The sequence below is a fragment of the uncultured Roseovarius sp. genome (assembly GCF_963972555.1).
GTDB classification, from domain to species: domain Bacteria; phylum Pseudomonadota; class Alphaproteobacteria; order Rhodobacterales; family Rhodobacteraceae; genus Roseovarius; species Roseovarius mucosus.
Window position 1 is genome coordinate 113,768 of record NZ_CAXAUM010000007.1, and the last position, 82,590, is coordinate 196,357.

At 60.9% G+C, this 82,590-nt stretch carries 78 protein-coding genes (1 of these 78 running past the window's edge); 32 read left to right on the top strand and 46 right to left on the bottom strand.

What is annotated here, in order from left to right:
- The 6 genes in view from AACZ65_RS09120 to AACZ65_RS09145 are tightly spaced (at most 4 nt apart) and all read left to right on the top strand, a layout consistent with a single transcriptional unit that may run on beyond the window.
- Positions 1–663, top strand: partial view of an ABC transporter ATP-binding protein gene (locus AACZ65_RS09120; protein ID WP_339670089.1) — the 3' portion only. It extends 408 nt beyond the left edge of the window; the window shows 663 of its 1,071 coding nt (coding positions 409–1,071); its start codon lies beyond the left edge, outside the window; its stop codon occupies positions 661–663.
- Between the two features lie 4 nt (positions 664–667).
- Positions 668–2,020, top strand: coding sequence for an aspartate aminotransferase family protein (locus AACZ65_RS09125; protein ID WP_339670091.1), 1,353 nt, complete (start codon positions 668–670; stop codon positions 2,018–2,020).
- Complete coding sequence (locus AACZ65_RS09130) at positions 2,020–2,946, top strand: 3-keto-5-aminohexanoate cleavage protein (RefSeq protein ID WP_339670093.1); 927 nt, start codon at positions 2,020–2,022, stop codon at positions 2,944–2,946. The genes AACZ65_RS09125 and AACZ65_RS09130 overlap by 1 nt, the downstream gene beginning before the upstream one ends.
- A gap of 3 nt (positions 2,947–2,949) precedes the next feature.
- On the top strand, positions 2,950–3,429 hold the full coding sequence (locus AACZ65_RS09135) for a GNAT family N-acetyltransferase (RefSeq protein WP_339670095.1): 480 nt from the start codon (positions 2,950–2,952) through the stop codon (positions 3,427–3,429).
- The gene (locus AACZ65_RS09140) at positions 3,426–4,448 is read left to right on the top strand and encodes a histone deacetylase family protein (RefSeq protein ID WP_339670097.1); all 1,023 of its coding nucleotides are present in this window, start codon (positions 3,426–3,428) and stop codon (positions 4,446–4,448) included. The genes AACZ65_RS09135 and AACZ65_RS09140 overlap by 4 nt, the downstream gene beginning before the upstream one ends.
- Positions 4,449–4,450: 2 nt before the next feature.
- Positions 4,451–5,551, top strand: coding sequence for an FAD-binding oxidoreductase (locus tag AACZ65_RS09145; RefSeq protein WP_339670099.1), 1,101 nt, complete (start codon positions 4,451–4,453; stop codon positions 5,549–5,551).
- Positions 5,552–5,570: 19 nt separating this feature from the next.
- Here the strand turns inward: AACZ65_RS09145 and AACZ65_RS09150 are convergent, their stop codons facing one another.
- Positions 5,571–6,236, bottom strand: coding sequence for a GntR family transcriptional regulator (locus tag AACZ65_RS09150; RefSeq protein WP_339670101.1), 666 nt, complete (start codon positions 6,234–6,236; stop codon positions 5,571–5,573).
- A 19-nt stretch (positions 6,237–6,255) separates the two neighbouring features.
- Positions 6,256–9,186, bottom strand: a complete 2,931-nt coding sequence (locus AACZ65_RS09155) for an FAD-binding and (Fe-S)-binding domain-containing protein (RefSeq protein ID WP_339670103.1) — start codon at positions 9,184–9,186, stop codon at positions 6,256–6,258.
- 142 nt (positions 9,187–9,328) lie between these two features.
- Here AACZ65_RS09155 and AACZ65_RS09160 point away from each other — a divergent pair, with 142 nt between their 5' ends.
- The 9 genes from AACZ65_RS09160 to AACZ65_RS09200 all read left to right on the top strand — a co-directional run bounded on the left by AACZ65_RS09160 (position 9,329) and on the right by AACZ65_RS09200 (position 18,333).
- Positions 9,329–10,513 carry an aminotransferase class V-fold PLP-dependent enzyme gene (locus AACZ65_RS09160; RefSeq protein ID WP_339670105.1) on the top strand — a complete coding sequence of 395 codons (1,185 nt, stop codon included), beginning with the start codon at positions 9,329–9,331 and terminating at the stop codon, positions 10,511–10,513.
- Between the two features lie 118 nt (positions 10,514–10,631).
- The gene (locus tag AACZ65_RS09165; RefSeq protein ID WP_339670107.1) at positions 10,632–11,606 is read left to right on the top strand and encodes a TRAP transporter substrate-binding protein; all 975 of its coding nucleotides are present in this window, start codon (positions 10,632–10,634) and stop codon (positions 11,604–11,606) included.
- A gap of 80 nt (positions 11,607–11,686) precedes the next feature.
- Positions 11,687–12,277, top strand: coding sequence for a TRAP transporter small permease subunit (locus AACZ65_RS09170; RefSeq protein WP_339670109.1), 591 nt, complete (start codon positions 11,687–11,689; stop codon positions 12,275–12,277).
- Complete coding sequence (locus tag AACZ65_RS09175; protein WP_339670112.1) at positions 12,277–13,557, top strand: TRAP transporter large permease; 1,281 nt, start codon at positions 12,277–12,279, stop codon at positions 13,555–13,557. The genes AACZ65_RS09170 and AACZ65_RS09175 overlap by 1 nt, the downstream gene beginning before the upstream one ends.
- Positions 13,558–13,567: 10 nt before the next feature.
- Entirely contained in the window at positions 13,568–14,341 is a 774-nt protein-coding gene (locus tag AACZ65_RS09180; RefSeq protein WP_339670114.1) for an enoyl-CoA hydratase/isomerase family protein, read from the top strand.
- Complete coding sequence (locus AACZ65_RS09185) at positions 14,338–15,540, top strand: CoA transferase (protein WP_339670116.1); 1,203 nt, start codon at positions 14,338–14,340, stop codon at positions 15,538–15,540. Before AACZ65_RS09180 ends, AACZ65_RS09185 begins: the two co-directional genes overlap by 4 nt.
- Positions 15,537–16,271: a 2-keto-4-pentenoate hydratase gene (locus AACZ65_RS09190; protein WP_339670118.1), complete on the top strand. Its 735-nt coding sequence runs from the start codon at positions 15,537–15,539 to the stop codon at positions 16,269–16,271. Before AACZ65_RS09185 ends, AACZ65_RS09190 begins: the two co-directional genes overlap by 4 nt.
- 221 nt (positions 16,272–16,492) lie before the next feature.
- Positions 16,493–17,749: a PQQ-dependent sugar dehydrogenase gene (locus tag AACZ65_RS09195; RefSeq protein WP_339670120.1), complete on the top strand. Its 1,257-nt coding sequence runs from the start codon at positions 16,493–16,495 to the stop codon at positions 17,747–17,749.
- Positions 17,749–18,333 (top strand): c-type cytochrome, encoded by a 585-nt coding sequence (locus tag AACZ65_RS09200; RefSeq protein ID WP_339670122.1) that lies wholly within the window; start codon positions 17,749–17,751, stop codon positions 18,331–18,333. The genes AACZ65_RS09195 and AACZ65_RS09200 overlap by 1 nt, the downstream gene beginning before the upstream one ends.
- A gap of 65 nt (positions 18,334–18,398) precedes the next feature.
- Here the strand turns inward: AACZ65_RS09200 and AACZ65_RS09205 are convergent, their stop codons facing one another.
- From AACZ65_RS09205 to AACZ65_RS09215, 3 genes are all read right to left on the bottom strand, one after another.
- Positions 18,399–19,421 (bottom strand): aspartate-semialdehyde dehydrogenase, encoded by a 1,023-nt coding sequence (locus tag AACZ65_RS09205; RefSeq protein ID WP_339670123.1) that lies wholly within the window; start codon positions 19,419–19,421, stop codon positions 18,399–18,401.
- Positions 19,422–19,496: 75 nt separating this feature from the next.
- Positions 19,497–20,663 (bottom strand): MFS transporter, encoded by a 1,167-nt coding sequence (locus AACZ65_RS09210; protein WP_339670124.1) that lies wholly within the window; start codon positions 20,661–20,663, stop codon positions 19,497–19,499.
- A gap of 40 nt (positions 20,664–20,703) precedes the next feature.
- A complete protein-coding gene (locus tag AACZ65_RS09215) occupies positions 20,704–21,633 on the bottom strand; it encodes a histone deacetylase family protein (protein ID WP_339670126.1) in 930 nt (309 codons plus the stop codon).
- Between the two features lie 96 nt (positions 21,634–21,729).
- Between AACZ65_RS09215 and AACZ65_RS09220 the strand changes: the two genes are divergently transcribed.
- From AACZ65_RS09220 to rlmH, 3 genes are all read left to right on the top strand, one after another.
- Positions 21,730–23,055, top strand: coding sequence for a mechanosensitive ion channel domain-containing protein (locus AACZ65_RS09220; RefSeq protein ID WP_339670127.1), 1,326 nt, complete (start codon positions 21,730–21,732; stop codon positions 23,053–23,055).
- Between the two features lie 181 nt (positions 23,056–23,236).
- The gene (gene rsfS / locus AACZ65_RS09225) at positions 23,237–23,602 is read left to right on the top strand and encodes a ribosome silencing factor (RefSeq protein WP_339670129.1); all 366 of its coding nucleotides are present in this window, start codon (positions 23,237–23,239) and stop codon (positions 23,600–23,602) included.
- Positions 23,603–24,073, top strand: a complete 471-nt coding sequence (gene rlmH, locus AACZ65_RS09230; protein WP_339670130.1) for a 23S rRNA (pseudouridine(1915)-N(3))-methyltransferase RlmH — start codon at positions 23,603–23,605, stop codon at positions 24,071–24,073.
- A gap of 38 nt (positions 24,074–24,111) precedes the next feature.
- Here the strand turns inward: rlmH and mscL are convergent, their stop codons facing one another.
- The 6 genes from mscL to argH form a co-directional block, all read right to left on the bottom strand.
- Positions 24,112–24,534, bottom strand: a complete 423-nt coding sequence (gene mscL, locus AACZ65_RS09235) for a large conductance mechanosensitive channel protein MscL (protein ID WP_339670132.1) — start codon at positions 24,532–24,534, stop codon at positions 24,112–24,114.
- A gap of 162 nt (positions 24,535–24,696) precedes the next feature.
- Complete coding sequence (locus AACZ65_RS09240; protein WP_339670134.1) at positions 24,697–27,297, bottom strand: TIGR02302 family protein; 2,601 nt, start codon at positions 27,295–27,297, stop codon at positions 24,697–24,699.
- A 37-nt stretch (positions 27,298–27,334) separates the two neighbouring features.
- The gene (lysA, locus tag AACZ65_RS09245; RefSeq protein WP_339670136.1) at positions 27,335–28,600 is read right to left on the bottom strand and encodes a diaminopimelate decarboxylase; all 1,266 of its coding nucleotides are present in this window, start codon (positions 28,598–28,600) and stop codon (positions 27,335–27,337) included.
- A gap of 36 nt (positions 28,601–28,636) precedes the next feature.
- Positions 28,637–28,957: a DUF2834 domain-containing protein gene (locus AACZ65_RS09250; protein WP_339670138.1), complete on the bottom strand. Its 321-nt coding sequence runs from the start codon at positions 28,955–28,957 to the stop codon at positions 28,637–28,639.
- Positions 28,954–29,139 (bottom strand): argininosuccinate lyase, encoded by a 186-nt coding sequence (locus tag AACZ65_RS09255; RefSeq protein WP_339670140.1) that lies wholly within the window; start codon positions 29,137–29,139, stop codon positions 28,954–28,956. The genes AACZ65_RS09250 and AACZ65_RS09255 overlap by 4 nt, the downstream gene beginning before the upstream one ends.
- Positions 29,136–30,527, bottom strand: coding sequence for an argininosuccinate lyase (gene argH / locus AACZ65_RS09260; protein WP_339670142.1), 1,392 nt, complete (start codon positions 30,525–30,527; stop codon positions 29,136–29,138). Before argH ends, AACZ65_RS09255 begins: the two co-directional genes overlap by 4 nt.
- Positions 30,528–30,551: 24 nt before the next feature.
- Between argH and AACZ65_RS09265 the strand changes: the two genes are divergently transcribed.
- Both AACZ65_RS09265 and AACZ65_RS09270 read left to right on the top strand, forming a co-directional pair.
- The gene (locus AACZ65_RS09265) at positions 30,552–31,118 is read left to right on the top strand and encodes a TlpA disulfide reductase family protein (RefSeq protein ID WP_339670143.1); all 567 of its coding nucleotides are present in this window, start codon (positions 30,552–30,554) and stop codon (positions 31,116–31,118) included.
- Positions 31,119–31,170: 52 nt separating this feature from the next.
- Positions 31,171–31,572, top strand: a complete 402-nt coding sequence (locus AACZ65_RS09270; protein ID WP_339670144.1) for a hypothetical protein — start codon at positions 31,171–31,173, stop codon at positions 31,570–31,572.
- A 409-nt stretch (positions 31,573–31,981) separates the two neighbouring features.
- On the opposite strand, the gene AACZ65_RS09275 is transcribed toward AACZ65_RS09270, so the two are convergent.
- From AACZ65_RS09275 to rplO, 13 genes are all read right to left on the bottom strand, one after another.
- Positions 31,982–33,673: an ABC transporter ATP-binding protein gene (locus tag AACZ65_RS09275; protein WP_339670146.1), complete on the bottom strand. Its 1,692-nt coding sequence runs from the start codon at positions 33,671–33,673 to the stop codon at positions 31,982–31,984.
- Between the two features lie 4 nt (positions 33,674–33,677).
- On the bottom strand, positions 33,678–34,916 hold the full coding sequence (locus tag AACZ65_RS09280) for an ABC transporter permease (RefSeq protein ID WP_339670148.1): 1,239 nt from the start codon (positions 34,914–34,916) through the stop codon (positions 33,678–33,680).
- Positions 34,917–34,928: 12 nt separating this feature from the next.
- On the bottom strand, positions 34,929–35,885 hold the full coding sequence (locus AACZ65_RS09285) for an ABC transporter permease (protein WP_339670150.1): 957 nt from the start codon (positions 35,883–35,885) through the stop codon (positions 34,929–34,931).
- A gap of 200 nt (positions 35,886–36,085) precedes the next feature.
- Positions 36,086–37,696 (bottom strand): ABC transporter substrate-binding protein, encoded by a 1,611-nt coding sequence (locus AACZ65_RS09290; protein WP_339670152.1) that lies wholly within the window; start codon positions 37,694–37,696, stop codon positions 36,086–36,088.
- Between the two features lie 205 nt (positions 37,697–37,901).
- Positions 37,902–39,209 carry a replication-associated recombination protein A gene (locus tag AACZ65_RS09295; RefSeq protein ID WP_339670154.1) on the bottom strand — a complete coding sequence of 436 codons (1,308 nt, stop codon included), beginning with the start codon at positions 39,207–39,209 and terminating at the stop codon, positions 37,902–37,904.
- A gap of 3 nt (positions 39,210–39,212) precedes the next feature.
- Positions 39,213–40,589 carry a trypsin-like peptidase domain-containing protein gene (locus tag AACZ65_RS09300; RefSeq protein ID WP_339670156.1) on the bottom strand — a complete coding sequence of 459 codons (1,377 nt, stop codon included), beginning with the start codon at positions 40,587–40,589 and terminating at the stop codon, positions 39,213–39,215.
- Positions 40,590–40,754: 165 nt separating this feature from the next.
- Positions 40,755–41,177, bottom strand: a complete 423-nt coding sequence (gene rplQ / locus AACZ65_RS09305) for a 50S ribosomal protein L17 (protein ID WP_339670158.1) — start codon at positions 41,175–41,177, stop codon at positions 40,755–40,757.
- A gap of 98 nt (positions 41,178–41,275) precedes the next feature.
- Complete coding sequence (locus AACZ65_RS09310) at positions 41,276–42,292, bottom strand: DNA-directed RNA polymerase subunit alpha (protein WP_037276874.1); 1,017 nt, start codon at positions 42,290–42,292, stop codon at positions 41,276–41,278.
- A 114-nt stretch (positions 42,293–42,406) separates the two neighbouring features.
- Positions 42,407–42,796: a 30S ribosomal protein S11 gene (gene rpsK, locus AACZ65_RS09315; RefSeq protein WP_009816463.1), complete on the bottom strand. Its 390-nt coding sequence runs from the start codon at positions 42,794–42,796 to the stop codon at positions 42,407–42,409.
- Positions 42,797–42,811: 15 nt separating this feature from the next.
- Positions 42,812–43,180, bottom strand: a complete 369-nt coding sequence (gene rpsM / locus AACZ65_RS09320; RefSeq protein WP_037276380.1) for a 30S ribosomal protein S13 — start codon at positions 43,178–43,180, stop codon at positions 42,812–42,814.
- A 211-nt stretch (positions 43,181–43,391) separates the two neighbouring features.
- Positions 43,392–44,036: an adenylate kinase gene (locus AACZ65_RS09325; RefSeq protein ID WP_037276379.1), complete on the bottom strand. Its 645-nt coding sequence runs from the start codon at positions 44,034–44,036 to the stop codon at positions 43,392–43,394.
- Positions 44,033–45,397: a preprotein translocase subunit SecY gene (gene secY / locus AACZ65_RS09330; RefSeq protein WP_037276377.1), complete on the bottom strand. Its 1,365-nt coding sequence runs from the start codon at positions 45,395–45,397 to the stop codon at positions 44,033–44,035. Before secY ends, AACZ65_RS09325 begins: the two co-directional genes overlap by 4 nt.
- A 111-nt stretch (positions 45,398–45,508) precedes the next feature.
- Positions 45,509–45,982, bottom strand: coding sequence for a 50S ribosomal protein L15 (gene rplO, locus AACZ65_RS09335; RefSeq protein WP_037276376.1), 474 nt, complete (start codon positions 45,980–45,982; stop codon positions 45,509–45,511).
- Between the two features lie 374 nt (positions 45,983–46,356).
- Here rplO and AACZ65_RS09340 point away from each other — a divergent pair, with 374 nt between their 5' ends.
- Together AACZ65_RS09340 and AACZ65_RS09345 are read left to right on the top strand one after the other, a co-directional pair.
- A complete protein-coding gene (locus AACZ65_RS09340; RefSeq protein WP_339670164.1) occupies positions 46,357–47,115 on the top strand; it encodes a hypothetical protein in 759 nt (252 codons plus the stop codon).
- A gap of 111 nt (positions 47,116–47,226) precedes the next feature.
- The gene (locus AACZ65_RS09345; protein WP_339670166.1) at positions 47,227–47,949 is read left to right on the top strand and encodes a VWA domain-containing protein; all 723 of its coding nucleotides are present in this window, start codon (positions 47,227–47,229) and stop codon (positions 47,947–47,949) included.
- Positions 47,950–47,953: 4 nt separating this feature from the next.
- Here the strand turns inward: AACZ65_RS09345 and folD are convergent, their stop codons facing one another.
- From folD to ybgC, 13 genes are all read right to left on the bottom strand, one after another.
- The gene (gene folD / locus AACZ65_RS09350) at positions 47,954–48,844 is read right to left on the bottom strand and encodes a bifunctional methylenetetrahydrofolate dehydrogenase/methenyltetrahydrofolate cyclohydrolase FolD (RefSeq protein WP_339670223.1); all 891 of its coding nucleotides are present in this window, start codon (positions 48,842–48,844) and stop codon (positions 47,954–47,956) included.
- 90 nt (positions 48,845–48,934) lie between these two features.
- The gene (locus tag AACZ65_RS09355; protein ID WP_339670168.1) at positions 48,935–50,611 is read right to left on the bottom strand and encodes a formate--tetrahydrofolate ligase; all 1,677 of its coding nucleotides are present in this window, start codon (positions 50,609–50,611) and stop codon (positions 48,935–48,937) included.
- A gap of 149 nt (positions 50,612–50,760) precedes the next feature.
- Positions 50,761–51,366 carry a sulfurase gene (locus AACZ65_RS09360; protein WP_339670170.1) on the bottom strand — a complete coding sequence of 202 codons (606 nt, stop codon included), beginning with the start codon at positions 51,364–51,366 and terminating at the stop codon, positions 50,761–50,763.
- Positions 51,367–51,443: 77 nt separating this feature from the next.
- Positions 51,444–52,226: a methyltransferase domain-containing protein gene (locus AACZ65_RS09365; protein ID WP_339670172.1), complete on the bottom strand. Its 783-nt coding sequence runs from the start codon at positions 52,224–52,226 to the stop codon at positions 51,444–51,446.
- Complete coding sequence (ftsH, locus tag AACZ65_RS09370) at positions 52,223–54,139, bottom strand: ATP-dependent zinc metalloprotease FtsH (protein WP_339670174.1); 1,917 nt, start codon at positions 54,137–54,139, stop codon at positions 52,223–52,225. The genes AACZ65_RS09365 and ftsH overlap by 4 nt, the downstream gene beginning before the upstream one ends.
- A gap of 79 nt (positions 54,140–54,218) precedes the next feature.
- On the bottom strand, positions 54,219–55,475 hold the full coding sequence (tilS, locus tag AACZ65_RS09375) for a tRNA lysidine(34) synthetase TilS (protein ID WP_339670176.1): 1,257 nt from the start codon (positions 55,473–55,475) through the stop codon (positions 54,219–54,221).
- Positions 55,472–56,314, bottom strand: coding sequence for a tol-pal system protein YbgF (gene ybgF, locus AACZ65_RS09380; RefSeq protein WP_339670178.1), 843 nt, complete (start codon positions 56,312–56,314; stop codon positions 55,472–55,474). The genes tilS and ybgF overlap by 4 nt, the downstream gene beginning before the upstream one ends.
- A 21-nt stretch (positions 56,315–56,335) precedes the next feature.
- A complete protein-coding gene (gene pal, locus AACZ65_RS09385) occupies positions 56,336–56,848 on the bottom strand; it encodes a peptidoglycan-associated lipoprotein Pal (protein WP_037276364.1) in 513 nt (170 codons plus the stop codon).
- A 74-nt stretch (positions 56,849–56,922) separates the two neighbouring features.
- Entirely contained in the window at positions 56,923–58,248 is a 1,326-nt protein-coding gene (tolB, locus tag AACZ65_RS09390; protein WP_339670180.1) for a Tol-Pal system beta propeller repeat protein TolB, read from the bottom strand.
- Positions 58,245–59,384, bottom strand: a complete 1,140-nt coding sequence (locus AACZ65_RS09395; RefSeq protein ID WP_339670182.1) for an energy transducer TonB — start codon at positions 59,382–59,384, stop codon at positions 58,245–58,247. The genes tolB and AACZ65_RS09395 overlap by 4 nt, the downstream gene beginning before the upstream one ends.
- Positions 59,385–59,395: 11 nt before the next feature.
- Positions 59,396–59,869 (bottom strand): protein TolR, encoded by a 474-nt coding sequence (gene tolR / locus AACZ65_RS09400; protein ID WP_339670184.1) that lies wholly within the window; start codon positions 59,867–59,869, stop codon positions 59,396–59,398.
- A gap of 3 nt (positions 59,870–59,872) precedes the next feature.
- Positions 59,873–60,568 carry a protein TolQ gene (tolQ, locus tag AACZ65_RS09405; RefSeq protein ID WP_037276358.1) on the bottom strand — a complete coding sequence of 232 codons (696 nt, stop codon included), beginning with the start codon at positions 60,566–60,568 and terminating at the stop codon, positions 59,873–59,875.
- A 150-nt stretch (positions 60,569–60,718) separates the two neighbouring features.
- A complete protein-coding gene (gene ybgC / locus AACZ65_RS09410) occupies positions 60,719–61,117 on the bottom strand; it encodes a tol-pal system-associated acyl-CoA thioesterase (RefSeq protein WP_339670186.1) in 399 nt (132 codons plus the stop codon).
- 215 nt (positions 61,118–61,332) lie between these two features.
- On the opposite strand from ybgC, the gene AACZ65_RS09415 reads away from it, so the two are divergent.
- The 6 genes from AACZ65_RS09415 to AACZ65_RS09440 are packed head-to-tail and all read left to right on the top strand — an operon-like array spanning position 61,333 to position 67,255.
- Complete coding sequence (locus AACZ65_RS09415; RefSeq protein WP_339670188.1) at positions 61,333–64,206, top strand: monovalent cation/H+ antiporter subunit A; 2,874 nt, start codon at positions 61,333–61,335, stop codon at positions 64,204–64,206.
- Position 64,207: 1 nt separating this feature from the next.
- On the top strand, positions 64,208–64,570 hold the full coding sequence (locus tag AACZ65_RS09420) for a Na+/H+ antiporter subunit C (protein WP_037276352.1): 363 nt from the start codon (positions 64,208–64,210) through the stop codon (positions 64,568–64,570).
- Positions 64,567–66,078, top strand: a complete 1,512-nt coding sequence (locus AACZ65_RS09425) for a monovalent cation/H+ antiporter subunit D (protein ID WP_339670192.1) — start codon at positions 64,567–64,569, stop codon at positions 66,076–66,078. Before AACZ65_RS09420 ends, AACZ65_RS09425 begins: the two co-directional genes overlap by 4 nt.
- Positions 66,079–66,091: 13 nt before the next feature.
- Entirely contained in the window at positions 66,092–66,583 is a 492-nt protein-coding gene (locus AACZ65_RS09430; protein ID WP_037276349.1) for a Na+/H+ antiporter subunit E, read from the top strand.
- Positions 66,580–66,849, top strand: a complete 270-nt coding sequence (locus AACZ65_RS09435) for a K+/H+ antiporter subunit F (RefSeq protein ID WP_037276348.1) — start codon at positions 66,580–66,582, stop codon at positions 66,847–66,849. The genes AACZ65_RS09430 and AACZ65_RS09435 overlap by 4 nt, the downstream gene beginning before the upstream one ends.
- A gap of 10 nt (positions 66,850–66,859) precedes the next feature.
- Positions 66,860–67,255: a Na+/H+ antiporter subunit G gene (locus AACZ65_RS09440; RefSeq protein WP_339670194.1), complete on the top strand. Its 396-nt coding sequence runs from the start codon at positions 66,860–66,862 to the stop codon at positions 67,253–67,255.
- Positions 67,256–67,313: 58 nt separating this feature from the next.
- Here the strand turns inward: AACZ65_RS09440 and AACZ65_RS09445 are convergent, their stop codons facing one another.
- On the bottom strand, positions 67,314–68,216 hold the full coding sequence (locus AACZ65_RS09445; protein WP_339670196.1) for a sulfotransferase: 903 nt from the start codon (positions 68,214–68,216) through the stop codon (positions 67,314–67,316).
- 250 nt (positions 68,217–68,466) lie between these two features.
- On the opposite strand from AACZ65_RS09445, the gene AACZ65_RS09450 reads away from it, so the two are divergent.
- The 3 genes from AACZ65_RS09450 to AACZ65_RS09460 all read left to right on the top strand — a co-directional run bounded on the left by AACZ65_RS09450 (position 68,467) and on the right by AACZ65_RS09460 (position 70,422).
- A complete protein-coding gene (locus tag AACZ65_RS09450) occupies positions 68,467–69,021 on the top strand; it encodes a tail fiber protein (protein WP_339670226.1) in 555 nt (184 codons plus the stop codon).
- A gap of 81 nt (positions 69,022–69,102) precedes the next feature.
- Positions 69,103–69,726: a tail fiber protein gene (locus AACZ65_RS09455; RefSeq protein ID WP_339670197.1), complete on the top strand. Its 624-nt coding sequence runs from the start codon at positions 69,103–69,105 to the stop codon at positions 69,724–69,726.
- 69 nt (positions 69,727–69,795) lie between these two features.
- The gene (locus AACZ65_RS09460) at positions 69,796–70,422 is read left to right on the top strand and encodes a tail fiber protein (protein WP_339670199.1); all 627 of its coding nucleotides are present in this window, start codon (positions 69,796–69,798) and stop codon (positions 70,420–70,422) included.
- 55 nt (positions 70,423–70,477) lie between these two features.
- Here AACZ65_RS09460 and AACZ65_RS09465 read toward each other — a convergent pair whose 3' ends face one another.
- The 3 genes from AACZ65_RS09465 to AACZ65_RS09475 are packed head-to-tail and all read right to left on the bottom strand — an operon-like array spanning position 70,478 to position 73,276.
- A complete protein-coding gene (locus tag AACZ65_RS09465; protein WP_339670201.1) occupies positions 70,478–70,798 on the bottom strand; it encodes a hypothetical protein in 321 nt (106 codons plus the stop codon).
- Entirely contained in the window at positions 70,785–72,626 is a 1,842-nt protein-coding gene (locus AACZ65_RS09470; protein WP_339670203.1) for a carbamoyltransferase N-terminal domain-containing protein, read from the bottom strand. Before AACZ65_RS09470 ends, AACZ65_RS09465 begins: the two co-directional genes overlap by 14 nt.
- On the bottom strand, positions 72,623–73,276 hold the full coding sequence (locus AACZ65_RS09475) for a hypothetical protein (RefSeq protein ID WP_339670205.1): 654 nt from the start codon (positions 73,274–73,276) through the stop codon (positions 72,623–72,625). Before AACZ65_RS09475 ends, AACZ65_RS09470 begins: the two co-directional genes overlap by 4 nt.
- Positions 73,277–73,896: 620 nt before the next feature.
- Between AACZ65_RS09475 and AACZ65_RS09480 the strand changes: the two genes are divergently transcribed.
- A complete protein-coding gene (locus tag AACZ65_RS09480) occupies positions 73,897–77,166 on the top strand; it encodes a type 2 lanthipeptide synthetase LanM family protein (RefSeq protein WP_339670206.1) in 3,270 nt (1,089 codons plus the stop codon).
- Positions 77,167–77,227: 61 nt separating this feature from the next.
- On the opposite strand, the gene AACZ65_RS09485 is transcribed toward AACZ65_RS09480, so the two are convergent.
- From AACZ65_RS09485 to AACZ65_RS09505, 5 genes are all read right to left on the bottom strand, one after another.
- Complete coding sequence (locus AACZ65_RS09485) at positions 77,228–77,491, bottom strand: Nif11-like leader peptide family RiPP precursor (protein WP_339670208.1); 264 nt, start codon at positions 77,489–77,491, stop codon at positions 77,228–77,230.
- 599 nt (positions 77,492–78,090) lie between these two features.
- Complete coding sequence (locus AACZ65_RS09490; RefSeq protein ID WP_339670210.1) at positions 78,091–79,338, bottom strand: hypothetical protein; 1,248 nt, start codon at positions 79,336–79,338, stop codon at positions 78,091–78,093.
- Positions 79,339–79,500: 162 nt separating this feature from the next.
- A complete protein-coding gene (locus AACZ65_RS09495) occupies positions 79,501–80,313 on the bottom strand; it encodes a hypothetical protein (protein WP_339670212.1) in 813 nt (270 codons plus the stop codon).
- Positions 80,314–80,612: 299 nt separating this feature from the next.
- The gene (locus tag AACZ65_RS09500) at positions 80,613–81,311 is read right to left on the bottom strand and encodes a hypothetical protein (protein ID WP_339670214.1); all 699 of its coding nucleotides are present in this window, start codon (positions 81,309–81,311) and stop codon (positions 80,613–80,615) included.
- Positions 81,312–81,816: 505 nt separating this feature from the next.
- Complete coding sequence (locus tag AACZ65_RS09505; protein WP_339670216.1) at positions 81,817–82,455, bottom strand: recombinase family protein; 639 nt, start codon at positions 82,453–82,455, stop codon at positions 81,817–81,819.
- Positions 82,456–82,590 lie beyond the last annotated feature (135 nt).

Here is an 82,590-nt window from a genome sequence, read left to right on the forward strand (position 1 = left end):
GGCCAGCAACAGCGCATCGCCCTAGCCCGCGCCATCGTGATCGAGCCGGACGTTCTGCTCCTCGATGAACCGCTTTCGGCGCTTGATGCCAACCTGCGCGAGGATATGCGCGTGGAACTCAAACGCATCCAGGAACGCATCGGTGTCACCACGGTCTTTGTCACCCATGATCAATCCGAGGCGCTCGCCATGTCCGACCTGATCGTCGTGATGTCCGAGGGGCGCGTGGAACAGGTGGGCAAGCCCGAAGAGGTCTACAACACCCCGGCAACCGAGTTTGTGGCGAACTTTCTGGGGGCATCCAACATCTCTGAAGCGCGGTGCGTCGAACACGGCGCAACACTTGTGGTCGAGGATGTCGTCTTTGGCCGCGTGACCGTGCCCGCCACCAAGGCGCCTAATCTGACGGGCACCGGCCCCGCAAAGCTTGTCGTGCGCGCCGAAAAGCTGAAACTCGCGCGCGACGCCGCGCCCGAGGGTGTGATTTCTGTTCCCGCCACCGTGGAAACGGTGGACTATCAGGGGCAGGCGGTGAGGTATTTCGTGCGGGCGGGAGAGGAGCAGTTACAAGCCATCAACATGATCGACGACCACCCTTTCGCGGTGGGCGCAGCGGTCCATCTGCACTTGCGGCCGCAAGATTGCGCGGCGCTTCCGGGATAAGACAATGAACGTAAAACCCTCTCACCTTTTCTATCAGGGGCGCGAGCGTAAGCCGGTGCTCGATCAGGCACGCGGCGTCTACATGTGGGACGTGGACGGCAAGCGCTATCTCGATGGATCATCCGGCGCAATGGTCTGTAACATCGGCCATTCGAATGAAAACGTGCTCGACGCGATGCGCCGTCAGATGGAGAAATCGACTTTTGGCTACCGGTTACATTTCGAGACCGAGGCATCAGAGAAACTCGCCGCCAAGACCGCGGCCCTCTGCCCCGAGGGGCTGAACCGGGTGTTCTTTGTCTCGGGCGGGTCCGAGGCGGTGGAGTCCGCACTGAAACTGGCCAGGCAATACGCGTTGGCAATCGGAGAAGGCAGCCGCTGGAAAATCATCAGTCGCGCGCCCTCATACCATGGCTGCACGCTCGGCGCGCTTGCGATCACCTCTTATGCGCCGCTGACCGATCCCTTTCTGCCCATGATGCAGGCGATGCCGAAAATCCCCGCGCCGCGCGCGTATCTGGACGGGCTAGACGCCGACCTTGAGGCGACAGGCCAACACTACGCCGACATGCTCGAGGCCAAGATACTAGAGGAAGGCCCAGAAAGCGTGCTGGCCTTTGTGGTCGAGCCAATTGGCGGTGCCTCAACCGGGGCATTGGTGCCGCCACGCGGCTACATGGAGCGCGTGCAAGAAATTTGCCGCAAATACGGCGTGCTCTTCATTCTGGACGAGGTGATGACCGGAGCAGGACGCACCGGCAAATTTCTCGCCTCCGAGCATTGGAACCTCGCCCCGGACATAGTCGTGATGTCCAAAGGCTTCGCCGCCGGTTACGTGCCGCTTGGGGCGATGGTGGCGCACGAGCGGCTGGTCGAGCCGGTTCTGGACGCGGGCGGCTTTCTGCATGGCTTTACCTATGCAGGCAATCCGCTGGCCTGCGCCGCCGGTCTGGCCGTGATCGACGAGATCGAGCGCATGGATCTGGTGGGCAACGCCGCGCGGATGGGCGAGCGCCTGCAAGAGCGCCTACGCGGCCTGATGCAGCGCTATGCCATCATCGGCGACGTGCGCGGCAAGGGGTTGCTGACCGCGTTCGAGTTCATGGCGGATCGTGGCACCAAGGCGCCGCTGCCCAAGGGCTTGCGCGCGTTTGAACGCTTTGTTCAGATTGCCTATGACAAGGGGCTTATCGTCTATTCTCGCCGCACCCGCGATGGGATTGAAGGGGATCACATCATCGTCGCCCCCCCGATGATCGTGACCGAAACGCATCTGGACGAGATTACCGAAATGCTCGATGCCTCGCTGGCAGAGTTCACCGACGAAATCCGCCCCGCGCTGGACAGAGCGATGTAATGCGCGAGATCATCATCACTTGCGCCCTGACCGGGTCTATCCACACGCCCTCCATGTCACCGCACCTGCCCATCACGGCGGATGAAATCGCGCGGGCCGGGATAGAGGCAGCAGAGGCGGGGGCGGCCATTCTGCACCTGCATGCGCGTGATCCGAAAACCGGGCGGCCCTCTGCCGGCCCCGCACATTTCCGCGCCTTTCTGCCGCGCCTCAAGCAGGGCTGCGATGCCGTGCTCAACCTCTCGACCGGCGGCAGCGCGGTAATGAGCCTTGATGAACGCCTCGCTGCCCCGAAAGAGGCCGAGCCGGAAATGGCCTCGCTCAACATGGGCACGATGAATTTCGCCCTCTACCCGATGGCCGGGCGCATCACCGACTGGCAGCATGACTGGGAGCAACCCTTTCTCGAAGGCTCGGATGATCTGGTATTCAAGAACACCCCCCGCGACATCGCCCGCATCCTGACGGAACTGGGCCTCGAACGCGGAGCGCGGTTCGAGTTTGAGTGTTACGATCTCAGCCACCTCTACATGCTGCGGCACTTCGCGGACCGAGGTTTGATCCGCGCACCCTATTTCATTCAATTCGTCTTTGGTGTCTTGGGCGGTATGGGCGCGGACCCTGAGAACCTCACGCATATGGTACGCATCGCGGACAAACTCTTTGGTCAGGATTACATGTTCTCCGTATTGGCCGCCGGACGGCATCAGATGCCGATGGCGGCGCAGGCGGCGGCCATGGGCGGGCATGTGCGCGTGGGGCTCGAAGACAGCCTGACCATCGCGCGCGGCACGCTGGCGCGCTCCAACGCCGAACAGGTCGCCAAGGTGCGCGGCATAGTCGAGGCATTGGGCCGGGTGGTGGTCAGCCCCGATGAGGCGCGCGCGCTGCTGTGTCTCAAGGGCGCAGACCGAGTGGCGAGCTAAGCGATGGCAGAATTTCGCGCGGTTGAAACAGACGACGATCTGACCTTGCTAGACGCAGCCCTGCGCCAACTCAGCGCGGACTTGGGCGATGCCCATAGCGCCGGGCTGGACGCCTTGCGCACCGGGCTGACGGGCGCGATACCGGCGGCCTATGGTCTGCTCGCGCTGGAAGGGGATTTGATCGGTGCCGCCCTTTTTGGCCCGATGTTTTCCACTGTGCGCGGGGCGGCGGGCGTCTATGTCTCTGACCTCTGGGTCACCGAGGCGGCGCGTGGGCAGGGGTTGGGCCGCGCGCTGCTGTCTCAGGTGGCGCGCAGGGCGGGTATCCTCTGGCGGGCGGAATGGATGATGCTGGCGGTTTACGCCCACACCCCCGCCTCGCGCCGGTTCTACGAACGGCTCGGGTTCGAGGCCCAGGATAGCGTGACACAGATGCGCCTGCCCCAGGCAGCGATGCGCAGATTGATGGAAGAGGACAGATGAAGGCGATTTTTGACGCTCGGCAATGGCAACACGATCCCAAACATTTCATGGCCAACGGGGTGATCAAGCCTAGCCCCGAACAGCCTGAGCGTATCACCCGGCTGACCGAAGGCGCTACGGCGGCAGGCTGTGATTTCATCGCGCCTCAGGACGCGGGCCTTGGCCCTATCGCGGCGCTCCATTCGCCAGAGTATGTTACCTTTCTGCGCAACATCTATGCGCGGTGGCAGCATATCGACGGCGCGGGCGCAGAGGTGATCCCCAATATTCACCCCGCCAGTCGCAGCGACAATTACCCCAAGTCCGCCGTCGGCCAGGCAGGCTATCATCAGGCCGATACCGCCTGTCCCATCGGGGCGGGCACATGGGAGGCCGCCTATTGGTCGGCGCAAACCGCCGTCACAGGCGCGGATATGCTGGCCGCCGGAGAGCGGGCCGCCTATGCGCTCTGCCGTCCGCCGGGGCATCACGCCTTTGGCGATCTGGCGGGGGGGTTCTGCTTTCTCAACAACGCGGGCATTGCGGCAGAGCGGTTGCGCACAAGGGGGCTACGTGCCGCGATCCTCGATGTCGACGTGCATCACGGCAATGGCACCCAAGGCATTTTCTATGACCGCGACGACGTTCTGACCGTTTCGATTCACGCCGATCCAGCGCGGTTTTATCCGTTTTTCTGGGGCCATGGCGATGAGCGGGGCGTTGGGCGCGGCACTGGCTATAACCTCAACCTGCCGCTGGCACGCGGCACCGGCGATGACGCCTACCTCAAAACGCTCGACATCGCTCTGGAGCGGGTGGCGAATTTCGGGGCCGATGTGGTGGTCGTGGCGCTTGGTCTTGATGCCTATGAGGGCGATCCCTTTCAGGGGCTGGCCATCACCACGCCCGGATTTGGGCGCATCGGGGCGGCGATTGCCGGGCTGGGGCTGCCCACGCTCTTCGTCCAGGAAGGTGGGTATCTTTGTAAGGAATTGGGCGAGAACCTTACATCTGTCCTGACGGGATTTGAGGGGGCGTGAGCATGGCCGATGTGATCGTGATCGGCGGCGGCATCGCCGGGATCAGTGCGGCGGCAGAGCTTGCGCGCGGCGGTGCCGATGTCGTCGTCCTCGAAATGGAGCGGCAGATCGGCTATCACGCCACGGGTCGCTCCGCCGCCATCTTTATCCGCAACTACGGCAATGCCACGCTGCGCGCGCTCAACGCCGTGGCAGAGCCGATTTTCGAGCAGCCGGGCGAGATCAGCGACAAACCTCTGCTCAGCCCGCGCGGCGAGTTGATGGTCGCCTCCGAGGAGGAACTGCCGATCCTCGACGCCTATCTTGAAGGGTCGACCGGCATTGACCGTCTGAGCGGCAAGGAGGCCGCCGAGATCGTGCCAATCCTGCGTGCGGACCGCATTGCCGCTGCGATGATCGAGCGGAACGCACGGGGCATCGACGTGGACCTCTTGTTGCAAGGCTATGCGCGCCTGCTGCGGGCACGCGCTGGGCGGATCGAGACCGGTGCTGCGGTCAGCGGCCTGTCACAGTCCGCCGGGCTCTGGCATGTCGACACCGCGCAGGGGCCACATAGCGCGCCAATCGTTGTCAACGCGGCGGGTGGCTGGGCGGATGAGGTGGCCACCTTGGCCGGGGTGCCGCGTGCAGGGTTGCAACCCTACCGCCGTTCTGCTGCGATCATTCCAGCCCCCGAAGGCTATGAAACCGAGCATTGGCCGATCTTTGGCTCTATCGCCGAGACATGGTATGCCAAACCCGAGGCGGGCAAACTGATGGTCTCTCCCGCCGACGAGGATCCGGTTGCCCCCCATGACGCCTGGGCTGATGACATGGTTCTGGCCGAGGGGCTGCATCGGTTCGAGCAGGCCGTCACCGTGCCTGTGACACGGGTCGAGCATAGCTGGGCCGGTCTGCGCACCTTTGCGCCGGATCGAACGCCGGTGGTGGGGTTTGATCCACAGGCAGAGGGGTTTTTCTGGCTGGCCGGACAGGGCGGCTACGGCGTTCAGACGGCACCTGCGCTGTCACGGCTGACGGCAGCGCTGATTGCGGGGGGTGTGCCGGATGTGCCGGATCACGTGCTGGCGGCCATGGCACCGGGGCGGTTCGGACCGGCGTGAGAGGGCGCGTGACGGCCCGTTACCCCTGCGCCTTGGCCTTGATCGACGCGAATTTGCTCAGGAGGTGATCCTTCATCAGCTTGCCGCAACGCTCTGCGTCCCGCGTGCGCAGCGCCTCGATGATGGCCTCATGCTCTTCGACCGCCGCGCGCCAGCGTTCGGGCGTGAGATTGGCCTGATAGCGCGCGCGCTGCACCCGGAAGGCCAGCAATTCATGCGTGCGCAACAGCGTTTCATTCCCCGCCGCTGCCAAAATCGCCTTGTGGATGGCCTGATTGATCCGAAAATAGGTCGGGCGATCCGCCTCTTCATAGGTACGGCGCAAGGCTGCCGTCATCTCCTCGATGTCCTGCACGGTCTCTGCGTCGGCCTGCATCGTGGCCAGTTCCCCCGCCAGCCCCTCGAGGGCGGCTAGCACGCAAAAGACCTCGGACAATTCCGCCTCGCTCTGGCGGGTGATGACCGCACCGCGATGCGGGATGAGATCCAGCAGGCCCTCGGCCGCCAACACCTTGAGCGCCTCGCGCAGCGGTGTGCGCGACACGCCGAATTGCTCGGTCAGCGCCTTTTCGTTGATCTTCTCTCCCGGCTGCAATTGCCCTTCGAGAATCATCTGGCGCAGGCGGTTGGCGATCTCGACAGCCAGCGCGGTGCGGCCAATCGGATCGGATTTGAGGGCAGTCATCGGGGCCTCCGGACCGGGGTTATCCATCGTTGCGGCCCTCCCTTACAGCATTTTCCGACGCCCTGTCGAAGATTTCCGCGATATGCAGCGCGCGGCGGCCGGCACCGTCGGCAATCTGGTGACGGCAAGAGGTGCCATTGGCGATCAAGAGATCGTCCGGCGCGGCGGCACGCACCGCAGGCAAGAGCGACAGTTCCCCCATCTTGCGTGAGACCTCGATGGTTTCGACCTGATAGCCAAAGGCACCGGCCATGCCGCAACAACTGCTTTCGATGGTCTTGGGGTCGAGGCCGGGGATCAGACCCAGCGCCTGCCCCATATCACCCATCACCCCGGCGGCTTTCTGATGGCAATGTCCATGCACATGCGCGGTCTGACCCAGAGCTCCAAGCGGCAGGTCAAGCCGCCCGGCGCGCGCCTCGCGGGACATGAATTCCTCGAAGAGATAGGCGTTTTCCGACAAGAGGCGCGCGTCCTCTCCCGGCAAGAGCGTCAGAAACTCATCGCGCAGGGTCAAGAGGCACGAGGGCTCCAGCCCCACCACCGGCACGCCCGCGCGGATATGCGGCAAGAGCGCATCGAGCGTGCGCTGCGCCTCGGCGCGGGCCTTGTCGATCATGCCCGCCGCCAGATATGTCCGCCCGCAGCAGAGCGGGCGACCGGGGGCATTGGCGGTGATCACCTCATAACCGGCGCGCGTCAACACCCGGAGCGCGGCGCGGGGAATTTCCGGCTCCATCCAACGGTTGAACGTGTCGGTGAAGAGGATAATCTTGCCCCCCTTGGTCGATGGGCGGGCGCGCTTGACCTCCGAGTCCTTGAAGAAATCACCGCGAAAGAGCGGCAGGGATCGCGCAGCGGCAAACCCGGTGAGGCGTTCGCTCAGCGCGGCCAGCAGCGGCACGCGATTGCGCAGGGCGATCAGACCACGCAGCGCCACGGCGATCCGCGCATAGCGGGGCATCTCGGCGATCAGCCGCGCACGCAGGCCGAAGCCCAGCTTTTGCCCGCGTTGATAGAGGACCTCGGTCTTCATCTTGGCCATGTCCACGCCGGTCGGGCATTCGCGCTTGCACGCCTTGCAGCCGACGCAAAGCTTCATCGTTTCAGCCATCTCGTCCGAGAACAGCGCGTTCTGGCCAAGACGCCCCGACAGTGCCAGCCGCAGCGTATTGGCGCGGCCCCGCGTTACGTCGCGCTCATCACGTGTGACACGATAACTCGGGCACATCGCCCCGCCCGCCAGCTTGCGACAGGCGCCGTTGTTGTTGCACATCTCGACCGCGCCTTGAAACCCGCCGCCTTTACCGGTCCATTCGGACCAGTCATGCCCGGTCTTGAGATCGGCGAAGTCATAGCCCGGCGGATAGCGCATCAGGCTGCGGTCATCCATTTTCGGCGCATGCACGATCTTGCCGGGGTTGAGGCGGGTATCGGGATCAAAGGCCGCCTTGACCTCTTCGAACGCCTTGAGGATTTTTGGGCCGAACATTGCGCCGTGAAACTCGGACCGCACGATACCGTCGCCATGCTCGCCGGAGTGCGAGCCTTTGTATTCCCGCACCATGGCAAAGGCCGCCTCGGCAATCTCGCGCATCTTGCGCACGTCCTGCTCGAGCTTGAGGTTGAGAACCGGGCGCACATGAAGACAGCCCTCGGAGGCGTGGGCATACCATGTGCCGGTGGTGCCGTGGCTATGAAAAACCTCTGTAAGCCGATCGGTGTAATCGGCCAGATGCTCGAGCGGCACGGCGCAATCCTCGACGAAAGACACAGGCTTGCCCGCCTCTTTCATCGACATCATGATGTTGAGCCCAGCCTTGCGCAATTCGCCGATCTCTGCGGCAAGGGCCATATCCCAGACCTCGACCACGCCGCCCTCATGGGCACCCCCCGCGCCAAAGCCATAGCCAAGGTCCGACATCGTATCGGCCAGACGGCGCATGTTTTCTTCGTTCTCGGGGGGGGTGTCGGCGAATTCGACCAAGAGCATCGCAGCAGGCGCGCCGCGCACGAATTGCTCCAGCGTTTTGGCATAGATCGGGATCGCGCGGGCGAGGTCGATCATGGTGCTGTCCACCAGTTCGACCGAGGTGGGGCCAAGCGCCACCAGCGGCTTGGCCGCTTCCATCGCAGCGCGGAAACTGGGGAAATGGCAGACGCCCAGAACCCGGGTTTTAGAGGGCAGCGGCGAGAGCCTGATCTCGATGGCGGTGGATGTGGCCAGCGTCCCTTCGGACCCGATCAACAGATGGGCGAGGTTGATCGGCGTGTCACCGGGCACAAGCGCGTCGATGTTGTAGCCGCCCACCCGACGCTGCACCTTGGGAAAGCGCGCGGCGATCTCGCGGGCCTCACGCGCGCCAAGGTCGAGCATTTGCCGCAAGAGCGTTTCCGGCACGCGATTGCCGGAACCGGGACCGAAATCGAACGGCGTGCCGTCGGCCAGAAAACCCTCGATCCTGTCCACGTTGTCGCGTGTCGTGCCATAGCGCAAAGAGCGGGAGCCACAGGAATTGTTGCCGACCATGCCCCCGATCGTGGCGCGCGAGGCGGTCGAGACATCGACAGGGAACCACAGGCCATGCGGTTTGAGTGCGCGGTTGAGATCATCCAGAACGATCCCCGGCTCGACCACCGCACGCCGTCCCGCGACATCCAGTTCCAGAATGCGGTTCAGGTATTTCGAGCAGTCGACTATGAGTCCGGAATTTACGGTCTGCCCGCATTGCGACGTGCCGCCGCCGCGCATCGTCAGCGGCACACCCGCCTCTCGCGCCGCGTCCAATGCGGCCAGAACATCCTCTGGTGCCTTGGCCAGAATCACCCCCGCAGGCATGATCTGATAGATCGAGGCATCCGTCGCATAGCGCCCTCGCGAAAAGGTATCGAACCGTGTTTCGCCCTGCACCTCGCGGCTGAGGCGCTGTTGAATTGTGCTGTCCAGCATGGGTTCCGATCCGGTCGATGGTCTGAGTTTGGTCTTGACAGAATATTGAATTCAGAATTCAATTCAACAGAATTCACCTTGATCCGAGTCCGTTACCAAAGCGGGCAACCGGACAAGGACGCACTGTCTGGGAGGAATGACAATGACCGCTGGCCGCCACTTTCTGCAAATCCCCGGACCTTCAAATGTGCCGGATCGCATCCTGCGGGCCATGGATTACCCCACGATGGACCACCGTGGTCCCGCCTTTGCCGATGTCGGGCGCAAGGCGCTGGAGGGCATGAAAAGCATCTTCAAGACCGAAAGCCGCGTGGTGATCTACCCCTCCTCCGGCACGGGGGCGTGGGAGGCGGCGCTGGTCAATACGCTCTCACCCGGCGATACGGTGCTGATGTATGAGACGGGGCATTTCGCGACCCTCTGGCAGAAACTGGCCCTGAAGCTGGGGCTGAACCCTGTCTTTATCGACAGCGATTGGCGCGCCGGGGCCGATGACGCAAAAATCGAAGAGCATCTGCGCGCCGACAAGGGCCACGAGATCAAGGCTGTCTGCGTCGTGCACAACGAGACCTCGACCGGCTCTGTGACCGACGTGGCCGCCGTGCGCCGCGCGATGGATGCCGTGGGTCACCCGGCGCTCTTGATGGTCGATACGATTTCCTCGCTCGCCTCGGTCGATTACCGGCATGATGAATGGGGCGTCGACGTCACGGTGTCCGGCTCGCAAAAGGGTCTGATGCTGCCGCCGGGCCTGTCGTTCAACGCGGTCAGCGCAAAGGCGATGAAGGTTTCGGAAACCGCCGGTCTCAAACGCTCTTACTGGAGTTGGGCGGAAATGGCGGACCCCAATGACACCGGCTATTTCCCCTACACCCCCGCGACCAACCTGCTCTATGGCCTCAACGAGGCGATCGACATGTTGCATGAAGAGGGTCTCGACAATGTATTTGCCCGGCACAAGCGGCATGGGGCGGCGGCGCGCGCGGCGGTCGAGGCCTGGGGGCTTGAAGTGCTGTGCAAGAAAGCCACGGACCGCTCGCCGGTGCTGACCGCCGTGATGATGCCCGAGGGACATTCCGCTGACAATTTCCGCGCTGTGACCTTGCGTAACTATGATATGTCTCTGGGCAATGGCCTGTCCAAGGTGGCGGACAAGGTTTTCCGCATCGGGCATTTGGGGGATTTCAACGACCTCATGCTGATCGGCACCCTTGCGGGTGTGGAAATGGGCCTGCGCGATGCAGGCGTTCCGCACCGGGCCGGGGGCGTGCAGGCGGCTATGGATCTTTTGGGTCAGAAATTTGACAGCGCCCGCGCTGCGGCCTGATTGTATCGCTCCGGGCCGGAGGAGGAGCCTGCGCGGACTGCATGTCACGATTTCACAACAAGGAAAGACCGAGGTGCGGCTGAAACCGCGCACACATGAAAACCAAGGGAGGAAGACAATGAAAAAAGCAATACTCGCATCCGTGGTGGCGTCCTTTGTGGCGGTGCCGGCAATTGCGGCAGACGTTACCATGCGCTTTGGCCATGTGGGCGAACCGGGGTCCCTTTTCGAGGCGACCGCCAACCACTTTGCCGCCTGCGTGGGTGAGAAATCCGGTGGCAAGGCCGAGGTTCAGACCTTTGGCTCGTCGCAGTTGGGCAATGACAAGGAACTGCTGCAAAAGCTCAAGCTGGGTCAGGTCGATTTCGCGCTGCCCTCGTCGGTGATGTCCTCGGTCGATGGCCTCTTTGGCGTGTTCGAGATGCCCTATATCATCAAGGATCGCGACCACATGCGCCGCGTTCAGGGCGCGATGATGGACACGTTCCAGACCGCCGCCAACAACAACGGCTATCACATTGTCGGTCTGGCCGAGAACGGGTTCCGCCACATCACCAACAACATCCGCCCGATCAACGTGCCCGAGGATCTCAAGGGCATCAAGCTGCGCACACCCAACGGGGAATGGCGCGTGAAGATGTTCCAGCAATATGGCGCCAACCCGACGCCGATGGCCTTTTCCGACGTGTTCACCGCGTTGCAGACCGGCGTGATGGACGGGCAGGAAAACCCCTATACCCAGATCGCCACGGCCAAGTTCCAGGAGGTGCAGAAGTATCTCTCGATCACCGGCCATGTCTATACGCCTGCGTATATTCTCTCCTCGAAGAAGGGCTATGACGGGCAGCCCGAAGATGTGCGCGCCGTGCTGTCCGAGTGCGCCGCCGACACGCAGACCTTTACCTACGAGACCGCCATCAAGATGGAAGGCGAGTTGCTTGACGTGATCAAGGCCGCCGGGGTCGAGGTCAACGAGGCAGACAAGGAAGCGTTCATCGCTGCCTCCAAGCCGGTTTACGACGCGTTCGCCGATCAGGTCGAGGGCGGACAAGAGCTGATCGACTCTGTCCTCGCGCTTGGCAACGCAAGCTGATCCGATCCCCGTGACGGTCCCTGACAGGGGCCGTCACAACCTAGCCTGACAGGATTTCGCGGATCTAATCCGGCACGACCATGCCGGTCCCTCTCTTGCACCGGAACGCTGCGCATATGACCTCTCTCCTCACCCAAACCAACCGGATCGCAAGCCGCCTGCTTGAATGGTTCACTGTTCTTTTGATGGTCGGTCTCACAATCGTCGTGATCGTTGCCGTTATTGCCCGGCTCATGGGCCAGAGCTTTTCCTGGTATGACGAGGTGGCCGCGATCATGCTGGCATGGATCACCTATTACGGCTCCGCGCTTGCAGCGCTGCATCGGCGGCATATCGGCTTTGACTCGGTGCTACTGGCATTCCCTGTTCGCTACCGGATGATCGCGGTTTTGGTGGGCGAGGCATTGGTTTTGCTCTTTTTCGTGCTGATGGCGCGCGCCGGATTTCAGGTGCTCGAGGTGCTCGAGGGAGATACGCTCACCTCGCTCACATGGGTGCCGGTGCAACTGACACAATCGGTGATCCCCATCGGGGCCATTCTCTTTATCATCTGCCAATTGCTCAGCCTGCCGAATTACTGGGTTCAGACGTCGCGCGGAGTCTCTCTCGAACATGCCGAGATCGAAGAAGAGGTCGAAACCGAACTCGCCAAGAACAAGGAGCGCGTGTGATGCTGATGTTAGGTATTTTCGCGGCCCTCGTGGCGATGATCTGCATCAACGTGCCCATTGCCATCGGGCTTGCACTTGCCGGCGTGCTTGGTCTGCTCGTGACGGAAGGGCCAAGCAGCCTAGTGACCATCGCCCTTGATATGTATAGCGGGTCCACAAAATTCTCGCTCATCGCAATTCCGATGTTCGTGTTGGCGGGGGCCATCATGAACGCGGGCGGGATCACCGACCGGCTGATCAACTTTGTCACCGCCATCATCGGGTTTGTGCGTGGCGGATTGGCCATGGTCAACATCGGCGTGTCACTATTCTTTGCGGAAATCTCGGGCTCTGCCGTGGCGGATGTGGCTGCGATGGGATCGATCCTCATTCCGCAGATGAAAAAGCGCGGCTATTCCAAGGAACTCTCGGCCGCAGTTACCTCGTCCTCGGCGTCGCTTGCGATCATCATCCCGCCGTCGATCCCGATGATCCTCTATGCGGCCTCGTCAAATACCTCGGTCGAGCAACTGTTTGTCGCAGGCGTTGTGCCGGGCCTCTTGGGCGCTGCGGGCCTTATGTTCGTGGCCTATGTCTTTGCCCGCCGCTACAACCTGCCGACGGAAGAGGCGTTCAACATTCCGCGCCTGCGCGAGACCTTCATTGACGCGCTGCCCGCGTTCCTTTTGCCGATCATCATTCTGGGCGGTATCTTTGGCGGCTATGTCACCGCGACCGAAGCGGCAGGTCTTGCCGTGATCGCGGCCATCATCGTGTCGGCGTGGTATCGTCAGATTGATATCAAACATCTGCGCCGCGCCATGCTGGACGGGGGGATGCAAACCGCTGTCGTCATGTTGCTGGTTGCGGCTTCGGTGCTGATGGGCGGGTTCCTGACCCGTGCTCAGATCCCGCAGCATCTGGCACAGGGCATACTCGACATCACCGATCAGCAGTGGATGATCCTGCTCATTCTCAATGTATTCTTCCTTGTGATCGGTTTCTTCCTGCATTCCGCTGCTGCGATCATCCTAGTGATTCCCATCGTGATGCCGCTCATTACGGCGGCGGGCATCGACCCCGTGCATTTCGGTCTTGTGGTCACGCTCAACCTTGCCATCGGACAACAGACGCCGCCCGTGGCCTCGGTGCTGATCACCGCCTGCGCGGTGGCGCGGGCGAATATCTGGGAGGTATCCAAGGTCAATATCTGGTTCATCATGGTTCTTTTGGCGGTGCTTATGCTGTGCACCTATGTGCCCTCGGTGCCACTCTTCCTCGTCGAATATTTCTACCGCTAGGGGGGTGCAGATGACCGAGATTCTGTCAGAGGTTCGGGGCCATACGCTCTGGATCACCTTCAACCGCCCCGAGGCGCGCAACGCGCTGACGTTTCAAATGTATGAAGGTCTGGCAACCCTCTGCCGCGAGGTGCCGACCGACGGAAGTGTCCGCGCCGTGGTGATCCATGGCGCGGGGGGCAAGGCCTTTGCCGCAGGCACCGACATGACGCAGTTCCGGGCCTTTGACAAACCGCAGGACGCGCTCGATTACGAGGCCCGGATCGAGCGAGTTCTGGAGGCGGTCGAACGCTGTCCGCTGCCCACGGTCGCCGCGATCAATGGGGCCTGCACGGGGGGCGGTGCAGCGATTGCCGGGGTTTGTGACATCCGCATCGCCGCGACCAATCTCAAGTTCGGCTTTCCCATTGCCCGCACCCTTGGCAACTGTCTGGCCGCTGCCAATCTGGCGCGTCTGTCCTCCCTGATGGGGGCGGGGCGGGTGCGCGAGATGATCTTTACCGCCCGCCTGATTGGTGCCGAAGAGGCGCGGGGCTGTGGCCTTATCTCCGAAGTGCTCGCGGATGAAACAGCGCTGATGGCCCGTGCCGAGGAATTGGCCGACACGCTGGCGCAAATGGCCCCTTTGACCCTGCGTGCCACCAAAGAAGCGATGCGCCGCGTCAGCACAGCCACACGTGTCGAAGACGCCGACCTGATCGAGATGTGCTACATGAGCCGCGATTTCCGTCATGGGATCGAGGCCTTTCTCGCCAAGCAGAAACCAGACTGGAGCGGCACATGAGCGGCACAGGCCCCCTTGCGGGGATGAAGGTGATCGAGCTTGCGCATATCATGGCCGGTCCGGTCTGTGGTCTCATGCTGGCCGATATGGGCGCGGATGTGATCAAGGTGGAAAAGCCCGATGGCGACGACAGCCGCCGTTTTGTGCCGCCCGCGATCGAGGGCGAATCCGCCGCCTACATGATGATGAACCGCAACAAGCGGGGGCTTGCTCTCAATCTCAAGGACCCGGAGGCGGTTCAGGTCTTGCACCGCCTGCTGAAAGAGGCCGACGTGGTGATCGAGAATTACCGCATGGGCACGATGGAGCGGTTAGGCCTTGGCTATGACGACCTGCGCGCGATCAATCCGCGCCTGATCTACTGCGAGATTTCAGGCTTTGGCCGTACGGGTCCGTATGCAGAGCGCGGCGGCTTTGACCTGATTGCCCAAGGCATGTCCGGGCTCATGTCGATCACCGGTGAGGGGCCGGGGAGACCGCCCGTCAAGACCGGCGCACCGGTTTCGGACATCACGGCAGGGATCGTGGCGGCGATGGGCGTTTCGGCCGCCTATGCGCGCATGTTGCAAACCGGGCAGGGGCAGAAGGTGGATACATCGCTATTCGAGGCGGCCATCACCCAGACCTATTGGCAATCCGCGATCGCCTTTGCCACTGGCGTGGCCCCTGGCCCGATGGGATCGGCGCATCCCCTCAATGGCCCCTATCAGGCATTCCAGACTGCCGATGGCTGGATCAATGTGGGGGCCGCCAATCAGCGCAACTGGTTGCGGTTTCTCGATGTGATTGGTGCGCCTGAGCTCAACGATGATCCGCGCTTTGCCTCGAACCATGACCGGATGCAGCACCTCAAGGATCTCGAAGAGATCCTGAACGATCACCTGCGCCACGAAACCTCTGAGGTGTGGTTGGCGCGGATGGAACGTGCGGGGCTGCCCGCCGGTCCGGTGCTCGACATTCTGCAAATGCAGGCCGATCCACAGGCGCATGCGCGCGACATGATTGTCGAGGTGGATCATCCCGTGGCGGGCGCGGTCAAGACACTCGGCCACCCGGTCAAGTTCAGCGAGACCCCCGCCAGCATCCGCAGCGCCGCGCCGCTGCTTGGCCAGCACAGCCGCGAAGTGCTGCGCGAGGCAGGGTATGACGCGGGGCAAATCGAGGCGATGATTGCCTCTGGCGCGGTGATCGCGGCATGACCGATCCCTTGGCAACGGCGCTCTTGCTGGCGCGAAACGGTGGCCCCAAACTACCCGCTACCGCTGGCGAGGGGCTGACGCGCGACCGCGTGTTTGCGGTGCAAGAAGAGGTGGCAGCAAAGCTGGGGCCGGTCGGCGGCTTCAAGGTCGCGCGCCCATTTGGCGCGCCGATCATCATTGCGCCGATCATGGCCCGTGACATTTACCAAAGCCCGGCCACGATCAAACTAGCAGCAGGCGAGGAGGCGGGCGTCGAACTCGAATACGCGTTTCGTCTGATCGCGCCCCTGCCCGATCCGGACGCCCCCGATTTTGAGGACCAGTTGCGCCACGCTGTCGAGCTCTTGCCCGTCTTTGAACTGGTTCAGAGCCGGCTTGCCGATCCCAAGGGCGCTAATGCCGCGCTCAAGATGCTGGACAATCAACTCAACGGCGCTGTGGTGCTGGGCGCGCCTTGCGCCGACTGGCACGCCATCGACGTCACCCGCGCCGAGGCGCATCTGACCCTTGGGGTCGATACCCTGCTTGACGGCGACGCTGCGGTGCCCGGCGGCGATGCCTTTGCCACGCTCTGCGCGCTCGCGCGGGCCCTTGGGGACCATTGCGGCGGCTTGCACCCAGGCCAGGTGGTGATCACCGGATCGCTCAACGGGTTGCCATGGGTGCAAGCGCCCATCGTGGCGCAGGGTGACATCGCGGGCCTTGGCGGCGTCTCGATGACATTGGTGTGAGACCTCCGACTTTGGTCGTAGGGAATAGCGACAGCAAACCCTTGTCCCGCCCGGAAACTGCGATAGGGTCAGGACGTGCGAATGCAACGTAAACGATAGTTCGCATGAGCCGCGCGAAGGGGAGAGCGCGTTGGGTCAGCTTGACGAAGTCTAGGATCATGGCCCTGTCCGGGCCTCATGCATCGGACAGGCCAAACGGATTTTGAAACGGGAGGAACCAAATGAAACATCTGCTGTCATCCATCGCCACTCTGGCGCTCAGCGCCGGGCTTGCCCATGCGCAGGCCGCCAATGTGCCGGACAATCTGGAAAAACTGTCGAACTTCCAGTCGACCGGCGTGACTGACTTCACCTTTATCGAACAGGGCGGCGACTATGCCGAAGGGATCAAGAAAACGCTCGAGGGGATCAGCCTGCCCGACGGGTTCAAGATCGGCCTCTATGCCGTCGTACCCGATGCACGGCATATGGCCGTCGGCCCACAGGGCATCGTGACCTTTGTGGGCACGCGCAAGGACAAGGTCTGGTCCGTGACCGATCGCAACAAGGATCGTGTGGCGGATGAGGTCAAGGATTTTGCGCCCTCGCTGAAATTCTCGATCCCGAATGGCCCCTGCTTTTCCAAGGACGGGTTTCTCTATATCGCTGAGCAAAACCGCGTCCTTCTCTTTCCCGCCGCCGAGTTTTTTTACGAAAGCCCCGATGTGGCGGCCTTCAACCTTGTCGCCAAGGGGGATCTGATCCCCGAAGAGCAGGAGAGCTTTAACCACACGGCGCGGGTTTGCGACATTGGCCCGGATGGCAAGATCTATATCTCGCTCGGACAACCCTTCAACGTCGCCCCGAAAGAGAACCTTGAGATCAATACCAAATGGGGCATCGGCGGCATCATCCGCATGAACACCGATGGCACCGGCCGCGAGGTCTATACCTACGGCGTGCGCAATTCGGTGGGTCAGGATTTCCACCCCGAAACTGGCGAGCTGTGGTGGACCGACAATCAGGTCGACGGCATGGGCGATGACATCCCGCCGGGCGAGTTGAACCGTCAGACCGAGGCAGGCCAGCATTTCGGCCATCCGTGGTATGGGGGCGGCTCGGTCCGCACCAATGAATACAAGAACGAAGAAGTGCCCGTCGAGGTGGTGATGCCCGCGGTCGAAACCGTGGCCCATGCCGCTGATCTTGGCATGACCTTCTACACCGGCAACATGTTCCCCGCCAAATACAAGAACGCCATCTTCTCGGCGCAGCACGGGTCGTGGAACCGGACAGAGCCGGTCGGCGCCCGCGTGATGGTGACGTTCATCGACAGCGAGGGCAACGCCACGATGGAACCCTTTGCCGAAGGCTGGATCGACGAGAACGGCGAATATCTGGGTCGCCCCGTCGATGTGGCGCAATTGCGCGATGGCTCGATCCTCGTGTCGGACGATCTCGCCGGGGCGATCTATCGCATCTGGTACGAGGGCAATTGATGCTCAAGGCGTTTATTCTGGGTCTGGGCGGGGTTTTCCTCGCCCAGATTGCTATGGCCGAGGGCGTGACCGGCGATCCAGAGGCGGGGCGCAAACTGGCCAGCCAGTGCCGCACCTGTCACGGCATCGAAGGCATGGCGAAAATGCCCATCGTTCCGCATATCGGCGGCGAAAATCCGGCCTATATCGAGCATCAACTGACCGCCTTTCGCGAGGGGCGGCGGGTGCATGAAATGATGAGCGTGGTCGCGGCCAACCTCTCGGATCAGGCGATTGCCGATCTGGCGATGTGGTATAGCAGCCAAACGCCGGTGGCGTCCCTTGCCCCAAGCCAGACCGCCGAGAACGCGCCAGAGGCCTGCACAGCCTGTCACGGTGCCGATGGGATCGCGTTGATCGAGGATGCCCCCAATCTGGCGGGCGAGACGGTGATGTATATCGACACGCAGCTCAAGGCATTCCGCACTGGCAAGCGCAAGCACGACATCATGAGCGGCATCGCCGCCGAGATGTCGAATGACGACATCCGCGCGGTGGCGGAATGGTATTCCTCTGTCCAGTTCAAGGTAGAACCGGCCCAATAACGAACTCGGAAAATGCGGACGGGCGCGCCTGATGGCGCGCCCGTTTCCTTCTTGCCTATGGACGGTCAGCCCTTTTTCAGCACCCGCTGCCCCAGCACTTCGGCAATCTGCACCGCATTGAGCGCAGCGCCTTTGCGGAGGTTGTCCGACACGCACCACAGGTTGATGCCGTTATCAATCGTCGGGTCCTGCCGAATGCGGCTTATGAAGGTGGCGTAATCGCCCACGCATTCTATCGGCGTCACGTAGCCGCCGTTCTCGCGCTTGTCGATCACCATGATGCCGGGGGATTCGCGCAGGATGTCGCGGGCTTCGGCCTCGTCCAGATGATCCTCGAACTCGATGTTGATCGCCTCGGAATGGCCGACAAAGACCGGCACCCGCACACAGGTGGCCGTGAGCTTGATCTTGGGGTCGAGGATTTTTTTGGTCTCGGCGACCATCTTCCACTCTTCCTTGGTCTGACCATCCTCAAGGAACACGTCGATATGGGGGATCACGTTGAACGCGATCTGCTTGGTGAACTTCTTGGCTGGTTTGTCATCGGTCGGGTTATAGACCGCCTTGGTCTGATCCCAGAGCTCGTCCATCCCCTCTTTGCCGGCACCCGACACCGATTGATAGGTCGAGACAACGACGCGCTTGATGCGCGCGCGATCATGCAGGGGCTTGAGCGCGACAACCATCTGCGCGGTGGAGCAGTTGGGGTTGGCGATGATGTTCTTCTTGGAATAACCCATGACCGCATCGGCATTCACCTCGGGCACGATCAGCGGCACATCGGGGTCATAGCGGTAGAGCGATGAGTTGTCGATCACGACACAGCCCGCCTTGGCCGCCTTGGGGGCATAGACCTTGGTCGCGTCCGAGCCGATGGCAAACAGCGCCATATCCCAACCGGTGAAATCGAACGTGTCCAGATCTTGGGTCTTCAGAGTTCGGTCGCCAAAGCTGACTTCGGTGCCCAGAGAACGGCGCGACGCAAGCGCGGCGATCTCATCCACCGGAAACTCGCGCTCTGCGAGGATGTTCAGCATTTCGCGGCCCACGTTGCCCGTGGCACCTGCGACGACAATCTTGTAACCCATGTGTGTCTGCCTCCATAGTGGGGGGTTGCGGTCCGGGTCATACAGGGATTGCGGCCAATGTGAAAGGGGCCGCGCTCAAGCCATACTGTCACGACTCCACAGATAGGTCACAAGACCAGCCAAAAGCGCAAAGCCAAACAGGGCGAAAATCGCAATGTAACCTGCCAATGCGCTCGGTGCCGCTGCGTGCAATGGCCCAGAGGCAAACTGCGCCACTCCCACCCCGCCAATGCCAAACAGATTGAGCAGCGTCACGCCCCGCCCCGCAAGGTGGGCCGGAAAGAACGCACGCCCATGCGCGATCAGCACCGGGAATGTGGACCCGGCAAGCCCAATCACCGCCAAAAGTGCAATTGACAGCCCGAGACTACGATCCGGCCAGAGCATCAGCGCAAAGATGGCCGCCATACAGATCACATTGCCGGTAAAGATCACCCATTTGCGCGAATTGAACAGCCGGTCAAGCGGACCATAGGCAAAGGTGCCCGCGATCATCGCCACCCCCATCACCAGTGTCGCCTGTCCAACCTGACCGGTATCAAGACCAAAGACATCGCGCAGGTAGGGCCCGGCCCAGAGACCCCGCAACGCCGCCGCAGGCGCATAGGCTACGAACATCAACGGCAGGATGGCCCAGATCGCGGGCATCTTGAGCAAATCAAGAAGTGAGCCGCGCGTGTCCCCTCCGACCGCCTCGGGATCGCGCACCAGCACCAGAATACCCAGCGCTGCCGCAACCGACACCGCCGCCAAGCCCCAGAGGGCCGCGCGCCAGCCGATTGTCTCCGCAGCCCAAGCCATCGGATAGGACGCCACCAGATTGCCGAATGACCCGACCCCAAGCATGAGCGCCGCCAGCGTGGCAAACCGTGCCGCCGAGAATTGCCGCGCGAAAATGTAATAAGAGGCCATCAAGACCGGCGAACACCCCGCCCCGATCAACGCCATTGCCAGATTGATATGCAACGGGCTGCTCGCCAGAGCAAAGAGCGCCGCGCCGCCGCCGCCGCCCAACAGCAGCAAAACCGCCGCCGTGCGCCGTGGCCCCACCCGGTCGAGCGCCCAACCCACCGGCAATTGCATCAACGCGAATGTCGCGAACATCAAACCCGAGGCGGTCGCCAGATCATCCGGCGTGGCCCCTACATCCAGCGCCAAGGGACCGCTCAGAACCGCCAGGAAGGCGCGAAAAAACTGGCTGAGCACATAGGCAAGGCACAGCAGGATCAGGCCGGCGCGCATGGGATGTCCTTGTCGATCAGGGTTCAGGATTGATCAGGGTTTAGGCCGCGCCGCGTGCGATCAACACATCGACATGCGCCGCCACACTCTCGGCCAGCGCATAGAGATTATAGCCGCCCTCTAGACAACTGACCAATTTCCCGCCGCAAAGCTCATCCGCCAGATCACAGAGCCGCTCTGTCACCCAAGCGAAATCATCGGTCTCCAGCATCAGATCGGCCAGAGGATCATCGCGATGCGCATCGAATCCGGCAGACACCAGGATCAAATCCGGCTTGAACGCCCGCACGCGCGGAAACACCTTGTCCTCATATTCCCGACGAAACACCGTCCCGCCCGAGCGCGGTGGCAAAGGCACATTCAGGATCGTGTCATGCGGCCCGGTTTCATGGGCCGCCCCGGTACCGGGCCATAGCGGATATTGATGCGAAGAGGCAAAGAAGGCGCGGGGCTCGTCCTCTAGCAGATCCTGAGTGCCATTGCCGTGATGCACGTCGAAATCCACCACCGCCACACGCTTCAACCCGTGGTGATCCAGCGCAAACTTGGCCGCGACCGCCACATTGCCAAAGAGGCAAAACCCCATCGTCGTCTCGCGCTCGGCATGATGCCCGGGTGGACGGGTCGCGACAAAGGCATTGCTGGCCTCACCCGAGAGCACCAGATCAACGGCGCGCACAGCGCCGCCCGCCGCGCGATGCGCCGCCGCCAGCGTGCCAGGCGACATCCAGGTATCGGCATCAAGCTGCACCCGCCCCGAGGCGGGCGAGGCGGCCCGGATCGCCTCGACATGGCTCTTGGGATGCACCCGCAAAAGGTCGTCCTCGGCCACCAGCGGTGCCTTGACGAGGATCACATCCTTGCCCTCCAACGCCTCCAGAATACGTTCCAGACGCGCCACCTGTTCGGGATGACCTTCGGGTGTTTCATGGCCCAAGCAGTCGGGGTGGGTGATCAGGGCTGTGGTCATGGCGCTCCTCCGTCATTACGATGAAAAGAGCCTGAATTGCAGGGCTTGTCCAGTGCAGCCTTGTGGGCGGCTTGACCGCGTGCCAGTCTGGCAGACATGGAAGGAGATGCAGTCTCAGTGACTCAGGACATCGTGCTTGCCGTTTGGGGGCAGGCCGAATTGTTTCTGTGGAGCATGCTGCGACCCTGGAATGCCTATCAGCTGGGCATCCTGCTTGCCCTGTTCTTCGCGGCATATCTGCTTGAACGCCTCCTGGGACCGGCCTGCCGCGAATGGATGCGGCAACGCGAAGGCTGGCCGAAATGGCGCATGCGGCTGCTTGTCATGCTGCACCGGCGCTTGCGTCTTATCTTTTTCGTGATGCTGATCTGGCCGGTGTGCTGGATCATGCGTGAAGTGACATGGCCTAGCCGCTCTTATCTGCTGGCGATCGCCGGAGAATTGGCACTTGCCTGGCTGGTGATCGCCATTGTCACGCGGTTGATTGGCAATAGCCTGCTGCGCAGCCTTGTGCGCTACGCAGGCTGGACTTGGGTCACGCTCAGCATTCTCAATCTCACCCATGAGGCACAAGCGCTGTTGGACAGCGCCGCAATAGACGTGGGTGAGACACGATTCTCGCTCTGGCTGGTTGTGCAGGCGGTGATCGTGATCGGCGCGCTCATCGTTGTGGCACGCTTTACCGCAAAGGTGACAAGCGCACGGGTCCGCAGCAACGAAGATCTCTCCCCCTCGATGCAAGTGCTGGTGGTTAAATTCATGCAGGTGCTGCTCTATGGTGCCGCATTCTTCATTGGCTTACGCACCGTCGGGGTGGACCTCACAGGGCTTGCCGTGCTGTCAGGCGCGATTGGCGTGGGCCTCGGCTTTGGTCTGCAAAAGGTGGTTTCGAATCTGGTCTCTGGGATCATTATCCTTCTCGATAAGTCGATCAAACCCGGCGACGTCATCAGCCTGGGCGAAACCTTCGGCTGGATCAACAGCTTGGGTGCCCGTTATGTCTCGATCACAACGCGAGATGGGCGCGAATACCTCATCCCGAACGAGGATCTGATCACCGGACAAGTGGTCAACTGGTCCCATTCCAACGATTTTGTGCGCCTCGACATCTACTTTGGCACAGCCTATGGCGATGATCCCCATAAAGTGCGCAGGATCGCAGTCGAAGCCGCCATGAGCGTTGGCCGCGTCCTGAACGAGAGACCCCCGGTTTGCCACATCGTTGGCTTTGGTGACAGCAGCGTGGATTATATCCTGAGATTCTGGATCAGAGATCCCACTCAAGGCCTGACCAACATTCGCGGCAATGTCTATCTGGCGCTCTGGGATGCGTTTCAAGAGCATGGCATTTCAATCCCCTTCCCGCAACGCGAGGTGAGAATGCTGGGGGACGAGCCCGGTAACGAACCACAGATCGGGTAAATTTGCAGCACATTCCCGCGCCTTGGTGCAATAGGATGCGGCGGTTTATTGAAAAGTCATGCATCTCTTGCTACTTTGATATCATTCCTAGCACCGGGGCCTGCGGTGCGCAGCAAAGGAGGACGATGTCCTGTCTTTTACGACATATGCGGCCAGTGCCGCTGACCAGGGGGCAATCGCGATGATGCCCACCATGACCGCAGATAGCGAAACGCAGCTTGCGGCGATCCTGACCTCTCTTGACGATGACAAGGCCGAAGATGTCGTGCAGATCGACCTGCGCGGCAAAACGGCGATGTGCGACTATATGGTGATCTGCTCAGGACGGTCTTCGCGGCAGGTTTCAGCCATTGCAGAGAAGCTGATGGATCGGCTCAAGCAGGATATGGGGATTGTGGCCCGCACCGAGGGCAAGGAAACCGGAGACTGGGTGCTGATCGACACGGGCGATGTGGTCGTCCATGTGTTCCGTCCCGAGGTGCGCGATTTCTATCAGCTTGAGAAGATGTGGCTGCCTTCCGGGCAGACGGCAGCGTCTCAGGTCTGAATGCGGGTTCACATCTGCGCGGTGGGCCGGTTGCGGACCGGCCCGGAACGTGCGCTGTTCGACGATTATCTCACCCGGTTCGACCGAACGGGGCGCGCGCATGGTCTCGGCCCTGCGACCCTGCACGAGGTCGAGGATAAGAAGGGCGGCGGGATGACAGCCGAGGCCGCGTTGCTAGACCGTGTGATTCCCCAAGGCGCGCTGCTCGCCGTGCTCGATGAACGCGGCAAACAGATCACATCTCCTGAATTTGCCGAGACTTTGGCCGGATGGCGGGATTCCAGACGCGGTGATCTCGCTTTGGTGATCGGTGGCGCCGATGGCATAGCGCCGGATTTGCGCGCGCGCGCCAATTTTGCGCTGTCCTTTGGCCGGATGGTCTGGCCGCATATGCTCGTCCGGGTGATGGTTGCCGAACAACTCTATCGTGCCGCCTCGATCCTTGCGGGCAGCCCTTATCACCGGATGTGACAGGGCGAGAGGCGCGTTGGGCCCTCGCCCTCTTCGGTTTATTTTTTTAGCGCGTCACGGATTTCCATCAGGATATCCAGCTCCGACGGGCCGGGATCAGCGGCGGGGGCCTCTACCTTGGGCTTGGCTGTGGCATCCTTGGCGCGATTGACCAACTTGACCAGAATGAACACCACCCAGGCGATGATGAGAAAGTTGATCACAGCCATGATGAACCGCCCATAGGCGAACACCGCAGCGCCCGCCTCTTCTGCGGCGGCGATCGAGGCATACTCGCCCGAGCCCAGCACAATATAAAGCCCAGAGAAATCAATACCGCCCAAGAACAGGCTGATGATGGGGTTGATGAGATCGGCAACGAGCGAGCCGACAATCGCCGTGAAAGCCGCCCCGATTATGATACCGACGGCCATGTCCATGACATTGCCTTTAGCGATGAAGTCCTTGAATTCCTGAATCATTTCCGTCCCTTTTCATAACTGTCACACAGGGCCCTTTTCGCGCACCCGAGCAGGGATCTAGCATATTCCCGAAAATGTTTGCGAAAATTCCTTTGCACGGCATGGGGAAATAGCTCTGATCTCTCCCCGCGGGCGGGTAACGCAGAGGGCTCAGGCCATGCGTCAGAACCGCTCGAGCAAGCGCTTGAGATAGTCGAGTTCGACATCCGGGCGCTCTCCTTCCCCCGAGCGCTTACGGATTTCATCCAGCAACTCGCGTGCGCGGCGATAGACGTCCTCACCCTGCAGGAGATTGTCTTGTGTGCCCACCTGTCTGCCCTGGCCCGCTTCGCGTCCCAAAGGATCGGCTTGCGCCTGCCCTGGCTGACCTTCGGCATCGCCCTGCCCACCGGGATTCTGTTGCTCGGCCATCGCCTCGCCCATATTACGCATCCCTTCGCGTAGAGCCTCCATCGCCTCGGCCTGATTGTCGATGGCCCCGGCCAGATCATCGTTGCGCAGCGCCTCTTCGGCCCCTTCCATGGCACGGCCCGCACGCTCCAAGGCATCTCGCGCAGCCTCTCCGGCCTCTCCGCCGAGTTGCGGCAAACCCTGTCTCTGCCGCTCCAGTTCGCGACGCAGCGCCTCTTGCCGCTCAGCCAATGACCCGTCGGCACCTTGACCGTCCTCGGCCTGTTGCTGACCTTCGCCGCCTTGGCCCTGCTGCTCGCCGCCCTGGCCACCCTGACCTTGTTGACCGTCATGGCTCTCGCCGCGCCCCTCGCCACCGCTGCGGCCTTCGTTGTTCTGCGACTGGCCCGATTGCGCGCCGGGATTGAACTGTTCCTGCAAATCGCGGAATGCCTGATCCGACAGGCCCTGCTGTTCGCGCAGGGTTTCGGCCAACCCTTCCATCGCCTGTTCGCCGGGCGATTGCCCCTGCTGGCCCTGCCCTTGGGTGACCTGCATGTTCTCCATCATCTGCTGAAACTCTTCGAGCGCCTGCTGCGCCTCGGCATAGCGGCCCTGTTCCATCAGTTCCTGAATGCGGTCCATCATGTCCTGCAGATCCTGTTGGTTCATCTGCATCATGTTTTCAGCGCTGCGCTGATTGCTCTCTTCGGGATTCTCACGCTCGGCTTGTTGCATTTTCTGGCGCAGATAATCCTGCGTGGCGTCGCGCAAATCCTGCATCAGCCGCGCGATTTCTTCCTCGCTGGCGCCATTTTTCATCGCCTCGCTCAGGCGCTCTTGCGCGGCGCGCATCCGCTCCAGCGCATCGCCCAGATCCCCATCCTCAAGCAAGACACCCAGATCCCAGAGAGCCTGCGCAATCTCGTCACGCTCGGCCTCGTCCAACCCGTCGCGCGCCGTCATCGCCTCGAGTTGACGAATGATGACCCGCAAACGCAAATAGGCCTTTTCCGAGCGGAATAGCCGATCCTCGGGCTTGTAGGACACAGCCCGCAACACCTGCGCGACGCGCGGTGCGTTCTGCCGCGACCACAAGAGATCGCGCCGCTGCTCGATCACCGCCGCCGCCATCGGATCAAAGAACCGCCGCGCGGGCAGGGCCATCTCGAATGGCTCGGACAGCCCCTGTTGCCCTGCCGCATCCTCGACCTGCAGCCGTAGCGTTACGGGCAAATGCGCCCAAGGATGCTCCGAGAGGTTCTCGACCAGCGTTTCGGTGAATTCGGTCCTATCCCCGGCCAAGGGCATCGGCAGATCAAGACGGATCGCCGCGCGCGGCTCTGGCTCGATGGCCAGACCGTGCCGCCGATCCACCCGCGCGAGATCAAGCTCAAAGACGGCCCCACCGCTCACCACGCCGTAATCATCGCGCGCGGCAAAGGGCTGGCTCATCTGCCCGTCAAAGGCGGTGCGCGCCTCGCGCTCCACCACCTCGACCGAGGGGGCAATATCGGCGAGGGCCTGAACCGTCCATGCCCGGCCACCCGGCCCATCAATGCGCAATTCTCCGCTGCGCGCGACCTGAAATTGCTGCTCCGGGTCTGTGCTTGCGGCCTCCGCGCCCTTGGCCGATAGGGTTTCTGCCAGGCTGAGCGCGCCCACTTCGCCGTAGAACCGCAGGGTGATCCGGCTGCCTTCGGGCACTTCGATCACTGCACCCTGATCGGCCAGATAGAGGCTCGGGAGACCTGTGTAGGCGGGCGGCTCTATCCAGCCTTCCCATGTCGGACCAGCGGCCAGCGCCGCCGCACCGCCGCCCGGCACCAATTGCGCCACCGATCCCGCACGCCAGACAGAGCCGAAGAGAAGCGCCACGACGAGCCCGAGAAGCGCAATATAACGCAACCCGAAGGGATCCTGCCGCGACAGGCGCAAATCCGGCTCGACCGCGCGCGCCTGAGCCGCCCGCGCCGCCATCCGCGCCTGATGTGCCCGCCAGAGCGCCGCAGATCCGGCATCGCCCGCGCCGATCGCCTGCACATCACCAAGAGCCGCCAGCGGCCGGCCCGGCATCGCGTCATCGAGCCGCGCCAGTGCCTCGGCCCGACGTGGAAACCGGAACCGGGCCAGGCCCAGAATGCCAAAGGCGAGGACCGCGAGCACGCCCAGCATGCCCGCGCCCCAGACCACCTCGACCGCGGCCATATCCTGAAGCCCCAGCATGAGCGCCGCCGCACCTGCCGCAATCACGCTCCAGACCGGCCAAAAGGCACGCACCAGACGCTCTGCAATCAATCCCGCCCATGTCAGCAGGAGCGGACGCCGCAAGCGCGCGCTCAGCACTTTCAGGGGGTTTTCGCTCGCAGCCATGCGCGGCACCTCATCCCGGCCCCGCGCGCCCATCGCGTCAGAGCCATTCAGGGATGGTATCGCGATTTATCATTTCGTCAAAGGTCGGTCTGCCCCGGATCACGGCAAAGTCACGCCCATGCACCAGGACTTCGGGCACCAGAGGCCGCGTGTTATACTCGCTCGACATCACCGCGCCGTAAGCGCCGGCGCTACGGAACGCCACCAGATCGCCCTCGGCCAGCGGCGGCAGCATCCGCCCCTTGGCAAAGGTATCGCCCGATTCGCAAACCGGGCCGACCACATCATAGGGCTGCTGTTCGACGCCCGGCGCTGCCTCGACCAGCGGCACGATGTCGTGATGCGCGTCATACATGGCAGGGCGGATGAGGTCATTCATCGCGGCATCGAGGATCAGGAAATCCCGCCCCTCGCCGGATTTCACATAGATCACCCGGCTGACCAGAATCCCGGCATTGCCAGCAATCAACCGCCCCGGCTCGATTTCGATCTCGCAGCCCAGATGCCCCAGAACCTCGCGGATCAGCGCACCGTATTCGGTGGGCAAGGGCGGCGCCTCGTTCGAGCGGGTATAGGGAATGCCCAGGCCGCCCCCCAGATCAAGACGGCGAATGTCATGACCATCGGCGCGCAGCACCTGCGTCAGTTCCGCAACCTTTTCATAGGCAAGGCGGAAAGGCGCCAACTCGGTCAGCTGACTGCCGATGTGCACGTCAATCCCGATCACCTCCAGCCCCGGCAGGCTGGCCGCCTGCGCATAGACTTCGCGCGCTCGGGCAATCGGAATGCCAAACTTGTTCTCGCTCTTGCCGGTGGCGATCTTGGCATGGGTCTTGGCGTCCACATCGGGATTGACGCGAATGGTGATCGGCGCGCGAACGCCCAATTCCAGCGCCACGGCGTTGAGCGCCACCATTTCCGGCTCGCTCTCGACGTTGAATTGCCGGATACCTCCGATGAGCGCCTGCCGCATCTCGTCCCGCGTCTTGCCCACGCCCGAGAACACGATCCGTTCGCCCGGCACGCCCGCCGCCTTGGCACGCGCGTATTCCCCGCCCGAAACCACATCCATGCCGGCGCCCAAAGCCGCCAGCGTCTTGAGAATGGCCTGATTGCTCGCGGCTTTCATGGCGTAACAGACCAGATGATCCATGCCCGCCAGCGCCTCGTCAAACAGGCGGAAATGCCGGGTCAGCGTCGCGGTGGAATAGCAATAGAAGGGTGTGCCGACCGTTTCGGCGATCTCCGAGAGCGACACGTCTTCGGCGTGCAGCACGCCATCATGATAGAGAAAGTGATCCACGCGCCGTTCCGCCCCGTTTCATCGTTCCAAAAATACTCAAATCCCGCGCACGCCACCGCGCGACGCCCGCAAGAACAGATAGAGCGGCAAACCGCAACTGACCCCGATGCAAAAGGTCGCCGGAATGGCAATCAGGCCCAGCCAATGCCGATTCTGCACCGCCTCGACGATCACCCAGACCGTCAGCGCCACGGCGGCAATGGTCAGATCCCATACAAGGCCCGAACTCGCGGCATTGGCATGCCAGGCATTGACCATGCCCATCAGGTCATAACCGTTTTGCCCGAACCATTGCAGGAACCAATACATCGGATGAATGGCACCCCAGATGGCCAGAGCAGCAAAGACCCATCTCACAGGCCTACCCCCACGCCGACATTGACACCGCCCACGCGCACACCGCCACCCACGCCGACATTGACGCCATGTGTGCCTACGCCCACGTTCACACCCGCCGTGGGGCGCACCGGCTCTCCATCGACACCACAGCCCGTCAGCACCGTGAGGCTCAGAAGAGCAAAAGCCATGCGTAGAATCATCCCAACCGCTCCTTCCACCGCGCCACCTGCGCGCGCACCTGCGCGGGCGCCGTGCCGCCATAGCTGACCCGTGAGGCCACCGAATTATGCACGCCCAGCACATCATAGACCGCTGCGGTGATTTCGCCATGCACCTCCTGCATCTCGCTCAGGCTGAGGTCCGGCAGGTCACAGCCCTTGGCCTCGGCCTTGGCCACAAGCGCGCCCGTCACATGATGCGCCTCGCGGAAGGGCATATCGAGCACCCGCACCAACCAATCCGCCAGATCCGTGGCCGTAGAAAACCCAGAGCCGGCCGCCGCCTCGAGATTATCCCTGCGCGCCGCCATGTCGCGCACCATGCCCTCCATCGCGGCCAAGGCCAGCATCAGGTTGTCGGCCGCATCAAAGACCTGTTCCTTGTCTTCTTGCATGTCCTTGGAATAGGCCAGAGGCAGCCCTTTCATGACCATCATCAGCGCCACATTGGCCCCGAAAATCCGCCCCACCTTGGCGCGGATCAGTTCTGCCGCATCGGGGTTCTTCTTCTGCGGCATGATGCTCGACCCGGTCGAGAATCGATCCGACAGCGCCACGAACCGGAACTGTGCCGAGGACCAGATTACCAGTTCTTCGGCAAAGCGGCTGAGATGCATCGCGCAGATGCTGGCCGCGCCCAGAAACTCCAGCGCGAAATCCCGGTCGCTGACCGCGTCGAGCGAATTGGCGCAGGGACGGTCAAAGCCCAATGCCTTGGCTGTCATGTCACGGTCAATCGGAAAGGACGTGCCCGCCAGCGCCGCCGCACCAAGAGGGCATTCGTTCATGCGCGCGCGCGCATCGCGCACCCGACTCAGGTCGCGGCCAAACATCTCGACATAGGCCATCATGTGATGCCCCCATGTCACCGGCTGCGCAGTTTGCAGATGGGTGAAGCCGGGCATGACCCAATCCGCCCCCGCCTCTGCCTGCGCCAGAAGGGCGCGCATCAATGCCTGCAACGCCTGATCGACCGCATCCAGTTGGTCGCGCACCCAGAGCCGGAAATCGGTTGCCACCTGATCATTGCGGCTACGCCCGGTATGAAGACGCCCCGCCGGTGCGCCGATCAAATCCTTGAGCCGCGCCTCAACATTCATGTGAATATCCTCAAGCGCCGTCGAAAACTGAAACTTGCCCGCCTCGATCTCTGACAAGACCGTGAGCAGGCCTTCCCTCATCGCCGCTGCATCACTATCACTGACAATACCTGTCGCCGCCAACATCGCGGCATGGGCCCTCGAGCCGGCGATATCCTGTGCCGCCATCCGCTTGTCGAATGAGATCGAGGCATTAATTGCCTCCATGATCGCATCCGGCCCGGCGGCAAAGCGGCCACCCCACATCTGGTTCGAGGTATTGTCAGTCATGTCTTTGGCCCTTCGGAGGGAATTATGAAAATCATTCGTCAGATCGTCCTTTATATGGCCGTGGCCCTTGGTGCAAATACTGCCATGGCCGATACAGCCGCGCTCGAGGCGCTGCGCGACGGCGACATGAAGAAACTGAATTTCCACAGCGCGCCCGCCGCCGTGCCCCTGACCGAATACACCCGCGCCGATGGCAGCACCGGCACGCTGGCCGATTTTCAAGGGCGGTATGTCCTGCTGAACTTCTGGGCGACATGGTGCGCCCCCTGCCGGGCAGAGATGCCGACGCTCTCGAACCTGCAACGCGAGATGCAAAGCGAGAAGTTCGAGGTCGTCACCATCGCCACAGGCCGCAACGCGCCGACGGCGATGACCAAGTTCTTTGACGAAATCGGCGTCGACAACCTTCCGCTGCACACCGACCCCAAGAGCGCCCTCGCCCGCACGATGGGTGTCTTTGGCCTGCCCATCACCGTGATCCTCGATCCCGAGGGTCACGAAATCGCCCGCCTGCAAGGGGATGCCCATTGGGATTCCGAGAGCGCCAAGGCGATCATCGGGGCGTTGGTGACAAACGCTAGTGGCAGTTGAGCTTGAGGCCGAGTTGTGGGTAGGGTCAGGGATTACAGAAAGGTATCCCGCAATGAGCATCCGCTTGGCTTCTTTGACGATTATCGGCTCTCTCGGCTTGCTCGCTGCCTGTGCAACGCCACGCGAGCAATGTATCGCCGGGGCCACGCAGGATTATCGCAGCGTTGAGACCGCCATGGCCACAGCCCAGGGCAATATCGCCCGCGGCTATGCGCTCCATACGCAAACGGTGCCTTACACGGTCACGTCGACCTGTTATCGCAACGACCCCTCCCGCAACATCGTGCTGCCCTATCCGTGCCCGTCCACGCAGTATCGCACCCAAACCACGCCGGTTGCGATTGATGTCTCTGAGGAACGCCGCAAGCTGGCGGATTACCAGAAGATGCTCCCGCAACTGAGAAAGCAGGCGCAGATTCAGGTTCAGCGATGCGAGGCGCAATTCCCAGAGTAGCGCGCGGCGAACCACGGGACCGTGCGCGCAGCCTCTGCAAACGTCGCTTTTGGCACTGATCCTTCGCAATCTCTTGATATGTGAAAATCGGGCAGGTGGCATGCTGCAAATGCATGGATTTTCGACAGATTGCCCATTGTGCAAATCCATAAATCAATTATGTGCGCCCTGTGATCGTGAGAGCGATCCGGGGACGCAACGCTATAATGGAGGCAAGCCGATGACCCGCGATGAATTGAACCGCGAACTGCGCGCGCATAGTGCCTCTTGGCAGGCTGTGATGATCGTCTATGGCGCGATCATTGGCACATTCGTTCTGTCCGCTATGGCGATCCTGTAACGCCACACGATCCGAAGGCTCTGCGCATATGATCACGCGGAGGGAGACCCCTCCGCGCCATGATCATTTTCAAGCGTTGGCACCCGAAAGTTTGGGATCGTTCGGATCGATTCGCGCCGCGGCCGCATCGCCAACATTGTCGATCCCGCGTTCTTCCAACAGCGTGGTCAGCCAATTGGGGTCCATCTCGGGCACCGAGCTAAGCAGCAGGTCGGTATAGGGATGGTGCGGCGGCGTGAACATCTCGTCCTTCGGCCCCTGCTCCACCACCTTGCCATGCTGCATCACGACCACCTCGTCAGCGATGGAGCGGACTGTGGCCAGATCATGGGTGATGAACATATAGGCCAGCCCCAATTCGTTTTGCAGCCGGTCGAGCAGGCGCAGGATGCCTTCAGCGACCAACTGGTCGAGCGCCGATGTCACCTCGTCGCAGACGATAAACGTCGGCTCTGCCGCCAGCGCGCGGGCAATGCCGATACGCTGCTTTTGGCCACCGGACAGTTCAGGCGGATAGCGGTTGTAGTATTGCGAGGGTTCAAGCTCGATCAGGTCGAGCAATTCATCCACCCGGTTCTTGAGCGCCACGCCCTTGAGGCCTGAGTAGAAGGCGGCAGGGCGCCCGATGATCTCGGAAATCCGAACCTTGGGATTGAGCGCGGTATCGGCCATCTGATAAATCATCTGGCACTGGCGCAGCTGGTCCTTGGTGCGGTCCTTGTAGCTGGGCGGAAAGGGCTCGCCCTTGAACAAGACCTCACCCTTGGATGGCGGCAAGAGACCTGTGATCACCCGCGCCGTGGTGGATTTGCCCGAGCCGGACTCGCCTACCACCGCCACGGTCATGCCTTCGTAAATGTCGAAACTGACATCATCCAGCACCTTGGCCCCGCCGGTATAGGAGGCATCGACATTGCGCACTGAAATCAGTGGCACGCCATCCTTGGGGCGATGTCGCTGCGGGCTCTGAAAGCTGCGCACCGCCCAGAGGGATTTGGTGTATTCCTCTTGCGGATTGTCGAGCATCTGCTTGGTGGGCGCTTCTTCGACCTCGCGCCCCTTGAGCAGCACCTTGATCGTGTCCGCCATCTGCGCCACGACCGCAAGGTCATGGGTGATGTAGATCGCAGCGGTGTTGAACTGATCCACAATATCGCGAATCGCCGCCAAAACCTCGATCTGCGTGGTGACATCGAGCGCGGTCGTGGGTTCGTCAAAGATGATCAGATCCGGACGACAGGACATGGCCATTGCGGTCATCGCGCGCTGCAACTGTCCGCCAGAGACCTGATGCGGATAACGAAAGCCGATTTCCTTGGGATTGGGCAAGCGCAACCGCTCATAGAGGTCCATGGCATCCTCTTGCGCCTCGAGCCGCTTCTTGAGCCTGTATTGCAGAGGCGCTTCGGTGTGCTGGTCGATGATCTTGTGCGCCGGGTTGAACGAGGCCGCCGCAGATTGCGCCACATAGGCGATCCGCGAGCCGCGCAACATGCGCCGCTCACTTTCCGACGCGGTGGTCAGTTCCATCCCGTCAAACTCGATCGAACCATTCGAGATGCGCGTGCCATCGCGCGCATAGCCCATGCAGGCCGCGCCGATTGTCGATTTGCCCGCACCGGATTCGCCAATCAGACCCATCACCTCGCCGCGATGCAGGGTCAGGTCCACACCCTTGATGATGTCGACCCAGGTTTCATCGGAATAGCCCTGAATCTTCAGGTCGCGGATTTTCAGCAGTACGTCTTTGCTCTTGATCATGGGGTCACACCTTCAGGCCGGAGGAGCGGTAGAGCATCCAGTCCACCACGAAATTGACCGCAACCGTCAATAGCGCGATGGCCGCAGCAGGGATGAGCGGGGTAATGTCGCCGAATGAGATCAGCGTTGCGTTTTCACGCACCATCGAGCCCCAGTCGGCGGTGGGCGGCTGTATGCCAAGCCCAAGGAACGACAGCCCCGCGATGAGCAGGAACACAAAGCAGAATTCAAGACCGAATTCGGCGATCAAAGGGGCTGTGGAATTGGGCAGGATTTCACGACGTATGAGATACCATTTGCGCTCGCCCCGCAGTTTCGCGGCCTCGATGTAATCCATCACTACCACATTGCCCGCCACGGCCCGCGTCAGGCGGAAAACCCGTGGGCTGTAGATCACCGCGACCACCAGAATGAGGATGATCTCGGACGGGTTGAAGATCGTCAGCATAAAGGCGCCAAACATTGCCGCAACCCCCACAAGGACCGCAAGGCCGATCACCCAAGCCATGAGGCTACGCTCTGCAATCGCCGAGACGAGCAAAAGGCCCGTGATCCCGGTAAACGCCGAAAGCAACCAAAAGCTGGTGGTATCATTCGCAAGATCGCCGCCAAAGATCGACAGCATCAGCAGGGCAAAGATCAGCGACGGGATCGACATGATCACATCCGATGTCCGCGCGAGAAACTGATCGAACCAGCCGCCCGAAGTGGCCGCCATGAGACCGGCAAGCGCCCCCAGCAGAAAGGCCATAACCGTGCCCGCCAAGGCCAGAGCCACTGTATTTCGCGCGCCGTAAACCAACCGGCTAAAGATGTCGCGGCCCAGTTGATCCGCCCCAAGCAGCATGTTTGCATCCGCCGGGGCAAAGGCAGAGGTGATCACCTCTGCCTCACCATGAGGCGCGATGAGCGGGGCAAAGATTCCCGCAACGGCTACGGTAAAAATCACGAACATGCCAAAGGCTGCCGTCAGCGGCGCGGTGCGTAATTCCTTGGCAAGATTCTTGGACGCGATGGCAATCAGAAACTCGCGGAAGGCATAGGACACCATGGCCGACAGCGCCAAGAGCCCCGCCAGAATGGCCACAATTCGTAGCGCGGAAACGCCACCGATGATGCCCAGCACAAAGGACACCAATGTCAGGGAAAAGAGCAGCAGAAAGGCTGACCGCTTGTTGAAATACGCCGCAAGGCAAGAAGCACCGAGCAGCAGGGTGTAGTAGGCGATGACGAATAGACTCATGTCTCTAGCCCCTTACTTCGGATGCCGCAGGCGCGGATTGGTCAGAATTGACCCCACATCCGCCGCCAGATTGAGCAGGATGAAGGTGGCGGCAAAGATCAGACAGCAGGCCTGAACCACGGGGAAATCCCGTTTGCTGACTGCATCGACCAGCGCCTGACCGATCCCCGGATAGACAAAGACCACCTCAACCAGCACGACCCCGGTGATGAGATAAGCAAGGTTGAGCGCCACCACGTTGATGATCGGGGCCCAGGCATTGGGCAGGGCGTGTTTTACGATAACCTTCCAGGGCGGCGCGCCCTTGAGTCGGGCCATTTCGATATAGGGCGAAGCCAGAAGGTTGATGATCGCCGCCCGCGTCATGCGCATCATATGCGCGGTCACGACCAGAACGAGGGTCAGCGCGGGCAGAAAGGTGCGATACAAGAGATCGCCAAAACTCATGTCATTGCTGAGGCTGGCGATGGCGGGAAACATGCCCGTTTTGACCGCAAGATAGAGAATCAGGATATAGCCCAAAAAGAATTCGGGGCTGGAGATTGAGGTGAGCGTCGCGACGTTTGCCACCCTGTCAAAGATCGAGTTGCGCAAAAGAGCCACGAGGACACCCAGCACGATCGAAATCGGCACGGCAATCGCGGCGGCATAGGCGGCGAGAAACAGCGTATTGGCAAAGCGTTCGCCAATCGTCTCGGCCACGCTGGCCCCCGTCACGATGGAATTGCCGAAATCCAGCGTCACGGCCCCGGCAAGCCAGTGCAGGTAGCGCACGATCGGGGGCTGATCGAGGCCCATTTCCTTGCGCAATGCCGCCAGATTCTCGGGTGTCGCCCCTTGTCCGAGCACCGCCTGCGCGATGTCGCCGGGCAAAAGCTCGACCATGAAAAATATTATCACGGAAATGACCAGTAGAATGATCAATCCCAATCCGAGCCGTTTTACAACGAGCCCAAGGATGTCCCCCATCTTTCCCTCCTGTTGTTTTAGCTCTCGCCTTGTCGTTTGGCGCGGCCTTTGTGGCTTAGGCTAACAGTGATTTGGGTCCGGGCGTAAACAAATTCCGCGTTTGACCCATCACAATGACGCAGAGTGCCGAAGCGGGATGGTGGCCCCGGCTTCGGCGATTAAGAACCCGGCGCCCTGCGGTGCCGGGTCTTGGGGTAACCTCAGGCCTCAAACCACCAGCGGCTTGCGGCGCGCGCGCCGTCACAGCCCCAGCTTGCCGCAACCTGTTCCGGGCGCTTGACGCCTTTGCCGCGCGCATAGACCCAATTGTTGAAGAACGGCAGAAGGGTGCCACCGTCATCGCGCATCAAGAGACACATCTCGCGATACATCTCGGCGCGCAGGGTCTGGTCCAGTTCGGACTTGGCCTGAAGCAGCAGTTCATTGAACCGCTCATTCTGCCACCGGCTTTCGTTCCAGGCCGCGTCATCCTTGTAGGCGAGGGTGAACATGACATCCGGCGTCGGACGCGCACCCCAGGAAACGGCGCTAAACGGCTTCTTGAGCCAGACATCGGAATAATACCCGTCGCTCGCCTCGCGCACGACCTTGATATTGATGCCAGCGGCCTTGGCCTGTTCGGCATAGAGCACACACATATCGACCGCGCCAGTGTAGACACTCTCGGCTACGGACAGGTTTACGGTGAGCCCCTCTTGCCCGGCGTCCTTGAGCAGCGATTTGGCTTGCTCGGGATCGTATTCGCGCTGCGGAATATCCGACGGCCAATAGGGCTGAACCGGCGAGAGGTGGAAATCATTGCCCTTGGTGGCCGCACCAAAGGCGATTTTCTCGATGATCTCGTCCCGATCCATCGCAAGTTTCAGCGCGGTGCGCACGCGCACATCGCTGAACGGTGCCGTATCGCAGAACATCGGCATGGTGATCGCACCCCCCGAGGGGATATTGTCAACCGAGATGTCCGGATTGCGCTGCAAGAGCGCCAAGGTCTTGAGTTCGATCAGCGAGACGCAATCCACATCCCCCGTCACCAGCGCCGTTTGCCGCGCGTTGGGATCGTTGAGAACGATCATCGTCACCTTGTCGAAATAGGCACCGGTCCCGTGCCACCCATCGTGCCGCGCCAGTTCCCAACGGATGCCGAATTCGCCCGACTCGATCTTGTAGGGGCCAGTCCCATCGCCCGATTGCCAGTCAATCGTGCCATCGCCATTCGAGGGGCAGATCGCAAAGTGATAGTCGGTCATAAGCCATGGCAGATCGGCATTGCCGCGCGCCAGACTGATCGTGACCGTATGATCGCCATCGGCGGTGATATCGGTCACATCGGTCAAGAGCGCCTTGGCCGCCGAGGTCGAGGCGTCACCGCGGTGATGGTTGAGACTGTCGATCACATCCTGCGCCGTCACCGGCTTGCCACTGTGGAAAGAGGCGTCGGGATTGAGTTCAAACGTCCATTGCTTGGCGTCGGGTGTCGCTTCCCAACTGGTCGCAAGGTCCGGCCCAAGCGAATTGTCCGGCTCGATCAAGGTCAGGTAGCTGCGATGTGTATGGGCCAGAAAGATCATCTGACGTGTCACATAGGTGCCGGGATCATGGGTGTCCGAGGTGTTGCCGTCATGCACGCCCCAGCGGAATGTGCCGCCCCGTGAAGGGTTGGCGGCGGCGGAAGTACCCCAGAGGCCGGTCGCGGCAGAGGCAGTCACACCCGCAGCGGCGGCATAATGCATGAACGACCGGCGTGAGATAACCCCGGTACGCGCAGCCTGCGCGAGCCGGTCCAAAAGGACCTGATCGGTTTTCTTTTTCATCTGGTTTCCCTGTCTTGTTTTGAATTTGTGATTGGCGACGACGCAGCATCAGGCCATTCCGAAAGCTTGGGTTTCGGACGGTCAAAGAGGATGCACAAATGCGACATGTCTGTAGCAAAACACGAAATGCGACATGTTTCCAGACCCTAATCGTGCCATCTGGACAGATTAAAAGGTCATAGATTCTGAGGTTTTGAGGGTTTTCTCAGGTCCGGCGTTGGCGCAGCTTGGCGAAATACTCTAGTCGTTTTTTGAGCTCGCGCTCGTATCCGCGCTCGACCGGCTGGTAAAGAACCGGGCGCTTCACGCCATCTGGAAAGTAATTCTGACCCGAGAATCCATCCTCAGCGTCGTGGTCATAGGCATAGCCGTCGCCGTATCCCTGCTCTTTCATGAGGCGAGTTGGCGCGTTGAGGATATGCTTGGGCGGTGGCTCGCTCCCGGTCTTTTTGGCCTCACGCAGCGCGGCCTTGTAGGCCACATATCCGGCGTTCGATTTTGGCGCGAGGGCAAGATAGGCCACGGCCTGACCCAAGGCCAGTTCGCCTTCGGGGCTGCCGATCCGCTCATAGGTTTCCCAGGCGTGCAAACAGATGGATTGCGCCTGCGGATCGGCCAAGCCAATATCCTCAATCGCCATGCGCAGGATGCGGCGGGCAAGATAACGCGGGTCCTCGCCGCCCGTCAGCATCCGCGCCAGCCAGTAGAGCGCAGCATCGGGATCAGAGCCGCGCACCGACTTGTGAAGCGCCGAGATCAGGTTGTAATGCTCATCGCCCGATTTGTCATATTTGGCGGCGCGTTTCATCAGGCGAGAGGCGAGCGCAGCGCTGTCCAGCTTGCCCTCGACTTTCCACGCGGCAACCTGTTCGACCAGATTGAGCAGGGCGCGCCCATCCCCATCGGCCATCTCAAGCAGGGCCTCGCGCGCCGGACCATCGAGCGGAAGGGCGCGGCCCAGCTCTTGCTCGGCGCGCTGTGCCAGACGCTCCAGATCCGCCAGTGCAAGCCGTGTCAGAACCATGACCTGCGCGCGACTGAGCAGCGCCGCATTCAACTCGAAACTCGGGTTTTCCGTTGTCGCACCAACCAGAAGGATCGTGCCATCCTCCATGTGCGGCAAGAATCCATCCTGCTGCGCCTTGTTGAAACGGTGGATTTCATCCACGAAAAGCAGCGTTCCACGACCCTGCGCGCGGCGATGCTTGGCCTCTTCGAAAACCTTGCGCAATTCGGGCACGCCAGTGAAAATGGCGCTAATCTGGACGAAATGCAGATCGGTTTCATCGGCCAGAAGGCGGGCAATCGTCGTCTTGCCCACGCCGGGCGGTCCCCAGAGGATGAGCGAACCAAGACTGCCCGAATCGAGCATCACCCCCAACGGGGCCTCATGCCCCAATACCTGGTCCTGCCCGATCACATCCGCCAGACGGCGCGGCCGCAGCCGGTCCGCCAGCGGGCGCGGGGCTGTTTCGGCGCGGGGCGTGTCGCCCGTATCAAAGAGATCTGCCACCGCTCAGATCCTGAAGCGCAGCGTCAGGCGCTGCCCATCCCGCAAAAGATCGAGCGTGAGCGTGTTCACCGCCCCCTCCAGCGCGGCGCGCGCGGCGCGGCTGCTCTCGACCGGGCGCCCATTGACCTGCCTGAGAATGTCGCCCGGCCGCAATCCGGCCCGGGCACCATAGGGGCCGGGATCATCCACGATCACACCTTGCGCCATCAACGGCAGGCGGTATTGCTCGATCACGGCGGGATTGATGGTCGAGAGGGTCATCTGTGGAATGGCGGCGCGTGGTCCGGTGTCCAGCGGCGTGCGCGGCGGCAGGTCCGGCGCGGCGATCAGGGCGATCTGGACCTCGTCCTCGTCCCCATCGCGCAGGCGGGTTATGGTCGTGTCCGCCCCGATCCCCGCCAGAGACATGCGATAGATCACCTCGGCGGGGCTGTTGACCGGCTGACCGCCCACCCTGGTGATCACGTCGCCGGGGCGGATCTGGCTGGCAAAGCTGCTTTGGGGATGCACCTCGGAAATCACCACGCCATCGGGACGGGCAATGCCCAGACCTTCGGCCATGTCCGGGGTCACGGGTTGGCCGCCCAGACCCGCCCAGGGCCGTTCGAACACCGTCTTGCCCGCGCGCGCCTGTGCCACGAACTGCGTCACAAGGCCCGAGGGAATGGCAAAGCCGATGCCATTCGAGCCGCCAGAGCGCGACAGGATCGCGGTGTTGATGCCGATGAGGTCGCCGTTCACATCGACCAGTGCCCCGCCCGAATTGCCCGGGTTGATCGGTGCGTCGGTCTGGATGAAATAGCCGCGCGCGTTGCCTGTGGCGGTGCCCGAGCGCGCAAGCCCCGAGACGATTCCGCTCGAGACCGTCTGCCCCACGCCAAAGGGATTGCCGATGGCCAGCACCAGTTCACCGACCTGCACGGTGTCGCTGTCGCGGAGATCGAGGGCGGGCAGTTCCGGGGCATTCTCGACCTGGAGAACGGCCAGATCCGCCTCCTCATCGCCCAAGAGCACACGAGCGGCGTATTCGCGGCGGTCGTTCAGCACCACGCGGATATCCGTGGCCTCGCCCACCACATGATAATTCGAAACCACGATACCATCCGCCGACAGGATCACGCCGGAACCAAGGGAATTCTGCACGCGCGGACGGCTGGCCCCTAAGTCGTTGAAGAACCGCTCGAAGAACGGATCGCCGCGAAAGGGGCTGCGGCGCGCCTCGACGACGCGGCTGGCGTAGATATTGACCACCGCAGGCGCGGCCTCTTGCACCACCGGGGCAAAGCCCAACTGGATTTCGGCCTGGCTGACCGGCACGCGGGTTTCAGCGCGCGGCAGACCGGGAAGGGCCAATAGAACAAGACATAGAAAGCGGAACATGACGGCTCCCCAAGGGTGATCTTGGCCTTTGAGATATGCTGGGACTGGCGCGCCAATGCAAGGCTTTGCAGCGTCTTGTGATGCCATAGTCCTGAGGCCCGACATGCAAAACCCCCGCCGGTGAGGGCGGGGGCGCGATTGCAACCATTTCAAATGGTGGTGCTCTTATTCGTCGTCAGACATTTCGAATGTCGCGATGCGAGCCTTGTCGGCGGCACCCTTGGCATCGACATCGCGATCCACGAATTCGATGATCGCCATCGGTGCCATGTCACCATAGCGGAACCCGGCCTTGAGCACGCGGACGTAACCGCCCTGACGCTCTTTGTAACGCGGTCCGAGAATATCGAACAGCTTGGCCACATAGGCATCTTGCTTGAGCTGGCTTGCCGCCTGACGGCGTGCGTGCAGGTCGCCGCGCTTGCCGAGCGTGATCAGCTTTTCGATGATCGGGCGCAGTTCTTTGGCCTTGGGCAGGGTGGTCTTGATCTGCTCATGTTCGATGAGCGAGCCGGCCATGTTCGCCCACAGCGCCTTGCGGTGCTCATGGGTACGGTTCAGGCGGCGGTATCCTCTGGCGTGACGCATTTTCTAACTCCTTAGCGTTTCTGCTTTGTCCGGGGGGCTGATGCGTGTCAGCCCCCTCTCCTTGGGGCGGGATTGCCCGTCGTTTCAGTGTAGCCTTGTCAAAAAGCGTCTTCGAACTTCTTGGCGAGGTCTTCGATATTGTCTGGCGGCCAATCCTCGACATCCATGCCAAGGTGCAGACCCATGCCCGAGAGCACTTCCTTGATCTCGTTGAGCGACTTGCGACCAAAGTTCGGGGTGCGGAGCATCTCGGCCTCGGTCTTCTGGATAAGATCGCCGATGTAAACGATGTTGTCGTTCTTGAGGCAGTTCGCAGAGCGGACCGACAATTCCAACTCGTCCACTTTCTTGAGCAGGAGCGGGTTGAACTCGAGACCGTCGTCATCGTCTTGACGGCTGGCCGATTCGGGCTCATCGAAGTTCACGAAGATCGACAGTTGATCCTGAAGAATACGCGCGGCATAGGCCACGGCATCATCCGGGGTGATCGAACCGTCGGTTTCGATCTTCATCGTCAGTTTATCGTAATCGAGAACCTGACCTTCGCGAGTCGGCTGAACCTCGTAGCTGACGCGCGAGATCGGCGAATAGATCGCGTCGATCGGAATGAGGCCGATGGGCGCATCTTCGGGTTTGTTTTTGTCGGCCGAGACATAGCCCTTGCCCTGATTCACGGTCAGTTCCATGAACAGGTCGGCGCCCTCGTCGAGGTGGCAGATCACGTGATCCTTGTTGAGGATCTCGATGCCTGCGCTGTCAGAGATGTCACCGGCAGTGACAACGCCCGGACCCTTGGCATTGATCGACAGGCGCTTGGGCCCTTCGACTTCCATGCGAATGGCAACGCCCTTGAGGTTGAGTACGATGTCGGTCACGTCTTCGCGCACACCGGCCACCGAGGAGAATTCATGCAGCACGTTGTCGATCTGAACGGCGGTGATCGCCGCCCCTTGCAAGGACGACAGCAGCACACGGCGCAGCGCGTTGCCAAGCGTGAGACCAAAGCCGCGCTCAAGCGGCTCGGCAATCAGAACCGCTTGACGCAGCGGGTCATTGCCGGGTTTCACTTCAAGCTGTGTCGGCTTGATCAGTTCAGCCCAATTCTTGTGGATCATGCGTCCCTCCATTCTTGCTCTGTTCCCATGTCCAAAGGTTCAGAGCGCCCGAGGATGTAAAATGACGAAAGCGGGACCGCGCCAAAGCGCGGCCCCACCAAGAGATGTAGCGGATCAGACCCGGCGGCGTTTCGGCGGGCGGCAGCCATTATGCGCCATCGGGGTCACATCACGGATCGAGGTGATGTTGAAGCCGACAGCCGCCAGAGCGCGCAGCGCCGATTCACGGCCCGAACCCGGCCCCTGAACTTCGACGTCGAGCGAGCGCATACCATGTTCCTGCGCCTTTTTGCCTGCATCTTCGGCAGCCATCTGAGCAGCATAGGGCGTGGATTTGCGCGAGCCTTTGAAGCCCATGGTCCCGGCAGAGGACCATGCGATTGCATTGCCCTGCACGTCCGAGATCAGGATCTTGGTGTTGTTGAAGGAGGAGTTCACATGAGCAACGCCAGTGGCGATGTTCTTGGAAACCTTTTTCTTGGTGCGTTTGGTATCGCGTGCCATCTTGAATGCCCTCCCTTATTTCTTCTTGCCGGCAATGGCTTTTGCCGGGCCCTTGCGGGTGCGGGCGTTGGTGTGGGTCCGCTGACCACGCACCGGCAGATTGCGACGGTGACGCAGGCCACGGTAGCAGCCCAGATCCATCAAGCGCTTGATATTCATCTGGGTGTCACGGCGCAGGTCGCCTTCGACGGTGTAATTCGCGTCGATATGCTCGCGCAGGGCCAGGGCCTCGGCGTCCGACAGATCGTTCACGCGGCGCGACACGTCGATGTTGAGCGCTTCGCAAATGGATTTGGCCGAAGCATGGCCGATTCCGGTGATATAGGTGAGGGCGATGGGAACCCGCTTGTTGGTCGGGATATTGACGCCGGCGATACGTGCCAAGTGTAGCTTCCTTTTTCGTTGCGGTTCCGTAGCACCAGAACCTTTTTTCACAACGTAAGCCCGAAGCGATCACGCACCGGGCCGCGGCTGATTTCAGATGAGCGATTCGAGATACGGGGGCGACCCGGAAATAGAATCAATCTCGTGTTCGAGATAGGGCTGGTTAGGGGGAAAAGACCGGGGCGTCAAGGCCCCGGACCCAGATGAACGGCTATTTGTCAAGCGCTTCGGCTATGGCCGCCTGCACCGCGTCAATTTCCGCAAGACCATCGACCGAGGTCAATTGCCCATGGGCATAGTAGTAGCCGATCAGCGGCGAGGTTTTCTTGTAATATTCCATAAGGCGATTGCGCAGCGCGTCTTCGTTGTCGTCCGTCCGGCGCTTGACATCGGTCGATCCGCATTTGGCGCATTTGCCATCGGCGGGCCAGGGTTTGGTAATGTCGTTATAAACTTCGCCGCAGCCGCCGCAGGTGGAGCGGGCAGTGATCCGCTCAACGAGCGCTTCGTCGTCGACGCGCAATTCGATCACGGCATCGAGGGTCTCGCCCGTCTCTTCCAGCAGGTCGGCAAGCGCATCGGCCTGCGCCAGAGTGCGCGGAAAGCCGTCAAAGATGAAACCGCCCTTTTGCGCGCCCTGCAACTGCTCGCGGATAAGGCCGATCACGATCTCATCGGTCACAAGATCGCCGCGCGCCATCACATCCGCCACAATGCGCCCCATCTCAGAGCCGCTGTCCTTGGCGGCGCGCAGCATGTCGCCGGTTGAGAGCTGGATCATGTCCCGGCTCGCGACCAAGTGATGTGCCTGCGTGCCTTTGCCCGCGCCCGGTGGTCCGAGAAGAATGATATTCATCGACGCGCCGGAGCCTTTCTGCGGCTGCGTTTCTTGCCCTTGCCGCTGAGTTGGGATTTCTCGATCAATCCTTCGTATTGGTGGGCCAGAAGGTGCGACTGGACCTGCTGGATGGTATCCATGGTCACGGACACGACGATCAGAACCGATGTACCGCCAAAGTAGAAGGGAATGGCGAACTGGTTGCGCAGGATCTCGGGCAGAAGGCAGACCGCCGCCAGATAGGCAGAGCCGATGACCAGCACGCGGGCGACCACGTAGTCGAGATATTCTGCCGTCCGCTTGCCCGGGCGGATGCCTGGAATGAAACCGTTCTGGTTCTTGAGGTTATCGGCCACGTCATCGGTCTTGAACGCCACGTTGAACGTATAGAAATAGGCAAAGAACACGATCATGATCGTGAAGAACAGCAGATAGAGCGGCTGGCCGGGGCCAAAATAGGCCATCACGGTCGAGAGGACCGGATTGGTCGTATTGCCCGAGAATGTGGTGATCGTCGCGGGCAAAAGCAGCAGGGAAGAGGCAAAGATCGCCGGGATCACGCCCGCCGGGTTGACCTTGACCGGCAGATGCGACGAACCGCCATCATAGATCTTCATGCCCACCTGACGGCGCGGATACTGGATATGGATCTTGCGCAGCGAGCGCTCCATGAACACCACAAAGGCGATCACGGCCACGACCATCAGCATCACGCCCACGATCACCGCCGGGCTGATCGCGCCCGAACGGCCAGAGGCAAAAAACTGTGCCAGAGCGGCCGGCACCTCGGCGATGATGCCGACAAAGATGATCAGCGAAATGCCGTTGCCGACGCCGCGCGCGGTGATCTGTTCCCCCAGCCACATCAGGAACATGGTGCCGCCGATGAGGGTGATCATGCACGAGACAATAAAGAACATGCCCGGATTCGAGGCCATATCGCCCGATTGCAACGAAACCGCGAGACCGTAGGATTGCAGCGTCGCAAGACCAACCGTGCCGTAGCGGGTATACTGGTTGATCTTCTTGCGGCCCTGCTCGCCTTCTTTTTTGAGCTGTTCAAGCGCAGGCACCAAAGCCGTCATCAACTGCACAATGATCGAGGCCGAGATATAGGGCATGATGCCAAGAGCAAAGATGCCCATCCGCCCGAGCGCACCGCCGGTGAACATGCTGAGCATACCACCGATCGAGGCCTGCGCGCCTTCCATGAATTCGCGCAGCGCCGCCCCATCAATGCCCGGCACCGGGATAAAGGTGCCCAGCCGGTAGACGATCAGCAGGCCGAGCGTGAAAAGGATGCGTTTGCGCAGTTCGGTGGCCTTGCCCAGCGCGGACCAGCTGGTGTTGGCCGCCATTTGCTCTGCTGCAGATACCATTCGCGGGTCTCTTTCATGTGACAACGCCGCCTTGGGCTGTTTTCCAGCTCAGGCGGCGTCAAAGGAAAACTTGGGCCATATGTAAGCGGCACGGATGCCGCTCACAACCTCTTATTCGGCCGACTGCGCGGTTGTGACCGAGAGAGAGCCACCGGCCTTTTCGACCGCTTCGATCGCAGCGCGCGAGGCGCCTGTGACCTGAATATCAAGCTTGGCGCTGACGTCGCCCTTGGCCAGAACGCGGATACCGTCCAGCTTGCGGCGCACGAGGCCCGATGCAACCAGCGCATCTTCGGTGATCGGCGCAGAGGCGTCGATCTTGCCGGCTTCGACGAATTTCTGGATGAGGCCCAGGTTGATGACAGCAAAGGATTTGCGGTTCGGCTTGTTGAAGCCGCGCTTGGGCAGACGCTGATAGAGCGGCATCTGGCCACCCTCGTAGCCCCCGATCGAAACACCCGAACGGGATTTCTGACCTTTGATACCCCGGCCACCGGTTTTACCCATGCCGGAACCCGGACCGCGGCCAATGCGCTTCTTGCGCTTGGTGGCGCCGGGATTGTCGTGAAGTTCATGCAGTTTCATGTCGCTATCTCCTTGCCGGATGCGGCCCCCAGCGACGGGAGCGGCCGAACGCGGCGTGTTGGTTGAGTCGGACCCCAAGACGGGGCCACCGGGGGCGTATAGACGGTGCAGAGGTCCTTGACAAGAGTGGTGCCTTTGGTGCCAGGAGGCGATGCGCTCACGGGGAATTTTCGGACCAGCCCGGACTTTGCGCTACCCGGTGCCTCCGCATTGTGCCAACTTGGGTACGGCTTCGGTCTCGGACATAGGCCGCTGCCGATTGGTGTCAGGTCATACTTGGATGGGTTGGAATGTGGAAGTTCGGCAAGCAGCGATCTGATGGCGCAGCGCAGGCAAAGAATGACAAACCGCTGAGCCAGTCGGCGACCGCACGGATGCTTGATCAGCGAAAAAACAGGCTCCTCGAATTTGTCGCGGGCTGTGTCACCTCGTCAGAGCTAGGAGTCGAAATAGGGCCGTTTGATCGCCCGCTATTGACCAGACCGGACTGGAATGTGCGTTATGCCGATGTCAGCTCTACAAGCGAGCTGAGACGCCTTGCCGATAACAGCCCTTTGAGACACGCAGATCGGGTAGTCGAGGTCGATTATGTGCTCAAGGGTATCTCCCTGCCGCAAGCGATTTCGGGCGCGAGTGTGCGCTATATCTTCGGTTCGCATGTTTACGAGCATATAGCCGATCTGCTTGGATTCTTGCGTCAGCTTGCAGCCGAGATGGGGCCAGGTGGTGCCATCATCGGGGCGTTTCCCGATCGTCGCTATACCTATGACATTGATCGACCCAGAACCACCCTAGGCCAGTTCATCGACCGCGACGCGCGGAGTATCACCCAACCGGACCCACATACCGTCTTTGACCATTTTTATCATTTCAAGCCGGTCAAAGCGGGACAAGTCTGGCAGCACGGGGTCAATCACGGCGTCGCGCGTCAGTTCTCGCTCGCCCATGCCCGCAAGATGATGGACACCGCCCGCAGCAGCTATGTCGATGTGCATTGCAACATTCTGACGGATCAAGAATTCGTAGACTTGACCGAAACCTTCCCGGATCTTGGCATAAGCCTGCGCCTTCAAAAGATGGTCGAGACTGTGCGACCGATGAACGAGTTTCACTTCTGCCTCAAGGTCGTGTGACCGATCCGCAGGCGGCAGGACATGAGGCGGACCGGTCGCATTGCCTGTTCTCTGGACATATGCTGTGACCGCGATACGCTTGGGGTTCGATCCTGTGACCGGAGGCCCATGATGCGCGCGATTGCCCTCTGCCTTGCCCTGACCGCCTTGCCCGGTCCCTCACCGCAAGCGGCCATGGGCTGTGCCACCGATGCGATGTTGGTGTTTGACGGGTCGGGCTCCATGGCCGAGGTCGGCCATGATCCGACCGCGGCCACCCGTATCAGCGAGGCGCGCGCCGCGCTGCGACAGGTGATGCCCGAAATTGCACCCTTTCGGCGGGTCGGCCTCTTGACCTATGGGACGGGGGGAACGCATCCCTGTTCAGGGATCACGCGACATTTTGATCCCATTCCTGATGCTGCAGAGGCGGTGGTAGAGCGCATCGAGGCGCTGATTCCCGGCGGCCTGACGCCGATTGCCGCCTCTGTCGCGGTGGCGGCGGAGGTGCTGGGCTATCGCACCCAACCAGGGATCGTGGTGCTGGTCACAGATGGGAATGAAACATGCGGCGGCACGCCGTGTGCGCTTGGAGCGTCACTGGCAAAGGAAGCGCGCAGTTTAACCGTGCATGTCATCGGGTTCCGCGTGGTGCATGACCCGTTTTCGTGGAACAGCCCGGAGGCCCAAAGCTACGACGGGCAGACGGTGGCGAAATGTCTGGCGGATGCGACGGGGGGTCTCTTCGTCTCGACCGAAACGGTCGACGAATTGGCGGCAGCCCTACGCGAAACGCTGGGCTGTCCGCTGATCGGAAATATGGGCGTGATCGCCCCGCCGCTCAGGCGGGGCTGAGGACTCAGGCGGTCAGACCCTCTGGCTCTGCCAGCCCATTGGCGCGGCAGCAAGCGGTCAGGGTGTTGGCCAAGAGACACGCGATTGTCATCGGACCGACACCACCCGGAACCGGCGTGATCGCCCCCGCAACCGCGGCGGCAGAGGCGTAATCGACATCGCCGACCAACACGGTCTTGCCATCCCGCTCGATCCGGTTGATGCCCACGTCGATCACCGTGGCCCCCGGCTTGACCCAGTCACCCGGCACCATTTCGGGGCGGCCCACGGCAGCCACGACTATATCGGCGCGGCGGCAGACATCGGCCAGATCCTTGGTCCGGCTATGCGCGATGGTGACGGTGCAGCTGTCCCCCAAGAGCAATTGCGCCATCGGCTTGCCCACGATGTTGGAACGGCCCAGCACCACGGCATCCATCCCCGCAAGCGAGCCGTGATGATCGCGCAGCATCATCAGACAGCCCAGCGGCGTGCAGGGCACCATGGATTTCTGGCCGGTGCCCAAGAGACCCACGTTGGAAATGTGAAATCCATCGACATCCTTGGCCGGATCAATCGAATTGATCACCAGATCGGAATCAAGATGTTTCGGCAGCGGTAACTGCACAAGAATGCCGTGAACCGTGGCATCCTTGTTAAGCCGGTCGATCAGCGCCAGAAGATCGGCCTCGGATGTGTCGGCATCGAGTTTATGCTCATACGAATTCATGCCAACTTCGACGGTCTGCTTGCCTTTGGAGCGAACATAGACCTGACTGGCCGGGTCCTCGCCCACGAGCACCACCGCAAGGCCAGGCGTGATGCCGTTTTCCTCTTTGAGGCGCGTCACATGCGCGGCCACCTTGGCGCGCACCTCTGCGGCAAAGGCCTTGCCGTCGATCACTTTAGCCGTCATTCCCAGCCCTTTCATCGTGCTTTCAATCGTTATGCGCCATGCGCAAGGCCGCCCGGAGCGCGATACCCCGGGCGGCCTATCTGGTTTAGCTTAGAACAGGCCTTCGATCTGACCGTCGTCGTTAAGACGGATCGTCTCGGCGGCGGGTTTGCTGGGCAGGCCCGGCATGGTCATGATTTCGCCGCAGACGACCACGACAAAGCCAGCACCGGCCGACAGGCGCACTTCGCGGACAGGCACGGAGTGGCCGGTGGGCGCGCCGCGACGGTTCGGGTCGGTAGTAAAGCTATACTGCGTCTTGGCCATGCAAACCGGCAGATTGCCATAACCCTGCGCTTCCCATTCCTTGAGCTGGCTGCGGATCTTCTGATCGGCCAGCACCTCGTCGGCGCGGTAGATGCGCTTGGCGATGGTTTCGATCTTCTGGAAGAGCGGCATTTCATCGGGGTAGAGGGGCGCGAAATTGGCATTTCCGGCCTCGGCCACTTCGACCACCTTGCGTGCCAGCGGCTCGGAGCCTTCCGAACCCAGTTCCCAATGGCGCGACAGCACCGCCTCGGCGCCATGGTTGGCGACAAAGGACTTGACCGCCTCGATCTCGGCCTCGGTGTCGGTCACGAAATGGTTGATCGCCACGACCACCGGCACGCCGAAGGATTTGACGTTCTCGATGTGACGCCCAAGGTTCGGACAGCCCGCCTTGACCGCCTCGACATTCTCGGCGCCCAGATCGGCCTTGGCCACGCCGCCGTTCATCTTCATCGCGCGCACAGTGGCCACGATGACCACGCAGTCGGGCGCAAGACCGGCCTTGCGGCACTTGATGTTCATGAACTTTTCAGCCCCGAGGTCGGCACCAAAGCCCGCTTCGGTCACAACGTAGTCGCTGATCTTGAGCGCGGTGGTGGTGGCGATCACCGAGTTGCAGCCATGCGCGATATTGGCGAACGGGCCGCCGTGGACAAAGGCCGGGTTGTTTTCCAGCGTCTGCACGAGGTTCGGCTGCATCGCGTCCTTGAGAAGCACGGTCATCGCGCCTTCGGCCTTGATGTCGCGGCAGAACACCGGGCTCTTGTCGCGGCGGTAGGCGACGATCATCGAGCCAAGACGCTCTTCGAGATCCTTGAGGTTCTTCGACAGGCAGAGGATCGCCATGACTTCGGAGGCGACGGTGATGTCAAAACCATCTTCGCGGGCGAAACCGTTGGACACACCGCCCAGCGACGAGGTGATCTGACGCAGCGAGCGGTCGTTCATGTCGACCACGCGACGCCACACGACGCGGCGGGTGTCGATGTTCTGCTCGTTGCCCCAGTAGATGTGGTTGTCGATCATGGCGCTCAGCAGGCTGTGCGCGCTGGTGATGGCGTGGAAGTCGCCGGTGAAGTGCAGGTTCATGTCCTCCATCGGGACAACCTGCGCATAGCCGCCGCCAGCAGCGCCACCCTTCATCCCGAAGTTCGGCCCAAGGCTGGCCTCGCGGATGCAGACGGTGGCCTTCTTGCCGATGCGGTTCAGACCGTCACCCAGACCAACGGTGGTCGTGGTCTTGCCCTCGCCCGCCGGGGTCGGGTTGATCGCGGTCACGAGGATCAGCTTGCCGTTCTTGTTGCCCTGAACCGAGTCGATGAACTTCTGGCTGACCTTGGCCTTGTCATGGCCGTAGGGCAAAAGATCGTCGTTCGAAATGCCCCGCTTGGCACCGATTTCCTGAATCGGTCGCTTCTTGGCCTCCCGCGCAATCTCGATGTCGCTCTTGTAACCCATAGTCGTTTCCTTCCCTCGTCTGTTGGGCTTGATCTGACCACGGTGATAGCCAATTCTCGGCATCCCACAGCATGCGAATCCGACACATGGACCTGTGGTTGCGGCGGATCACCACAGGCGACACCGGATCGAAACACGAAAACGGGGGCTCAGAGCAACGTGCCGCGGGCGCGCGCAAGCTCGGACCAGACCGGCTGATCGGGAATGTGCAGGCGCAGCATCTGGCCCAGGGCAAGCCGCCCCTCCCGTTCGACCCAGGCCGTGATACCCCGCCGCCCGAGCGCTGCGCGTTTGAACTTCGCGCCGAAACCGGGGGCGTGACCCTCGATCACCTCGGCGGGCAGGTGGCAAGGGCGGTTTTCCATATCCACCACCAGCGTCACCCCATCCGGCCCCTGCAGGCGCGAGGACGGAGGCAAGTGGCAGAGGTCGGGTATCCCCTCCAGCACCAGCGAAGCCCCAAGCCATGCGGGATCAAGCAGCTTGAGCCCCATGCTGGCGGCGATGGCGGTCATGTCCTCGACCGACAGCACCGAGAATTGCCGCGTGTTGCGGATTTCCGTGCCTCTGGGGTGCTGAGAGATCACGCGGCTACAGGACGGGCGCGTGAGGCCCGCGTGTTCTTCGCCCGCGACACCGGCAAAGGTCGCATCCACTGCGTCAAGCGGCTCTGCCGCCAGCGTCGTCTCCCGCTCGGCCACGCGGCCCAGCCAGGTGATTCGACCGTAATAGTCGGTTGGCATCAATGCAGGCATGGCTCGGTGCCCCGTGTCTTATTGGTGAATTCTTCTTGGTGAAAATACTCGCCCCGCAGGGCCGCTCAAATTCCGGGTCAGACGGTGAGGGTAAAGAACATGCGGCGGAACGGGAAAAGCACAGTGCCATCGGCACGCACCGGATAGGCGCTGTGCATCACCTCTTCGTAGCGGCGGATGAGGTCTGTCTTTTCGTCCGGGTCGAGCGCGGCCAGAACCGGGCGGGCATAGGTGCTTTCGGTATAGCGGCGCACCGGGTGGCTGCCGGGTTCGGCGGTCAACCGCTGGTAATAATCGGTTTCCCAGAGGCGGAATTGACCCAGAGGGGCCAAAAGCTCCTCATACTTGATCGGGGACATGACGCCAGGGGTGCCCATTTTCTCGATCCGTCCGGCAAACAGCTCCTCGGCCAGAGAGAGCCAGACACGGTGCGAGGGGGCCTTGTTCTGATGTGGCATCTGCACGGCCAGCGTGCCGCCCTTGCCCAACATGCGCACGAGCTTTGGCATCAAGGCCTCGTGATTCCCGACCCAGTGCAGCGCGGCGTTTGAATAGATCAGGCCCGGTGCGCGGCGCGGCATCCATTCGGCAATATCGGCCTGTTGCAGTGCGTCATATCCCATGCCCTGCGCCTTTTCGAGCATGGCCGGGCTGCCATCGACCCCGACAAGGCTGCGGTTACCCGCGCGGGCGCGCAAGGCCTCGGCCATCACGCCATTGCCGCACCCCAGATCGACCACATCGCCCGCACCCATCTGGCCGACCGCGTTCAACAGATCAAGCGCAGGCCGCAAGCGCTGATCCCGGAACCTGGCATAGGCTCCGGGATTCCAGTCCTGTTTGGTTTGCGATGTGCTCACGTCGAGGGCTCTGGCTCCATCCCGCCGTCGCCGGGGGTGGATTTCGGCTTGGTCTTGGGAATGGCAGTGACAGAGGGCTTGGTCGCCTCGGCATTGCCGTCGTCGTCATCGCTCGACATGGGCGGCTCGCCGCGCATGACCCGCTTGATCTCGTCGCCGGTCAGGGTCTCGTATTCCAAGAGGCCTTGCGCCAGACGTTCCCAATCTTCCTGTCGATCAGTCAGGATCTTCTTGGCGCGGACATAGGCCTCGTCGATCAGGCGCTTGACCTCTTCCTCGATCAGCTCCTTGGTATGCGCGGAAATCGAGAAGCCACCAGCGCCATTGCCCATGTAGCCTTCGTGCGCCTGCTCATAGTCGATATTGCCGACCTTGTCGGACATGCCCCAGCGCATCACCATGGCGCGGGCCAGGCCGCTGGCCTGCTGAATATCGCCTGCCGGGCCGTTCGACACGTTATCCTCGCCGTATTTGAGGATCTCGGCTGCCTTGCCCGCCATGGTCATCGCCAGCTTTTCCTCGCACTCGGAGCGGTGCCAGTTCAGCCGGTCGATCTCGGGCAGGCTGACGACCATGCCCAGCGCGCCACCGCGCGGGATGATCGTGGCCTTGTAGACGGGATCGCATTTCGGCAGGGCCAGACCCACGACCGCATGACCCGCTTCGTGATAGGCGGTCTTTTCCTTTTGATCGTCGGTCAGCACCATCGAGCGGCGCTCGGCCCCCATCATCACCTTGTCCTTGGCATTCTCGAAATCGACCATGGTGACAAAGCGACGGCCGACGCGCGCCGCCATCAGCGCCGCCTCGTTGACGAGATTGGCAAGGTCCGCACCGGAAAAGCCGGGCGTGCCACGCGCAATCAGGCGCAGGTCCACATCAGGGCCAAGCGGCGTCTTGCGGGCATGGACGTTGAGAATTTTCTCGCGGCCCTTGATGTCGGGGTTGGGCACCGTCACCTGACGGTCGAACCGGCCGGGGCGCAGAAGCGCGGGGTCAAGCACATCCTTGCGGTTGGTCGCCGCGATGATGATCACGCCTTCATTGGCCTCGAACCCGTCCATTTCCACAAGCAACTGGTTCAGCGTTTGCTCGCGTTCGTCATTGCCGCCGCCATAGCCTGCGCCACGATGCCGGCCCACGGCGTCAATCTCGTCGATGAACACGATACAGGGCGCATTTTTCTTGGCCTGCTCGAACATATCGCGCACGCGGCTGGCGCCGACACCCACGAACATTTCCACAAAGTCGGAACCGGAGATGGTAAAGAACGGCACGCCCGCCTCGCCTGCGATGGCGCGGGCCAATAGTGTCTTACCTGTGCCCGGAGGACCGACAAGCAGCGCGCCCTTGGGGATCTTGCCTCCAAGACGCGAGAATTTCTGAGGATTGCGAAGGAACTCGACGATTTCCTCGAGCTCTTCCTTGGCCTCGTCGATGCCTGCCACGTCATCAAAGGTGACGCGACCATGCTTTTCCGTCAGCATCTTGGCCTTGGACTTACCAAAGCCCATCGCACCGCCTTTGCCGCCGCCCTGCATGCGGTTCATGAAATAGATCCACACACCAATCAGCAGCAGGAAAGGCAGAAGCGAGACGATGAAGGTCTGAAAGCCAGATTGCTGCTGGCTTTCGGCCTTGACCGGGATGCCCGCGTCGATCAGGCGCTGCGTGATCTCGGCATCCTCGGGCTTGATCGTGGCGTAGTCCTGACCATCCGACCCGCGATAGCGCACGGTTTCGCCATCAAGCGTGACCTGGCTCACGCCGCCGCTGTCCACTGCCGCCACAAACTCGGAATACGGCACTGCGCGGCTCTGGAGGGTGTTGCCCGACCCGCTGAACAGGTTGAACAGCGCGAGGATCAACAGGAACAGCACCAGCCAGAAGGCAATATTTCTTGCGTTACCCAAGGGTTCTCTCCCAAAATTCGTATCCCCGTGCGTCTAGCACAGGGCGTCTTGATCATAAATAGAGATCACGGCCCTATCTTCAATGACATAATAAAGGCATGAGTAGATTGTCCCGATCCGGGCAAAGGCGCAGCGACCAACCATTCGGCCAGCCCATCAACGGTGCCGCGATCAGGGTTTCGCCCTGCCAGAGGCCGGGGGCGGCAAGGGCAGAGGCATGCGGCAAGCCACCCAGACGCCAATCGGGACAGGCCCGTAAACCATCGGGGCCAAGGGCGGCAATCTCGACATCGGGGGTGGCCGGGCCGATGGCCTGCCAGCGATTGTCCCAAAGGGCGGTTGCGGGCGTGCGCAACGCGCGGACAGCGGCATATTCCCGCGTAAGGCGCAGCTGCCCTGCCTTGGCAGGCAAAAGAAGACACCCGTGCAAGGTCATGGTGCCCCCCGCGCGGGCCGCGTGGACAAGCGACTGAAGCGCCGCACCGCGCGGTGGATAATCGCCACCCGCCAGCCAGTGCAGAGCGGCCTGCATCAGACGGCGGGCGATTTCTTCGGGCAGGGCGGCAAACCCGACCTTGTCGATCAGAATATCCCCGGCCTGTCCGCTTAAAAGGCTGCGCGCGGCTGTTTGCACAGAGTGATCCAGCGCTGTGCGAACCTCTGACAGAGTGCGCGCGACATCGGCCAGCGTCGCGGCATCCAGGTCCAGAGGGCCGAGCGCCGCGAGAACCTGTCGCGCGCGGGGGCGCAGATACGCGGTGTCGTCGTTGGTGGGATCGTCAACCCACAACTGCCCAAGAGCGCGCAGATGCTCCCGCAGGCGCGCGCGTGACACATCCAATAGCGGACGGTGAAACGTCACGCCCGCTTGGGTCCAGCGCGGGCGCATCGCCGCAAGACCGTCCACACCCGCGCCGCGCGCCAGACGCATCAGAAAGGTCTCGGCAAGGTCGTTTTGCGTGTGCCCGATGGCGATGTCCTGCAATCCATGGGCCTGCGCCCAGTCCACAAGGAGCGCGTAGCGCGCGCGCCGCGCCTGATCGGGCAGGTTACCGGTGCCATCCCAGCCTTGCCACTTCAGCGTATCGTGCGGGATACCGAGTCGGGCGCAGATTTGGTCCACCTCTGCCGCCTCTCGCGCGGAACTTGGGCGCAGCCCGTGATCGACGGTGACGGCGGCCAGGCTGGGGCCGCCCGCATGCTGCCAGTCGTGCAGAAGATGCAGGAGCGCCAGCGAATCGCTGCCGCCGGACACCGCCACGCCCAGTCGCACAGGGACATCCCTCGCGAAATGTGCCGCAAGGCTGGTTTGCAACGGCACGGCAGGCGGGGTCACGAACAGCCCAGGCGGCCCATCTCGGATTGCGCGGAAGAGACTGCCGCCGCCGTGGGATAGCGGGCCGCAACCTGCCCCAATGTCACGCAGGCCTCTTCGGTCTGGCCCAGACGGCCCAGCGCGCGGCCAAGACGAAAGAGCGCCTCGGGGGCCTCTGCCCCGTCTGGCGCAGCGCTGAAGCTGTCGAGATAGGCGCGCGCGGCCTCGCTCTGCTGACCCGCGGCCTCCAGCGCCTCACCACGCAACAAACCTGCCCGTCCGGACAAGGGGCTGCCCGGATAGGTCGACAGGAATGTCGCGAAACCCGCCGCCGCCTCGCTATGATTTCCCGCTTGCAACGCGGCCTCGGCGCGGTCGAAATCGTCACGCTCACCGATAGCAAGCTGAGGATTGTCGCCGGCGTTCGCCTCGGGAGCGGTGGGAAGAGGAGCGGCCTCACCGCCCGCTGTCACGGGATCGACACCACCCAATGTGCTGCCCGGCTCTAACTTGGCAATGTCACAGGCCGGTTCCAATTCGCAGAGGCGGAACTCCAGATCGCCCACGCGGTTGGTGCCATCAGACACCACGCGGTCGATACGGAATTCGAGCTGTTCTGTCTTGGCGGTCAGACGCTGCACCTCGCTCTCAATCGCGTTCACGCGGTCCACCAGAGAACCGCCGCCACTGAGTTGCCCCGCGGCGCCAGTGGTGCTGAGCTCGCGCTTGAGATGCTGCAAGGTGACGAACAGCACCGACAGTTCCTGACGGATGTCGGCCAGCGTCTGATCCGTCTGCGCCACCGCATGATGCGGCGCGACCAAGAGACCAGCGGCCAGAATGAACGCGAAACGGCGCATGGTGCGGCCCCCTTTCCTAGGTTAGCTGCCCAGCCCGGCGGCCAGCACGGTCACGGCGCGCCGGTTCTTTGCATAGCACGCCTCGTTGCTGCAAATCTCGATCGGGCGTTCCTTGCCGTAGCTGACCACACGCAGGCGGTTGGGCGAAACACCGCGACCGATCAGATATTCCTGCACCGCGTTGGCGCGACGGGCGCCGAGGGCAAGGTTGTATTCGCGGGTGCCCTGTTCGTCGGCATGCCCCTCGATCACGGCGGTAAAATCGCGATTGGTCATCAGCCAATTGGCCTGACCGTCAAGCGTGACCTGGGCCTCCGAGCCGAGCGTGGATTGATCCACGGCAAAGAGCACGCGGTCGCCCACTGTCTGCTGGAAATAGGCCGGCGAACTCGGGTCCTGCGCGGACCCGGCAAGGCCAGCGCCCGCGCCGTTGTTGAGATCGACGGCATTGCCATCATCAAAGCGGTTGGGATTGGTGCAGGCGGCCAAAGCCAGCCCCGCACAGAGGATCAGTGTCTTGCTCAGATAGGTCATTTTAGCCCCGTTCGTGTCTGCCTTGGCCTGTCATATCACAGCCCGCGTCCCAAGGAAACGCGGGCCTTGTGGGTTCAATTCTGAAGCGGCGACCAGGAGGGATCGCTTGCGCCTGTGCTGGTGGGCACCTGCTTGAGGTTCCGGCCCGTGATGTCGACCGAATAGAGGCTGGCCTGTCCCTGTTCGCCTTGGGTTTCGCGGGTGAACATGATGACGCGGCCATTGGGGGCCCATGTCGGGCCTTCGTCGAGGAAAGAGGCGGTCAAGAGACGCTCTTCGCTGCCGTCGGTCCGCATAACGCCGATATGAAACCGACCCTTGGATTGTTTGGTAAAGGCCACGAGATCGCCACGCGGTGACCAGACGGGCGTGCCATAGCGCCCCTCACCAAAGCTGATGCGCCGCGCCTCGCCACCGCCTGCCGACATGATGTAAAGCTGCGGCGTGCCGGAGCGGTCGCTCTCGAACACGATCTGGCCGCCGTCGGGGCTATAGCTGGGCGCGGTTTCAATCGACGGGGCGGTTGTGAGCCGGGAACTGGCCCCGGTGCCAATGTCCATGGTGTAGAGATCGGTATTGCCACCTTGGGTGAGCGAGTAGACCACCGTGCGTCCGTTGGGCGAAAAGCGTGGCGCAAAGCTCATGGTGGCATCTTGCGTGGGCAATTCACGACGCCCGACACTGGCCACGTCGAGCACGTAGATCCGAGGAAAGCCAGTTTCATAGCTGGTGTAGAGCACCCGGTCGCCAGTGGGCGAAAAGCGAGGTGCCAGCACGATGCTGGTGCTGTCGGTCAGATACTGCACATTCGCCCCGTCGTAATCCATGATCCCCAGTCGCTTGGCGCGCTGATCCTTGGGCCCGCTCTCGGCAACAAAAACAACCCGGCTGTCGAAATAGCCGCCCTCGCCTGTGATGCGGCTATAGACCTGATCGGCGACCTTGTGGGCGATGCGCCGCCAGCCGTCCTGCGTGCCGACAAGCTGCTGACCTGCGCCCAGTTCCTGACCGGAAAACACGTCATAGATGCGGAATTTGGCAACGATGCGCCCAGCCCCATCGGTACTGACCGCGCCGGTAATCAGCGCCTGTGCATTGATCGCGCGCCAGTCGGCATATTGCACCGGGCTATCAAAGCTTGTGATCCGGCTGATATGGGCGGCGTTCGGGATCTGGCGAAACAGACCGGTGCCGGTCAGGTCGGCGGCGATAACGCTGGCAATGTTGCGGCCGAGTTCCTGGCCTGCCGCACTGTCAGAGACGAAATCAGGTACAGCAAAGGGCATCGGTTCGATCACCCCTTCGGTGATCTCGATCCGAAGCGGGCCATTGCCCTGCGCCAGCGCGGGCATGGCCCATAGCGTGAGGGCCGCAAGGAGGGTCATCATAAAGCGCATCATTTGATCCTCATACTCTCCGGATTGAATGTCATTTCGATGTCACGCCACTGGTCGTATTTTTCCGGCGGCAAATTGAATCCATTGGCCCCGCAGCGGATGATCGCCCGGCGTGCAGCCTCGAACGCCTGGCGCGCCGCAGCATCGCCGCCGCCCGAAAAACTGTCCATTCGGATCGAACCATTATCCGGCTTGCCATCCTCACCCATGCGGACGGAAACCACAACCGTGGTGCCCAGCGCCTCGGTGCTGAGCGAGCCCACATTCCAGCATTGCTGTACCGCGACGCGGAGTGCGTCTTTTTCACCAGAGGTGAGCGGCGGGCCGCTCGGGGCGGTGTTCGTGTTCTGGCTCGTGCCAAGGGCGGCGGCAAGCGCGTCATTGACGGCGCTCTGATCGGTGGCGGGGGCCGCGGGTTTCGGCGTTTCGGTCGTGGCCGGTTTCGGGGTCTCGGCGGGCGCGGGTGTCTCTGCCTGTGCGACGGGCCGCGCGGGGCGCGGTTTGGGGCGCAAGGAAGAGGTGGGGGCTGCGTCTTTCGACTCTTCCGCCTCGGTCACGATTTCGGTTGCAGCCTCTTCCTGGGCCGTGGCCTCGGCCGGTTCCTGCGGCACCTCCGCGCCCTCATCGGGCGCGACCTCGGGCTGGGCCACCTCGTCGATACGCACGTCAGGCTCTGGCGGGGCCACGGCCTCGGGGGCGACGCGGGGCGCGGGGCGCGGCTTGGGCCGGGGCGAGACCTCGGGCACCACAACGGCCACATCCTCTTGCGGGGGCTCAAGCACGGGTGCCGTATCCGTCACCTCGGCGGGTGCGGGCGGGGTGATCTCGGTGACATCCGGCGCGGGATCGGGCGGCGCGGTCTCCTGCGCGGGGGGCGGCGTGCTCTCGGGTGGGGTATCAGGGGTCGAGGCAAGCGGCGGCGCGCTATCCCCCGGTGCGGGCGGCTCCGGCGTATCGACATTGGCAACGGCCTCGGGCGCACTCTGGCGTGCGAGCAACGCCGCGAATTCCTCGGTGGAAATGGTCGTGGCCTCCACCACCTCGAAAGGCGGCGGATCAGAGCGGAACACGCCCCCAAAGAGGGCCCAACTGATCAATGCCAGATGGCCCGCGCCAGATATGATCTGTCCGGTGTTCACCAGATGCGCCCCTAGCCACCCTGCCCGTCAAGCGCCGGACCGCCGGCATCCGTCACAAGCCCGATATTGGCAAAGCCGCCGTTGTTCAGCGCACCCATGACCTGCATCACATCCTGATACGGCACGGCCCCATCTGCGCGCAGGAACACGCGGGTGCTGTCGCGCTCTGTCGCAATGGCGCGCAGGCGGGCGACCAGCTCTTCACGCGGCACTTCGGATGTCTGGATCATCACGACACCCTCGGCCGTAACAGTGACGGTCAGCGGCTCTTCATCCTCGCCCGGTAGCGAATTGGCAGCGGTCTTGGGCAGTTCCACGGGCACGCCCACCACCATAAGGGGGGCGGCCACCATGAAGATGATCAAAAGCACCAGCATCACGTCCACAAAGGGCGTGACGTTGATTTCGGCCATCGGGCGCGAGCGTCCGCGCCCGCGCCTGCGACGCCCCTGATCGCCTGATTTCTGAACGACGCCCGCGCCCATGGTCTAGCTGTCCAACTGGCGGCTGAGAATCGTGGCGAATTCGTCGGCAAACGCCTCGTATCCCGCGACGATACGGTCGGCATCGGCGCTGAGCTTGTTGTAGAAGATCACCGCCGGAATGGCCGCGATCAGACCAAGACCCGTGGCCAAAAGCGCCTCGGCAATACCGGGGGCCACGACGGCGAGATTTGTGTTCTGCTGCTCGGCGATCTCGATGAACGCATGCATGATGCCCCAGACCGTGCCGAACAGACCGATGAACGGCGCGGTCGAGCCAACGGTTGCAAGCACCTGAAGCCCGCTCTGGAGCCCTTCGGCTTCCTTGGCGATGGCAACATCCATACTGCGATCAATCCGCGCCGTTGCCCCCGCGATGAGATTGCCGTCGTTGCGGTGGCTGCGCCGCCATTCCATCATGCCAGCGGCGAATATCCGTTCAGATTGCCCGGCAGGGTCTGGGCCGATTTCATCGAAGAGGCCATCGAGTGGCTCGCCCGACCAGAAGCGACGATCAAAGATTTCGGCCTCGAGCCGCGCCTTGCGATAGATGATGATTTTCTGAATGATGATCGACCAGGCCCAGAACGAGGCCACGATCAACATGAACATCACCAGTTTGACGATAAGGGTGGCGCGCGCAAAAAGCGCCCACATGGAGAAATCTATCTCCTGTGCCAATGCCAGGGTATCTGCTTCCATTTGCCTGCTCTTTGTATCTCTGACCGTTTTTCGGCCTTATTGCGGTCGAAACTACCCTATTTGAAAGGGGAAAGCCAATACCATCCACAGGCTCACGCGGGTTTGACGCGATATTCGCGCATAGATCAGGCGGATAATTGCCGGAGAGCCTCAGCTCTGCGCTGCGCGCAACCCCAAAGGCAGCTTGGCGGGGCGGCCCGACCGCGAGAGGCACGCTATGGTCACTTGTGCCGAAAAGATCATATCGGGGCCACGCAGGACCCTTTGCTCCATCACCAGACGCGCGCCCGTGACGGCAACAATCCGTGTTTCGACCGTGAGCACATCGTCAAGCCGGGCTGGGGCAAGGTAATCCGCCTCTACCCGCCGCACGGCAAAAACGAGACCCTCGGTGTTGCGCATGGCGTTCTGGTCAATGCCCATATCGCGCACCCAGGCGCTGCGGGCGCGCTCGATATACTTGAGATAATTCGCGTGATAGACGATCCCGCCCATATCGGTATCCTCGTAATAGACGGTTACGGGAAAGAGGTGCGCGGGCGTGGTCACGGGCTGATCCTGTTAACTGTGCATTTGCAGCAAAGCATCCCGCGCACCTGCGTTCAAGGGTCGCGGTTTCACGAGGTGGAAAATCATGAAATGCCGGGTTGTGGCGCGGCGATGCCGCCGTATATTACGCAGGATCAACTGAAACGGCACAAAAAATGCACCCGCGACGTGGTGCCAAGGCCGAGGCAGAGAACAGGGAGAGGGGCGGGAGACGGATGGACAATGCCGCAGGATTTTTGCCGATCATCGCGGCACTGCCGTTTTTGGGAGCCTTGTTTCCAGGGCTGATGATCCAGGCCGGGCGCAACACCTGCGCCGCCTTTACCGCTGCACCGACGATCCTTGCGCTGACATTGCTGCTGCTTTGCGCGCCCGCCGTCATGCGGGGCGAGGTTCTGACCTTTGGTATCAACTGGTTGCCATCTCTGGGCCTAAACGTCAATTTCATGCTGGATGGCCTGGGGTTGCTCTTTGCGGGCATGATCCTTGGGATCGGCCTCCTGATCATCCTATACGCGCGGTTTTACCTCTCGCGCGAAGACCCGATGGGGCAATTCTATACCTACCTTCTGCTATTTCAGGGTGCGATGGTGGGGATCGTCCTGAGCGATAACATCCTCCTGCTCCTGATTTTCTGGGAGCTGACATCCCTCTCGTCCTTCCTGCTGATCGGGTATTGGAAACATCTACCCGAGGGACGGCAAGGCGCGCGAATGGCGCTCACGGTGACGGGCCTTGGGGGACTGGCGATGATCGCTGGGATGCTGATCCTTGGCGATATCGCCGGAAGCTATGATCTCAGCGTGATCCTGACGCAGAAAGATGCCATTCAGGCGAGCCCGATGTATCTGCCGGCGCTGATCCTGATCCTCTTGGGTTGTTTCACAAAATCGGCGCAGTTCCCGTTCCATTTCTGGCTGCCGCACGCCATGGCCGCCCCTACACCGGTATCCGCCTATCTGCACTCGGCCACGATGGTGAAGGCGGGGCTATTCTTGATGGCGCGCATGTGGCCGGTTCTGGCAGGCACGCCGGAGTGGTTCTGGATCGTGGCCTCGACCGGGCTGATCACCATGGTCATGGCGGCCAAGATTGCCCTCTTCAAGGATGATCTCAAGGCGCTTCTGGCCTTTTCGACGGTCTCCCATCTGGGCCTCATCACCATGCTTCTGGGCCTTGGCACCAAGGCTGCGGCGATGGTGGCCGTCTTTCACATCATCAACCACGCCACGTTCAAGGCCGCGCTCTTCATGACCGCAGGCATTGTCGACCACGAGGCGCATACCCGCGACATCAAGCGCCTTGGCGGGCTGCGCCACCTCATGCCCATCACCTTTACCATTGCCACGATTGCGGCGCTGTCGATGGCCGGGATTCCGCCCTTCAACGGCTTCCTGTCCAAGGAGCTGATGCTGGAAGAGGTGGCGCATACCCATTGGATCGGGCCGCACTGGCTGATGGGGGCGGTGGCGACGATCGGCGCGCTCTTCTCGGTCGCCTATTCCTTCCGCTATATCGCGCATGTGTTCCTTGGACCAAAGCGCAGCGATTATCCGGCCAAACCGCATGATCCCGGTTTCGGCATGTGGGCCGCCCCTGCCTTCCTGACGGTGCTGGTGATCCTGATCGGCGTGATGCCCATGACCTTTGCCGGAGATCTCGTCCGGGTGGCAACACAGGCGGTGACGCAGGCAGAACCCTATGTGAATATCTACCATTGGCACGGGCTGGTGCCAGCGTTCTGGATGTCGGTGATCGCGGTCATCGGCGGGGCGATCCTCTTGCGCCTGCACGCACCGCTGATGACGATGTGGAACGCCACGCCGCGCCCCGAGGCCAAGGTGATGTTCGACGCGGTGACCCGGGCGGCCACTGCCCTCAGCCGGGCGGTAACGGATGGCGTGCATAACGGCGCGCTCACCCGCAATGGCGCCATTTTCGCGGTTGCCGTGATCGGGGCGGGCGTGCTTGGCTACTTGGGCGGTGGCATGGCCGCACCCACGCGCGAGATGTTGCCGGTGACCGTGCTGCCTGCGATTGGCTGGCTCTTGCTGGTACTGGCGACGATCTGTCTGGTCGCGTTCCATCGCAACCGCTTTCTGGCGCTGGTCCTTATGGGCATCGTCGGGCTGATCGTCTCGATGGGCTTTGTCTATCTTTCGGCCCCCGACCTTGCGCTGACGCAAATCTCGGTCGAGGTGGTGACCATCATCCTGCTGCTTCTGGCGCTCAATTTCCTGCCGCGCGAAACCCCGGTGGAAAGCAGCGTCGCGCGCCGCATGCGCGATGCGGGCATCGCCGTGATCGGCGGGGTCGCGGTGGCGGGGCTGACCTATGCCATTCTGCTGCGCGATTTCGCAGCCGAGAGCATTTCGGTCTTTCACCTCGCCAATTCCTACAAGGGCGGCGGCGGCACCAATGTGGTCAACGTGATCCTCGTGGATTTCCGGGGCTTTGATACCTATGGCGAAATCATCGTGTTGGGGATTGCGGCCCTCGTGATCTTCGCGCTGACCGAAACCGTGCTCAAGGGGCCCGGCGGGCGCTGGCTCTCTCAATGGAAGGCGGACCGCTACGCCGAGGCGGGCGACCGTCACCCGCTGATGATGGTGGTGGCAACCCGCGTGATGATGCCCATCGCGCTGATGGTGGGGGCCTATATCTTCCTGCGCGGCCACAATCAGCCGGGCGGTGGGTTTATCGCCGGTCTGATCGTGGCGATTGCGTTTCTCATGCAATACATGGCCTCGGGCTTTGCCTGGGCGGAGGCGCGGCAGCGCGTCACCTATCACGCCACCATCGGCGTGGGCGTTCTGATCGCGAGCGTGACGGGCATCGGTGCCTGGCTGGCGGGGCGTCCGTTCCTGACCTCCGACTACGGCTATCTGCATTTTCCACCCATCGAGGAATTCGAATGGGCGACGGCGATGGCCTTTGACACCGGCGTGTTCTTGACCGTGGTGGGTGCGGTGATGCTGGCGCTCAACAGCCTGTCCAGCATGGCGCGGCGCTCGGGCGAGACCGTCAATATCATGCCCATGGACATCAATCCGGCCCTCGACGACGCGCCGGGCGAGAAGGAGGCCTGATATGGAGCTTCTGTTTGCAAGTGCGATCGGCCTCTTGACCGCCGGTGGGCTCTATCTGGTGCTGCGGTTGCGCAGTTTCCCGGTGATCATCGGGATTTCGCTGCTCAGCTATGCGGTCAACCTGTTCCTCTTTGGCACCGGGCGGCTGGTGGTGGACATGCCCCCGATCCTTCAGAAGGGTGTAGAGACCTATACCGATCCGTTGCCGCAGGCGCTGGTCCTGACGGCCATCGTGATTTCCTTTGGCATGACGGCGGTGGTGGTGATGCTGGCACTCGGATCCTTCCTGTCCTCACGCGAAGACACCGTGAATATCGGCCCCGAAACGCCGCCTGAACAGCCCACGCAGGAGAATGAGGCATGAGCCATTGGATTATTGCCCCTGTTGTGGTGCCTGCGGTACTGGCTGCGATCCTGACGCTGGCGATGCGACATCATCCGCCGTTGCAGCGGGTGTTTTCCATCGCGGGCGTCGTTGCGGTTCTGGCGGTGGCGATTGGCCTGACCGTGCAAGCATCGACCGGCGCCATCGAAGTCTATGAGCTGGGGAACTGGCCGGCACCGTTCGGCATCGTTCTGGTTCTGGACCGCTTATCGGCGCTGATGGTGCTGGTGACGGCGGTGCTGGCGCTGATGGTGCTGCTCTACGCGGTGGGCACCGGCTGGGATCAGCGCGGCAACAATTTCCACGCGCTCTACCAGTTTCAGCTGATGGGCATTTTCGGTGCCTTCCTGACCGGCGACGCCTTCAACCTCTTTGTGTTCTTCGAGGTGCTGCTGATCGCCTCTTACGGCCTGATGATCCACGGCGGCGGCCGGCGCAGGCTCAAGTCGGGTGTGCAGTATGTGATCTACAACCTGCTCGGCTCTACCCTGTTTCTCTTCGCGCTCGGCACGCTCTATGCGGTGACGGGCACGCTCAACATGGCGGATCTTGCGGTGCGGGCAGCAGAGATTCCGGTCGAGGACAGCGCGCTCCTGCGCGTGGGGGCGATGCTGCTCTTCCTCGTCTTCGCCATCAAGGCGGCGCTCTTGCCGCTGCATTTCTGGCTGCCGGAAACCTATGCCGAGGCTCCGGCCCCGGTTGCGGCACTCTTTGCGATCATGACCAAGGTGGGCGCCTATGCGATCCTGCGCATGTATACGCTGGTCTTCGGGCCCGACCTTGGGGCAACGGCGGCGCTGATTGACCAGATGCTGACCTATGCCGCGCTGATCACGCTTGTTGCCGGGATGGTCGGTATCCTGGGGGCCAGGCGGCTGGGCCGCCTCGCCGCCTTCGCCGCCATCGGCTCGATGGGCACGCTCCTTATTGCCATCGCGGGCTTCCGGCCTGAAACCACGGCGGCCGCCCTCTATTACATGATCCATTCGACGCTGGCGGGCGCGCTCCTGTTCCTCGTGGTCGATCTCGTGCGCGAGCGGCGGGGATCCATGGCAGGGGCATTTCTGCCGGGGCCGCGCATGGCGCAACACGGGATGATTGCCGCGCTCTTCTTTGGCTCGGCGATTGCCACGGCGGGCATGCCGCCGCTCTCGGGCTTTGTCGGCAAACTGCTCATTCTCGACGCGGTGCGCGAGATGGATCAGGTCTGGCTCATCTGGGCCGTGATCCTCAGCACCTCGCTGGTGGCCATCCTTGGTCTGGGCCAGGCGGGCAGCGCGATCTTCTGGAAACTGGCCCCCGAAACCGGCGACGAACCGGAACCGGAACCGCAACCCGCTCTGCCCATGGTGGCCTGTTTCACGATGCTGGGCGGCATTGTGGCGCTCTCGGTGCTGGCCGGTCCGGTCATGGGCTATATCGAGGCCACGGCACAACAACTGCACGCGCCAGAGAGCTATATCGCCGCCGTGCTGAACGGTGGTTGAGGGAGGAAAGACGATGCTGCGCAAGATCCTGCCCCATCCGTTCCTGACGCTGACCCTGATCGTGGTCTGGCAGATGCTGGTCAACAAGCTGACCTTTGGCAATCTGGTCCTGGGAACGATTCTCGGGTTGATCATCCCGATCATAACCTCGCCCTACTGGCCCAACCGGCCGCGCCTCTCGAGCCTGCCACGGATCGTGGAATTCGTGCTCGTGGTGCTCTGGGATATCTGTGTGGCCAACGTGCAGGTGGCGATAATCATCCTGTTCAAGACCAACGCCAACACCAAGCCCGCCTGGATCACCATTCCGCTGGAACTGCGCACTCCCGAGGCGATCACCGTTCTGGCAGGCACGATCACCATGACGCCCGGCACCGTGTCGAGCGATCTGTCCGCAGATGGCCGCAGCCTGCTGGTGCATTGTCTGGACGCGCCCGACCCGGACGCAGTGCGCGATGACATCAAGGCGCGCTACGAACGCCGGCTCAAGGAGATTTTCGAATGATCGAATACGCGCTCTTTTTCGCCTTCGGCTGTTTTGGACTGGGATTGCTGCTCAATATCTATCGCGTGATCAGTTCGCCCACCGTCGGCGACCGCATCCTAGCGCTGGATACGATGGTGGTGAACATGATCGCGCTGCTGTCGCTGTTCGGTATTCTCAAGGGCACGACCATGTATTTCGAAGCGTCGATGATCATCGCCATGACCGGCTTTATCTCGACCGTGTCCTACACGCGCTTCTTGTTGCGCGGCGACATCATCGAATAGGAGGCCGATCATGGTTGTGGATATTCTCATTTCGGCCTGTCTGGTGATCAGCGGCGTATTCGGCTTGGTCGGCTCCTTTGGCCTGATCAAACTGCCCGATCCCATGATGCGGCTACACGCACCGACCAAGGCGACGACACTGGGCGTGGGCGGGGCGCTGATCGCCTCCATGCTGTTCTTCTATTTCAAGGTCGGGGATTTTTCGTTTCACGAGTTAATGATCGTGTTGTTCCTGTTCCTGACCGCACCGATCACGGGGCATTTCATTGCCAAGACGCATCTGCATCTGGTGCATAAGCCCGCCGATCTGCCGCCCACCGGCACAGACCGGCCTTGGGCCAGCTATGAGAGCGATGCAGAACGCGCGCGCATCGAGGCAGAGGCCGCAGACGCGCAGAACGGGTAACGCGCGGTCCTGTGACCTGCCACGCGCCGCGTGACGCCTCTTTCGAGGCGAAGGAAACTCAGGGGGTCAGCGCGTCCACCTCGGCTTGCAGATCGCGAGCAAGAGAAAGTGTCTCAGACGGGAATTGCGAGAGGTCATGCTCTTTGCTGCGCCCGATGGTGGTGGGTTGCAAGGTATTGGCAGGCGGGTGCGTGTCATCCGGCAAGCCCAGAAATCGCCGAAGACGGGGCCAGTGCCGGCCCGGATCAGCACAATATGCCTCGTAGGAAATCGCCAGGAAACGCCCCGGCATATGGGCCGCGCCAAATTCCATCGCAGCGCGATTTGCGGCGGTCCAATAGCGCAGCTGATGCACCGGCAGGGGCGTAGCTGGCTCCAATGCCACCCCATAATAAGGGCTCCAGTGCCGTGCTTGCCATGTGTTGTTGCTAAACGCCATGTCGAGCCCGTTGCGCACCACATGGATATAGCGAAGGCCCGGAAAACATCGCGCGAGATGCGGCAGGAACACATGGGTGTTAGGCTCTTTCCAGCCCCAGGGAAGATCGCCGCCCACAGCAGGCGGCACGCTGTCAATGAGACTCTCGGCATCAGGCGCGCGCACACCGCATTGCCATGGCCCGATCGGCGGAAGCGTGTCCCGCAGACGGATCAGCAACGCGTGCTCCTCTTCACTGAGGGTTCCACGCAGCCCGGTGGTCATGGCGCGACGCAAGAGGTCGGCGGCCTGAACGACCTCTGCATCCGAAGGGCGCTGTCGCACCCAGTCCGCACGCTTGAAAAGCACGGTGAACCACAGGTTATCGAGCGGCCCGTTCAATCGTGTGCCAAGCCGGATACCCACCGAAGACAGCGTGGCCGCAAAGACGCGGGTGCCCGACCCCCCGAGACCACCAATTGCGACATGCGGATCGCTGGCAGAGCGGGTGGCTGCATGGGGTTCTGGTTGTGGGTAGAACATCCTGTGTTTTGATCCCTGACTCAAACCTCGCGAGACCCCGTTCGAACCGCGTCCGATCAGGCGCCGTGCCCCAGCATAGCTTTTGGGCGCGCGGCCATTAAGAATAGTTTTGCGTTATTTCAGGAATCGTAGGAATGTGAACACTCAACTTAAAGTTATAACCTGCATTTGGAGATATAGAATGGATTTTGTAAGAAGGTCGGCGTTCATTTGCACACTTGTCTTTGGGCTCGCTGCGGGAGGCAGTCTTGTGCCAGAGAGCGCAAAGGCCGGGACGGACCCTTTCATTGGGGATATAATTGCCGTCGGCTATAGTTTTTGCCCACGTGGATGGATGAGTGCGGAAGGACAAATTCTGCCGATTTCAAGCAACACTGCACTGTTCGCCTTGATCGGCACAACCTACGGCGGAAACGGCACGAGCACCTTTGGTCTGCCCGACCTGCGGGGTCGGGGCGCAATGGGACAGGGGACCGGGCCGGGACTTACACCGCGCGTCCAAGGGCAAATGACGGGGGCCGAAGCGGTCACGCTAAGCATCAATCAGATGCCGAGCCATAGTCACGCGGTAAATGCCAACAATCTGGACGGAGATCTTCCTGGCCCGGGTGGCAAGCTCTTGGCCGCCGCTCCACCAAGCGGCGTGGGATCTGAAACGATTTATTCGGACAAGGATGCAAACGTAACCATGTCATCCGCGATGATCGGAGCATCTGGTCAGAGCCAGGCATTCAACGTCGAGGATCCGACGCTGGTGATGCGCTATTGTATTGCCATCCAGGGAGTATTTCCGCCGCGGAACTGAAAAGAGGCTAGCGGCCCCGGCTGACGCTGCGGGCGCGACGTTTCGCAAGTATCAAACACAACTTTAATTTTGGAGTCCGTAATGAAAGATTTGAATAAGAGCGCGCTTGCAGCAGTTGGGATGCTGGGCCTGACGTTGGGCGCTGTTGCCACTCCGAACCAAGCAGAAGCTGGAATGGACGCCTATCTTGGGGACATCATGATCGTCAGTTTCAATTTCTGTCCGAGCGGTTGGTCCCAGGCGGCAGGGCAAATTTTGCCCATTGCGCAAAACCAAGCTCTTTTCTCGCTGCTTGGCACACAATTTGGCGGAAATGGGACCACGACATTTGCCCTCCCGGATCTGCGCGGTCGGATTACGCTGGGCCAAGGAAGTGGGAACGGCCTAACGCCACGGCAGGCCGGGCAGAGCTTTGGCTCTGAGGCCAAGATGATGACGGAGGCCACGCTGCCGCAGCATAACCATATGGTTAATGCAAACAATCTGGACGGCGACCTGCCTGGACCGGGTGGCAAGCTTTTGGCGGCGGCACCGACAGGTGGCACCGGTAACGAAACGATCTATTCCCAGGCCAACCCGAATGTCACGATGAGTCCGGCGATGATTTCGCCGGCCGGGTCAAACGCTGTGATCAGCACCCAAGATCCGACCCTGGGCCTCATTCACTGTATTGCCGTGCAGGGCTCGTTTCCGCCACGCAGCTGATCCAGTCGTCTGGGGAGCACCCTATTTGGCGGCAGATTGCCGTTCTGTATCAAGACTTTGGAGACTTCGATGACACATTCAAAAATGAGATCCCGTGAGGCGCTGACAGCGCTGGCTCTGGGCATTGTCACCTTCGCAACGCCGCACGCGGCTCTGGCCAGTTCCGATCCCTATGTCGGTGAGATAGCCCCCATGGGTATTGTCGGTTTTTGTCCCGCCGGTTGGGCCAGCGCCGAGGGGCAAATTCTACCGATCACTGAGAACGACGCCTTATTTGCCCTGATCGGCACGACATTCGGCGGCGACGGTAGAGTAACTTTTGGACTTCCGGACTTGCGTGGGCGCCTGCCGATCGGCCAGGGCAACGGCCCCGGTCTTAGCCCGCGGTCCTGGGGGCAGGTCGGCGGACGAGAAACGGTGACACTCACCACGAACCAGCTGGCATCACATAGCCACACGGTAAACGCCACCAATAGCGACGGCAATCTTCCCGGGCCTGGCGGCAAGATTCTGGCCGCCGCACCGGATGGCGGCACCGGGCAGGAGACGATCTATTCCGATCAGGCGGCCAATGTGCAGATGTCGTCGCAAATGATCGCGCCTTCAGGCGGCGGTCAGCCCGTGAATGTCCAGGACCCGACACAGGTCATCCGCTACTGCATCGCGCTTCAGGGGATATTCCCGCCGCGGAACTAGGCGCGCAAACACCACTTGCGGCGGGATACACCCGCCGCAAGTGGCAATTTCATCCCTAGACAACGGGATAAACAAACCCGCCCAACCGGGGCGCAGGCTTGGATCGCGGCACAAGATCGAGCTTGCCGCTATCAAGGGCACGTTTCAAATCGACCAGCAGAGCCGCCATGCCTGGATCGCCATCTTTTTCGGCGCGGATGCCTGTCTGAACAAACAGGCCTTCGCTGCCGTAAACCTCTGCAAATCCGCGCGGTGCGGCATTGAGCGCGGCCATTGGCGGAGCGAGACCCGCCGTGTCGGCCAAGGGCTCGACCGGATGAGCGCCCAGCAGGGTCATCATCCGCTCCAGAAACTCGGCGTGGTCAATCTGCGGCAAAGCGCATCCTCCCGATCTTTTCGTGTACCCATTCTGGCTGGGACGATCTTCGAACGATCATCCCGCCGATCGCCAACAGGTCGATATGGGTATTCAGAAAACAGTCTATCGCGTCCTTCGGGCTACAGATGATGGGTTCTCCGCGCACGTTGAAAGAGGTGTTGAGCAGCATGGGACAGCCGGTCATGGCGTGAAACGCCGCAAGGATCGTTCCCGCCCGTGCGCCAGTGCCAGGCGTAACCGTTTGCAGCCTGGCGCTGAAATCCACATGCGTGACAGCGGCAAAATCGCTGACAACGGCGTTCTGCAATTGCATCGGGCCGTGCAAGCCGCGCCCGCGCGCGTCTGACGCGGTGGTCGTCCCGCAAAACTCGGGTCTGAGCTGTGCCACAAACAGCATATAGGGGCTGTCGGTCGGCTCCTCGAAATAGATCGGCGCCTGATCGGCCAGAACCATCGGGGCAAAGGGGCGCCAGTCTTCCCGGAACTTGATCGACTTGTTGACGCGGCTCAGCGTGTCCTTGCCACGCGGATCGGCAAGGATCGAGCGGTTGCCCAAGGAGCGCGGCCCGAATTCCATGCGTCCGTTGAAATGGCCGACGACCTGGCCTTCGGCCAGTGCCCCCGCAACGGTATCGGCATAGCGCGCAGGATCGGACACCTCCTCATAGACAAGCCCCGCCGCATCCAGCGCCGCGCAGATGTCGGCATCGGTGAACTGCGGCCCGAGAAAACCACCAGACATGGTGTCCCTGGTCGTGGACGGCCGGTCGGTGGCTGCACCCTCACGCGCCACCTCGAGGGCCGCGCCAAGGGCACCGCCAGCATCCCCGGATGCGGGCTGAATCCAAAGGTTGCCGAGGCCGGGCAGATCACGGATCAGACGACTATTGGCCACACAATTCAGAGCGACACCCCCCGCGAGACAGAGGTTCCGGCTTTGCGCGCGGTCCAAGGCGGTTCTGGCCAAGGCCAAAACCGCATCTTCGAGCACCGCTTGGGCAGAGGCGGCAAGGTTCATATGGAACTGTGTCAACGTCCCGGACTCCTTGCGCTGTGGCTGACCGAACAGCATTTCAAAGAGCGGCGACGTGGTGCTCAGCCCCCGGTCAAAATCGAAATAATCCATGTTGAGCGCGAAACCACCATCCGGTTGCAGCGCAATCATCTCATCCAGGATTCTTTCGCGAAATTCTGGCGTGCCAAAAGGGGCGAGGCCCATCAGCTTGTATTCGCCGGAATTCACCTTGAAGCCGCAGTATTGCGTGAAGGCGCTATAAAACAGGCCCAGAGAATGTGGAAAGCTGATCTCTGCTTCGGCCCGCAACCCGGCAGCGGTGCCTGACCAGAGACTCGTGGTGGAATATTCGCCGACCCCATCCAGCACCAGCACCGCCGCCTCGGCAAAGGGCGCAGGATAGAACGCTGACGCCGCATGTGACCGGTGATGAGGCACAAAGACGATCCGGTCCGGATCCCCGGCGATCTTGCTCAATTGCAGGGGCAGCTCATCCGCTAGGCTGCGCAGCGTTTCCACCATCCGCGGCCAGAGCCGCGCACCCGTCGGAAGCCGGGTTTGAGCGTTCTGCAGAATCCGCCGCAGTTTGAGGCCGGGATCCTCATAATAGGCGACGCGATCAATCGCCGCGCCGTCAGGCAACTGCGACAGGCAATAGCTGATCGCGTTCTTTGGAAAGTGCCAATCGGCCTTCTGCCGTGTGAACCGCTCTTCCTGCGCAGCGGCCAGAATGCGTGTGCCCTGCACCAGAGCTGCCGCGGAATCGTGGAAATGCGACGAGATGCCTAGCGTGTAGCGAGGGGCGGTCACACGTCACCTCTACGGGCAGGACCCTTGCCAAGAAGGGGCTTGATCAACGGTTGCAGCCGTTCGGCAAAGAGACTGTTGGCTCTCATGTTGGGGTGATTGTCCAAAGGCTGAAATGTGTGCTGCCGGTCATGCGGGCATGAAATATCGAGAGCTTCGGAAAACCGGTCGCAAACGGCGCTGTTGAAATCCCGGTCCAGGGAATCGAGCAGGGCAAAATGAAGCGGGATGCCGGCGGCCCTGGCCGTCTCGCGGACCAGCTCCAGAACTGCAAGAGTGACGAGGTTGACCATGTGGTCGTCCGGCAGAAAGACCCCGAAATTGACATCCCGCAGCGCCGGTTGCCAAATCTCCCGATACACGATCTGTACCTGCCCTTTGCCATCGAGCTGGGCAACGGGCACGTGTTCGACCCTTAATTTATACCACTCTGCGCTCAGATATTGCCGCATGCGCTGTGGGTGGGCGATGTTGCGAAACCGATGGTCGCTGATCACGGAAAAGACGGCGGCATCTATCGCCCCTGCCGCAATGTCGCGGCGGAGTTGCAGCAAATTTTGCACAGAGCCATGGCCGCCAATGCCACGATTCAAAATCCGGACATCTGGCATGTCGCGTTGGAGCAGGGCGGTAAAGGTTTCCTCATCCGCCAAACCCGTGCCATAGGTAAACGAGCAGCCATAAAATGCGACACGCGGCCCCTGCGCTGTCTGTGACCCGGGAACATGCCGCCAGCCATCGGCCGCGATATGCTGAAGAATGTTGCTGCGAAACGCCACGCGAACGCTATGGTCCGCCGATAGCCGCCACCCCAAAACGGGATCGGGACGAAACAGGAGCCGGGGCTTGCTGACGATTCTGCGTGTTTCGGCATTCGAAAATGACATGATTTGCTTCAATCGCCGCTTATCTTTCATCACCCCGCAAGGAGTTAAATATCTGGCTTAAAAAGTTAATCGTTAAACGTTTGCGCCCTGACTCGGCGGGTGCCCGATCCACACGCAACGCGCCAGCGGATTACACGCCTCAGTACTATCAAACCAACCTCGACTTTTTCAGGTTAACTGGAAATTTCATCCTCCGCCACCGACAACCCGTGAAATCAAATGGGCATTTCCGGTTCTGCGCTCGCTGGCCCTTGACAAGAACACATGCTTAATTGGGTTGTTCGGTGCCCCCGGCAGGGCGAGTTTACGTTTCAAGGATTCCTTACAATAAGGTTCCCCTAGATTTGTTGATGCTTTGCTTGGTAATTTTGGAACCAAGAAGGCGCGTGGATGTCATTGCAAGATCGATTTTCGGACGAGTTCAAAAGGGACGTCGAGGTTTTGGTTTGAGCGGACAAGTTAGCTGGGCGCAGAGATGGTTTGAGGCGGTTGCGCCCGACGAACCGCACAAATTGGCTCGCAGGATCGAGTGGGATGGACTGAGCGAGTCACGTTTCGCGGAGTTTCTTAATCGAGACCTGCATGATGATGACGGTCGAGTGGCCTGGAAGCAAGCCTTGGCCGATTGCCGTGGCGCTTTGATAGAATCCTGGGACATCCCGATCTTAGATGCGTCAGACGACAAGCAGCATCCCTTTAAAGACATCTGGCAGCCGATCCAATCGCTTGCAATTTCAAGGCTCTCTGCGGCGGTAGACCCATTGAGCCACAAGATTGATCTGGCCGTGCTTGATCAAATGGCTGATCAACTTCTGGAACGCCTATGCTTTATCGGTGAGCGGGTGCTTTGGGACAGGTTTCGCAAGGGTCGCACGCCTGCTGAAATTGTCCTGGCCCATCTCGGCAACTCTGGAAATGGCTCTGACCTGCCCCGGCGCGCGCAATATGATCGGTTCGTACAAGAAAATCGCCGTGACGGCTTGTCGTCTATATTGGATGTTTATCCCGAACTTGGCCGCTTGCTCGGCACTGTTTTCGCGCTTTGGCTGCGCGTCAGCACCGAGCTATTACATCGTGTGAAAAAGGACCGGGACGATCTCGACCGGATCTTCTCGATTCCTTCTGGCCATTTTTTGTGTGACATCGCCCAAAGTCTTAGTGATCCTCACCGCGGGGGTCAGTCTGTTGCAATTCTGACGTTTTCAACGTCATGTGGGGAGAACGCGCGCCAGGTTGTCTATAAACCAAAAGACTTGCGCGTCGATGTCGCTTACAATGGACTGTTGAGAGAGCTTAACAGGACAAGCGATCTGCCTCCCCTAAGAAGCCTGACAGTCCACGCATGCGGTAGCTACGGCTATATGGAGCACGTTTCGCACCAGACATGCGCCAATAACCGCGAGTTACAAAGCCACTATCGGAATGCCGGCAGGCTCACAGCCATTTTGCATGTCCTCGGATGCACCGATTGCCATCATGAAAACCTGATTGCCTCTGGGGATCAGCTCGTTCTGGTTGATACCGAAACCCTGCTTGAGCCGGACATGCCCGATCATGTCATGGAGGCTTGTGCGGATATCTCCGTCGCTAAAAAGACCCGTCTGCAAGAGCGATTTCTGACATCCGTTCTTCGCGTCGGTTTGCTGCCACAGTGGATATTCCTAGGAGATGAAAAGTACCCAGTGGACGTCAGCGCTCTGGGTGTTGAGCCCCCGCTGCGCGATACCGAAATGGCGCAGGGATGGCTGGGGATAAACAGCGACGGCATGATGCCGGGCAAGGTGACAAAAAGAACCAAGCTTCCGACAAGCCTGCCAGTTGGCACCGGACAGCGCAATCCGTTCGCTAACTATCTTGATGTGTTTTGCGCCGGATTTCAGCAGCAATGCAATGTCCTGGCCGCGTCCCGGCAATCCTTACTCGCTGATGGGGGAGCGCTTTCCCATTTTGCTGGACTTCCCCGGCGTATCGTACTGCGTGCGACGCGTGTTTACTCTGCCATACAGCGTCAATTGCTAGAACCCGCAGCCCTGCGCTCCTCTTTCGAAAGGTCTCTCGTATTGGAGCAGATGGCACGCAGTTATCTAATGGCCGAAGCGCGGCCCCGCAACTGGCCGGTCCTCGCCGAAGAATGCAGTCAGATGCAGCAATTGGACATCCCGTTCTTCACTCATCTGATTGATGGTGATGCTTTGATTCTGAACGATGCGAGCGATACGATACCGGGGTTCTTTTACAGCAGTGGGTTCGCAGCTGCCCGAGATCGGCTTGGCCAACTCTCCGCCCAGGAAATCGACTTTCAACTCGACCTCATTCGCGGGTCTGTCCACGCTCAGCACATGCAGGTTTCCGATCCCGCCTCGCAAGTTTCTGAACATTTGGATTCGTCAGAAGCGGTGTCGCCGTCACCATCTATGACCGGCACCGAGGCGGCTAACCGTATCGCACGCGAGCTTTGTTATCGAGCGATCCACGACCCGCAAGGTTACGTTGAATGGTTGGGCCCGACTCTAGGCGAGGATGGTGAGAGCTTTAGCTACGGTCCTGTAGGTCTCTCGCTTTATAGCGGATCAATCGGCGTTGCGCTCCTTCTTCACCGCCTTTGCGACATATCCGAAGCCCCTGCTGAGGCCAATTCCGTACGCACTGCTCTCCTGCGCCCCCTGCATGAGCTCGTCGCACAGCCTTCGGCAGAAAACCGGACCCGCTGGTGGCGCGATCAGTCTATCGGCCTCAGCGGCTGTGGCGGCATCTTGCTTGCGCTCGAGCAGTTAGAGGAGAAGTCCATCCTCGATGTGATGGTGTCGGCCTTTCCTTCTCGCTTTATCGAGATTGATTTTCAAAGGGATCTTTTGGGCGGTTCAGCAGGCTTGATTGGACCCTTGTTGCGGATTGGCAGCGATGTCGCCCTCGACCATGCCATCGCCGCAGGGGAACACTTGCTCAGGCATCAAACCAAAGACGGTGGATGGCCGAGTGAGGGTGAGAGCCGTTATTGCTTAGGCTTCGCACATGGCACGGCCGGTTTTGCTGCCGCACTCGCTGCGCTCTACCACGTCACGGGACATGCGCGTTTTCGCGCTGGTGCCGCAGCCGCGGTCGCACTCGAACGGGCTCAATTCTGCGATGAGGTTGGAAACTGGCCAACACACGCGGGTCATAGCCCAGATGGGCAACCAACACATTTCTTGGAGCATTGGTGCAACGGAGCGCCGGGCATAGCTTTGGGAAGAGCCTGTCTTTGGGAAACAGAACTTTGGGATGATATCTGTGCACGCGAGATAGAGATCGCCGTAAGAAAACTCATAAGCGCGGAAACCCGAAACCGCGATCATCTCTGTTGTGGCAATTTGGGTCTTATGTCCGTCCTTCGAATACTGTCGTCTGGCCCATGGCCGCTCGACGAGGGCCTTAGAACCCTTGCTAGAGAGAAAATAAGAGACCAGAAATCGCGTGCAGTACTGCGGTGCAATGACAAAGAGGTCAAACTACGAAGTGCTGGCACACGTGGACAGGCCCTCAGCATCCCGGGTTATTTCAACGGATTGAGCGGGATGGGCTTGTCTTTGATGGATGGTGGTCTTGGCGCAAAGACCACCGCCATCTTGCTCAGTGGTGGTTTGTTGGGGCGTAAGGCTCTTCTAAAAATGGTCTAGGCGTAAAATGCGTGCGAGCGGCCGCACGCACGCCGAAACCAAGCCATATGCGGCCAGAAGCCTAGCAATTATCCCAAGTGATCCCGCAACTTGTTCGGCAGGGCTGACTGATATAGGTCGTCGTTCCGCGAACACCGATCCCTTCCAATTCCGCCTCTGACAACTTTGCACGCTCCATATCCAGCCAATCGGCAGAAATGTCGAATCCCGCTTCTGCGGCCACGGCCGCAAAACTTTTGGCATCCCGCGCTTGGCCTATTTTTTCGTGAAGGGCACTGTCGCTCTTAAGTTTCTCTATAAATGCCCGTAATTCTGCTTCTGTCATTTCGAGTTTCCTTCAATAAGAGAAATTACTTCAATAGAAGCATTAGAAAATTGACAGGGACGTTTGTCAAGAATTGAAGTGGACTGGGTCGGGTAGACCGCACAGCGTATGATGCCGACTTACCTACAATGTCCCCTTACTTATCTACGGCGCGTCCTCTTTGCTCCCGCAAAAGACGACAACGTTGAATACCTAATACCGCAGCAATCGTAAGACGCCCTGTCGGCCAGGAACATGATGATCGGCTTGCGCTAGGTATTGCCAAAGCACCTTTCGCAAGCCCCTGACAAAACGCCATGTATTCAGGTGATTTTGGTGACCCCGGCAGGAGGGGAAGTCTGGAGCTGCGGTAACCTTTTAAGCATCTGTATTATATGTATATTTATGAAATTTGGTGGTGTACTTATTCGGTAGTGTAAAGTCCACTACTGCGGAATGACCAACGCGATTAACATCATCGTAAACGCACCTTTAAGTACGCGGTATCCGCTACGTGTGTGGATAATCCAGCATTTATATAAAGAGATAATGTTCGAAACCCGTGAAGCTAGCAATGGTTGGCTCGTGTGGGGGCGTAAGAATACCACCTCACTGATGGTTCAAGCTTCGTTGGGCTTCCACACTAAGCTCTCGGGAACTTGCATTCCGACTTCCGCAAAAAGCTTCTCCCAAAAATCACTCATGAGCCGCATGGTTGGATAGTCTGCGGAGATTGCTTTTCGGATAAACACCTCTTGGTCAAATAACGGCCCGGGGTACCGGTCGAAAAAATTATTGCTAGTGGCAAGATGAACGCCTTCGGCACCAGACAGGCCCATTTCAATCGTATAACGCTCCCCGTACCCAAGTCCTTTTGCCAGTTCACGAATGCTGTCAATTGAGTGAGGGTACTCGCGCTGGATGGCTCCAGTTGGAATGTACATTTTGGGCTCCTCATCTTCATCATCGGGGCAGGTAACCTTGTCGGCGTAAGTTCCGTCGATGCCCCAAATCTCACGGTTCTTGAAGAGTTGTGTGGCCCCTATCAACAGTTCGCCAGACCGGCTCCGGTCGTAGGAAATTGCGCCCCATCTGTTGCGTTTGCGCGAGTATCCGGTTTCGTACAAAAGTGGCTTCATGCTGCTCGAAAAATCATGAGCTTCACGGGCGGTGAGTTCTGGCAGCGCGACCATTGGAATGCACCGAAAATACAAAAGCCTTTGCCCGGACCAATAAAGATCATCGAAGAGATTTCGGTCAGTTTCCTTGGGAATAAGCGGCTCGTTGAGCTTCCAGTAACGCCCGCGCTGACCTTCAAATGGCACCTCAACATGCTCTACCAGCTTGGATGATTCGGCGTTATTTAAATATCCTCGGAGGATGCTGGCCAGTTGTCCTGCCAGTTTCACTCGCTCTGCAGCAATCATGTCTTTGCCAGCGCCCGGCTTAAGTTCGTACTGGACAGGGTGGCGACGTATACGGAGGTCAAATGGCAAATCTGTTGGGGGACCATAATGGGTATTCATGACCTTTAGCACCGAGCCGTCACCGATCTTGCCGTAGGCGTATCCTAGTTCTATAGCGACGTTGCTGTTGATGTGCGGCTTGTTGTCGTTGCCGCGTGCCACGAGAGATACATCTGTAACGACGACACGTGACGCAGAGATCTTCTCAAAGATCACCCGCGAAACTTCCGGTGACCCCGGCACGCCCTGAGTATCTTGATCCAGTACAATACCGTCACGCTCAGCCTCTGAGAACTCCAGCTCTTGACCGATCTTTGCGATGGCGTCCGACAGTGCATCGTGGATAAAATCCTTGTTGATCTTTCGTGGCGCATCCATCTGCCAAGAGTAGAAAATCTTCACTTCTCAACCCTCCTACTTTTGGCGCTGAGGTTCATAACTCAATGAGTGCGCTAATTGTCCTGTCAAATCAACCAGCTTGGTCACTTTCCTCGGTAGAGTCACTCCGGTTCGCAACCCACCTATGCAAAATGCACACCTAAGGGGTGCACAGTTGTTTGCCGTTCAGTGCAGTTCTTGGCGCACCTCGAAGTGGTCGTTCAGGTGTTCCTCCGAAGGCTCTTCCGAGAACTCGTCCAATTCACCAAGGCTCAACCCGAGGTATTCAACCACGGCTTCCATATCACGCTTTCCGAGGGCACGCTGGATCGCCTCAGCCTTGATCTCGACATCCCTGATGCGGTGCTCCCTTATCGCATCGGTGATTGACGTCGCGAGGGTTGCAATAAGGCGTTCCCGCTCGGCATCATCGGGGGCTGCAAAATCACTCTTTTCGGGCCATTGACGGTCCTGCCACCAGTTGCCCGTGGGCTGCTCCTTGGCCTCTAGGAACTCCTTGAGCTTCTTTCGCATGTTGGCAATTGAGCGCTCCGATACGCCGGAGGCCTTGGCCAAGTGTGATTTGGAAATCTTGTTTCGATGCCTGCGCACAAGCGCCCATGCCGCATCCGTTCGCTCTGTTGGCGTCAACGGTAGGGAGTCCTTGGTATTGGCGCGCAGCGCCTCAAGCTCTGCGTCGATACGCGTCCCCTTGACGATCAGGGCAGGTATGCCCTTCCCGTCCACATGACCCGCCGCAATCTCTGCCCGGTATGCGGTCACCCGAAAGTGTCCGTCAAGGAGCACCAAGCGGCCCGTTTCTCTGCCGTCTTCATCCTGCTCGCGCCACACGAGGATGGGGTCCAAATTGCCAGTGTTTCGCAGCGTCTTGCGCAGCGCCGCCAAATGGGTTGCGTTCTCGGCTTCCTTGCGGTGCCTGAAAGCGGGGTCAAGCGTTAGATGGCGGTGATCAATATTGGTGAAGGACTTGTCCAGCATGTCATTTCCCTTGTGCATGCATTTAAGTTGCCCGGCGCGGCCAGCCTGCGAAAAATCACAGACCGCCCCACGACACAGGTGCGATGCAACCTAGAAGAGGCCGTCTCCGAAGGTAAACCCCAAAACGGCGAATCAAGGCACGGGATTGGCAGGCCCAGCTGTGGCGAATCGCGGGATTCACGCAGTAGCGGCGAGCCAGCAAAATAGGCGGTAAGCTTCCTTTATTTCTGTTACGGGGCCGCTGTCTCTTCGGACTTCATAGGTGACTTTGGCTCGATAACAGGGTTAAAAGCTTTCTCTCACTCCGTTTGTGCTTCATCCGCACAAACATACACTGCGCCGCCCACTACAACTAACGTCACTCCAGCGGCTGCCAAAGTCGCTGGTGCCGTAAGTATAGCCACCAAAGATGACCCAACGGTCCCAAGCGTTCCTGCAATATAGCCCGCATTTCCAGTAAGTATGAGTGCTCCAGAACTATGGGTAACCGCGCTTACTCCCGCCGCGCTAGTAGCAGTAGTGGTCCCGACTACCGCTCCACTGAACGTTCCGGCCAACGCTAAAGCGGCATCTTTTGAATTATTGACTCTTTCGCAAACCGGCACACTCGGTTCCTTGCACATGAGGTAGGCATCTCGTTCTCCCTCAGAGAACCCAATGATGGTATCCATTTGCTCATCATACTCTAGGCAAAAAGGGCCTCTTTGAGCGCCGGACAATTCTGGTGTTAGAATTTTGAGCGAGATGTATGCCGGACAGTCGATGTTTTCAGTTCCCCCAAGAAAGATCTCCCTAAAGGAATAATTACTGTAGAGATCGCTTTCGCCAGTGCCTTCGAAAATCACCCATTTCTTCTCGCCATTTATCGACGTGCGGCAAAGGGAGAGTTCGTCTTCTGGGTCAAACTCCGGACCAAGAACTATTTGTGCAGAGACCGGGGATATAAAAATGCACGAAGCGAAGACCAAAACCGGTAATGTCTTCATAATTTTATCCATCAATAGCGCCCATCGAAACTACGACACTGCGAGAAACATCGCATTTGGTCAACACAACTTATAACCTGAATATTAGCTGAAGGCTTCCTCGCGGCGGTTTGGACGGTCGAGGGCAGGTCATTGTTGTGGGGGGTCGATGCAGACGCTTCCTATGTGCCAGTTGCGATGATCTAATTGGACTTCTAGTTTTCCTTACTTGGTGTTTGTCCTTAGACGGGTTGATGGGCGGCGTCAGTCGTTCGTGACGTCAGACGGATTGCTGCCGAAATTCGCGTGATCGATTGTGCGTTCGAGACCCTCAGCCATGAGAGCTGCCAGAACTTCGGTCCGAGAGATTTCCTTCCCGGTGGACTTGAGATGACACTTGGAGCATCTCCAACACGGCCATCTGGTCGATGCGCAGGCGGGTGCCCCATGTTCGTCTTCCTCTAGGGCAAGGCGGCGGGTTAATAGGGGGTGGGTTAATCAGCAACCGATTGGGGGCGGGTTAATCGTCACAAGGCACCTAAACGCCCCACCGCTCCAACGCCGCCTCGACCTTCGCCGGGTTCTTGGCAATGCGGATAACGGCATTCCTGTTCACGCCTGTGGCCTTTGCGATAGCAGACTGGCCTTGCCCGGCTTCCAGCAACGCGACGACCTGCTTGAACTGGTCCCGGTCGAAGGCGGGCTTTCTGCCCTTGAACTTCTCCGGGGATGCCGCCTTGTGGTGGTCGATGCCAGCCCTCTGCGCCTCCTTGGTAGCCTCGGCCTGCGCCTCTGCCTGTGCCGCCATGAAACCAATCAAGGCGTCCCTCACGGCTCTCTCCATGGCTGAACGAGGGTTCGCCTCAAAGACCATCCCGTTGATCACCGTTTTGACCGTCACGCCCTTGTCGAGGAGGCCCCTGAGCGTGTCTGTCACGTCCTTGTAGTTGCGCCCCAGACGGTCAAGCCAACGGACCACCAAGGTGTCACCATCGCGCAGCTTATAGAGCAACTCACGGCCCCCTTCACGATCTGCAAGACGGCTGCTAACGCCCGAGACGCCGTGGTCCGTCACCACCTCGTCGATCTGAAAGCCTGCCTTGGTGGCTTGCTCAAGCTGGTGGTCGCTGGTCTGCTCCGACGTGGAGACGCGGGCGTAGAGAATTGTCTTGTTCATGACGGGTCATCCTGTGCTCAAGGGTTCTGCTCACAGATTTGATGTGTTCACAATGCAATGTCAACCCTAATGAGCAGCTCTAACAGGCTGCTGAAGAAGTCAGCCTTGAAGGACGTTATTCTTCCCCCACGGTTT

Coding starts and splice junctions, on each gene's coding strand:
- AACZ65_RS09125 (WP_339670091.1), top strand. CDS start 668: ATGAACGTAAAACCCTCTCACCTTTTCTATCAGGGGCGCGAGCGTAAG.
- AACZ65_RS09130 (WP_339670093.1), top strand. CDS start 2,020: ATGCGCGAGATCATCATCACTTGCGCCCTGACCGGGTCTATCCACACG.
- AACZ65_RS09135 (WP_339670095.1), top strand. CDS start 2,950: ATGGCAGAATTTCGCGCGGTTGAAACAGACGACGATCTGACCTTGCTA.
- AACZ65_RS09140 (WP_339670097.1), top strand. CDS start 3,426: ATGAAGGCGATTTTTGACGCTCGGCAATGGCAACACGATCCCAAACAT.
- AACZ65_RS09145 (WP_339670099.1), top strand. CDS start 4,451: ATGGCCGATGTGATCGTGATCGGCGGCGGCATCGCCGGGATCAGTGCG.
- AACZ65_RS09150 (WP_339670101.1), bottom strand. CDS start 6,236: ATGACTGCCCTCAAATCCGATCCGATTGGCCGCACCGCGCTGGCTGTC.
- AACZ65_RS09155 (WP_339670103.1), bottom strand. CDS start 9,186: ATGCTGGACAGCACAATTCAACAGCGCCTCAGCCGCGAGGTGCAGGGC.
- AACZ65_RS09160 (WP_339670105.1), top strand. CDS start 9,329: ATGACCGCTGGCCGCCACTTTCTGCAAATCCCCGGACCTTCAAATGTG.
- AACZ65_RS09165 (WP_339670107.1), top strand. CDS start 10,632: ATGAAAAAAGCAATACTCGCATCCGTGGTGGCGTCCTTTGTGGCGGTG.
- AACZ65_RS09170 (WP_339670109.1), top strand. CDS start 11,687: ATGCCGGTCCCTCTCTTGCACCGGAACGCTGCGCATATGACCTCTCTC.
- AACZ65_RS09175 (WP_339670112.1), top strand. CDS start 12,277: ATGCTGATGTTAGGTATTTTCGCGGCCCTCGTGGCGATGATCTGCATC.
- AACZ65_RS09180 (WP_339670114.1), top strand. CDS start 13,568: ATGACCGAGATTCTGTCAGAGGTTCGGGGCCATACGCTCTGGATCACC.
- AACZ65_RS09185 (WP_339670116.1), top strand. CDS start 14,338: ATGAGCGGCACAGGCCCCCTTGCGGGGATGAAGGTGATCGAGCTTGCG.
- AACZ65_RS09190 (WP_339670118.1), top strand. CDS start 15,537: ATGACCGATCCCTTGGCAACGGCGCTCTTGCTGGCGCGAAACGGTGGC.
- AACZ65_RS09195 (WP_339670120.1), top strand. CDS start 16,493: ATGAAACATCTGCTGTCATCCATCGCCACTCTGGCGCTCAGCGCCGGG.
- AACZ65_RS09200 (WP_339670122.1), top strand. CDS start 17,749: ATGCTCAAGGCGTTTATTCTGGGTCTGGGCGGGGTTTTCCTCGCCCAG.
- AACZ65_RS09205 (WP_339670123.1), bottom strand. CDS start 19,421: ATGGGTTACAAGATTGTCGTCGCAGGTGCCACGGGCAACGTGGGCCGC.
- AACZ65_RS09210 (WP_339670124.1), bottom strand. CDS start 20,663: ATGCGCGCCGGCCTGATCCTGCTGTGCCTTGCCTATGTGCTCAGCCAG.
- AACZ65_RS09215 (WP_339670126.1), bottom strand. CDS start 21,633: ATGACCACAGCCCTGATCACCCACCCCGACTGCTTGGGCCATGAAACA.
- AACZ65_RS09220 (WP_339670127.1), top strand. CDS start 21,730: ATGGAAGGAGATGCAGTCTCAGTGACTCAGGACATCGTGCTTGCCGTT.
- rsfS (WP_339670129.1), top strand. CDS start 23,237: ATGATGCCCACCATGACCGCAGATAGCGAAACGCAGCTTGCGGCGATC.
- rlmH (WP_339670130.1), top strand. CDS start 23,603: ATGCGGGTTCACATCTGCGCGGTGGGCCGGTTGCGGACCGGCCCGGAA.
- mscL (WP_339670132.1), bottom strand. CDS start 24,534: ATGATTCAGGAATTCAAGGACTTCATCGCTAAAGGCAATGTCATGGAC.
- AACZ65_RS09240 (WP_339670134.1), bottom strand. CDS start 27,297: ATGGCTGCGAGCGAAAACCCCCTGAAAGTGCTGAGCGCGCGCTTGCGG.
- AACZ65_RS09255 (WP_339670140.1), bottom strand. CDS start 29,139: ATGATTCTACGCATGGCTTTTGCTCTTCTGAGCCTCACGGTGCTGACG.
- argH (WP_339670142.1), bottom strand. CDS start 30,527: ATGACTGACAATACCTCGAACCAGATGTGGGGTGGCCGCTTTGCCGCC.
- AACZ65_RS09265 (WP_339670143.1), top strand. CDS start 30,552: ATGAAAATCATTCGTCAGATCGTCCTTTATATGGCCGTGGCCCTTGGT.
- AACZ65_RS09270 (WP_339670144.1), top strand. CDS start 31,171: ATGAGCATCCGCTTGGCTTCTTTGACGATTATCGGCTCTCTCGGCTTG.
- AACZ65_RS09275 (WP_339670146.1), bottom strand. CDS start 33,673: ATGATCAAGAGCAAAGACGTACTGCTGAAAATCCGCGACCTGAAGATT.
- AACZ65_RS09280 (WP_339670148.1), bottom strand. CDS start 34,916: ATGAGTCTATTCGTCATCGCCTACTACACCCTGCTGCTCGGTGCTTCT.
- AACZ65_RS09285 (WP_339670150.1), bottom strand. CDS start 35,885: ATGGGGGACATCCTTGGGCTCGTTGTAAAACGGCTCGGATTGGGATTG.
- AACZ65_RS09290 (WP_339670152.1), bottom strand. CDS start 37,696: ATGAAAAAGAAAACCGATCAGGTCCTTTTGGACCGGCTCGCGCAGGCT.
- AACZ65_RS09300 (WP_339670156.1), bottom strand. CDS start 40,589: ATGTTCCGCTTTCTATGTCTTGTTCTATTGGCCCTTCCCGGTCTGCCG.
- rplQ (WP_339670158.1), bottom strand. CDS start 41,177: ATGCGTCACGCCAGAGGATACCGCCGCCTGAACCGTACCCATGAGCAC.
- AACZ65_RS09310 (WP_037276874.1), bottom strand. CDS start 42,292: ATGATCCACAAGAATTGGGCTGAACTGATCAAGCCGACACAGCTTGAA.
- rpsK (WP_009816463.1), bottom strand. CDS start 42,796: ATGGCACGCGATACCAAACGCACCAAGAAAAAGGTTTCCAAGAACATC.
- AACZ65_RS09325 (WP_037276379.1), bottom strand. CDS start 44,036: ATGAATATCATTCTTCTCGGACCACCGGGCGCGGGCAAAGGCACGCAG.
- secY (WP_037276377.1), bottom strand. CDS start 45,397: ATGGTATCTGCAGCAGAGCAAATGGCGGCCAACACCAGCTGGTCCGCG.
- rplO (WP_037276376.1), bottom strand. CDS start 45,982: ATGAAACTGCATGAACTTCACGACAATCCCGGCGCCACCAAGCGCAAG.
- AACZ65_RS09340 (WP_339670164.1), top strand. CDS start 46,357: ATGCTTGATCAGCGAAAAAACAGGCTCCTCGAATTTGTCGCGGGCTGT.
- AACZ65_RS09345 (WP_339670166.1), top strand. CDS start 47,227: ATGCGCGCGATTGCCCTCTGCCTTGCCCTGACCGCCTTGCCCGGTCCC.
- folD (WP_339670223.1), bottom strand. CDS start 48,844: ATGACGGCTAAAGTGATCGACGGCAAGGCCTTTGCCGCAGAGGTGCGC.
- AACZ65_RS09355 (WP_339670168.1), bottom strand. CDS start 50,611: ATGGGTTACAAGAGCGACATCGAGATTGCGCGGGAGGCCAAGAAGCGA.
- AACZ65_RS09360 (WP_339670170.1), bottom strand. CDS start 51,366: ATGCCTGCATTGATGCCAACCGACTATTACGGTCGAATCACCTGGCTG.
- ybgF (WP_339670178.1), bottom strand. CDS start 56,314: ATGCGCCGTTTCGCGTTCATTCTGGCCGCTGGTCTCTTGGTCGCGCCG.
- pal (WP_037276364.1), bottom strand. CDS start 56,848: ATGACCTATCTGAGCAAGACACTGATCCTCTGTGCGGGGCTGGCTTTG.
- tolB (WP_339670180.1), bottom strand. CDS start 58,248: ATGATGCGCTTTATGATGACCCTCCTTGCGGCCCTCACGCTATGGGCC.
- tolR (WP_339670184.1), bottom strand. CDS start 59,869: ATGGGCGCGGGCGTCGTTCAGAAATCAGGCGATCAGGGGCGTCGCAGG.
- tolQ (WP_037276358.1), bottom strand. CDS start 60,568: ATGGAAGCAGATACCCTGGCATTGGCACAGGAGATAGATTTCTCCATG.
- AACZ65_RS09415 (WP_339670188.1), top strand. CDS start 61,333: ATGGACAATGCCGCAGGATTTTTGCCGATCATCGCGGCACTGCCGTTT.
- AACZ65_RS09420 (WP_037276352.1), top strand. CDS start 64,208: ATGGAGCTTCTGTTTGCAAGTGCGATCGGCCTCTTGACCGCCGGTGGG.
- AACZ65_RS09425 (WP_339670192.1), top strand. CDS start 64,567: ATGAGCCATTGGATTATTGCCCCTGTTGTGGTGCCTGCGGTACTGGCT.
- AACZ65_RS09430 (WP_037276349.1), top strand. CDS start 66,092: ATGCTGCGCAAGATCCTGCCCCATCCGTTCCTGACGCTGACCCTGATC.
- AACZ65_RS09435 (WP_037276348.1), top strand. CDS start 66,580: ATGATCGAATACGCGCTCTTTTTCGCCTTCGGCTGTTTTGGACTGGGA.
- AACZ65_RS09440 (WP_339670194.1), top strand. CDS start 66,860: ATGGTTGTGGATATTCTCATTTCGGCCTGTCTGGTGATCAGCGGCGTA.
- AACZ65_RS09445 (WP_339670196.1), bottom strand. CDS start 68,216: ATGTTCTACCCACAACCAGAACCCCATGCAGCCACCCGCTCTGCCAGC.
- AACZ65_RS09455 (WP_339670197.1), top strand. CDS start 69,103: ATGAAAGATTTGAATAAGAGCGCGCTTGCAGCAGTTGGGATGCTGGGC.
- AACZ65_RS09460 (WP_339670199.1), top strand. CDS start 69,796: ATGACACATTCAAAAATGAGATCCCGTGAGGCGCTGACAGCGCTGGCT.
- AACZ65_RS09485 (WP_339670208.1), bottom strand. CDS start 77,491: ATGACAGAAGCAGAATTACGGGCATTTATAGAGAAACTTAAGAGCGAC.
- AACZ65_RS09495 (WP_339670212.1), bottom strand. CDS start 80,313: ATGCTGGACAAGTCCTTCACCAATATTGATCACCGCCATCTAACGCTT.
- AACZ65_RS09500 (WP_339670214.1), bottom strand. CDS start 81,311: ATGGATAAAATTATGAAGACATTACCGGTTTTGGTCTTCGCTTCGTGC.
- AACZ65_RS09505 (WP_339670216.1), bottom strand. CDS start 82,455: ATGAACAAGACAATTCTCTACGCCCGCGTCTCCACGTCGGAGCAGACC.